The sequence below is a fragment of the Flavivirga aquimarina genome (assembly GCF_030540835.1).
Classification (GTDB): Bacteria; Bacteroidota; Bacteroidia; order Flavobacteriales; family Flavobacteriaceae; genus Flavivirga; species Flavivirga aquimarina.
In genome coordinates, this window is record NZ_JAUOEK010000178.1 from 1 (window position 1) to 85,840 (window position 85,840).

Genomic DNA, 85,840 nt, shown 5'->3' on the forward strand with positions numbered 1-85,840 from the left:
AATGCTATTGCTGGTTTTATTGGAGACCCCATTCCAGTCATTTCGATAACCATTGGCTTCATACACTGGTTCTCCCCATTGGTTGAATACCTGAACGGTATTGCTTGGATAATCCGCTATGTTTTCTACCACCCAAGTATCCCCGATGCCATCTCCGTTAGGGGAGAAACCACCTGGTGCTACAACCTCGGTACCTCTAGCTGTTATCGTAACTATAGCTGTTCCTGTTGCTGGGTCCCCTGCAGTATTGATTACCGTAAGTATTACGGCAACATTGCCCAGTTCTGAGAAGGTCATAATATCCAAGAACATGCTGTCAATACCGTCACAAGCATCAAAAGAGCCATTGTCTATCTCTTGAGCAGAAATGGTCGCTTGCCCATTGGCATCTAATGCTACGGTAATATCTTGAGTTACCACCGTTGGCCCTACAACATCTTCTACGGTTACCTGGGCTGTTGCCGTATCTGAGTTATTATTTTCGTCTGTAACAGTAAGCGTAATGGTTACAGGCGTGCCCACATCGGCACAACTAAAATATGACCTGTCCAAGCTTAAAGTAACAGGACTGTTGCTATTAGTCGCACCTCTTGAGCCATTGTCCACATCCTGTGGGGCAATGGTGGCCTCTCCATTCGCATCCAACTTCACGGTAATATCTTGGGCAAGTGCCACAAGGCCGTCCTCATTGGTACCGCTTACCACTGTTACCAGAGCAGTTGCTATGGCAGAAATATTAGTATTTGGGTCTGTTACGGTTAACGTTACGGTTACAGGAGTGCCTATATCATCAATACCGAAAATTGTTCTATTTAAACTTAAAACAACAGGAATGTTGTTATTACAGCCTCCTCCTCCTGAACCATCGTCGATATCATCAGGGGTAATGAAAGCAAGTCCATTGACATCCAATTCTACAGTGATGTCTTTGGTTAGTGCTACAAGTTTGCTTTCCTCCACGGTTACTATGGCCTCTGCACTACTCGTAACATTATTTTCGTCAGTAGCAATCAATGTTACCGTATTATCGCCTATATCATCACAAGTAAAGATGATTTCACTCTGTAAACCCTCAAAACTTAAAGTCACATTGTCTGCTGCATCACATGCAATTCCTGAACCATTATCAATCTCACTAGGTACAAGGGTATACTGCCCATTAGCATCTAACGTTACATTAATATCACGAACTATCGCCGTTGGACCCGCACTTCCTGCGGATACGGCTACAGTAGTAGTTTCTTCATAAGTTTCATCACCATAGGTAACAATAAGGTCGACATCCACAAATGTTCCTGCATCTGCACAGGTAAATTCTGTTTGGCTATCCGAACTAAAACTTAAGCCCACATTTGAACAGTCATTTTCCGACGAATTATACACATCTTCAGGCATAAGGGTGTACTGCCCATTGACCAACACTGCGGTATAGTTTGTGGTAAAATCCTTTAAATCAACAAACCTGTAACTATTATTTAATGATGGGGACCAATTAGTATCACTATAAGCTATATCGTCTACCAGTATACAACTTGCTTCATTAGCATCGTTGATTATTAATTTGAGGTTGTCGCCGATGCCGAGTTCGGGGTCATCGTAATCTTCATCACTATGTGTGCGAATAAGATTTTCATCATAATTGCCATAGGCCCCTATAGATGCAAAGTCAGAATCATCTGCTCGACTAAAATATAGACTGGTCAATTCTTCGTTTTCGCCATTGGCTATGTTCAAAAGTTCTAATTGGTTACTATACAGACTTAATTCTGTAAGCTTTGTATTGTTGGACACATCCAAACTGGTCAAAAAATTAAGCTCAGCGCGCAACACTTCAAGCTCTGGTTGATTGCTCAGGTCTATGCTTGCCATATAATTTCTTGAAAGATCCAAATTTCTAAGCAGCCCATTGTTGGTCAGATCTAATGCTGTTATATCATTTAAGGAAAGATCTAAATGCTCAAGCATCATATTATCTGAAACTATTAATTCTCTTAACCGATTATTGGAAACATTTAATTCTATAAGATTTGGGTTATTGGAAAGATCCAACGTTTGAAGATCATTCACTGAAAGATATAATCTCTCCAGAGCCGTATTTTGAGACAGATCCAATGTTGTAATTTCATGAGCCAGTCCACTACGATCTATTCTTCCAAAATTACATTGTGCAAGATCCAGTTCTACAAGCTTCGTCAGGGGTCTCAGATTTAAACTCTCTTCTTCTATCTCAAAATTACTGCCCATATCCAATTCCGTGATATTAACAAAGGTTTCAAGACCACTATCATCTGAGTCTCCATTAAAATCATATATTTCTCTATGGCCAGCGCCATTCTGGATTATTAACTCACTATCGAGCCATAATTTACCTGTAAAAGCCGCTGCTTCATAATAACTTATTGCATCAGAAGGATCGAGTCGAAGAAAAAAACCATCGGCCTCGCGAATCACAGAGTTGTCATAATTCTCCAAATCGTAAGTAAGAAGGTGAATATTTATTTCCTCGGCAATTCCTGCTCCATCACCTCCATTTCCACCTTCAACATAATCTGGGGAATCCAAATCACCATTAATATGATGGTTTAGTAAACGTCTGTGAAGATTTTCATCTATAACCTTCATAAGATCTTTAACATCCTGACTGTAATCATTATTAGCAATAGGAAAGCGCAGGTCCGAATCTACCATTAAGTAATTTTTACTATATACCACGTAGGGGTCAACTTGGGTTCTCCATGTTTCTTCACTATAAACGGGGTCGTCTACAAATACATAAGATAAATTGGGGTTGCCAGTTTCCGAAAAACCGGAGCTAGGTGTAGCGTTAGGCATATTTACATTATTGCCATTGGCCACGTTCAGGGCTATCAATGTTGCATTCCCATCTTCATCGCTTTGACTTGAAGCGTTAAAAGTTCTAAGATTTACATTCTTGGACATATCTATGGCCGTTAATGCATTACCCCAAACACGTAATCCTGTAAGATTTACAAAAAACTCAATACCGGCAAGGCTCTCTATCCTCGGTCTTAAATTTCCGAGCTCCAATGTTCCTGTAAAACTTACTGCCTCACCACGGTCTATTTCACCATCGTTATTGGTATCTAAACCCAACCCCATAACGGCATTATCACCATTATCTTTTACTCCTAGCACGTTTTCAGTTGTAGGTGTTATCAGCATTGCCTTAAAAGTTGGATCAAGGCCATCAATTATACAAGGGCCGTTAGAAAAAATTGTCCTCCCTCTATACGTTAATCGTAAGGAAGTCGAAGAAGAAGGCCAGGCGAATCCTTGTAAGTCCCTTAAGTCCTCATCAAACTGTATACACATCAAGTCACGGTTATGGGGATCATACGCAATATTAAAACCACCATTACTAGAAGTAGTAACTTGTAAGAATTTAATAAAATTTGGACCAGGGTCACCATTAGCATCAGCATTAAGGCCATTGGCCAAATTCAATGTTACTAACTCGTTAAACTTAAGGTCTAGCTCTTGTATCCCTGTAGGACCTCCATTTCCATCATCACCGCCCTGATTCAACGTGGACGCGTCAAAGCTTGTTAATTTATTGTTCCCAGCTCGTACCTGCGTGAGCTTTGTGTTATGGGACACATCTAAGCTGGTCAGCGCATTTTGGCCAACACTCAAAAACTCAAGATCCACAAGTTTATCCAAGCCAATTATCTCTGTTAGACCGGCTCTAAGTAAATTTGCTGGATTTTCTCGTAAACCAGGACCACCACTATCATCCTCTTTTTGATTTGCAACACCTAAGTAAGTAAGTTTCGTATTATTGGTCACATCTAGGCTTGATAATTCATTAGTAGGAGCATCTAAAAAGGTCAACTCCGTAAGATTGGTCAGATCCAATTCTGTTATCCCAGTATTGCCAAGATAAAAGCCCCAAAGATTAGGAAAAGTGCCACCAGTCACCTTCTCCACTTCTTCATTCCCTAAACCCGGGTTATTGGCAATCTGTATCTCAGTAACTTTTACAAAAGCTTCAATACCTGTAAGCTCAGTGAGTCCTGCTTTTTGATGCAAGTCTATCTTACCTTCATATTCTTCGGCTTCTTCAACACTAATCTCACCGTCATCAGTGGTATTTATGCTTGTATTATTCAACAGGATATTTTTAAAAACCTGGTCGGGTATGTTCACATTTTGCGCATAGGAATGGGCAAAGCACAATACCAGCATTAAAAAGAACAGAAGGACATTTTTGTTGCTTTTTTTAGCGTTTGATCTACATTTTTTTTTTTTAAATAATAATTTTTTTTCATTGTATATGATTTTCTGTTATAATGAATTTTTTACATAGCGTTATAGGGAATTAATTAATAATAACCACCTATACTCCATAAAGCTATTTAGATCTAAATTGTAATTCTGTTTTGTTTTGTTTTCTTTTTTTATCTTTTGTATATTATAATACAAGAATAATACGTGTCTTAAATCTGTCATAAAAAAAGTGCTGAAGTCATTTAGATTAGGGACGAGTTAATAGTTTTTAGGTATTTCATTAAAAATTACAGCGCAGATTCTCTACCTAATAGGGTAATTGTTTAGGTTTGGGTTTCTGTTTACTAATAGGTAGTTCTCTTTGGCTCATTTGGGCTAAGCCCAGTGACCACATGAGAATGGCATACAAAAGGATTTTTTCTTAATGATTTTTTTCACTTTTATACAATTGTAACCATATCGAAAACAAAATACATTATCTTTTAGGCGTATGTTGCTATGCATACAGTCTAAAGATTTTTTAATGTCCTTTTAAACTTTTCGAGAGCCCCTTCCGTAATCTCCAACCTCAAACGGTTCTTTCCAAAACCACTTTTTACAACCTTAAATATTATCCAGTATATAACCAATAGCCTTTTTAGCTCATCCATTTCTATTAGAAAAAGTTCATGACCATAGCCAAAATTTTGGAACCACTTCACTAAATGCAGTTATTTGATACTTATATCGTTTTAAGTGCAATTATTTAACATTTAAATATCCAAAGATCTTTTTAGGTGCATTTATTTGTACGAACAACTTATTAAATGCAATTATTTATCAATTATTTAAATTTAAGTGCAATTATTTTACTATTTTTACAATTAATTACATTTTAAGAGCAGAAATTTATCATGAAACTAGATTTGCCCGAAATAATATATAGTTCATCCAACTCCCAAGAGTCTAGAAAAATAGGTCAACTATTAAAAGATGGGAAAATCAAAAAATTACTTCCAAAGGCTTATACATCGAATTTAACAGACGACGACGAAGTAATCATTAAGAGACATTTATTTCAATTAATATCCAAACATTACCCTGGTGCGTTGCTAAGCCACCGCACAGCATTGGAATATCAAGTATCTCCCAAAGGAAATGTATATTTAACATCATCGCAAAATCGTGTTGTAAGATGGCCAGGGGTAATCTTAAAATTCACAAAGGGATCCGAACCGTTACCAAATGATAATCCACTATATAACGATTTATATGTTTCATCCCAAGAAAGGGCATTTCTAGAAAATTTAAGTTCAAGTAGAATAACGGGTGGCGAATATAAAACAGTTCCCGAAGATGTTATAGAAGAAAAGCTATTATTGTTCTTGAATACAGCAGGAGAAAAAAAGCTAAACGAACTTCGTGATAAATCAAGGGAAATTTCTGAAAAACTGGGGTTAGTGAAAGAGTTTGCTCTTTTGAACAAAAAAATTGGAGCAATATTATCTACAAAGCCAAGCAAAATACTTAAATCGCCAGTAGCAATGGCACAGTCATTTGGCGAACCCTACGACCCAAACCGACTAAAACTCTTTGAGAAGTTAGTCGGTGCTTTAAAAACTACACCACTTAAAACATATGATGATAATGCAACGAATGAAGAGGAATTTCGAACCTTTGCCTTTTTTGAAAGTTATTTTTCAAATTATATAGAAGGCACAAGATTTGAAATTGATGAGGCGGTCGATATTATCTATAAAAATCAGATTATTGTCAATAGATCGGGAGATACCCATGATATTAGAGGAACTTTTGAAATTTGCTCAAACAAGTTTGAAATGAGTAAAACTCCCTCAACTCCTGAAGAGTTTATTGACATATTGAGAAGAAGGCATGAAACCATATTAGGAGGCAGACCCGATAAAAAACCAGGAATATTTAAAGAGCTAGCAAATAGAGCAGGTAACACGCACTTTGTTATACCTAAAATGGTTTCTGGAACTTTAAAAACAGGTTTTGAGCTCATGGGTTCAATTCCTTCTGCAATTGGTAAAGCGATTTACATGATGTTTCTTGTTAGTGAAGTACACCCCTTTAAAGATGGTAATGGAAGGATTGCTAGGATAATGATGAATGCTGAACTGGTTAAAAATTCTGAACAGCGGATAATAATTCCTAACGTTTATAGAGATGACTATTTAGGAGCTTTGCGTAAAATTACAAGAGAACATAATCCCGATTTATATATAAAAACGATGCTCAGAGCTCAAGAATATAGCTTGTGGCTTAGTCCTGCCAGTTTTGATACTATGCTAAAGCAACTTGAAAATTCCAGTGCTTTCGAAGAACCTAATGAAGGAGTACTAAAATGGAGATAAGAAAACTATATTTCATTACATGCACATTAATGATATACTTACTTTAATTTAATGCAACCCTCTTCGAAATTTCACAAGTTCGTCTTCGTTTAGTTCTAGCCTCAAATATTTTTTCCCAAAACCACTTTTTACAACCTTTACCTTATCCAGTATATAGCTAAAATCCTTTTTTAGCTCATCCATTTTATACTTTAATTTCAGATGGAGAATTTTAGGAACTATGATTTCCTTAAGACTTTCTTCCCCTAATTTTCCACTTTTTGCTGCAAATAATTGCCTGTTTACTGGGGGTTTGAGCGTTTTTGCTGTAAATCATTAGATTTCGAATTTTTGACCAATTCTCGAAAACGCCTACAAACAAAGGCTTTACGGAGTATATGAAAAACGCTGTATTCAGCTCTATAAATGTAGCCTTTTAATTATTGAAATGGAAACGGTATTTGTTCTCAAATGGTCTGTTTTAATACTAAAAAAAATGATTCTGGAATAATGGTAAATTCAAAGTGTTAGTCTTTGAGGTCTAACTAAAGAAAATCACATTTAATGCTTTTTCGTCCCTATCCTAAGCAGTTTCGTCCCTTTTTATTGGATAACTCTTGTAAAGAATACATTTTTAAAGTTATGTGAAACAAATTATTCTTAGCACTATAGAGGCTCATCATTTTAGACATAACACTAAATGTCTTGATATGATCAAAACCATGAATTATAAAAAATGAAAATACTACTATTGATCAGTTTTTTTCTTGGCACTTTTTGGTCTTCAGGTCAGGAAAGTGATAAAAAAAATACCTACAAAAATGAGATAGCCATAAGTTCCAGCTATCTAATGGGAGATCAGTCCATTTATTTAATCTATGAAAATGCTTTTTCAAAGAATTTTTCTGCCGGTCTAGGTTTGTGGTACGGGAGATATGGATTCAATAGCAAAGATTTTGGTGAAGGTTATGGCGACCATACCAGGGATTATGAAATATCTCCCTATGGGCGATGGTATGTAAAGGATAATCAGCAAAATAGTTTCTTTTTGCAGGCTTTTACAAGCATTTACGGAGGAAGGTCGAAAGAGGTAAATCGAAAAACCACCGATGAAGGCTATGGAGTATACCGCAGAGAGATCGAAAATTATACCAACCTAGCATTGGGCATCGGATTAGGTAAAAAGTATTTATTGTTTAAAAAACGTATTTCCCTAGAACTGATGTTGGGGTTGGGAGGTGATGTAGTAGCTGAAGAATACTCTAGTGTTTATGGCGTTTCAGCTGCGCAGTCTGGTATTAATTTAGGATTTAGATTTTAGCATATGAAAAAGTTGTTTGTACTGATTATAAGTTTAATTGGTTTGTTTATGATAGGGTGTTTTTCAGGTGATGACGATTATGGTTATTCTCCCAGTGTAGCCATTTCTGATGCCTTTTCATTTGAAAATGAAGAAAACTATCAAGTAGGAGATACCTTATTTTTTAATTTAAATTTTAGTAGATATCTTGATGAAGATGGTTACGATAATGAACTTGATATATACGAAACTTCAAACTCTGAAGAGTTTTTTTATAATCCCGATTTTCGAAAATTTTCATCTTTTTCCGATTTGTACGAAAGTGTTTCCATAAGACAAGAACTTTTCTACTCACCAAATGAAACCACTAATGTGGCAAAGCTAAATACGGGCACTAACACCTATGAATCTCAAATGGGGATTATTCTAGCTGAAGCTGGTGAATATTCCATAAGTTTTAATTCTGTCCATATTAGCTCCGGTATACCTTATTATTCAGAAAATGTAGACGTCAATATCACTAATTTTTCCAAAAACACCCCAGAGACTTATTATTTTACTGTTGAGGAATAAAAAACATTATTAACAATGCAATACTAAATCTCTAAATTATTAATTGAACATATTCTATAAACAAAACCATCTAAATAGTTAGACACTATGGTGCAAACGAATGATTTATTACTATTTTAAGCTTCAATTTAAAATTCTTCGAAGGAAATTAATAGATTTTGGTCTTCCTTTTTTACCAACCTCTATAGTGTTGCCTATAATCTTCAGCTATATTTCTAACAACTTTCTTGACAATGCCAAATATGATTATGCTCCACATATCTATGGGGTTATTGCTCTAACCATAGTTTCTAAATTAAGCAAACCAGAACGAAATGGTTTTTTAAAATCAGTATTCAGCAAAACTGATTATTTAATAATAAGGGTTTTGGAGAACATAGTTTCTAGTTTACCATTTGTTGTTTTTCTACTATATAAAGGTTTATATATATATGCGTTTTCAACTTACATTTTGTCTTCTTTATTGGTTTTTCTTAGTTTTAAAACTAATTTTAATCTAACCTTACCAACCCCATTTGGTAAAACCCCATTTGAATTTACAATAGGTTTTCGGAATACTTTTCTAATTTTTCCTATAGCTTATTTTTTGACATACATTTCTATTTCCGTTAATAATTTTAATCTTGGGATTTTTTCTATGTTGTTAACCGGTGCCATATGCATGTCATACTTTTCGAAAACCGAAAACAGATACCATGTATGGAATTTCAATTTATCCCCAGAGCAATTCTTAAGGTACAAAACCAGAACGTGTTTTATTAATTTTTCAATTTTAACATTACCCATTGTTATTACCTTGTCTATTTTCTTCATCAATGAGATACATATTATTATGATTTTTCTTGTTCTGTGTTATGCATACCTCACCTTAATGATATATGCTAAATACTCAGATTTCCCTAATCATATCAGCCTTCCACAAGGCCTCCTAATTGGAATAAGTTTAGTGCTTCCCCCGTTATTGCTTGTTTTGATTCCATATTTTAAATCTAAGTCAATCAAAAAACTAAAAAACATATTAGAATGATAAAAGTCGAAAAACTATCCAAGTCTTACGGAAGAAAAAAAATCCTCTCCAATATTAGTTTTGAACTTGAAGAAGGAAAAATTTATGGTCTTGTCGGTGAAAATGGAGCAGGAAAGACAACATTGTTCAAATGCTTGACCGGAATTGAAAAATATCAGGGCGATGTAAAATCGAACTTAGAAAAACTAAAGAATTCTTCTGGTTTCTTGCCTTCAGAACCTTACTTTTTTAAAAAAACTACTGGAAGAGAATATATTCAATTGCTCACGAATGCGCGGAAAATTGTAATTGATAATATTGAGGACAAAAACATATTCAATTTGCCATTGGACCAATACGCCTCAACCTATTCTACAGGAATGAAAAAAAAACTGGCGTTAATGGCCATTCTTTTCCAAAAGAATGATTTTTTTATTCTAGATGAGCCATTTAATGGTGTGGATATAGAAGGCAACATTCTCATAGAGAAAATCTTGCAAAAACTCAAAGAATTGAACAAAACAGTCATAATTTCCTCCCATATTTTCACTACATTAAAAACTGTTTGTGATGAAATAATCATATTGGAAAAAGGCAACTTAACCAAACATATTAAACGAACAGATTATAGCAAACTAGAACATAAAATGAAGAATTTCAATATGGGTAATCAATTAGAAAAACTTGGATTAACCTAAGAACAAAAACCATTGCCAATTTTTAGTTAACTTATGAATTCGACTAATACAACTTGCCTGATGAACTTATTAAAATTATTTCAAAGGATTTTTATAGCAAGTATTACCTTACTATCATTTCAAATCTGCTTATCCCAAACGATAAAAGTTCAAGGAAAGGTAGTTGATAAAAACGATACCCCATTACCTATAGTCCATTTACGTTTTGAGGGTACTTATATTGGAACCGTTTCCAATGAAAATGGGGAGTTTGAAATAGCATGCGATTTAGAAACCTCCAAAAAACGGCTCGTAATTTCCCTTATTGGCTATGAGACAAAAAAAATAGTTTTATCCAAAGGATTCAATAAAATCATATTGGCTGAAAATATAACGCAATTGAATGCTGTTACACTTTTTTCACGCGATTATGCAAGAGAACTTATTGAAAAAGCCATTAATGCTATTCCCCGAAATTACCCAAAGATAGAAGAGCGCCATAAAGGTTTTTTTAGAGAGATTATCCATAGGGAACAAGGGGAAAAACCAGTTTATATTATAGAAACTACCTTAGAATCCATCAAAAAACCTTATAAAATTAGACGTCGATCTGGCGATGTAAAACTCATTGAGTTCAGGAAGTATGAAAGCCAACAGTTGGACTCCTTACATAGAAGAATTTATGCCGGTGCCCATCACATCCATAGATTCGACATTGTATCTAGAAGAGAGGCTTTTTTAAGTAACCTCAGTGGTTTCAAATATAAGATAAAAGATACTTTACGACAGCAGGGCAATGATGTATACAAGATTTACTTTCAAAATAAAAATAAGCTATCTGGTCACGTATATGTTATGGATTCATCCTATGCCATTATAAAAGCTGAATTAAACAATTATTCTTACTCCAAATCATCATTAAAGGGTCGGCAATATTTAAATTATACTGTTACATATGAACAAGATGAGAATCAGGTCTGGAGATTTAAGCGTTCCAATTATGAGACCGCCTTTAAACAAAGAGGGAAATTGTTTAAGCTATCAAGTGATTATGTAACTACAGAAGTTGAGCCCAACAAAATTGGGATAACTTATTCAGATAGATTACAATTTGGTGATATCTTGTTGTACGAACCAAAAAAGTATGAACCTAACTTTTGGGATAGTTACAATATAATTTTACCAGATGAAAAATCGGAAAATCTGTTTAGATCAATTGATTATTCAAAAACAAACAATGCCAAAAAAACGTTAAATAAATTTCTAAGAATCCTTCTTAGATTCAGACAAGAAGCATGGTTTACATGGACATCAATAGATGTCGCATCCAATATGGTCGTATTTGAAAACCCAGCTTTGGAAATTCAACAAGGCTTATCAACTACTGAAGAAAATGTGTATGGTCTGACCTATTCGCTTTTATACGAATTCAAACCTAATTTTTTTCTAGGCTATTCAAATAAAAGTAGTATATCAAAAAGCGGAATTGTTTCACATGATTTGTCTATCTCAAGGAGCATAAACCTTAACCCCAACGGACGACCTATTTTTGTTGTGCCTAGAATGAATTTTGGTTATCAAGAACTAAAATACTCTATTGGCAACTTCTATACCACGGGGGATTTTAAAATTAACGGAAAATCTTTTAAGAATGGAGAAACAGATGTTTTTCTTTCGCAAAGGAACTTCCGACTTCAACCCAATCTTGTTTTTGATATAGAGAAAAGCAATCGATTAAGTTTCATGGTTTCTTTTGGATATAACTTCCCATTGAAAGAAAGAATAGGTCTGTTGTTTCATGAAAAGGAGGGCTTTTTTCTTTTCAGAAAAAAAACATTTATTAAAAATGGAGATGAAAGCCTCTCGATAGAACGAAGTAATGGTTCATTGAAAAACAATATCAGCATAAGTGCTGGAATCGCTATTCATATTTAACTTTTCCAATTGATTGACCTTCTTCATAGCTATTTGAAGTACAAAAACTATTTAAAATAATCATGATGATGAAATGCTTGTTGAACTAGAAACAACTCGACCTTGGGAAGAGTTTTTCTATTTCAACAATGCCACATCTCACTTCTCAACAATTACCTATAACTTTACTTCTCTTTTCCTCGAACCGTTCCAATAAATTATTTATATCCTCGCTTATCTTACTCTCTACCACTCTAGCGTATATTTGTGTTGTAGATAGCTTGGTATGCCCCAAGAGTTTTGAGACCGTTTCAATGGTAACTTCGTTGGACAGCATGACCGTAGTGGCAAACGTATGTCTAGCGACATGAAACGAAATATTCTTGTGGATACCACAGGAATTCATTATTTCTTTTAAATAGGTATTTACTTTTTGGTTGGAGCTTAGGGGCAACAGCCTGTTTTTGATACTCATTTCTTGGGGTGCCCTATATTTTTCAATAATTGACCAAGCTTTGGGCAATAGGGGCACTTTTACCGATTCATCCGTCTTTTCTCTTTTGGTATATATCCAGTAATGGTTATCTATACCTTTAACGATGTTCATTTCAGTTAGTTCCTTGACATCTATATAGGATAGTCCTGTATAGCAGGAAAAAACAAAACAGTCCTTTACACGCTGTAAGCGTTCACTCCTAAAGTCAGTGTCCTCTAATAATTTTAGCTCTCTTTCATTTAAATACACCCTATCGTATTTCTTGAATTTTAGCTGGAATTGGTTAAATGGGTTTTTGTTAATCCATTCCAGTTTAACAGCTAGGTTTGCCATTTTCTTTAAACGTTCCAGATGCTTCATCACTCCGTTATTACCAAGAACAAGCTCTTTTTGAGAGTTTTTATAGTTTCTTAAATAATGTTCAAAATCTGTGATAAATCTAAAGTTCAATTGTTTCAGGTAAATATCGTTTACCTTTCGTTTTTTCAGTAAAAACCGTTCCAGATACCTTTCTGTGGTGTAATAGTTTTTCATGGTTCCCGCTTTAAGGACATGAATCATATTATTGTTATGATAGGTTATTAAATCCTTTAGTGTTTTACTGTTCTCATCTTCTCCCAAGTATCGGGACTTAATGGCATCCGAGGTTATTATTTTATCCTCTTCTAATAACTGTTTATGGCATTGAAGTAGTTTGCCATACACTTGGCCTAAATAGGCGTTTAGGGCTCGGATTTTTTCGGTATTTCCCTTGCCTCTATTCCTTGCGGAGTCCCATTGTTCGGAATTTGCACACCGTTTTAGGCTAATTTCTGCTCTTTTTCCATTGGCATTTATACGTGTATAGATGGAAAGTCTGTTGGGGTTACTTCTAGATTTTCTTGTAAAGAAAGTAATTGAAAATGTACTTAACGTCTTCATTTTACGTGATTTGTATTAAACAATGATTTGCAAAGACAAAAGTCAAATCACGCTTCAAAGCTCCATAAAGTTAGTGCATTTTTGGTAAACAATTGCACACCTAATTACACACCTTTTTATTAGTTTTATATGGTATTATTTGGCATCAAATGACAAATAGCATAAATTCTTAATAAAGTTCTGCAGAGGGGAAGCCTAACCAATATTTTACAAAAATTCATTTTTTCACTTTTTCCCAAGTTTTTTTAACCGTGTTTGATATGTCTGTAAATAATTGCCTTTGGATCTTTCACTTAAATAAGATGAATCGATAAATTCTATGACCTTTTTAGATTTTGTCAATAGTTTATCAAAAACTCCATCGCATTGGACCTTACTAAGCCCTGCCTGCTCTGCAAGAATGAGAAATTGCTGCATGACCTTTCCATTGGCCAAATTCCTAGGTAACAACCCATCGTCTAATGCAAAGTCTGAGTCTTCAATGTGTATTCTGGTATTGAGCAAATCATAGGCCGGACTTAATCGAAAATCCCCAAGAGGTGTTTCCAGCAACGAGAAATTTTTGAAATGCGCATCACCATTTGAGAACAAATAGTTGAAAACAAGCAATTGAAAGAGCTTTGGTGCCTCTATGCGATATGCAGGTAGATATTTTTTCATGAGTTCAAACAACTCCAAATAATTTCCCAAATATTTATAGTGTTCACCATGTGTCTGGGGAGTCCTTCCCCCCAACGAAGCAAAATCTTCTTTGGCAAGCTTTTCGCCCCTCTCCGTTACATCAAATCTTTTGGTAATATAGGCGGGTGTCCCATCCTTAAAAAAAATGATTGCATTTTCTGCAGTCTCTATACCAAAAACCTGTCTGGCAATTTGCATCGTTAGATGCTCATTGGCCGGCATCTGGTCTGGATTTTTACCAGCACCAGGTATTGGCTTTAGAATGTAAGTTCCCTGCTCCCCTTCATCAATGAGGCGAAGTTTGTTCTTTTCCAATAAAACAGAGAATTTTTCTTGTACTCCAGAAATGGAAATCCGTTTTCGGTTCTCAAGAAACAGTTCATCTGCGTCCTCATTGCTTGCTGGAGAATCATACAGTAGAAGATGGTGCACCTTTTTCCCATTGAACATTCGCCTTAAGCATGTTCTGCTATAGGTATCGTGTCCGTACTTCAAAGTACCTGGGCAATTTTTTATTTCTGACATGCTCATATATCCATTTTCTTTACGGTAACCGCACCAATGGTATCATATTGGGCCGTGGTAAGTAATAAACCAAAGTAATCGTTTTCATCAATACGCATGTGCATACACACTATCTTCTTATTGGTCCCTTCTGGGAGCATATTATAAAAAAAAGGGAAAAGATGGTCCGAGCTATATTCTTGTCTCTCCTTTGGCAAGGTCAAACTAATAGAAGGTTTACTATTATCTACCATCCATTGGTCATCGTACCGGAATATAAAACTGCCATCGTCCAGTTGGGTGAGTAAACCTGCTGCTGCTTTTTTAAAATATACCTTAGCCTGTCTCATGAATTAGTTCCTGGAAGTTTTTGTATCCTCAAGCACACCTCCATCCCAAGGACATCAGCAATTTTATCCAATGTATCCAAAGTGGGGTTGCCCTGTCCTCGTTCAATTTGATAGAGTGTGGTTACACTCACCCCGGCTAGCTCTGCCAATTGTGGTTGGGTGACCTTTAGTGCTTTTCTCCGTGCTTTTATACTATTTCCTATCATTTTAACAGTATGCTGTTATTTTAATGTAAAAATATGAATAAAAAATAGATAATACAAACCAAATATCAATAAACTGATATTTTTAAGTGAAATGTATAGCTCAAAAGAATAATTACTATAAATATCACAGTACACTGTGATATTTGATTAAGGAGAACTTCAGAAATAGAATAGGCAATAATAGTAAATAGTCTTAATCCTCAATAACAGTTTATTTCCGACGATAATTCTTTTCTATACATAAGAAGAATTATGGTACAAAGCATAGCATTTTCACCAAATCAGGGAATATACGTTTGTAAGCTATAATTAGCCGTTATGTAAAATAGCCGCTACCAAGCGCTCTATTGTTTTATAAAATCAAATTGCTCTAGCAATTTATTTTACACACAATTATCCAACACTTGCCAACGCCAAAATAAAAGCTAACCTTTTTGCTATTATTAAAAATCGCGTATTCGATAAAATGTACGTCATAAAAATTTTACGCGATTCTCGTAAGCTTCCACAAGAGCATAAGTTTTAAGAAAAATAAAATTCTATGCACTTGTTATATTTAGAACTTCAATTAAAATATGGACGCTCATTTCTCCTATTGTTTTGACAAAAATTTTATGAGGCCAAGTTTAAAATTAAGAATTCTAGGAAAATTACGTTTTAATAAACAGTTTAATACAGTGCTTTTTTTTTATAAATTTGTAAAAGTTTTTTCTAAACTTCGATTTATTAAATATTATAATATTCTTTCTTGGCACTTCTTTCAAATACTTTTCCAATATCTTCTCATAACTTGGATATTCCAGTATGAACAAAATTTCATTCATTGATTTTAGTCTCATAGTTTCTTCTAGCTCCCAAAGCATACTATGTGTGGGAGTTTCACTCCAATAAAAAACAATTAACCCTGAATACCCTATCATATTTTTTACTTCATCTTTCCAATCAGTTTTATTTAAGATATCAAATTCCTTTTCGTTTGACAATATTTTACCATAGAAAGAATCAACTGGATTACCTTCTGATTTATTTAAATTTTCATCAAATACAGAAAAAATCTCACCATATGAGCCCAAAGTTGGTAGTAAGGTCGATCTAAGGTTTTGTGAAGCTTTAAATCTTCTAAAAAAAAGTATTGAATAAAAATTATTAATGAATAATTTTAAAATTTTCAATAATTTATTTACTACAAAAAACCTTGAAATGATTGGAATCGATAAAGTGATACATATCGTTTTAATATAATATAGGCTATCGCCTTCATTGACAAATTGTGAAAATTTAGGTGCTAATAAAGAAATAAATATAATATCAAGGGCAAATACAAAAAAATGAGAATAAGAGAGTAAAAAGGAAAAATACGGACTCTTTGGTTTGATGGAAGGTTGATGACTTCTCATAAAAAACAAGAAAAAAAATGCTATTGGCAATAAAAACAGAACCCATATAACAATTATAAGCCACAATAAATTATTTGATATAATCAGATTCCAAAATCGATAAGAAAAAAAGAATATAAAGAAAAGCTCTAGTTTATTTAAAGGCCCTTTATATTCCATTGTATATTTCATTGTATGAAACTCTAAATGTTTCTAGGTTCTATTCCTTTTATATGTTTAACCCAGCTTATAACTAATTGTTGCAACTCAGGAGATAAAACTTCCTGTAGTTTTCTTAATTCAAATTCAAAAACAAAGGAATCACTTATCTGAGGATCTAGTATTCCTTCGCCATAGACTTTATTCTCTTTCAATATTAATATTGGCAAACCTGCCTGATACGCCATTCCAGCCTCTATTTGAATCCAAGGAGAAGAGCTATATTTATGAATCAACTCTTTTGAGTTTTCAGAATACTCCTTTTCATAGCCTATATAACTATGATGCCTTTCTAGTCCAATTACTATAGCAGCGGCACAGGTATCCATTATCTCCTTAATAGGTTTAAGTGGGCTTCTAAAGCTCCAATTATTCTTTCCTAAATTAGTTGGATTAAGTTTATGCTTTTTTAGTTCAAGTTCAATCAAAAAGAGAAAGTTTGCCTGTTCTTTGTTATATGGAGTTGGATGTGAAATAAAAACGTTGGTCATATTTGTCATTCTGTTCTAAACTATTAAACCATTAACTTCAAAAGAAGATATTTGCTCGGAAGAATTATCTTCAAAATGTCTTATTTGGACCGGTTCCAACTTTAATGGTGTCGGCTCTATGTTTGCATGACGATCAATTGCAATATTAAATTTTAGTTTTGTGAGTTCTTCGATTAATGAAATTGGGACTTGATAATTTTCATCTTCTTTAAATTCAAGAAATGGTTTAAGCGAAGATATTTTAACGACTTCTCCAAACTCTCTTAAACCAACTTCATTGATTAGTTCATCTTTTCTTAAAGGATTAATTTGCCCCATTAAAAACCCAGCGTAATACATTTTACCATCTTCTTTTAAATAATAAATGACTTTCCAAAATAGAATAGGAATCATAAAATTGGAGTTATCATGTAATTTCATTTTGAAAACAGGATCATTGTCATCCAATACAGGACCAGTAAAGACTGATACTTTGGCTGGTTTCGGAACTCTACCTTTTATAATAATAGAGTTTTCTAAATATTTCCAAGGTCCATTGTTTAATGAGTCATGTTGAGGTGCTGCATTAGGATAATAGAATGTACTTTTAGCTGCTTCTTGTGCATCATTTTCATTCCCATTTATATCCCATTGGACATCTTCTCTTTTAGTCATATGACCTTTCTCAATGGTCGCTGCTTTAATTTTATTAAATTGTTTATAATCATTTGTGGTCAGTTGCTCGTCTTTATTAATCCGCCTATCTCCTTTAAAATTGCCTGTTCTGGCAACTCTTTCAAATTTCACCCTATAAATGTTACTCGCACTAATAATAGGTACTCTTCTACTCTTACTTTGAATAACACTATAATAGATATAGTCTAATAAACTTTCATTAGTTTTTTTATTCAAGGCAACATCATTAATATACTCTTTATAGTCTGGCATATTAACTATGGCATTATCCCCAAGAAAATGAGTGTTGTATCCCTTCATGTTATATATCTATATTCTTCCATCTCGAACCAGTCGCCAATAATGATGGCCTAAAGCGGTAAGTTTACATGTTTTTGATTTCATAGCTGCAAAATACATATGCTCTTCATCAACAGGAATTACTAAACCTACACCTTCCAATTTTTGAAGATCCTTAAAAGCTGAAACATTTTCTTCTTTTGCTAAGGGTTCTATTACATCATGTGGCACCTCTTTTGAATTGGTCTCTTCATATGAAGGGTCTAATTGAAAATTATCCGATGGTTCTCTAAAATATTCAGTAAGTTTTCGTAAAGTACTGAACGAAACTTGGGGAACAATACTTCTCAATTCGACAAATTCAGTAACATTTGTTTTAAAAACTGGCCTTTGTTCATGTGCTCCTAAACCCTGATCGATATAGGCATATAATCCTCCTGGGGAAATATGACCTCTTATGTCAGCTGCACCTCCTTTTAATCCTTCGATTAATAAATTTGTAAAAACTCCATGGCCATTGATTTCCTTCGAAGGCTCATCCTCTCTGGAAGATGTAAGAATCGAAATGCCTGTACTAATGGATGTAACTGTAGCATTTTGTGCTGGTACAGCAAAACTTCCTGATTTGCAACAATCAAGGATAATAACTTTGTTTCTTATTTGTGAATTATTGGCTAAGTTCAAAATATTATCCATCGCAACCCCTTCATCATAACGACTATGGTCTGGCGTTACTATGAAACCTCCCAATTCGTTAACATAACCGTGACCAGCAAAATATAAGACTCCCATATCAGCATTTAGATTAAAAAAATCGGCAATTTCAGTCATTAATTCCGTCTTGGTTTGAACATCGCAAATAGTCCTTACTTCAAAATTAGTAGAATCGTTTCCATTAACTTTTAAGAGTTTTGATATACTCTGGGCATCATTAACTGCTCCTTTTAATGGATGTGTTGGATATTGATCAATCCCTATTACTAATGCTTTTTTCATGCTAAAGAATACTTAAAGGCTATCAATAAAATTACTAATGTTAATATCTGACCATACTTTTGTATTTACGCCTACAATATTGGTCCGATCATCAGAATACGCCCAAATACCTAAAACTTTCTTTCCTTCATCTTTTGCGCATTGTATTTCCCATTTTTGCCCACTTGATGAACTAGAATTTTTACTTACAAGAACAATTACTCCATCAGAACGTCTAATTCTCGTTTTAACTCTAGTCTTCCAATCCTTATCGTACGCATGCTTCACGGACATATCTATGAATTCATAAGGTGATCTAGGGCTAAGAGATTGTCCTTTTAGAAAATCCCTTTGTCTTTCGTCTTCAATTGCAAATGCTATGAATACAACTTTTTTGCTTGCCATATTATTTAGTATTTATTGTTATTTGCTTTTTTTTAATTTAATTAATAATATATGAGTTGTCAGTTAGTATTATAAATACTAGCAACTTCTTTAAACTACGGAAAATCGTAAATTATTAATTATAGGGAGAGTTTAAATATAGTAAATTTTGTAGGAATTATTTTGAAGGAAAACCGTAATATTCGAAAATCAGTTAATTTAAATCCATAGTATAAGAAATTTTTAGAATAAATTTTTTCAAGAGACTATAGTAAAAACTTTTCGCTTTTAACCAAGCTCAAGTTACATAACGAAAGTACATTATAGTACATTTTGTATTTTAGGTTTATCCTGTGGATGAACATAAAATCAAGAAAGTTGGCGAGCTGGCAGAATTCCACTAAAGTTTTATATAAGTAGCTATAATTCTATTATGTAAAATATCTCTCAACATTTCGTCATTTAAGCGAATTATCAACAGGGTCATGAAACTTCTTCTAGCGGTCGACTACGCCACATCTTTGCATTTACTCACGTCAATTTTATTTTACGGGTATTCGTGAATGCTTCGCATTTGTATCTATAATTTGTCGCTATGTAAAATTGCCGCGCCCATCATAAAACAAAACATTATGGGGCAATCGATTTTGGGCTCTTCACAAAATCTGCTTTTTTTGAATATAAAAGTATCCCGTAAAATGTCAATTGATATACCAGAAAAAGGCTATGCTAATTTGAACTTTTTGATTTTACCTCAAAATCCAATTCGGTATTCTACCCAACTATCTTATTCTTCCTGTTCAAATTTGGTTATCAATTTTTGCATGTCCTCTACCACCTTCCTTTCAATGACCTAGGCATAGATTTGGGTAGTTTTCAGCCTGGTGTGCCCCAAGAGTTTTGATACAGTTTCAATAGGAACTCCATTGGAGAGTGTGACAGTGGTGGCAAAGGTGTGCCTGGCAACATGAAAAGTCACCCTCTTTTTGACACCACATGCTTTACTCATGATTTTTAAATTGATATTTATCTTTTGGTTACTTTCTACCGGTAGCAATTCCCGTCCAATTCCCAAGCCTATGCCGCTCTTATATTTATTGATGATTTCTTTCGCTTTTGGCAGCAATGGAATTCTAAGGTTTTCTGACGTCTTGGTCCTATCCAGACATAACCAATCATTTCCATCGACTCCTTTGACCATATTATCAACTTTCAGGGCTTTGACATCAATGTATGATAGTCCCGTATAGCAAGCAAACAGAAATACGTCCCGACTTTTTTCTACACCTTCTTTCCCAAAATAGGTTTTGCTTATCAGCTTCAATTCTTCATGGGACAGGTATTCGGTTTTAACCTTCTCAAATCTTAGTTTGTAATTTTCGAAGGGTCCTTTGTCACCCATCCCAACCTAACGGCCAACCGGGACATTTTCTTCAGCCGTTCCATGTGCTTCATGACACCATTATTGTTACATGCCCGTCTGGTCGATATCCTATAACTTCTTAGGTATTGCTCAAAATCCATGATAAAACTGTAATCCAGTTTCTTTAGCTGGATATCCTCTACTTTGTATTTTTCCTTTAGAAACTGGTCGATGCAACGTTCGGTGGAAAAATAGTTCTTTCGTGTACCGGCCTTGATGGAGGTGTACATTGTTGCATTGTGATAGTCTATGAATTCTTTTAAGGTCTTGCTTTTCTCGTCCACCCCAAAATACCTCGACTTGACCTTCAAAGGTGTGATGACCTTACCTTCCAACATCAGTTCCCTATAGGTTTCAAAGAGGCCTCTATATGTCTGGTCAAGATAGCTGTTCAATGAAGTAATGTAAGGAGAACGTCCTTTGCCCCTTTTGCGATAATCATCCCATAAACGGGCTTCCAACTTTCTCTGCAGGCTAAACTCTGTGCGTTCCCCATCGACCGTGATACGGCAATAAATCGTGAACTTATCAAGTGTGTTCTTTCGGCCTCAGGGAAAGAAATTGATGGTCAGTCTGGTTTTTTTGTGCATAATATATCCTTTTGTGACTGAAAATAAAAGCTGAGGAAATAGGGAAAGATACCTCATGAACAACTTACAATATACAAAAAAACACTCCCGATTGATTCCCGAATAGGGTACAATTTGGTGTTATTTAGCTCGATTTGGTGTCATTTTTCGGTATAAAACAAAAAAATAATCCTTGACAATCATCTGATTATCAAGCCTTTATATAAAAAGTCGGGATGACAGGATTTGAACCTGCGACCACACGACCCCCAGCCGTGTACGCTAACCGGACTGCGCCACATCCCGAATTATTTTAATAATTTTCAAAGAAAACTATATTTTAATAAATCACAAAAATTTAAATAAAAAAAGACTGCATTTTATGCAGTCTTAAATTTTATTTATTATTATTTCTATCCTTCTTTTGCTGCTAAATAACGTTCGGCATCAAGAGCTGCCATACAACCTGTTCCTGCAGCTGTAACTGCTTGTCTGTAAACATGATCTGCTGCATCTCCAGAAACAAAAACACCTTCTATATTTGTTTTAGATGTTCCAGGTACATTAATAATATAACCTGTTTCATCTAAGTCTAAGAAGTCTTTAAAAATATCTGTATTGGGTTTGTGCCCAATGGCAACGAAAAATCCTGTAGCAGGAATATCATGCTTTTCATTCGTTTTATTATTAAAAACTCTAACGCCAGTAACTACTTGTCCATCTCCTAAAACCTCATCAGTTTCTGTATTAAATAGTATTTCAATATTTTCAGTGTCTTTAACTCTTTTAGCCATGATCTTAGATGCTCTAAATTCATCTCTACGTACCAGCATTGTTACTTTTGAACATAGTTTCGATAAATAATGAGCTTCTTCACAGGCAGAATCTCCAGCGCCAACAATTACAACTTCTTGATTTCTATAAAAGAATCCGTCACATACTGCACAAGCGGATACACCACCGCCTAGTTTCAAATATTTTTGTTCTGAATCTAATCCTAAATATTTTGCCGATGCTCCTGTCGATATTATAACTGTTTCACAATGAATTTCTTTGGTATCGTTAACCCATACTTTATGAATGTCTCCAGAGAAATCAACTTTTGTAACCCAACCATCACGTACATCAGTATCAAAACGTTCTGCTTGTTTTTGTAATTCAATCATCATTTCTGGTCCTGTTACTCCTTCAGGGTAACCCGGAAAATTTTCAACTTCGTTAGTTGTTGTTAATTGACCTCCTGGTTGGGTACCTTGATATAACACAGGCGACATATTAGCTCTTGCTGCATAAATAGCTGCCGTATAACCAGCTGGTCCGGAACCTATAATTAAGCACTTAATTTTTTCTATTGTATCCGACATAATATTTATAAAATTTAATCAAAGCAAAAGTAGAATTTTTGATTAAATCCTTACACATAAATTATCAATAGTTTTTATAAAAAGATAAAGTTTAATTATTTTTATTCTAAATGCTGAACTCGTTTAAACTTTTTGGATTTAAGCGAAAATTAGAAGTTTTTAGTTCTGTTGAAGGCTTTTTTGAGTTGCATAGCAGAGCTACGGAAGGAAAAAAGACAAAAACAGAGTTGAAAACAGCAATTTTTTAGCAAATTGAAAAAGTTTAAACGAGTTCACTATTAAAACATGACTCAATTGTAATACCTAGCCTTATTATTTAGTACTTAAACTATGCTTGGCGTAATTTAAGCCCAATGCATCATACCGTTCTGCTAAATGTTTCAAACGCTTGTGAAAATCGTTCCAATTTCTAGAATTTTTTGAAGACCAAACAACCTCAGACAAAGCTGTTAATCTAGGCAAAATCATATACTCTACATGCTCTGTTGTTTTCATATATTCTGTCCAAACATTACCTTGTGCTCCTAAAATATATTTTTGTTCATCCTCGGTAAGCTCTTTTGGCGTTGGTTCGTACCCATATACGTCTTGAACGGTTGTTTTACCACCTATAGAGAGCGGTTCATTTTCTTTAACCTCTGTTTGATAAAAGTCAAAATAACAAGAATGTGTGGGAGTCATAACTACATTGTGTTGATGTTTCGCAGCCTCAATACCTCCTTTTTCACCACGCCACGACATGACGGTAGCGTTTGGTGCTAATCCGCCTTCTAAAATTTCATCCCATCCAATAATATTTTTTCCTTTTGAGTTTAAGAATTTTTCAATTCTTTTAATGAAATAGCTCTGTAATTCATGTTCATCTTTTAACCCCTCTCTTTTTATAACATCTTGAGCTAATTTACTTTGTTCCCATTGTAACTTAGGAGCCTCGTCACCACCAATATGAATTAACCCACTTGGAAATAAGTCTACGACTTCTGTTAATACATCTTCTAAAAATTGAAAGGTTTCTTCGCTAGGAGCATAAATTTCCGGGAATACCCCCCATCTTGTACCTACTTCATACTGTTCTCCTGTATTTCCTAATTCTGGATAAGCCGCAATAGCAGCTAAAGAATGCCCCGGCAATTCAATTTCTGGAATTACGGTTACATGCCTTTTAGAGGCATAAGCAACAATATCTTTTATCTCTTCTTGAGTATAAAAACCGCCATAGCGAACACCGTCATACTTTACATCGTCATTTTTCCATGTATTGCCATGTCCTACAATCGTTTCTTTTCTAAAAGCCCCTACTTCGGTTAGCTTTGGATATTTTTTAATTTCTATGCGCCAACCTTGGTCTTCTGTTAAATGCCAATGAAATGTATTCATTTTATGCATCGCAATGATATCTATATACTTTTTAATAAAGTCAACAGGAAAAAAATGACGTGCCACATCTAAATGCATACCTCGGTACACATATCTTGGACTATCTTTAATTTGTGTTGCTGGAATGGTTAATTCAGTCTCTTTATCACTAGATTCAATAGATGAAGGCATTAACTGACGTAAGGTTTGTATACCATAAAACACCCCTTTATTCGTTTTTCCTGAAATAGTTATTTGATCGTAAGTAACTGATAAGGTGTAGCCTTCATCATGAACTATATTTTCATCTAATTGTAAAACAATATTACCTTTAAGGTTTTTAGCATCCTTAAAAGAAATTTCTGTGCCTACTGCATTACTTAACATACCGGAAAGGTAATTACCTTCATTCTCTAAATCTGATGTACCAATAATTTTTGTATTAGAATCTATCAAAAACCTTCCTTTTAGAATTTCTAATGATGTTGGTTTTGGTATGATTTGATAATCATCTTCTGAGTTTACAATATTTTGGTACTGGTTAGCGTATGAAAAAACAGTTGTAAAAGATAGTATTAATAAGAGTATCTGTTTCATATCTATATTTATTTAAAAATTTTAGTTAATAAATTACAACCTCATCTACCAAAATTCTTGAAGCATTTCCTGCTTGATGATGTCCTTCTGGTATAGGGTTTACACTTTTTGCTTTTATTTTTATCGATTTTACTAAGATTTTATCAAAACTTATTTCGCTCTTTACTTTATTTCTTCCTTGTGTATGACTCGCTTTGGTTTGATTAATTTTTCCTAATTTGGTATATGTTTTCCCATCTTGTGAACCAAAAACCTCTATATGTTCTGGTAGATAAACGCTACCAATAGTGAATCGTAAACTAGTCATCATTAATTTTTCAATTTCTGTGGGTTGAGGAAAGATGATGTCTACTTCTAAATCCCCTTTTATAGTTTGCCAATTAGAATCCCATCGATGAAGTTTTCCATAATTTAAATCAACTAGCTTATCTATTTCATCTGTTCCTTTAGGGTTAGCGGCATCTGAATGATAAATAACTTTAGCTCCAAAAGCTTTGTGTATAGGGAAATGTTTTTTCGATATGTTTCCAACTTGTTTTCCATTTAAAAAACTAGTGGTCTTTAATGTCGTTGTTGCATCAATAGAAAACGCCTCTTCATATTTATTTGAACTTAAGGAAGGTTCACTACCGTCCAAAGTGTAATATATATCTAAACCTTCAGCTTCAGACTGTAAAGAAATATCAATAGCACCTTCTTCATTTCCGCTATGGTTTATTTTTACATTAAAAGCACTCGTTGCATAACGCACACCTTGCGCATCAAATCGTTTAAATTGGTTAAGCAGTCGTGTCGTAAAACTTTCCCAATTCTTAGATTTTTCTTGTGTCCAACCATTTTCTGCAATGGCATATAATCTTGGAAAAGTCATATAGGTTAACTTTCCCCAATCACTAATAGATTCTGTCCATAAATTACCCTGAATCCCCAAAACGTGTTTTCCTTGGGCTTGTGTTAAACTATCTGATATTATTTTATAGGTATAAGTATCTTTTAAAAAACTGTAACTATACCCTAAGTTAGGTTCTAAATCGTCATCGCCTTGTTTTAAATCTAAATAACAATATTTAGAAGGCGTCATAATGACATCGTGTCCTTCTCTTGCAGCTGCTATTCCTCCTTTTTCACCTCGCCATGACATGACTGTAGCGTTTGGCGCTAAACCGCCTTCTAAAATTTCATCCCAACCAATCATTTTTTTACCACGTGCATTAATCATTTTCTCTACACGCTTAACAAAATAACTTTGAAGTTCTTTCTCATCAGCTAAGTTTTCATCTTTTATGCGTTGTTGACAATCGGGGTCTATTTTCCAAGACTCTTTATTGCATTCATCACCTCCAATATGTACATATTCAAAAGGAAACAAATCCGTGACTTCTTCTAAAACATGTTCTACAAACTCAAAAGTCACCTCTTTACCCGGGCAAAGTGTATTGTTCTTCATAACTCCACCAGTGGCAACATAAAATGGGCCACCTGTACACGAAATTTCTGGATAGGACGCTATGGTAGCAAGCGAATGTCCAGGCATATCTAATTCTGGTATTATTTCTACAAAACGTTCTTTGGCATATGCTACAATCTCTTTAATATCCTCTTGGGTATAAAATCCACCGTAAGTGGCTTTTTCTCCTTCTTTTTGTACAGGTCTGCCCCACCAATTCGAAATGCTCTCATCTGTAATGTTATAGTCAACGCGCCATGCGCCTACTTCTGTTAATTTAGGATATTTTTTAATCTCTAAACGCCATCCTTGATCGTCTGATAAATGCCAATGAAAACGGTTTAGTTTAATTTCAGACATATAATCAATGACATCTTTAATCTGTTCTTTACTAAAAAAGTGACGAGACACATCTAGCATATGTCCTCTCCATTTAAAAGCAGGTTTATCTTTAATCGTAACAACAGGAACACCCCAAACTACATTGTTTTGCTCCTTTTGTGAATAAAATGATGCTGGTAATAACTGTTTTAAACTTTGTAAAGCATAGAAAAAACCAACGCCTGATGCTGCTTTTATCTGGATGTCTGTTTTATTGATATAGAGTTGATATGCTTCTTCTTCTATAGAACTATCGGTACTAAATACAATATCTCCTTCTCCTTCTCCTAACTTAACTTCTGGTATCCATCCCGACACGTTTTTAAATTGATTAAAAAAAGTAGAAGCAATTTCCAATTGCTCCTTATTTTCTACCAGAATGATTGTATTTTCATTAATTTCAAAATGCCCTTCACCAGCTATTAATTCTGCTGGTAATGGTGTAATAGCTATTTCACCTAATTGTAATTGTTTCTTATTAGTGCATGAAATAATAATTAAAGCACCTATGAAACCTAATATTAATTTCTTTTTCATAATTTTATTTTTTTATCAGCTCTTTATTTGGTTTGCTTCCCAATATATAATGAAGTTTTCCTCCTTGCATAATTTGCTTATGGTTTAAAGTCAACTTATCATAAGGTTTTCCGTTTAATGTTATGGATTGTATATAAAAATTTGCTTCTGTTTGGTTTTCTGCAGTAATAATGAATTGTTTTCCGTTTTCCAGTTTAATTATGGCTTCTTCATAAAGCGGTGATGTTAAACTATAAATGCCATTTGCCGGGTTGATTGGATACATACCCATTGCTGAAAAAACCAACCATGCAGACATTTGCCCACAATCTTCATTACCACAATAACCGTTTGGTTTTGTACTGTATTGAGTTTCTATAATTTTACGAACCATTTGCTGCGTTTTCCAATGTTTTCCAATGTTATTATATAAATAGGAAACATGGTGACTGGGTTCATTTCCGTGGGCGTATTGACCAATCATTCCTGTACTAAAAATAGGTAATTTGTCTTCTGCTGTTGGATAATACGTGAACATAGAATCTAATTTAACGGCAAACTTCTCCTTACCTAATGTGTTTATTAACCCATCTATATCGTGTGGCACAAACCAGAAATATTGCCATGCATTGCTTTCGCAAAACTCTCTGGTATATTCTTTTGCCGAAAATGGTGAACCAAAATTTCCTTGTGCATCTTTAGGTCTAAAAAATGTTGAGGAATCGTCATAAAGGTTTTTCCAGTTGTTTGCTCTTTTTGAAAACGTTTTTTCTATGTCATTTTCCCCTAGTGCCTTAGCTAGTTGTGCGATACACCAATCATTATAAGCATATTCCAATGTTTTAGACACCGACCAGTTTTCGTGATTTTCTCCTGTTGGAACATAGCCTAATTCCATATAGGTATCTATTTGTCTGCCTTTTTCGGTAGCTGATGCGACACAAGCTTCTAAGGCTTTTTTTGCATCTATAGGAATGTTTTTAAAATAGGCATCTACTATAACAGGAACGGCATGATACCCTATCATCATATTGGTTTCATTCCCTGCCAAAGACCACACTGGAAGTAACCCTGTTTCGTCATAATGCGATAAAAAGGATTTAACCATATCTTCCGTTTCTTCTGTGTTTAAAATGGTATATAGCGGATGTGTGGCCCTAAAAGTATCCCAAAGTGAAAATGTATCGTATTTGTTATAGCCATTAGCTGTATGAACCTTCCCATCGGCTCCTTTGTACGCACCATCTACATCACTATGCAATGATGGTGTTAAAAAACAATGGTATAGATTTGTATAAAACAATTCTTTTTGAGACTCTGTTCCTTTTATTGTTATTTTAGATAAATACTGTTCCCATTTTGTTTCTGCTGCCGTTACTGTTTGCTCAAAATTCCAATCTGGTAATTCTGCTTCTAAGTTTTTTCGAGCTCCGTCTATACTTGCTGAGGACAAAGCTACTTTTACCAATATTTTTTCATCGGTATCCGTCTTATAGTTAGCCACTATTCGGGTAAACTTTCCATTAACACTACTTGAGTCTTTTTCTTTTGAATTTTCAAACAATTGTATGCTATCAATAGGTTTTGAAAATTTCATTACAAAATACACGCGTTGGTCTCTTGCCCATCCTTTCGACTTTCTATATCCTGTAATGGTTTGTTTATCTTCAATAGTAATTTTTGTATCTACTGGGGCATCCCAGTTTAAACTGTAACCCAAATCGAGTATGATTTGGCTTTTTTCATCCTTAGGAAATGTATATTGATGAAAGCCTACGCGGGCTGTTGTTGTTAGTTCTACTTTAATTCCTGAGCTTAATAAATCTACCGTATAATATCCCGGACTCGCTTTTTCTTGATTGTGTGAAAACTTTGAATAAGGTCTGTACCTTCCTTCGGGAGTCAAACTTTCGGTAAACCTGCTATTTAAAGGCATTAATAACAAATCATACATATCGCCTGCTCCGGTTCCAGAAAGATGTGTGTGGCTAAACCCTGCTATAGTTGAATCTGGCCAAAAATAGCCTGCAATTCTATCCCACCCCGGGAGTCCGTTATCTGGACTTAATTGTACCATTCCAAAGGGTAAAACAGCGCCCGGATAGGTGTTTCCTGGACCATCTGTTCCTGTAAAGGTATTTACATAACTCGTTAACCCCTTTATTTTTTTAGTTTCGGGTTTCTTTTCTGTTTTACATGAAAAAAAACCTAAACATAATGTTAGTAATAATAGATAATTGTAACCCTTCATTTTTATTTTATTTTCAGCTTTAACACACTGGCATTTACAGTGAACTCATCTATCCTTTAATTACTTCTTAATTTATTTACTTTAAGGTGTGCATTATTTGCAATATGTCTCTTATATTCTTGTGTATAAAGTGTTGCTATTGAACTATATTTTTTTGCAAGCTTATTGTAATCTTTCCATGCCTTATCATACGCTTTAATCCATTTTTGAACTTCTTTGGTATCTTCTTTAGCTTCTGCATGTTTCATATAGATAAGCGTTCTATATATTTTATACAACTTTAATCCATATTCTGCAGATCCTACGGCATGATTTTTAGCGTCTTCATTTTGCCAATCAATTGATTTAGCCAACTTAACTATTTCTTTCCATTTTGCTATCGATTCATCTTTTTGAACCAAATTTCTTTCTTGTTCCAAGTCACCTTTTACTACCATTGGCCATGCAATACCTTGGTCTCTAGTCCACCATGGATTCATGTCCCTATAAGTACTATTTCTTCCTCTAACTACTGCTTCTGCAGAAAGTAAACATAGCTTTCTAAACTTAGCAATATCATCACCTTTTAAGTTTAAACGTTCTGTTGCATATCTGTTAAAAATAAATTCTTCGCTTTTATCGGTGTTTTGCCCCCATTGTGCCATAACCCAAGAGTTTAAATCGCACCACAATTCGTCTTTTATATAAGGACCATCCCATCCTCCTCCACGAGACCATGTCCAAATACCAGCATATAATTCAGGTTTTGTTTCTACAAACTCTCTAATACTATTTATTCGCTCTTCTGGCATTCTAGCATGTTCTTCGAAACCTTCAATAACACCATTTGCAATATAATTAGGATAAGCGCCTTTTCCTTCATATTCGCGAGCAGATTGAACCTCAATAATTTGACGATGGCGTCCTTGGCCTATGACTTTACTAAATGCGTTAGATCTATGAAAATCCCCTTCACAATGTTTGATACTAATAATTAAATTTTCATGTGGTTCTATAGCATTACTTACTTTCATGTAAGTTTTTAGATTCCTGTCGAATGCTCCCCAGGTTCTGAAAATAAGTTGTTTATCTCTTTTTTCGCAAATCTCTTCTTTTAAGATCTTAATTAAAGGAATAATGGTTTTTTCTGCATTCATTTTCTCATCAATTGCTCCAAGATGATATGGTGCATCGTGTAAATAAGTTTCTCCTATACGAACAACTAGTCCATCTAGATCTGGAAACTGATCGAACATTTCATTAATTTGAGCTCTGATCAGTTTTTCGGTCAATGTATCGTTAGGGTTTCCAAATGTTTCTTTAATATTATATTTTTCAATCAATCTTTTTGGAAACAAAACAAGATCAGACATAGCATAAATGGCCATATCTTGTTCTTTACATGCTGCATGCATTTGTTTTATTTGTTTGGCTTTTTCATCTACCCATTTACGATCATCAGATCCTTTAGGTAAAATATCTGCATCTACAGACTCCCAATTAATAGCTAATGCTGGAGATTCAAAAAGAAAATAAACCTTACCATTATACCCCATTTCTTTTATAATAGCTGGGTTATTGTACTTAGATTCATATGGAGCCTCTCCAGGGTTATGGTGAACCATATCTAAAATTAAAGGGGCTGACGTGTTTTTCTTATTTTGACCAATCACTTTTGTCCCCAATGCACTAAAGACTATTATAAAAAACAGGACTCTTTTAACTAAATTTAATTCTTTTATATTCATTCTTATAAAGGTTATTTTTATCGGTTAAAAACCTGTAACCGAACTATTAATTGATTGTAAATTTTCTCCTTGTAGTGCATACCATACATTAATCATTCTCGGATTACTGCTAGGTTTATAACGTATTGAAATAGGATGCCAACCTTTTTTAAGTGCTACTTTTCCATAACGTTTTCTCGGCCCATGATATCCCCCATTATTCACAATTTGTTCTCCGCCTATATAAAGAAGGCTTCCGCCATCCGATTTTGTTTCAAATTCATATATAGCATCTTTTTCGGCTTTAAAATAGCCCTCATATATCATGGAAAATCTTGTCTGTTCTTTAAATGTTCCTAAAGCTATGGAATCTACTTTAATCCAGTCTTTGGAAACCGGCGATTTAATATCTTCTACTTTTTTATATTTCCCCTTGGTTATCCACCTTTTTAATCCGTTGTTTTCTGGAACTATATCTAAGGCTACTTTATATATTTTCCGTTCTACCTTATTCGTTTTAAGATCATTAAACATATCTCCTCTATAGGCACGTGCTTTTATTGTTCCTGTATCTTTTACCAAAAATGGTTTGTTATATTTTAATGAATTTTTAGTAGGTATATTTCCATCAAATGTATAATAAATTTCAACGCCATCTAGTGGATATTTTAAATTCAAATTAACAAGCGTGCTATCTACTAAGGCTATTTTTTTCTCTAAGCCTTCTACTGCTGGGATGTAATAATAAACACCTAATACATCTAAACGATCATATTGTTTTTCTACTCTTTTATTAAAAGCCTCGAAGCTTTTGTTTTCCTTTTCTGCCCATCCATTCTCTGATACTGCTAACATTCTTGGAAATGCTTGATATTGCAATCGTTTAAAACTAGGAATCCATTCCGACCATAGATTTGCTTGTAAGCCTAATACTTGCTTGGTTTCTTTTGGGGTAAAACTTTTTGGAACGGGTTCGTAATTATATATTTTCTCTAACGAGTTACCTTCGTTTAAATAGTCAAAATAATAAGCATCGGTAGTCGTAACAACAATATTATTTCCATTTTCGGCTGCAATCTTAGGTGCTTTTGGCCTCCAACCTCGCCACCACATTATAGTCGCATCTTTTGTTAAGCCTCCTGTAACAATCTCGTCCCAACCCATTAATTGTTTTCCTTTGGATTGTAAAAATTGCTCTATATCTCTATTAAAATGCGACTGCAATTCATGTTCATCTTTTAGTCCATGCTTTTTTATTTCTTTTTGACAATGTGAACATTCTTTCCATGAGGCAATATTAACTTCATCGCCTCCTATATGAATATATTTTGAAGGGAAAAGTGCTACAACCTCATCTAAAATATTTTTCATAAACTCATAAGTAGTTTCTTTTCCGAGGCAAGATGGGTAGGTAAAAACGGTATCCCAACCAGATTCTTCATTACAGGATAAAAACGGATAGTTATCTATGGCCGATTTAAAATGTCCGGGCATATCAATTTCTGGAATCACTGTTATGTTTCTTTCTTCTGCATAAGCTATAATCTCTTTTATTTGATCTTGAGTAAAGAAACCTCCATACTTTCGTTCTCCATCAATATTCTTAAAATTGGATTCATCAATAGTATAGAGCTTATTTTCTTCTGCTCTATTCATACAAATCGTATCTTGATTGTTAGGAATTCGCCATGCGCCTTTTTCTGTTAACAGCGGATATTTTTTTATTTCTATACGCCACCCTTGGTCGTCTGTTAAATGCATGTGGTAGGTATTCAATTTGTACAGCGCCATATAGTCTAGAAAATCTTTTACCTCATCTATATTAAAAAAATGACGACTAAAATCCATATGCATACCTCTCCAACTAAAACGGGGTTCATCTTCAATTAAAACACATGGTACAAACCATTTTGTACTTGTTATTTCTTTGCTTTCTATTTCTGGTGGTAATAGCTGACGTATGGTTTGTACTGCATTAAAGAAGCCACTTTCGCCAGATGCTTTGATTTGAACTTGTTTTGGGGTAATTTCTAATTGATATGCTTCTGATTTTAATCCTTCTATAGTTTCAAAAACAACCCCTTCGTCTGTTTTTATATTTGAAATTTCTAGTTTATACCCTGCAGATTTTTCAAATAAGCCTATAAGATAATTTGCTGCTTTTTCCTGACTTTTGTCTTGAACTACAATATTTGTTGCCGATTTAAATTGATAGGAGCTTTCTTTTAATTCCAAAGTCGCTGGTTTTGGAATAATGGCAATGTCTTCTTGTTTAAATGTGGGGTTTGGATTTGAGCAGGAAACCAAAAACACTGTAATTAGTAATAAGGTAATATATTTTTTCATATTTATTTTTATTTTTTCAATATGCTTATTTTTTAAAATTATGGCTGTTATCCCCTTTTCTGCAAACTATTAGTTTTCATATTTTCTTCAACGATTTTATCAAAGTCTTTTACAATTGATTGGGGTAATTTTGATTTTTCAATCCATTCTGCATCTCCATAAACTCCTGCTTTTGAATAGTCGAAAGGAATGAATTTTATTTTTTCAGAGTTTTTCTTTTTCTTAAATCTAAAGTCAAAATTAGAGGCATCCATAAAATATGGGTCTGCTATTATACTGTGTTTGTCATGACCTAATTGTTGCCATTCATCAAAGGTATTTCCATTAAAATCATAGGCATCTTTATTAGTATTCCAATACATATTTTTACTTATATGTATATTAATTTTATTCCATGCCCCTTTCATTACCATCCCTTCATTAAATACAATTATATTATTTACAAAATTAAATGACCGGTGTTTTTCTGCTCTTCCACATTGCAATTGATATGATTTGGCATAGGCAAAAATATTATTCCTTACTATATTGTTTTTACCATAATGCTGTTGAAACCCTCCTGTTTTCGTACTATAAACTAAATTATTTTCTAATATAATATCTGATGATCCTTCGTCGGTATATAAGCCCCACCCCCCATAGGAGTATGCATGTATATGGTTAACAAGGTTATTACTTATTACGGTGCCTTCTGATTTGCCTAAAGTATAAATCGCTGCCATATCGCTTAACAGCGCCCACCCTATATGATGTATATGATTGTAAGCTATTTTATTTCTTTTGGCTAAACTTGGTTTATATCCCCAAACCCATCCTACTGATATTCCTGTGTAATAGAAATTACCAATATCGTTATGAGTAATTATATTATCGGAACTGTGTCCTACCCAAATCCCTACTGAAGCGGGAAATTCTTGACCGCCTGTTTGTATTATATTGTTATTAATTTTTATGTTTTGTGTATGTTCTACGCCTTCTAGGGCATTAAAATCTCCCAAGTATATACCGCCTCCTCCAAGGTTATGAAAGTAGCATTGTTCTACTACCGAATTACGACACCCCTTTCCAAACCACAAAGCATGTTGTCCTATTTGCGAAATTTCACAGTTAGAAAAAGTGATATCTCTTGACCCTTCAAGCATTATAGCTGATGAATTAAGCTTAACTGCTGCCTGATTGGGTTCGAAACCTTTTATTGGGATACTATAATGACATTGCTTAAAACTAATGCCTTCAAAACGGATGTGCGCTACGAATAGATTATTAGTGGCATCTCCTTTTAGGGTCACTAAGTTTTCTAAAACGGGTGCTATTACTTCTGTATTTTGCGGTGTTTCTCCCTTGAGAGGCTTATAATATAAGGTCCCTTTATCATTAAGAAACCATTCGCCAACGGTATCTAAAGCTGCCGCATAGTTTTCAAATACAATACGTCCTCCTTTTTTTATAGGGTTCCAAGGTTTCATGCCTTTACCGGAAGTCACTATGGATAAACTATCTTTATCTATTTTATCAATTGGGCGAAGTGTAAAATCCCATTTATGAAAAGCCCGAAATCTCACATGCTTTATGTCGTCCTCATCAATACCCTGTAAAGGTTTAAAATTTGTTTTATCGAAGCTGAGTTTTTGCTGTGCTTTTTCTGGTATGGACTTTACCCCTTTTTCCCAAATATATTGTTGGACATTATTAACTTTTAAAAACCCTGTATTGGGCGTGCGTGCCAGTATCGCTCTTTTATTATTTACATACAACTGATCGAATCGCCATTTGTAATACGTGCTTTCTGGTATCTTTGCCTCCCAAACACCATTTTCATTTACTGAAAATCCGGTTATCTTTTTCCCTCCGCTAAAAACCGGTTTCGCTCCTTTTGCTGCTTTATATATTATTGGAAAACCGGGAGATCCACTATCCTCTGGTGTTAACTCCAAAGGTTCTTTCATGGTATAAGTGCCTTCTGCAATTATAACTGTAAACGATTGTTTCGTTGTCTGATCCTTTTTTTTATTGCGTATGGCATTACGCGCACCTGTTAATGATGCCAAAGGTTGCTCTGCTGTTCCTAAATTTAAATCGTTTCCCGTAGGAGAAACGTATAGTTCTGTTTGAGCATTTAAAGAGGTATTACAAAAAAGTAATACGGTTAGTATATAAATGATTTTTATCATTACTTTTCTTGTATAGGAATCTTTATTAAGAGAAAAAATTAGTTTAAATCTTATAAAAGCTACGATTATTAGTTTTTCCATTCTATATCACCATTTTCAATACTCCAATCAGTTCCAAAATAACCTGCTACATTCACATTTTCTACACCCGATTTGTATATGGAAGATGTAAAAATCATCACATCTGGCACACCTGCACCCGATGAAAAATATCTATTAGGTGTTGTCGCATTAAAGCCAACCATTCCAGAACCTGTTATGGCACCTACTGATGCTATTTGGCTATCTTTTCTTGGGTAAATAAAATATGCGCCATATGTATCTCCTGTTAATTTCTTTTCACCAACTCTTATTTCATTACGCTTAACTTGTATTGGACTATCTGAAAGCAATAATTTCCACACAGCATTGGTTGATGCGTTACCGTAAATAATAACGGATCTATCTTTGAACTTCTTAAGCGAAAAGTCTTTATCTGAAATAACATCTATTGATCCATTCCCTTTATAATAAAAGGTTTCGGCATCAAATCGTGCTTTGTTGAAAGACCATTTATTTTCTTCTTTTGTTCCTTTGGTTCCATACACAAAAACCATATTGTTTTTGAAAGCATCTTTAAAAGTACCATATCGCAACGGATTTTTTTCAAAGGTATTTGATGGCTTTTTTGATAATATCCACGAATCGTTTTCTTTTTCAAACCAAACATCTTTTCCTTTGTATGATGATACATCATCGAACGAATCATCATCAATTTTAACTTGAATGGTCTCTGAAGCCATGCAATGTTTTAAATTGATTTTAAACTTCTTTAAATTTTCTGTTTCTATGGTAATACTTCGTTTTTTTAAAGCTTCATTGTTTTTCTTTTGCTTTTCTGTACGTACATTTTGTTTCACTTTTACACCACAAAATTCAAATGATTTTTCTTGTTGGTAAAGGGTTACAAATCGACTCTCGTTAGAAACTCCCGGGCTTGCTGTTCTAAATTCAAAAGTCTTCACATCACCATTATCTGGAATAGTATGCCACTTAAAATAATCGAATATGGTATTAAAATCTATTCCGAACCAATGCTTTTTGTCTTCATATTCAAGATATGCAAAATCGGGATGAAACTCGCTTAAATGTTTTTTCATAAACCTAGCTTGGTCTACCGATACTACATCATCTGCGTCTCCATGCTGAATATAAACTCCATGGTGTAGATAGTTTCTAGACAATTCTAGAGTATAACTCTGGTGGCTTGCTCTAGCAAACATATTCTCTAAAGGCTCTGGGTTTTCTTTTTTTTCTTTGTTAGCATAAGAGAAAAGCGAATACCAACCTGCTATTGGCGAAATGGCTGCCCATTTGTTTGGGTATGTAACGCCTACGTGCCATGTACCATGTCCTCCCATAGAATGTCCTTTTAGATAAGTTCTGCTAGGGTCTGTTCCATACATTTTTTCGGCAATGCCTTGTACTTCCATGGCATCCCATCTTCCCCAGTCTTCCCAATTAAAACCAAACGGTCTTCTATTGGTTGGTGCAATAACGTGTCCCCAATCTTTAGATTTATATTCTGCTGCTTGTCTTCTTGCTTCTACACTTGCTCCATGCAACGAAAGAAACATGGCTGGTTTTTTATCTGTTTTAATAGCGCCTTCTTTAACTGCAAAATACTGTACGCTACCATCTATTTTAGATGTAAACGTTCTTGAATACCATTGTTCTGGTGTTTTAACACGATATAAAACAGAGGCTTCATCTAGCAATTTAGACCCTGCATATAGTTTCACGTTAACTCTAACGGTATCTTTTTTAGTGTAAGCGTCTCGAACCTTATAAGGCACTTTTCGCATCGTTAATGGAATAATAGACGATACATTTGTTTCTGTTTTTACGCCGTTAGATTCGGAAACCAGTTTGAGGTTTTTTAATGTTTTTGGTGTTGCATTTAATATTCGGATCGATCCTGTTTTTACATCATCTTCAGTAGTAAGAAAATCAGGAATAGTCATATCCCTTTTCATTAAAGCAACTGGTTTTTTCACAGGTAATAACTGCATATTAACTTGTCCTCTACCTCCTTTTATTAAAAAAATATTTCTCCCTTTTTTCAAATTTACAGGATGAAAGGTTAAATGTTTATTATACACATCACCACTACGAGGAGTACCATTAACGAATACTTCGGAATGTCCGGATATTTCTAAAATTTTAATACCCGATTCTGGGGCATCATATGTAAGGTATAAATAACCTCTTCTTAACTTTCGGCTTTTAAAAACACCTTTATCATCAGCTTCTAATGGCTCCCATTTCTCAACATCTCCTCGCCCGTTAATACCAACGGTATCATTTATAACTGGGGTTTTAAACGTTTTTGTAATAAGTTTATAATAAATAGAATCTGTAAAAATAATAGACCGATTCCCTTGATGTGTAGATCCAACTACAAGCCCTTTTTTAAAAGTAATGGTCTCTTGAGCATTAAGGTGTATACTCAAAAAAGAGATAGCTAAAAAAATTCCTAAACTATATTTTTTCATAAGAGACTAAAAACTATTTAATTTTGAGTTTGATTATATCATCTGCTGAATCTTCTAAATTCTTTTTAGTGTAAAGAAAAGTACCTTCTTTTAACTGCTTGAACTTAATTTTTGTTTTACCATCAAAAGAAGTCGCTGTACTAATCTTTTCTTTTAATTCCGGAATAAAAATATAGGGTTCAGAGGATGGGTTTAATATATGCACATATAAAGTCTTACCCTTTTTAGTAATGGTTCCCCAATCTTGGGTTTTAATAACATTACCTCTTGTTCCATATATACTTTCTCCATATTTATCTGTCCATTCTCCAACTTCTTTTAAAGTTTGCACAAATTCTGGTTGTATTTCACCATTTGGCATGGGGCCTACATTTAATAATAAGTTACCGTTTTTACCGGCTGCTTTTACCAAGAAATGGATAAGTTGTTTTGTCGATTTATATTTTTTATCATTCAAGCTAAAACCCCAAGCCTTAGCCATAGTTGCACAAGACTCTAATGGTAATTGACTTACTTGAACTCCTGCACTATAACCGCCTTTATTTTCTCCGGGTAAATCACGTTCGAAAGTCTGAACATCTTCTCCTGGGATTGGTTGGATATGATGATTATTTGCTATTAGTGTATTTGGGCTTAACTTATGAATTAATGAATAAATTTCATCATAATGCCAATTAGCTTGTTTTCTATCCCAGTGGCCATCGAACCATATACAACCTATTTCTCCATAATTTGTAAGAAGTTCGGTAAGTTGGGCTTTCATAAATTCTATATAGTCATTCCAAGCAGCCTCATCTCCTTTTTTACCATTTTTATAATCGTCACGTGCCCAATCTAAAAGCGAATAATAGAAATTTAATTTAATCCCTTCTTTTTTACATGCTTCTGCTAATTCTTTTAATGGATCTCTATCAAATCTTGTGGCATCTATAATATCATAATCTGTGGCTTTGGTATCGAACATACTAAAGCTATCATGATGACGAGATGTTATTGTGATGTATTTCATACCAGCAGATTTTGCAATTTGTACCCACTCCTCGGCATCAAAATCTTCTGGATTAAAAAACTTAGTCAACTTTTTATAAGTGTCTAATTTAATTTTTTGTTGATACATAACCCATTCACCATCTCCTAATACACTGTAAACACCCCAATGAATAAACATCCCGAATTTCATATCTTGAAATGCTTTACGCGCTTCTAAATTTCCTTCTGTAGGTGTATATTCCGGCATGGGGTAATCATAAATCTTTTGTGCATTAGCTATACATACTATTAAACTGAATATGCCAATAATAACTGTCTTTCTCATCACTTTTTAATTATAATTTATTATTCTTTTGATTCATTTATTTTTGGTTCTGGGCCCATTTCCATTTCTAAAACACCGCCTTTGGTTATTTCTTCATGGGTAATAAAAAATCTATGTAATGGCTTTCCATTTAACTGCATAGATTGTATATAAATATTTTCTTTGGAATTATTATTTGCTATAATTTTAAATGTTTTACCCGAATAATAATTTGAATCTAGATTGATTTCAACACTATTAAAAACCGGACTTGTAATTTCGTACTTATTATCACCGGGACAAATTGGATGAATACCCATAGCTGCTAAAACGTACCATGCAGACATTTGCCCTACATCTTCATTTCCACACAATCCATAAGGGTCTGTTCCGTAAGCATCAGCACATATTTTACGTGTCCATTTTTGGGTTAAATGCGGTACTCCTGCTTTATTTAACATAAAAGGGACATGGTGTACGGGTTCGTTAGGATGGTTGTAGTAATTATTCCAAAGGAAATCTTCTGGCGTGTTTTCAAAAAATGAAATCAACTCTTTTTTAAAAGCTTCTTCGCCGCCCATTAAAGCTTTTAAACCTTCTATATCGTGTGGTACAAACCAGCCTTGTTGATAGGGGTTACTTTCAATACAACCTTGTCCGTGTACAGTTTTCCCTTTCCATTCTAACCAATTGCCTGTACTATCTTTTGCTCTAAACCAATTGACTTCTTCGTTCCAAATATTCGCATAGTTTTTACTTTTCTTAAAGTATTCTTCAGCAGTGTTATGTTTATTTAAAGAAGTTGCTAATGTTGCTAAAGCCCAATCGGAATAGGCATATTCTAATGTTTTAGAAATATGTTTATGAGAATAACCTAAGGTTCCATTTCCTGTATTATCTACCGTATTTTTAGAATAGATGAATGCTTTTTCAATATCGTAATTACGAATGCCTTTTTGATACGCATCTGTTATTACTGAAACTGCCGGATTTCCTAACATACAACCCGAATACGAATTCAACATTTCCCAACGCGGTAAATAGTTGTTACCGCTATAGTCTGCCATTTGTATTAACGAATTAATTTCATCGTTAACCAAATCTGGGTTTATAATAGTTTGTAACGGAAATTGCGAACGAAATACATCCCAACCACTAAATATAGATCTATAAGTAAATCCTTTTGTTTGATGTACTTTTTTGTCTGCGCCTATATAATTACCATTAACATCTGAAAAGGCACGTGGGTCTATTAAAGTGTGATATAATGCTGTGTAAAAAATGATTTTTTCCTCTTCGGTTCCTCCTGAAACAATCACATCTTTTACGGCTTCATTCCATAGGTTACGAGCTTCGTCTCTGGTTTTGTTAAAATCCCAATGGTTAATATCGTGCTCTAAGTTTGCCTTGGCACCTTCTATGCTTACAAAAGAAATACCGCTTTTTACTAAAACCTCCTCGTTAGCTTTGGTGCTAAAATTGGTATAAAATCCTAAATGCTTTCCTTGGAGTTCATTTTTACCTTCGTGAATTTTGGCATTTTTAACGGCATCTTGATAATTATCTCTCCTTATAAAACGCATTTTTCTAGGCACATCAGGAATTTCGGCACTCCAAATACCATAGTCTTTTAAAGGTTTACTAAACTGACAATAAAAATAAACCATATAATCTGCTTTTCCTGCGCCTGCTCCCCAGCCTCCACCTTCGGGCGGACATTTCATCCAACCAGAAATGGTATTTTCATTCACAACTTTTATGTATTGTTCTGTTGAAGTGCCTCCAACTCTACGCGATAAATCTATTTGAACTCTAGAACTATCTTGTTCTGGAAATGTAAAACGGATAATTCCTGCTCTTGGTGCCGCAGTTAGCTCTGCCTTTACTTTATAATCGTCTAAAGTAACGGCATAATACCCAGCTTTGGTTGTCTCTGTATCGTGGGTGAAACGTGAACGATAACCGCTTTCTGGTTCTTTAGGCACACCTCTGTTGGTTTGTAATTTTCCTGTAGTTGGTGTTACTAAAAAGTTTCCTAAATCGCCAAACCAACCTACCCCACTCATGTGCGTAAAACTAAACCCTTCAAGTGTTGGATGTTCGTATGAATACCCAGAGCCATTATCGCCTCCAGTAAATGTATCTGGACTTAATTGCACCAAACCAAAGGGTGTTGCTGCTCCGGGAAATGTTTTCCCAAAACCATGGGCGTCTTTAGATTTTTTACCGTAAGTAATGGCGCCAATAATAGGATCTATATAATCTACAGGCTCTTTTCCTGATAACGTTGCCTTAGATTTTACATTTGATGAACAAGAAATGAGTACTAAAACACTTAGTGCAAAACAAAATTTATAAATTATTTTTTTGTCAACTTTCATACAGTGTTATATTGTATTGTTTTAGTCCTCTAGATTAATGTTCTTGAAGTTTTTGAGCTCCATTGGTTTTATAAATATCTACAGATACATCATTCTCTTGAGATGCACCACAGGTAGTTCTACCGTTTTCTACAATTTCTTTCAGTTCTTTTGTCAACTTTTTAACCACCTTAGGGTATTTGTCATAAACATTGGTAGTTTCTTCTTTATCCGCTATCATGTTGTATAGCTGAATGTCTGGTAGACCTTCCTTTTTAGCAGCATTGTCTTTTGGTGAAGTCCATCCACCCGAACCCGGAGTTAGTTCCAACTTCCATTTTTTGTTTCTGATAGAAAACTTACCATTTATAGAGTGATGTACTACTAACTTGTAATCTGTTTTTGCTTTTTTATTTTTTAACATGGGTAAAATACTATAAGAATCTACCCCTGCTTTTTCATTCAAATCTAAACCTGCAATTTCTGCGCAAGTGGCCATTAAATTGGTTTGGCATATTAGCTTGTCATTTTTAGAGTCTGCTTCAATAATTCCGGGCCATCTTGCAATAAAAGGAATTCTGTGACCACCTTCCCAAATATCGGATTTGTATCCACGGAAATCTGCACTAGGATAATGCCCGTAGTCTTTTTCTAATTTCCCTGCTTTAGATACGGGTGCAGAACATCCATTATCGCTCGTAAAAAACACCAATGTATTATCAGCAATACCACTCTTTTCCAAGGCTTTTAACACGCGGCCAACTACATCATCTGTTTCCATTACAAAATCTGCATAAGCTCCCATTCCACTCTTACCTTGCCACTCTTTTGATGGCACTACTGGACTATGAGGAGAATTTAACGCCAAATACATAAAAAAAGGCGCTTCTTTATTAACTGCTTTAGAGATGTAATCTTCGGCTTGATCTCCTAAAAACTGTAACATTTGTATTGGAGGCATTTTATCTATAACCTTATCATTTTTAATTACAGTTTGCATATCTCTGGAATGGTGAAAGCCAATATAACTATCGAAACCACGTGTTATTGGTCCGTTAGGAACAGTTGCTCCAATAGGAGCTCCAATCATCTTTTTTCCTTCATATAATTTATAGGGTTTACCATTATCATCTACATAATCAAACCCTAAGTGCCATTTACCAATGGCTGCTGTATGGTAACCAGCTCCTTTTAACATTTTTGGTACGGTTAAAAGATCTGCAGCAATTAAAGGGGTTACTTCTTCTCCGCCCGCTAAAACACCTTTTTGTAATCTAGAGCGCCACGAATAGCGGCCTGTTAATAAACTATAACGAGATGGCGTACATACTGCCGATGCGGAATGTGCATCTGTAAATGTCATTCCCTGAGTTGCCAATTTATCTATTTGGGGTGTAAGTATCTTACCCTTTTCCGGATTTAAAAACTGAACATCGCCATACCCTAGATCATCACAAATAATGTAAACAATATTTGGTCGTTCTTGTGCTGATATATGACTTGCTACCAGTATAAAAAAGAGTGTTACTTTAAATATCTTCATTTTATTTATCTTAGTCTCAATTTAAACTAACCGTTAATGTGTTGAACGATTTTGCATCCAATACTGCTTTAATATTTTGTTGATTAACTGTTACGTTCAACGCTTGCTTTTCATCTTTATCATTGTATGTAAGCATGATAATTTCGTTACTGTTTTTATTTAAAAATGCTATGGTGTTATCTGCATCTCCATTGGCTACTAATTTAACTGACCCCGGAGCGACATAAGCACTTAAATGTTTCATTAAATAAAACTCGGGGTTGTATACTATTTTTTTGGTGTTGCTGTCAATTGAAATCATTGAGTTTTGCTTCCAACCCCATTGGCTTTTTCCTGTTTCGTCTAAAACCATATTCCAATACATGTATGAGTTTGCCCCGTTTTCAAAATAATGTTTCATTAAATTAAACGTGTGTTCTGCAGCTTTCCAATCGTTGGAACCATCGCCACATTCTGTTTCGGTTTGCATCAATTGCATGTCTGGATATTCTCTATGAACTGCTTCTATAGCTCCTTTTCCTGCCCATTGAAAACCTACTCCTTCTACATAATCTTTGGTATTTTTATATTCTAATACATCTTTTACACGTTCTATTTGCGGACGTTCAACAGTACCTAACCAAATAGGTGTCTCTAAATTATCGGCTTTAAATTGTGGGCCTAAATAATCTGCAATAAATATGCCTAAATCTTGTGGTTTCCATACACATGACGGAAAGTTTTGCGCCGAATTAGGTTCATTCTGTACATGAACTGCACTAATATCAATCCCTTCTTTTTCGTAAGCTTTTACAAATTTTGAAAAGTATAAGGCATATGCCTTAAGGTAATCAGGCTCCATAATAAAGCGCGATACCAACTCTTCTGTTGAGCTCCATTCTATGGGTAAATCGTTAAATTTCGGATTCGATTTACATGCATAGTGTTTACTATGTTTCATCCATGACGGCGGACACCAAGGCGATGCCCAAACCTCAATGTTAGGGTTGATCTTATGTGCTTCTTTTATGTATGGTATTAACCGTTTTTTGTCTCTGTTAATCGAGAAATTTTCCATAGCAAAATCGTCGGCAGTTTCGTTATGACTATACCAATCTACCGCATAATCGTTTGCTCCTATAGGCATTCTGCATATATTGAATTTACACCCCGAAATAGAGTCGAATAAATCGTTTAAAATTTGTTGTTTTTCTTCTGGGGTTACCATACCTAGTGCTTCCCAACCTAATTCATTAAAACAACCTCCAAAACCTGTAATGGTTTGTTGTTTCTTGGTAATATCTAGCGTAATATTTATATCTGGTAACGTTTCGTTGGTTGTAGCTTTATATACTTTTGTTTCCCATAGTTTATCGTTTGTTGAGCTTACCCAATCTACTTCCGCTTTGGGTTTTTGTTTACACGAAAAGCATACTATGACTCCTATAATTGCTATTAATTTCAATACTTTCATTTATTTAATATTTTATAATTTTTTGAAAATGAACAATCTATAAACTTATACACGTCCAGTAATTCACATAAATTATTATTTTACGTTTAATATCCCTCTTAGGCGAATGTCTTTTGATGATGCGCCAATCATAATTCTAAAATCCCCAGATTCTACTATTCGGTTTAAATCTTTGTCTAGCATAGACAAATCGTTTGGATTTAAAACAAAAATTACTTGCTTCTCTTCTCCTGCTTTTAAAGCGATACGCTCAAACCCTTTTAATTCTTTTATGGGGCGTGATACTGATGCTAATTCATCACGTATATAAAGTTGAACAACCTCATCCCCATCTACTTTTCCAGTATTTTTTACGGTACACGAAATTTGAACTGTTTCGTTATTTGCGATATTATTTTTACTGAATTCTAAATTGGAATATTCGAAAGTGGTATAGCTTAACCCAAAACCAAACGGATATAAAGGTTGTCCTGTTAGGTTATGGTAATTATCGCCTCGACCTGTTGGCTTGTTATTATAATATAACGGGCATTGTGCTGCATCAACTGGAAATGTAATGGGCAAACGTCCTGCGGGGTTTTCATCTCCAAACAGAATATCTGCTAAACCGTTTCCGCCATTTTCACCAGAATACCAAGACATTACTATACCATCTACATCGGGCTTCCAATTTGCCATGGTTATAGCACTACCTCCAACTAATACGACAACTGTTGGTTTGCCTGTTTTAGCAACTGCTTTAATTAACGCTTCTTGATGCCCTGGGAGGTTTAATAATGCTCTGTCTTGAAATTCGCCTTCATGTATTCCTGCTACCACTACGGCAACATCACTTTGTTTAGCGATTGCAACTGCGTTGCCAATTTGTTTGTCTACGTTATCTTCAACACCATAATCCCAAATCATTTTGAATTTTGCATTTCCTGCCGATTCAAAATATTCTAGTTTGATGTCATACGTTTGTCCTGTTTTAAAAGTAAATGGTTTTACTATAGTGTTGTATGATTGTTTCTGCCAATTGTCAATAATCAACTCGCCATCTAAATACAATCGGTAACCATCATTGCCTTCTATACCAATATTAAAAACTCCAGATTTTGGGGCTTTTAATTTCCCTGTCCATCGTGCTGAAAACCAATCATACGGCAAATCTTTATGTGGAGAAAAGAGGGTCCAACCAAATTGAATTTTTTTATCGATGCGTTCTACTTTTGGTGTTCCGCTTAGTTTAATGTTATCAAAATACGTCGCTTTTAAACCTTTAGTTTCTTTTCCTTCTTTTACTGTTGACAAATATTCTGAAGCAACAACTTTATAAGTCTGTTCTTTAAATGGTACGCCTTCTGTATAGGATACATTTGCTTCTCCAATCTTATTGATTATACCATCGTACATGGACACTTTATCATTTCCAGGTCCGCTATAACCTCCTAAACGTGCTGCTTTGGCATCATAACCTATAAGCGCCACTTTAGCTGCTTTTTTTAATGGTAATACCTCATTTTCGTTCTTCAATAAAACCATCGCTTTTGCTGCTGCTGTTCTTGCCAATTCTCGGTGGTCTTTATGTCCGTTCCAAGTTGCAGCTTCTTTCACATCTACATAGGGGTTTTCAAATAGTCCTAATTCAAATTTTGCTTTTAAGATGCGTCTAACGGCTTCATCAATCGCTTTTTCATCAACCATCCCTTTTTCGTAAGCTTCCCAAAACAATGGTTTATGATTGTAATTGGTTTGAAACATAACATCTAATCCTGCTTCTACAGCATCTTCGGTGGCTTCGGCATAATCTTTTGCTGTAAAATGTAATACATTCGCACCTCCTGTAGCTCCTGCATCTGAAATAACAAAACCATCAAATCCCCATTCTTCTTTCAGTTTTTTACGTAGTAACCATTCGTTTGATGTACATGGTGTGCCATCTACAGAGTTATACGACGTCATAACCGACCTTGCTCCTGTTTTTTGAAATACCGTTTTAAACGCTGGAAAATATATTTCTTCTAACAATCGTTCGTTAAAACTAATCGGGTAACTATCGCGCCCTCCTGCACCTACATTGGCGACAAAGTGTTTGGGTGTGGTTATTACGCCTTCTCTTTCGAAAGCACCTATAAATGCTGATGCCATTTGCGTCGTTAAATACGGGTCTTCTCCATAGGTCTCTTCGGTACGTCCCCAACGTACATCACGTGCAATGTTTAATACTGGTGATAGAATTTGACGTATCCCTCTGGTTTTTGTTTCTTTAGTAATTGCCTTTGCGACATTAGCAACTAAAGTAGTATCCCATGTTGCTGCTAATGCTATGGCTTGTGGATATGCGGTTGCGCCATCTCGTGCTAAACCGTGTAAGGCTTCATTAAATGGAATTATGGGTATCCCTAAACGAGATTCTTCTAAAAAATAACGTTGAATGTCGTTTATCTCTTCTGCCATTTGTTTGGCACTACCTGTTGACCCGTAGTCCATGATTTGCTCTGCGGCATTATCATTCTTTCCTTTTGAAGAAATTTGAAATCCGAAAATACCATGCGTAAGCTTATCTTTTCCAATACTTAAATCTCCGGGAATCATGAACATTTGCCAGAACTTTTCTTCTAAAGTCATTCGGCTCATTAAATCATTTACGCGTTCTTCAACAGAAAGTTTTGGATTCTTGTATGCTGGATTTTCATCATTTGATTTTTTAGAACATGACCATATACATATTCCAAATACTGCTATTAATATTATTCTTTTTGAGTACTTCAACCGTCTTATTAATTAAAATTGATGTTTATTTTGCTTTAAATCTTTATCAAAAGCGTTTATTTTCTTTCGTAACTTCTTTACTATTTTCGGATTGTTTTCTGCTACATTATTTTTTTCTGAAATATCGTTAGCAAGATTGTAAAGTTCTACTTTATCTTCTACTATACGTAGCTTCCAATCGCCATACCTTACTGCTTCTAAAGTTGATTCTTTATAATAATAAAAACCTTCTTTTTTATGTGGTGATTTCGATTTCTTACCTGATAATAACTTCCAGATATTTTTGCCGTCTATTGGTTTATTGGACATTTCACTATCTGTTACATGTGCAATGGTTGGTAGAAAATCTATGGTTGATGCTATTTCTTTACACACACTACCTGCTTCTATTTCTCCTTTCCATTGGGCTATCATAGGGACACGCATCCCGCCTTCGTAAGTTTGAAATTTAAACCCTCGCAGTGGCAAAGCACTTCCTCCGTTTCCATCTTTTAAATTCCATGGGCCATTATCAGATGTATAAATAACCAGCGTATTATCATCGATACCTAAGGTTTCTAAAGTCTTTAAAATTTTACCAACGCTCCAATCTATTTCTTCAATAACATCACCATATAAACCTCGCTTACTTTTTCCTTTAAAACCTTCTGAAGTATAAAGCGGAATGTGAGGCATGGTGTGTGCCAAGTATAAAAAGAAGGGGGTATCTTTGTTTTCTGTAATAAAATTAACGGCTTCTGAAGTATATCGTTGTGTTAATGTTGTTTGATCCACAGGATATTCTATAACCTCATCTTGTTTCATTAAAGGGACTTTTCGTCCTCGCCATTTTTCTTGACGTAGACTATCTATAGTCATGCCTTCTCTAAAAATAATATCTTCTGAAACTTTAGACTTTGGATTAACCGACATATCGTTACTAAAAGGGATGCCGTAATAGTAATCGAACCCCTGTGTTGTTGGTAAATATTGAGGCTGATCTCCAAGATGCCATTTTCCTACGCAAGCTGTTGCATAGTTTTTAGTTTTTAACATGTCTGCAATTGTCAATTCTTGATTTGACAAACCTCCTTCTAAATTTGGCCATAACACCTTAGGCACACCTACTCTTGGTGGATATGATCCTGTTAATAAAGATGCTCTTGATGGTGAACATACGGATGATGCTGAATAGAAATCTGTAAAGCGTATTCCGTTTGCTGCCATGTTATCTAGATTAGGCGTGCTTATTAATGGCGAACCATATACTCCCACATCTTGATACCCTTGATCGTCTGTAAAAACAATAATGATATTAGGTTTAGAGGTTTTGCTTTGTGCTTTAACTGAAGCATTCCAATTAAAAAAAACAAGTATTATTATTACTAATAATTTATTCATACTGCTTTATTCTTTTGCCTTTAACTCACTATTAAATTGATATGTTTCTCCTTTTGCTGTGTCAAATTCAACACGTTTATCTTTATAAACTAATGTACATTTACCTCCACTTTTTGATAAAACTTTAACGCCTGTTAACGCTGCGTTTTCCCAAGTGAAACTAAGTTCAAAACCGCCTCTTGCACATACTCCTGAAATGTTTCCTTTTGGAAGTGCGCCAGGTAATGCTGGTAATAGCTCTATTTTATCTAAATGACTTTGAATAAGCATTTCTACCATACCTGCTGCTCCGCCAAAATTTCCATCTATTTGAAACGGCGGGTGTGCATCAAATAAATTTGGATATGAGCCTCCTCTAATCTTACGTTCTGGTATTTCTGCTGGACTCAATAACATATGTACTAATTTATAAGCTCTATCTCCATCTCTAAATCGAGACCAAAAGTTTATTTTCCAGGCTAGGCTCCAACCGGTACCTTTATCGCCTCTAAACTCTAAAGATTGTTTAGCAGCTTTCATTAAGTCTGGCGTATCTTCATAATTAATTTCGTTCCAGGGATGAACAGCCCACAAATGTGATACATGCCTATGTTTAACTTCTGGGTTGTCTTTATCTTCTAACCATTCTTGTAATTGTCCATGCTGCCCAATTTGGTTTGGAGCTATTTGTGGCACCATGATTTTTAACTTTTCTGCAAATTCCGCATCTTCGCCTAAAACCTCAGACGCTTCTATTGTAATATTGAATAATGCTCTTATAATTTGGTGATCCATCGTTGGTCCTGCAACCAAACCTCCTATTTCGGGTGAATTTGATGGCGTACTTATTAAGTAACCTGTATTAGGGTCTTTGTATAAAAATTGAGAATAAAACAATGCTGCATCTCTAAGTAACGGGTATTTTTCTTTTAAAAATGCTTTGTCTTGTGTAAAGAGGTAATGTTCCCAAATATGCGTACACAACCATCCGCCACCGCCTAGCCAAATACCATGGTTTGATGCATTTACCGGGGCTGCGCCTCGCCAGATATCAACATTATGGTGCATGATCCATCCGTCTGCATTATAATGCTCTTTTGCTACTATTTTTCCTGTTTTTGAAACGTCTTCAATAAAATCGAATAATGGTTCATGACATTCGCTTAAATTGGTCATTTCTACCGCCCAATAATTCATTTCTAAATTGATATTGGTGGTATAACTACTAAACCATGGTGGTTTTATTTTATGGTTCCAAATACCTTGAAGGGTTGGGGGGTTGGTTCCCGGACGACTTGAAGCTATTGTTAAATAACGTGCGTATTGTATGTATAATGCCAATAATTGCGGGTCGTCCGGGTTTTTCCAGAAATCATAAATTCTTTGGTTAGTTACTAATTCTGATTTTCCGTTATCTCCAAAATCTATGCTAAAACGATTATATAGAGATTGATAATCTTTAATATGGGTTTCTTTTACCTTATCATAACCTTTATTTTCTATATTTTTTAGTGTTTTAGCAACTATGACATTTGGTTCTCCTGATACGTCTTTGAAATTTTTATAGTTTGTTGCTGCCGATAAATAAAGGGTCGCTTTTGATGCTTCTGTTATTTGTAATTGCCCGTTTGAAGTGACTACTTTTCCATCTGTTTCTATTTTTATGGTGGCTACTCCCCATAATACGCCGTCTTTTACTTTTACTACGATGGTTTGTGAATCGTTATCGGTTTTAAGGGTTTTATCTTCATGTAGAGCATCTAAAAACAAATTAAAATTCAACGCTTTTGATTGGCTTGCTGATAGATTTACAACGATAACTTTATCTGGATGGCTCGAAAATACCTGGCGGTTATAGGTTACATTGCCTACTTTGTATGAGACTTTGCTAATGGCTTTATCTAAATTAAGGCTTCTAGAATAATTTGTAAAGTTTTCATGTTCGGGGAAATCAATGTAGATATCTGCAAATGGTTGATAGTGTATTTGTTTTAAAGGGTTGCTCATAAATTCTTTTGTCGCCAAATTTTGAGCTTCTCTTTGTTTTCCTTCTGTAAGCAGTGTTCTTATTTCTGATAAATATTTGCCAGCACCTTTATTTGAATAATCGTGTGGTTGCCCTCTCCAAAGCGTTTCTTCATTAAACTGAATGTGTTCTTGTTGTACACCACCAAAAATCATGGCTCCCAAGTTGCCATTACCAATAGGTAAGGCTTCTGTCCATTTTTCGGCTGGTTCATTGTAAAATAACCTAAAATCATCTTGGGCTTGTGTACAACTTAGTGAAAGGAAAAGCAGTGTATAACCTAAAAATAGTTTTAGACCTCTCTGCTCATTAATCATTCCCATGTTCTGTATTAATTTTATGAATTTGCTCATTATCGGTATCAATTAATTTTAATAATTCCCTTAGTTATGATCTGTTATTTGCTTAATAATGATAACCTAAAATCTTCTTGAGCATCTATATGCTGATTGGTTAGAGAAATCTGCATAAGATTAACTCAAGAATAATTTTAAGTTCTTCTGGATTGCTATTAATCAGTTCCAGTATTCTTTTATTATAATTATTAATTTTCTCTTTGGTTCACTTAAAATAATGATAACTTAAAATTACCTTGAACTTATATAATACTGCTTAGTGAAAGATCACAATATATATAGTTCAAGAATAACTTTAAGTTGGTTTGCTATCAATCAATCTAATACTTTTTATATTATTAATTTTCTCATTATCAACATCTATTTCTTCTAAAACCTTTTTGGTTTTTAATCTCTTTTTTGTTCGCTTTGCTAATAATAACCTAAAATTATCTTGAGTTTGGGTTGATACTACTTAGTGAGAGTTTACAGTATAATTAGCTCAAGATTAATTTTAGGTTGGTGCGCTATCAATCATTTTCATGTTCTTTTATTAATATTATGAACTTCTTCATCTTATCCCTCAGCACCAATTTCACTTGATAGCCTTTTTTATTCATTAATCTTTTATTTTCTTAAAATGCAATAGTCTAAATTCATAGTTAAATGTTTTTAAAACATTTTATTTTTTAACTTTCCCAATAGTCAGCAATAATTTGCAGTACTTCTTCATTATCCTGATCTGTATCACCAAGCATATCACGTTGCGCTAAAATTTCTGCTTTCATTTGCTTTATAATGTCTTGATATTCTGCGTCGTTATATGCATTGTGTGTTTCGCTAGGGTCTTTCTCTAAATCGAAGAAATCCCAAAACTTCTTTGGCTGGTTTTCTTTTGTATAACCGTTTACTTTAAGTGCATTTCCGTAATAAAAAGCTAGTTTGTAGCGTTCTCCTCTAATTCCAAAATGTCCCGGGCGGTCACTTGAGTGATCCCAATATCTGTAATAACCATACTTACGCCAATCGCTAGGTGTGTTTCCTTTTAAATTCTCACGGAAACTATGTCCTTGCATGGTTTCTGGATATTCTAAGCCTGCATAATCTGCAAATAATGCTGAGAAATCTGCATTTTCAATAAGATCTGAATTTCTTTTTCCTGCTGGTATTTCTTTCGGGTAACGAATTACAAATGGCATGTGGATAGATTCTTCGTAAATTAAGCGTTTATCGAACCATCCGTGCTCTCCTAAAAAGTAACCTTGGTCTGCTGTATAAATTACAATCGTATTTTCTGCTAATCCTGATTTGTCAAGATATTCCAATAATTTACCAATATTATCATCTATAGCAGCTCCACAACGCATAAAATCTTTTACATATTTCTGATATGTTTTATAACGTGCTTGCATTTTATCTAATCCATCTACGGTTAAGGGTAACTCTGGATACTTCATATAACCAGGAACATTCTCTGGATCTTTTGAAGCTCTTAAATACCTAGCTTTTAAACTATCTATAGACTGACCTCTAAAAGATCTTCCTGTTGTTTCTGGTCCTTCATCATAAAATGTAGCTGGAATAGGTATATCGCCATCTCTGTATAAGTGCTTAAATCTTTCGGGATAATCAAACGGTTCATGTGTTGCTTTAAAATGACACATCGCCATGAATGGTTTAGATTTATCTCTGTTTTCAATCCAATCTATAGTCTTATCTGCAATAACATCGGTACTAAATCCTTTATAAGGTTTACCTCCTTCTGTATAATCTTGCCAATTTTCCTTGGTTTTCATAACAGGATCCCAGTATCTTCCTTGTCCAGGTAAAACACAATAATAATCGAAATCGGGAGTAGGTTCTTGTTTTAAGTGCCACTTTCCAATAACGGATGTTTGATAACCACCTCGTTGCAATACGCCTGCAATGGTTGGGTGTTCTGGCGATAATCCAGCTCCTAAGGTTATTACGCCATTTTTATGACTATACTGTCCTGTAAGCACAGTTGCTCTACTGGGTGTACAAATAGAATTGGACACCAAACAGTTATCTAATACTGTGCCTTCTGATGCTAGACGTTGGATGTTTGGTGTATGTACATAATCTTTTAGTATACCGCCATATATCCCCCATGCTTGTGATGTATGATCATCGGACATAATATAAAGGATATTGGGTCGTTTGGGTTCACTCTCTTCTGTTTTTTCTTCTGTTTTATTTTTACAACTTGTTGCGATAAAAGAAATAAAAACAGATAAAGCGCATAATCGAAATAATCTCTTCATTTTAAAGTTAATTTTAGTTTAGTTTATTATTTGTAATTCGATTGTTTCGTAATTATTCGATGCTGGGCCAATACCAATCTCAAAAGCTCCTGGCTCAACTATTTTTTTATGCTTTTCAATATCAAAATAGGATAAGTCCTCGGGAGTTATATCAAAATGTACAACACGCGATTCTTTAGGTTTTAAAAAAATTCTCTTTATTCCTCTTAGACTTTTTAGAGGTCTAACTACCGAACTTTCTAAATCCTTCACATACAATTGCACCACTTCGTCTCCTGCATAATCACCAGTATTAGTCACTACAGCAGATATTTTACACGTCTCTGTTGCGGTCATTTTTAGCTTAGATAATTTTAAATTTTCATAACTAAACTTTGTATAGCTTAAACCAAATCCAAAAGGGTAAAGTGCTTCGCCTTCAAAATATCTATACGTTCGCCCTTTCATACTATAATTAACAAACGGCGATAATTCTTTTGTTGATTTATAAAAAGTAACCGGCAGTCTTCCTGAAGGGTTATAATCGCCAAAAAGTACATCGGCAATAGCAGTACCTCCCAGTTCTCCAGGATACCATGCCTCAATAATTGAAGACAAGTTTTCATTTTCCCAATTAACAGCTAAGGCACTACCATTAAGTAAAATCAAAACTACTGGTTTTCCTGTAGCGTGTAAGGCTTTAATAAGTTCTTTTTGAACTTTTGGAAGCTCTATATTTGTTTTATCTCCACCATCGAAACCTGTGGAATTAACCGGCATTTGTTCTCCTTCTACTTTTGGTGAGATTCCGCCAACAAAAATGACAACTTCAGATTTTTCTGCAAGATCAATTGCTTTTTCAAATGAAGTCTTGTCTGGTGATGACCATAAAAATTCTAATTTTGCCGGGTATCCTTTATGAAAATGTTCTATTGAAATTTCATATGCTTTTCCTTTTTCCAGATATATTTTTTCTTTTAAAAGTCTTCTCTTTGGTTTTTCCCAATTATCAATAATTACTTTTTTATCAACAGTCAATTTATAGCCATTATTACTATGTAACCCTAAAGTATATTCCCCTGAAACTTCTACTTTTATCTTTCCTGTGTATTGTACTGAAAAGTTAGCTTCATTTAAGCTTTTAACCGGGTTTGAATTCCAATTAGAATTAATTCCCTGCTCTAATCGTTTGGTGATTGGTTTTCCCGATAGGTCTGTATTATTATAATATGTAGCTTGTAGTCCTGTTTTGTTTTTAAAGCTTAAAACGTCTGCCGGAATTAAAGACATGGCAGATTCTTCGGCTATTAAGTTACATCCGGACTCGTAATACAATTCGGTACCTTTAGGAATCTTGTTTTTTATACCTTCTAAAGGTGTAAAATACTGCGAAGGAAATCCATTGTAATTCCCTAGCAAAACATCTAAATTATTAGCGTTTGGGCCAATAACTGCTATCGATTTTATATCTTTTTTAAGCGGTAAGGTATTATCCGTGTTTTTTAATAACACAATCGATTTCTTAGCTGTTTCCAGTGCTAATTCTCTATGCTTTTTCGAACTTACGACACTTGTTGGGATACTGGCATAGGGTACAACCTCTGGGGGATCGAACATACCTAATTTAAAACGGGCTACAAATAATCTTTTTAAGGAGACATCTATTTCATCTTCTGTAATATCTCCTTCTGCAACAGCATTTATCAAATATTCATAGCGCGATCCACAGTTTAAATCGCAACCTGCTTTAACTGCAACAGCTGCCGCTTCTTCTTTAGAATCTACATAATTATGATAATCGTGAATATCGCGTATGGCATTACAATCTGAAACTACATAGCCATCGAAACCCCAATCTTTTCGTAAAATATCTTCTAATAGTTGATGGCTTGCACAACAAGGTTTACCCATATACCTATTGTAAGCTGCCATTATAGAATAGGCTTTTCCTTCTACTACACAGGCTTCAAAAGCTGGTAAATAGGTATCATATAAGTCTCGTTTTGTCGTTGTGGCATCAAAAAAATGTCTTTCGGGTTCGGGACCACTATGCACAGCATAATGTTTAGGTGTAGCTACTAGTTTTAAATACTTAGAATCGTCACCTTGCATACCTTTTACAAAATTAACTCCCATGCGTGCTGTTAAATATGGGTCTTCTCCGTAGGTTTCTTGACCTCTTCCCCAGCGTGGGTCTCTAAATATATTAATATTAGGCGTCCAATAGGTTAATCCTTTATATCTACCATAATCCTCATTTCTTAATGCTTCATGGTGTTTGGCTCTTGCTTCATCTGAAATTACAACTGCCGATTTATATATCAAATTAGTATCCCATGTAGCCGCTAACCCAATTGCCTGTGGAAAAACAGTTGCTTTCCCTGCTCTTGCTACGCCATGTAAACATTCATTCCACCATTCATATTCTGGAATATTAAGCCTTTTAATTTCAGGGGATTTGTTCATCATCTGAGAAACTTTTTCTTCTAAAGTCATCCTTGAAACCAGATCATTTACGCGTTCTTCTATAGAAAGCTTATAATTTTCAAATGGAAATTGATAATCCTGTGCATAGCCTGTGCTTATTATTAAAAACACACAGACTAAGAATAACCTGTTTGAGTTCATTATTCTTTTACCTGCTTTTAACATTTCTTCTTTCTTTATTTTTTTAAAAATATGCTTTCAATACTATAGGGTAACTTCTACCATTAATATCTGAAACTGTTATAGTTGTACTTTCTTTGGTTTGCACAAATTTTATTTTGTCATTATTGTCCAATCTTACCAGTTTTTTAAATTTCCCTGGACTCATTTTATTATTTAAACCAAATGTCGGAATTTTAACATCACCCTTTTTAGGATTCATAACCATTATATATAAATTATTACCCTTTTTGGTGAATCTAACCTCATCATTCGCAAATGGAGATGTAGCTGTTGTACGCTGGTTATAATGTTCTCCTTTTTTTGTTTTTTCAGCAATATCATCTCCTGCATTTCTTATTTCTCCATTACTAGTTATTTCACTATCTCCACGTATACTTTTACCATCTCCATAAACTTTCCATGGTCGTGTTCCGTATATGGCTTCGCCATTTATTTTTAACCAATCGCCTACAATGTTTATTATCACTTCTTGTTCTTTAGGAATAGTACCATCTGGATGTAGTTCTATATTAAGCAATAAGTTTCCATTTTTACTAACTGCTTCTATAAGCATTTCTATAATGGTCCGTGCATTATGGGTTAAGTGTCTATCTTTTTTATAGAACCAATCTGTAAACGTAATTTCTGATTGCCATGGATATTCTCGTAACGTATTACTTCCTCCTGATTCTACTTCGTTAACCGTTCCTTTTTCTTTCCTTTTTAATAGCATTACTGCATTAACAAAACCATTTTCATTATAGCTGTTGTTGTACAATTTACGAGCAACCTCTTGTCCGTATTTACCATAGGAAAAGTTAAAACCATCATTGTACAACAAATCTGGCTTGTATTTATTTACCAATTCAATATGACGTTTTTGCCAGTTCTTTTTAATTGCCTCAATAACTTCTGGGGTACGGTCTTCTGGAGCAGGACCGTATAAATCTTTAGGATCTAAACCTTCCCACCATTTTCCTTTTCCATCTTCTTTGGTTAAGCGTCCATCGTAAGGAACTCCTTTATAAATGCCTTCTTTATCAGCCCCAAATGCAGGTTTCCACCAGTTTAAAAAACGATCGTCATGACTGGTAACTCCAAATTTTAAATTCTCATTTCTAGTGGCTTTGGCAAATTCGCCTATAATATCTCTTTTCGGACCAACATTTACCGAATTCCATGGGTGGTGTGAGGAGTCGAACAAATCAAAATGATCATGATGATTTGCTAAGGCTACTATATATTTTGCTCCATTTCTTTTTGAAAAACGAACTAACGCTTCTGCATCAAACTTTTCTGCTTTCCATGAATTAATAACGTCTTTAAAACCAAATTCTGAAGGGTGTCCATACGTTTGCAAGTGATATGGATTAGCCATTTTTCCAAATTTTTGGCGCCCTACATCTTTCATATACATATGTCTTGCATACCAACCGCCACCTTGTTCTGGTACACTTTGCGGCCCCCAGTGAAACCAAATACCAAACTTGGCATCTCTAAACCATTCTGGACATTCGTATTCGTTTGCTAATGCTTCCCATGATAATTCCTTTTCTTGGGCCATAGCACCGTTAGTACTTAAAAGGAATAAAATGCCAACAAAAAACAAATTGACAACATTCTTTTTTTTAAGACTAACTTTTAAAATTTTCTTACTTGAAAAAACAAAAATCATTGTATATTATTTTTTAAAATTAAAAGCTTCAAGATTATCAAAAAGCCCAAACTCCTTTTTATCTAATTGTGCTGGATCTCCAACTTCTTTAATAAGTTTTTGCAGCTCATTTAGCAGATCTTTCTTAACATCTTTAAAAGCTTCATCATCTACCAAATTATTAAGTTCCCAAGGGTCTTTTTCTACGTTAAATAATTGATAGGTAAACGCATCGTGTTTAGCGCTAACAATAAGTTTAAAATCTCCTTTACGTACAGCTCTATGACCTCCTCCTGGATTATGTTTTTGGTTCTTATTTAATAAATCTCCAGGCCAAGAATTGTAGGCATAGAACATACTAGATCTTACGTCTTGTTTTTCTCCTTTTAAAACTGGTGTTAAATCTTTGGTTTCTATAGATTTTGGAATTTCTAATCCTGTTAAACCACATAATGTTGGAAATACATCATGCAAATATGCTAAGGCATCGTTATTTACATTTTTAGGAATATTTGGTCCACAAAAAACTAATGGTACGTTTACACTATGTTCGTATACATTTTGTTTTCCTAATAACCCATGCTGTCCTAATGCTAACCCATTATCGCCTGCAAAAACTATTATTGTGTTTTCTGCTTGACCAGAGGCTTCTAAGGCTTTTAAAATACGTCCTATCTGTGCATCGGTTGCCGTAATCATGGCATAGTAATCGGAGATTTCTTTTTTTACTATAGCTTCTGTTCTTGGGAACGGTGCTAATACTTCATCTCTAATTTTATCGTCTGCGATTTCAAAAGGATGTTCTGGCATGAAATTATCTGGCAATACGATATTTTCATGTGGGTACATATCATGAAATTCTTGTGGTGCTGTACGTGGATCATGTGGTGCAGTAAAAGCGACATACATTAAAAATGGCTCTTCTTTTTTATAAGTATCTAAAAAGTTAACTGCAGCATCTGCGAATACTTCGCTACTAAATTTTTCTTTATTTTGATAGGCTTTCGACCAACCTGTTTCTGGTGTATAATCTTTTACTTTGGTTCCAAAATGAGTAGTCATTCCTCCTAAAAAGACCGACTTAATTTGTTTAAAACCTCTTTCCAACCAGATGTTACCATTATGTTGTTTTCCTGTCGCAAAAGTCTCATAACCATTTGCTTTAAAATATTCTGGAAACGTTAATAAATCGCTTTTTCCTTTTTCTTCTTTTGGAAATGCAAATTGCGCATATACATTAGGTTCTATATTAAAATAGTGACGTCCCGTCATTAACATAGCTCTACTTGGTGAACAAACCGCCGCTGTTGTGGCTCCTAAAATATAGGAGTTTGTAAATGATGTGCCGTTTTGAACCAACTTGTCCATATTTGGCGTTTTTACATTATTTTTATGCATAACTCCAATAGTCCCCCCTCTTTGGTCGTCTGTAAAAAGGAAAAGTATGTTTGGCTTTTTTGTTTCCTTTTTAGGTGCGGTTTTACAACCAATTAACAGAATAATACTTAATAAGGATAAGATTTTAACTGTGTTTTGCATTTTTATATTTTTTTTAATTTCAGTTTTAATTTTTGAGTTTTATTTATCCCCATTAATTATGGGAAGCGGTGGCTCATCAACGACTGTTCCAAAAGGAATAGGTTCTTTATATGGTATACCTCCAAATTTTTGTCGAAGTACTTTAACGCCATTTACTGGGCCATTCCACAAGCTTAATAAATTACCAACACACCCTCTATCTGGATTTATTTGTGCATACAAATGAGTATATTGCTCAAAAAGTGCTAACATTTCGTTGCATATTCCAACATACTTTATTCTATTTTCTTCAGTAAGTGTGTTATTAGTATCAAATTGTTTTAGTTCACGCCCCTTTTCAAAGGCTTTAATGTAGATGATTGTTGTTCGAATACGATTATCCAATAAAGCTAATATGGAACGACCATTTTTATTTTTTGTTTCTTGAGTACACGATTTAAGTTGTAATAAAACATCTTCGTATGCATGTCTAACTTTTTGCGATTTTTCGATTGGATATGCGCTTAACGGTCCTCCTCTTTTCCAACGTCCTTTCCAACAAAAAGCAAAACTACTTACGTTTTTTATTGATATTGAATCTGCTTCACTTAATTTTTTCATGGCTATTGCAAAGTCTGTTTCGCTAACTATCCCATTTGTTTTTGCATAATCCTTATAAAAAACTTCTGGGTCTACAGCCCCATATAAACTTGAAATAGCCGAATATCGTGCGGAGATTTTATTCTCCGCAGTTCTCCAGTGATTGAACAAAATAGCATTCCCACGATAATCGGTTGAGTTTTTTACAGCTTGATCTACTATGCCTCTAATCCCTGAAATTGCGTTTTGTTGAATAAACATCATACCGTCTAACTCAATCCAAGAATACACCATTGATTTATCCCAATCATTCGTGTTTTTAATAATATTGGGGATATTATTTTGTACATTTAAACTATGATGTTCCGACAGAATCGCTACTTCAGTTTCAGGAGCAAATTTTCGAGCCAAATAATAAGCGGGAGTTGCATATTCTGAGATTACAACATAAATGCCTAATTTTAAAGGAAAATCCTTCGGTACTACTTTATTTTCTTTTAAATAATTTATTACTTTAATAGAGTGACCGACCTGTCCGTAAATGTATGCAAGATCCGATTGATTATCTACTACAGGTTTCATCACGATGCTATCATTCAAGGATGCCTCTCCAAAATGTTCAGCAATCGTTTTTTTAGTTTGTTCCTTAGTTGTGCGTGGCCCCCAGCCTCCAGATTCCTCTGTGATCAATTCTAAGGCATCAATCATTGGGTAGTCTTTTAAGATGGCTTTGGTTGTTTCTACGGTTTTAGAAACACTAGGACTAGTATCTCTTGGTTCAAAAGAAAATTGAACGAACATTCCTGTTTTTTTTGCTTCCAAAATAACTTTTTGAAGCCATTCAATGGACTTCTTACTTTTTACCGCTTTGTCTTCATAAAAAGGTTCTATTTCGGGAATGCAAAAGTATTTCTTATTGCCTACAATAGCTTTTATATCTTTTTGATCAGGAATAGCATATTCGTCACCATAAAAATAATGCCCTGCATACTCTGTTGTGTCTTTTCTAACCACTTCATACCACTGGCCAGGATAACTATGAAAAGTTATAGCATTAAATCGCATCCTAGCAAGGTTTTGGATGTATTCTTTTGCAGTTTCTAAAGGCCATGCAGAAATGTCCATCGGAAAGTTAATGTGCTGTCTTATCCCTCTTTTTTTAATAGCTGGAATAATTTTATCCTTATAATTCTTTAGCGGTTCCCAATTAAATTGCTTAGGTAAAACTGGACCAGTGATGTCAAAAAGATACCCGCCTTTTTCAAGAAGTGTATAAGCCGCATAAAGTACATCTGACGGAGTTTTTCCAGACAATTCTACATTTAAAACACCTTTACTTAATTTTGAATCAATACTAAAAGTCGCTTCTTCAAAATTCGGTTTCAATCTAAATTTAAATGCAATATGATTGATTTTGCTATTGCTAGCGTTGCTCAAAACTGTATCGTTTAGAAAAAAAGTCAATTCAGACTTAACATATTCATACTGAATTTGATCTTTGGTGTTTTCAAATGATATCTTTACCTTCTCTTGTAAAGATGTCAATACAAATAGAATAAAAAACACGGATAATATTAAGACTATTTTTTTCATTTTTATTTTATAAAATAGGGCGATTTCAATTAGTTCTTTCTATCATTTTTCAACATTTCACCTACTTCCTTTAAAATTTTTGCAGATTCTTTTGGAATTTTGCCATCGCCATCTGGACCAACATTTAGTAAAAAATTACCGCCCTTCCCATGAATGTCTTTTAGTTTTTCATAAACCTCTTCGGCACGTTTCCAATCTTTATCTTTTATTTTAAAACCCCAAGAATCGTTCATGGTATAACAGGCTTCCCAATAATGTTTTAATGTAGAATCTGGATGAAATTGTTCGGGTGTCCCAAAATCTTTTTTGAATATTTTACGCTTTGAAACTCTATTATTGATAATAATTTCAGGTTTAAGTTCCCTTATGTATTGATACAAATCATTACCATCTTCAAGTGTCCACCAGTCTGTCCAATCGCCATCAAACCACAATATTTCAGTATCATAGTTTTCTATTAATTCCTTAATTTGATTCTTCATATATTGAACATACTCTTGTTTTTTACCTTCCTTCATTTTTGGTTGTCCCCAATTCCTTTTAGAGGTTTCAGTATCAATAGTTACATGTTGAGATGGGTGATGCCAATCTATAATGCTATAATAAGTACCAAAGTGAATCCCTTCTTTTTTACAGGCATCAGCTAATTCTTTTATAAAATCGCGCCCTTTCATAGGCGTTTTTGCAATATCAAAATCTGTATATTCTGAATTCCATAAGCAAAAACCTTCATGGTGTTTTGTGGTAACCACCAAATACTTCATACCAGCTTTTTTTGCTAATTTCACAATCTTATTAGCATCAAAATTTTTAGGATTCCAAGTATCCATTAATTTAGCGTATTCTTCTGTTGGTATATCTTGGTTTCCTTGAATCCATTCTGCATATCTACCTTCATCATTCCCTTTGTATATACCACCCAATTGACTATATAAACCAAAATGGATAAACATGCCATATTTTGCATCATTAAACCATGCCATTCTTTGGCTAAAATCGGCCTCAGATTCTTCCAGATAATTAATTTTTACCTGGGCATACCCAGATATTATAACTAATAGCAGCATAAAAAACGTTACATATAGCTTCTTCATTTTGTTATATTTTAATTGGTCTTTAGTTTTTTTTCTTTGCTTTTGCTTTCAAATATTGTTCTAAATGATATGCATTAAGTTCATCATTATCGCCATATTTAGTTCTCATGGCTTCCAAATGCTTATGCATATCTTCCTTAACTTTTGCATAAGATGGATCATTATAAACGTTTGTCATTTCGGAAGGATCTTTTTCTAAATCGTATAATTCCCATAAATCAATATCATAATAAAAATGAATTAATTTATAACGATCTGTTCTAACTCCATAGTGACGTTTTACATGATGTTCTCCTGGAAATTCGTAATAGGTATAGTAAATAGCATCCCGCCACTCACTAGCTTCTCCATTTACTAGTTTTCTAAAAGATTCTCCTTGAATACTCTCATCAATATCTACTCCGGCATAATCTAAAAATGTGGGTGCAAAATCTAAATTTTGTACCAAATCATCAATTACTGTACCAGCTTTAATTTCTTTAGGATATTTAATTAATAAAGGGGTTCTAAACGATTCTTCGTACATAAATCGCTTATCAAACCAACCATGTTCTCCTAAATAAAATCCTTGATCTGAGGTATATACAACTATCGTGTTTTCTTCAAGTCCATTTTCTTTTAAATAATCTAAAACTTCACCAACACCATCATCAACCGACTGAATGGTTCTTAAGTAGTCTTTCATGTATCTGTTATACTTCCACAGAGCCAAGTCTTTTCCTTCTAATTTTTTAGATTTGAAATCTTCAATAATAGGATCGTAATGTGCATCCCAAGCTGCTTTTTGCTTCTCATCCATTCTATTATACTGTCCTTGAAAAGCATTTCTATATTTTGTTTTTATATCTCCTTCTTTATCTAACATCTTCAAATCGTACACTAAATCCATGTCTTTGTAAATACCCATTTCATGTTTAGCTGCAGCTGGTCTCCCTTCATAGGTATCAAAAAAATTCGCTGGTGGGTCAAATGTTTTATTTGCGAACGAGTCTAAATATTTTTCTTCTGGCATCCAAGTCCTGTGTGGTGCTTTTTGGTGGTATAACAATAGGAAAGGCTTCTCTTTATCTCTTTTATTATTTAACCAATCTAAGGCAATATCTGTAGTTACTTGTGTTACGTATCCTGGGTATTTCTTTTTTACACCATTCTCAATAAAGTCTGGCGCATAATATTGTCCTTGCCCTGGAAGTACATTGGAATAATTAAACCCTTGTGGTAAACCTTTTAAATGAATTTTTCCAACTAGCGCTGTTTGGTAACCTGATTTTTGTAGGGCTTTTGCAAAGTTATCTTGATCCCAATTAAAAGGGTCTATATTATCTACCTTTCCATTTATATGGCTATGTTTACCTGTAAGCATAACGGCTCTACTAGGTGCGCAGATAGAATTTGTTACAAAGCCTCTATTAAAAATAGCACCTTCGTTTGCTATTCTATCAATATTGGGTGTGTTATTTAATTTATGCCCATAAGCACTGATGGCTTGATACGCATGATCATCACTCATGATGAAAACGATGTTTGGTCGCTTTGGCTTTTCTTCTTTTGTTTCTTTTGCTTTTTTGCAACTTACCATTGCAAGAACTAAACACAATAAAAAACTAATTTGCTTTAATTTTATTTTCATCTGTTTATTTTATTTTTTAGGATTAGGCCCCATTTCTAACTCTAAAACGCCTCCATTTACAATCTCTTCGTGGGTGATCCAGTAACGTTTTAATGAATGCCCGTTAAGTTTAATGGATTGTATATAGATGTTTTCTTTAGAGTTATTTTTAGTCATTACTGTAAATGTTTTTCCTGGATAGTATTTAGAGTCTAAACTGACTTCTATTTTATCATATACTGGGCTGGTAATTTGGTATTTGTTATCTCCTAGTGATGCGGGATAAATACCCATCATAGAATATACTAACCATGCCGACATAGTTCCTGTATCATCATTTCCAGGTAATCCTTTGGGTTTATTTTTAAAATATTGATTGGCCAGATGTCTTACTGTTTTTTGGCTTCTCCATGCTTCACCTTTTACATAGTTAAACCAAAATGGGTAAGCAATATCTGGTTCGTTCGCCATATCAAATTGATTGTCATCAAACACTTTCTGTAATTGGTTGACGAAATTTTCATCTCCTCCCATTAATTTCTTAAGTCCTTTTATATCGTGAGGTATCATAAATGCATATTGCCAGGCATTACCTTCTATATATCCTACACTTTTAGTGAAATTTGCTCCTGCTAAAGGGTTAAAAGGTTCGTAAAAAGTACCATCTGGATTTCTAGGCCTTAGTAGATTATAATTCTTATCGAATAGTTTTTTATATGAAAGTGACCGCTTTTTAAATGTTTTATAATCTTCGGTTTTCCCCAATGCTTTTGCTAACATGGCAATGGAATAATCTGCAGCATTATATTCTTGAGTTGTAGAAACTGATCCTACTGAGCTTGTAGTTAAATAACCTTTTTCTATATAATCTTTTAGCCCCGGTCGCAATGGGTTGTTTTCTATTTGATTGGCGCTTTTCAGCATCGCCCCATAGGCCTTTTCAACATCAAAATCTTGAATACCTTTTAAATAGGTATCTGTAATAACTATACTTGCCGGATCTCCAACCATGGTAAACGTCTCGGTTGAATTTAATTCCCATTTGGGCAACCAACCATTTTCATCATACATAGCCAACATGCTTTTTATCATGTTTGACTGTTGTTGTGGGTATACCAAAGACATTAATTGATGTAAATTTCTATAGGTGTCCCATAATGAAAAAACGGTGTATCGTGTGCCTGTCGTGTTGCTTATTTTACCTGTTTTAATTTCTGGATATTCACCATTAAAATCATTTAAAGTATTTGGATGAATTAATGTGTGGTATAGCGCTGTATAAAAGTTAATTTTATCTTCTTCTGATCCGCCTTCTACTTTTATTTTTGAAAGTAATTGATTCCATTCGTTAAATGTTTCTTTATAAATGGTTTCAAATGACTTATCGGACGTTTCTTCTTCTAAATTTTCTCTCGCATTTTCAATGCTAACATAGGAGACTCCTATTTTCACCTCAACGGTTTCTTGTTTTGAGAAATTATAGGTAAAATAAGTGCCTATACTATCGCCTACAACCATTTTGGTGGCGTTATCCATGATACGGGTTTTTCCATTATAGGTCATCCATTCAGCTTCTGCACCTTCATACAAACGCGGTTTTTTCCAAACACCAAACTTGTCTGCTGGTTTTGAAAATTTAGCTACAAAGTAAACTGGATATGCCGATTCTGGATTGTTATAACAGAATGACCCAACGCTACGCATACCTTCAATTTCTGTAGAAGATATTATTTTAACCATAGCACCTTCTTCATTGGTAAGCCCTAAACCTAAGTTTAATAGTATATTGGATTGTCCTTCTGGAAATGTGAACTTACTAACTCCAACTCGTTTTGATGTTGTAAATTCGGTTTTGATATTGTACTTGTCTAATGTATTGCTGTAATAGCCTGCTTTAGCTACTTCATCGGAATATGTTGATCCGTATTTTAAATGGTTCGTTTCTACTTTACCTGTAGTCGGCATAACTAAAATAACACCTAAATCTGGGCAGCCCACTCCACTGAGGTTTACTTGACTAAAACCTGTTAAAAATGTGTTTTCATGCACGTACGGATTAGAAAGCCACATACTATCTTTTTCCATTATGTTTTGCTTGCCTGCTACATTAAAGGGTGCTATACTTGCCATTCCTCTGGGCGCTACAGGTCCTGGATATGTTGCTCCAAAATTTGAAGTTCCTATAAAAGGGTTTACATAATTAGCTACATCTTGCGATGCTACACCTGTAACATTGCAAAAAACAAAAAGTAACAAAAGGACTACTTTATACATTCGATTTTTTATTTTTATTATTATTCTTTCACCATTTTAGATGCTGCAGATTCCATTCTGTTCCCTTCTATAGTATCATATACAGCATAATTAAATCCGGGTCTTATGCTATAGCCTGCATGTTCGCCTTGCTTATTAATAGCTATAAATCCAACTTGTAGGTATTCCATATCTTTATGGTTTTTATGCTTGTTATAAATGCGTTCCACGATCTCCTTACAGGCTTCAAAGGGTGTTTTTCCTTGACGCATTAATTCGACAACCATAGCGCTTCCCGATGTTCTTATAACTGCTTCTCCTAAACCTGTAGCGGCGGCAGCTCCTACATCATTATCTAAAAACAGACCGGCACCAATAATAGGCGAATCTCCTACTCTACCATGCATTTTCCATGCTGCTCCACTTGTTGTACAGCCACCGGATAAATTACCTGCTTCATCAAGGGCCAACATACTAATTGTATCGTGGTTCTCTATATTTATTACTGGTTTATATTTCGAATTTTCCAGCCATTTTTTCCATCTTTCTTTTGACTTTTCCGTGAGCAAATTCTCTTCTTTAAAACCTTCTGATAACGCAAATTGTAATGCGCCTTTACCAGATAGCATTACATGGGGCGTATTTTCCAATACTTTTTTTGCTACTGCTATGGGATGTTTTATGCCTTGTAAAAAGGATACTGAACCACAGTCACTGTTATGATCCATAATACAGGCATCTAGGGTTACTTTTCCCTCTCTATCGGGCAGTCCGCCATAGCCTACACTTTGTACGTTGGGATCTGCTTCCGAAATTCCTACACCAGATACAATGGCATCTAATGCTGGTTTTTTACTTTTTAGTTGTTTCCATGCTTCTTCATTAGCTGCTAGACCGTGTCTCCAAGTAGAAATTATTATAGGCTTTTTTTGTGTTTTCACACTTGCCACGCCACTATGTTTTTCTTCAGCTGATTTACCGCAATTTAAAACGGTACTTATACCGATAGTTCCTATAGTAGCTTTTTTTATAAAATCTCTTCTACTTGACATGTATTTTTACTCTTTTGAATTTTTTATAATTTCAAACTGCTTATCAGTAAGCGTATAATCATCAAAAAACGCTACTCCGGAAGCGCCATTATCTTTTGCTAATTGTATGGCCGATTTTAAACCTATTGGGGTTAACTTAGGTGTATACAAACCGGTGTGCAGTTCTACTTGCTTGCCTTCTAAATCTTTTACACCTTGTTGTGTTGCGTACCCGATCCAATCCAATTCTTCATTATAAAAATTATAATAAATCATAGGTAATACCATATCTATACTCCATTTATCCCAACGTTGACGTACCATATGGTCTGCCATTTCTGGATATGGAAAAACAGCTGCACTTAATTTCTTATTATGTTTATGAACTATAGTATATGCCTCGTCTACCAAAGATTTTATTTCGTTTAAACGAAAATTTTTCCATTCTATATCTATAGCTGGGTTTTTCATTTCTCTAGGGTCTTTATGGTGTAGCTTTATAAACTTTTCTACACTGGCATCAGAATAATCGAAATCAAAATCTGGTAATTCTTCTTCTTGTTTTAAATCATATTTAGGAAGTAATCCTATAGGTAAATACACATCTGGGTAGCGGATGTAATCTAAATGTACACTACTAACTCCTTCTACTTTAGCTAAACCTTCAACTAGACTTAAAATATGTTTTCTAGCATCTGGATGGCTTGGGGATAACCACTGATAATAATTCACATAAGGGCGCTCATCAAAACACGACTTTCCACTTCTGCTCACCATATACCAATCTGGATGTTGTAGGGCTATGGAGTCTCCTGGTCTGTTAGTGGTAAACATCCATGCATGTACTTCTAACCCTGCCGCTTTAGCTAATGGTGTTAATCGGTTTAACAGTTTAGGGTCTGCTCCTGTATTCATTAAAACGGCATCTATGCCGTTACTTTTTAATTTATTGAAATGTACCGTATAAGCAGAATCAGATTTTTTGTTCCCAACAGTCATCCAGTTCCAATATTTGAATTTTGACTCTTGCTCTGTTGTTTCTTTAGTTTCGGTTATTTCTTCTTTAACTTTTTCTTTGGTATTGCATGATACCATACTAAGTAAAATGCAAAAAAATGTTATTCTTAGTACGTTCATATTTAATTTATTTTGATATAAATTTTCCATTTTCTTTAACAATCAATAATTTATTTGTGTAAGGACTTCTAACTGATAAATTCCATCCTGTACTATGGTTTTCAAGTATTGGTTTTAGCTCTTTTCCATGAACTTTAATAGGTGTGTTTGTTAAACTATCTATCGAGGTAAAATAACTGCCATGTTTTTTATAATGTGCATTTTGAACTCGGTACATCTTATACAATTCCCACTTTATTTTTTCGTCTTTGGGAATGGCAAAACTATCTAATTCTCCAACTTGTGTTGAGGAAAAGTAAACATATCCCCATTTTTCTGGTTCATGCATATTAATAACTCCTAATGGAGACCACACCCAATTATACTCATGCAAAAGTTTACCTTTTTCGTCTCTCTTTCTTTCGTACGTTCCATCTGTAACTTGAAAATCCCAATTCACTCTGGAAAAATTAACTCTCCAAAATTTATCTGTTGGCACATTTTTCTGAAAATATCCGGTTTTATAAGCTGCCCATGGTATGGCCATTTCTAGAACCCATCCTGCATCTATATCGTTTGGGTTATTAAGTGTTCCGTTTACTTTTACTGCCGACTTTAAGCCTGTTATATTCCAATCATTTAAAACCGCATTCTCATTTCTGTATGGTTTTGTTATAAACAAATCCCAGGCGGTGTTTAAAGCATTTATTTCCAATTCGTAATAATTATGGGTATCTCCATCTGGATCTATAAAAACCTCAAAATCATTATTATAAAAAATAATGGTATCTCTTTTCTTTAAACTCGCCCACACATGGGGTTCTTCCATTTTCGCCAATATATAGAAATAGGTGTCGTCCCATAACATTTTTACCTGTGTTTTATATTTAGGCTGTTTTTCTCCTTCTATATCGATAAAAGAATCTGACCAATCTGCTTTACGCCATGCATCATCTATATCATCACCATCAATTTTAATTTTTTCAGATGTTTTGTATGCTATATAGTTTTTTGGTATTATTTCTTTACTCGATTGCGCACAATTGGTTAAGGAAATACTCCCAAATAATAAGGCTAAGAATTTAACTTTTAAATGCATACATCTATATTATAAACTATTGTCTTTAGTAAATTTAATGATTTCACTAATTCTTCCAAATGCCAGAGCGACAACTGTATCTGCAGCACCATAATAGACTGCTAATTTATCTTGTTCTATATCGTGTAAAGCTGCACATGGAAACACTACATTGGGTACGTCTCCAACTTGCTCATATATTTCGGCAGGTCCTAACAAATAAGGTTGTGTTCTATATTTAACTTTATCGGGTTCATTTTCATCTAAAATAGCCGCACCCATAGTATATCGAAACCCATTGCACGTGTTTATTACACCATGATATATCATAAGCCATCCTTCTTTAGTAAGTATAGGAATTGGTCCTGCACCAACTTTTGTACATTGCCAAGCACTATCTTCAAATTTGGTTGCTTTCATAACACATCGATGTTCTCCCCAATACTTCATATCTGGGCTATAGCTTATGTATATATCACCAAATGCGGTATGCCCATTATCACTTGGCCTGCTTAACATAGCGTATTTACCGTTTATTTTTTGAGGAAATAATACACCGTTTCTATTAAAAGGCAAAAATGCATTTTCGCATTGAAAAAACTCTTTAAAATCAAAGGTGTACCCAATACCTATTGTTGGTCCATGATATCCATTACACCAGGTAATCCAGTACCTATCTTCTATAAAAACAACACGTGGGTCGTATTTATAATCGGAATCGATCATTTGGGTGTTTCCAGCTTTCATTTTTATTGGGTCGTGATTTATATCCCAATGGATGCCATCTTTGCTAAAGCCAGCAAAAATATTCATTTGTACTGCTTTATTATCGCATCTAAAAACACCTGCAAAACCATCTTTATAGGGAACGACTGCACTATTAAAAACACTATTGGATGACGGTATGGCATATCTATCTATTATGGGGTTAGCATGGTAACGCCACATAACGTCTTTACAATTTTCCGGCTTATCTTGCCATGGAATTGAATTCATATTCTGTATTAATTTTATATATATTTTGTTTTATCTAACCAGGTATATTTTAAAATGATTGATGTTATAATAAATACACTTAGTGCCATTAGAGCTTTATAAAAATCTTTCATCATAAAAAATATTGGTAATAAAATCATGCTTGATTGCCAAATAATACCAAGCATACAGTTCAACCTATTTTGCTTTGTAATTGAATTCATAATCAGTATTAATTTTTATATTTTCTAACTTTATCTAACCAGGTGTACTTTAAAACGATTGAGGTTATAACAAATACACTTAATGTCATTAAAGTTTTAGGGTAATCTCTTATCATAAAAAATATTGGCAATAAAATCATACTTGATTGCCAAATAATTCCAATGATACAATTTAACATATCACTTATAAAGTCTTTATTTTTAGTAAAGTCTTTATCTTCTTTTTTTAATGCTTTATAAACAGGATGCCACCAACCCCAAGGTCTCACATTAGTATAAAACTTTTTTAAAGTATTCATATCTGTTGCTGGGGTAAGTAATGTACCTAAAAATGAGCCTAAAAGAGATACTATAAAAATAACAGGAAAAATGTAAATAGCAGGTATTTGTGCTAAATAAAACAAATTAGAATCTATATCAAAATTTGCTTTATTCTGATCGAGTAAAAATTGTAATGTCGCAATAATTAACCCTGAAGTCATACCCCAGAAATACCCCCAACCGTTAAAACGCCACCATATCCATTTTAAAAAGTTAGCAGCTACGTACCCGCCGTAAAGCGCACTTGTAATCCAAAGTGTTAATGAATTAATAGACTCTGCAAAGAATCCCATAGTAACCCCTAAAACAACTATTAAAAAAGACGCTATATGGCTTATTTTTATATAATGTTTTTCTAAAGCTTTTGGCTTATAATATTTTTTATAAATATCATTTACTATATATGCAGGGGCCGAATTTACAAAGGCTGAAAACGTAGACATAAATGCCGCCAAAAGCCCTGCAAGCAATAAGCCTTTTATTCCTACTGGCACATGAAAATTAATAATTTTAGGTAAAATAATTTCTAAATCTCCTAAACTTAATTGATTAGACGCTGCCATTTGTGGTGCTAAAAGTACCAATCCAAGAACCACAATGCCTCCAATAAGCAAATATCTTGGAATGAATAAAATCAAGTTTGTAAATCCACTCATATAGGCCGCTTCTTTTACCGTTCTGGTAGATAGAATACGTTGCATATCAAAGCCAGGTGTCGGACCTGCAATACTTGCAAAAAATCCTTTAAAAAGAGACATTCCTATAAGTGCTCCAAACATTTTATAACCCTGAGTATCTATTAGATTATTAAATGCTTCGTACTTTCCCGTCCATGAACCTTTGAGTTCGTTACTAAAGAAAATATTAGTCCATTCTGCAGAAATAACATTATTTATTTCAACATCTGTTACCGCAACAAACGCATAAATTGCAATTAAAACTCCTGCAATCACCATAATACCATATTGTAATACTTCTGTAGCTACTACCGAAAACATACCTCCCTTAATGGTATAAATAGTTGTTACTAAAATTATTAGCAAAGCATAACTTTGATCGGATGTTAGCAGTATACTGTTATTAAGAACAAGTGACAAATCCCATGGAAGGATTACGGTCATAAACTTTCCAACACCTTCAAAAAAGTAAGCAATCCAGCCTATAGCTGCTACTACAGCAAAAATAGCGACTATAAGATGTGAGGCTCTACCGGCTTTATCATCTCCAAAACGTGTTAAAATCCATTCGGAACCAGTCATAATGTTTGAACGCCTAATCCAAGCCGCTAAAAAGATCATGATGAAAATCTGATTCCAAACAGGCCAGAGCCACATAAACATAAAGCTTTTAGCTCCATACAAAAATAATATCCCAACCATCCACGCTGTTCCAGAAACATCGAACATTCCAGACCCATTACTTAATCCTAGATAGTACCATTTAATTGTTTTTCCTCCAAGGAAATAAGAATTTAACCCTTTAGAAGCTCTTTTAGACACCCAGACACCAACGCCAAGTGTCAAAACGATGTACAATATTATTATTAAAGCATCAATAATATCCATTTAATTTTGAGTGTTTTTTGTGATTCCCCAATTTTTATTTGGTGTAGTTCCCATTACAAATTCTAAAGTTCCACCTTCCAATAACTGTTTATGAGTGATTACGGTTTTATTAAATGGTTTTCCATTTAATTTAGCGGATTGAATATAGATATGGTCTTCTGAAACGTTTTCAGCCTTTATTACAAAAGATTTGTTTTCTGACACATTGATTGTGGTTTTTTTAAATAAAGGACTTCCTATTTGATAATTTCCTGAAGCTGGGCTAAAAGGATATAAACCTATAGAACTAAATACATACCACGCAGACATTTGCCCACAATCTTCATTCCCACTTAATCCTTCTGGAGTGGCATCGTATTGCGTTTTTAATATTTCATGAACCCAATATTGTGTTTTCCAAGGTTTATTTGCAAAATTGAACATATAAGCAATATGGTGGCTTGGTTCGTTTCCATGCGCATATTGCCCCACTAAACCAGATATATCTGCCGAAACATTTTCTCCTGTAATTTCAGAAGATTCTGTAAATAATTGCTCTAGCTTACTGGTAAATGCTTCTTCGCCGCCGTGCATTTCAATTAAGTTTTTGGTGTCGTGTAATACAAACCAACTATGTTGCCACGCATTGCCTTCTGTATATTCGGCATGAACTCTATGTGCTGAATATTTAGGATCAAAAGGTGTTTTCCAGGCATTTCCTGCTTTATTTTTCCCTCTCATAAATCCTGTTTCTGGATCAAATAAATGTTTATACGCTTCAGACCTCTTTATAAAATAATTGTAATCGGCATCTTTCCCAAGAGCTTTAGCCATCATAGCTACACACCAATCGTTATAAGCATATTCTAAAGTTATAGTAACCGATTCATCTAACAAATCATGTGGCACATAACCATATTTTTTGTAATGATTTAATCCGCGTTCGTCTTGCATCATGGTAGTCTTCATGGCTTCATATGCTTTTTCGGCATCAAAACCTTTAATACCTTTTTTAAATGCTTCTGCTATAACTGGAATAGAATGATATCCTGTCATGGTATTCGTTTCATTACCATACAAAGTCCATACAGGTAATATATTTTTAACTTCAAAATAAGCTAACATGGAGTTTATGATATCTGCTACTTTATCTTGTGAAGTAATTGTTAACAAAGGATGTTCTGCTCTAAACGTATCCCATAGTGATAATGTTGAATATGCCGTATAATTTGAAGCTTTTTCAATACTATCATTTTCTTTTCTGAATTCACCATTGACATCACTAAAAGTAACTGGCGCTATTTGTGTATGATATAAAGCAGTGTAGAATATGGTTTTTAAATTGTCATTATCTGTTTCAACTGTGATTTTTGATAAATTCTCTTCCCAAACAGCGTTGGCTTCACTTTTAATATTTTCAAAATCAATCTCTTTATCTGATAAATTCAAAAGCGCATTTTCTTCACTTACAGAAGACACCGCTACTTTAACTAATAATTCTTCTTTAGCTTCTGAATTAAAAAATAATTGCGCGTATGTTTTTTCACCAATAACATTATTTATCTCAGTTATGTAATTTTCATCTTGAACCAGTTCATAGTTGTTTATAGGTTTAGAAAATTTCGCCACAAAAAATACTTTTTGATTTTTCGCCCAACCTGTACTGTGTCTATAACCAGAAATAGTATAGTTATCTATAATAGAAATTTTAGTATCTGTAGGCTTATCCCAATTGATTTTAAATCCTAAATCGATAACGACCGATTGTTCATCGCCTTTAGCATAGGTATATTTATGATAGGCTGTTCGTAAGCTAGAAGTTAATTCAGCTTTTATATTATGGTCTTTTAAAAACACACTATAGTAACCCGCACTTGCTGTTTCATTAGCATGAGAATAAGACGATTTGTAAGGAACATCGTCGCGAGAGTTTATAGGAATTGATAAATCTATTTTTTTATTTATAGGCATCAATCGAATATCTGCTAAATCGCCAATACCTGTACCACTTAAATGTAAATGACTAAAACCAATGGTGATGGAATCTGAGTAGTGGTATCCCGAACACCAATCCCAATCTGAAATGCCATTATCGGGGCTCACCTGTAACATTCCAAAGGGCACTGTTGCACCAGGATAGGTATGCCCATGACCACCCGTTCCTATAAATGGATTGACATAGTAAACAAAAGGGGGTGTTTTGATTGGAATATCGCTTTTTTCTTTTTTACAAGAATGAAATGACATTAATAATATTAGTGCAAATAATACATGTACGCTCTTCACAGATAAAATATTTATAGTTAGTTATTACTGATAAATTATAAAAATCTATTACAACATAAATATTTGTAATTTTTAATTTTTAAAAAATTATATTAGACGGATAACACGGCAAGTCAGCTAAACACCAAAAAAAATGCATATATTAAAAAAATGTTGGTACAAATAATATATGTGAAATCACTTGGGAACATCACCTCTTTTTCTGGGTTATTTATTTCTTGGTAAATACGCTTAAATGGGAAGCTACTACTGGGGTTTATTTGTATTCCTTCAAAACCAATTTATTTGGCTTTACTATTCATATAACATTATGCTATTTGAATATTTACTTTATCATGCCCAAGTTGCTGTTTTAAGAAAAAAAAAGCTATTGTTTAATATCATTTTAATTTTAGCTTTAGTTTTATCATGGTAATTAGTCTCGAAAATCTGAATCGGTTGTTTATTTGTGGATTCTTTTTTTTGAATGCTAAAATTTATTTTGATTACCAAAATACTTCTTATACAATTGTAAATGAACTCATCTTGACTTTTTCGCTCTCTATTTCAAGCTTATTTTAACCCAAAATTCAGCCTTACAATTGAAAATAATATAACAAATATTAACTTAAAATTAATACAACTTTAACTATTAGATGGGAATTACTTGTTTATAGTTTTTGTCGACGCGTAGAAGTTATTGGTCGAAATTTTAGTTTCCAAGAAAAAGAAAATCCTAACCTTTATTAGCACAATATTTAATATTACACCTTATTAAGCACTTATAATATAACCTTTTATAAATCACTCTTTTTTATTAATCACTAACTAAAACAAAACAATATGATATAAAACCACAGTATAAAATATTTAACAGATTCGATTAAAAAAAAACATAAAAAAGATCTAACCTCTTTTTTATTTACACTAATAATTAAACTCGCATTTTATGAAAATCAAATTAAACAATAGCTTTTTATTCTTAAAAAGAAGGCTATCCATTCTCATTATGAGAATCTTTATTTTTTTGGGCTTTACTACAGCTTTTGGTTTTTCGCCAAATAACGTAATAGCATCAGAAAATATTAATAATAATTTACAACAACAAATTAGTGGTACTGTTACAGATACCAACGGCCAACCAATTCCAGGTGTTAATGTTCTAGAAAAAGGCACTAATAATGGTGTTTATACAGATTTTGACGGTACATTCTCAATAACTTTACAAAATCAAAATTCTACATTAGTATTATCTTATATTGGATTTATAACTAAAGAAGTTGCTGCTAACCAAAATAGCATAGCCATAACTTTAGAGGAAGATATATCTGTCCTTGAAGAAGTGGTTGTAGTAGGTTATGGTACACGAAAAAAAGCAACTGTAACGTCTGCAGTTGCACAAATAGACTCTGAAACTTTTGAAAACAGAGCTATTGCAAGTGTATCTAATGGCTTACAAGGAGCTGTTTCAGGACTTCAAATTACAAACTCTGCTAATGGTGGTGAGCCAGGAGCTACACAAAATATCAACATTAGAGGATTAATGACTGGTACTCTCAATAATGATGGAACTACAGGTATAGGAAATGCTGGGCCTTTGGTACTTATAGATGGTGCGGTGATGGATATAAACGACATTAACCCAGAAGACATTGAAACTGTTACGGTACTAAAAGATGCCGCTTCTGCATCTATTTATGGTTCTAGAGCTGCTGCTGGTGCTATTCTAATAACCACTAAAAGTGGTAAAGATATGAAAGGCGGTATGAAAGTTAACTACTCTAACAACTTCTCCTTTTCTACCTATACGCAGTGGCCCGATCAAACTGACGCATTGATTTATACGACTGTAATGAATGAAGCAGGCTTTAATAACACGGGTCGTAACAATGTTTTTTTTAGTGAAGACGCTATTGATAGGATAGAACAAAATATAGCTGTGCCTGGTAGCGCACCAACATTGATTACTAAAAATAATGATCTAGACTGGGATGTAAGTAGTGGCGGCCTTTATGCTAGTGGAAATACCGATTGGAAAAAATTTCTTTTTAATGATTTTGCAGTAAAATCTATACACAACCTAAGTTTTAGAGGTGGTGATGAAAAATTAAATTATTACATATCGGCAGGGGCTTACTCAGAAGACGGTTTATTTAAAGTCGCAGAAAACACTTTTGACAGATATAATTTAGATGCAAAAATAGCTGCAAAACCTTCGGAATGGTTAGCATTCGAACTTTTAACTAAACTACAAAGAAGTGATGCCGTGTTCCCTTGGGATCCCAATTATGGTAGAGGTAGAGTATTTGATCAATTATCAAAACTAAAACCTACCATGCCTACTGTAGACCCTATTTATGGAGAACCGCTTCCTAATGCGTATTATCCTGCTTGGCAGCACTCCAGTGAAGTCAACACAAAAAACCAATTAGTTTTACTGCCTAGAATTGTTATAGAGCCTTTTAAAGATTGGCTTATTAACTTAGAATACAACTATAGAACAAATAACAATAAAACGGTTTATTCTACTTCACAATACGAATCACTACGTCCAAATGGTGATACCAAAATCGAAATTTCAAGAGATCAAACTCGTGTTACTCCTACATTAGCTACCAATGATTATTGGTCTCCAAATTTATATACCAGTTACAGTAAATCAATAAAAGGACATAATTTTGACGTAACCGCTGGGTATCAAAGTGAACGATATAATGTATACAACTTAAATGCAAATGCATATGGTTTATTATCGGATAATGTTACAGCGATATCTGCTGCCGTAGGTGAACAAACAGTTTCTGATGATATTTCTCATTGGTCAACAGAGAGTGTATTTGGTAGGTTTGGTTATAATTATGAAGGAAAATATATAGCAAGGGTAACTTACCGTAGAGATGGTTCCTCAAAGTTTGAATCTGGTAACAGGTGGGCTGGTTTTCCTTCTTTTGAGTTAGGCTATAACGTAGCAAAAGAAAACTTCTGGCCAATTGAAGATATTAGTATGTTTAAGCTACGCGCAACTAAAGGTTCTCTTGGAAATCTAAATGTTGCTAACTATTTATATGTACCTAGAATCCCAGTTGCTAATGGTTTTTATCTATTTAATGGAGAAAGAGAATATACTGCTAACGTGCCAGACCTAACAAGTATAAACCTTACATGGGAAACCGTTAAAACTACCGACATTGGTATCGATATTTTAGCATTAAATAACAAATTAGGCTTTTCTTTTGATTGGTACCGTTCAGATATTGAAGACATGGCTACTACAGGCGTATCTTTACCTGCTACACTTGGAACAGAATCTCCTTTTATAAACGGCGGTATTACACGAACTCAAGGATGGGAAATCGAAGCAAATTGGCAACAAACATTAGGTAATTTTAAGTATAGCATTAGAGCTACACTCTCAGATTATAAACAAACCATAGTAGATTTTCCTAATGAAACAAAATTACTAACGGACTTTTACACAGGGAGAGATCTTGGAGATGTATGGGGATTAACTTGGGAAGGTTGGTTTACAAGTGACCAAGAAGCCTTGGATAGAGAGTCTATTGTAAATCAAAGATGGGTGCATAACAGTCAATTTGGTGAAGGAGATACTAAATACGTCGATATAAACGGTGATGGTGTTATTAACAATGGTTCGGGAACAGTAGATGATCATGGTGATTATACTGTAATAGGAAATACCACTCCTAGATACCAATATGGAATTACGCTTGGTGCTAGTTGGAAAGGTCTTGACTTTAGCATGTTTGTACAAGGTGTAGGAAAAAGAGATATAGCACCACTAACCAATGCTTATAAAAAACAATTTTTAGGGCCGGCTCAGGGGCCATTCCACTCTAATGTATATGCTGAACATTTAGACTATTATAGACCTGAAGATACCTCAAGTCCTTTAGGATCAAATACAGATGCTTATTTTGCCAGACCTTATGCTGTGAATAATGGTAAAAATAACAGAAATTACTCAAGACAAGTAGATCGTTATATACAAAATGGTGCATATGCTAGATTAAAAACAATACAACTTGGATATACAATTTCTAAAAAAATAACTGATAAGTATAATATTGATAGATTTAGAATATTTGTTACAGGAGAAAATGTTTTAACAGTATCTGATCTTTTGTTTTATGATCCAGAATCAGTTGCAGGTGAGTTTAGTGGTGGTTCATCTTACCCCTTGTCAAAAGTTTTTTCAACAGGAATTAATATTTCATTTTAAAATTTAATTTATAATATGATTATGAAAAAAATATTTTATTTTCTAACAATATGCTCGGTACTTTCATTAGTGTCGTGTGACGATGATTTATTAGAGAGAACACCTCTAGACGAAATATCTGAGCCAGAATTCTGGAAAACAACAAGTGATTTAGAGTTATATGCAAACTCCTTTTATAATAAATTACCAGGATGGTCTGGTGTAGGTTTTGGTAGTGCTCAAATGCCAGATGTTGGTACAGATTTAGGAATGGGAACGGGGATATCATCTAGATTACATGGAACTCAAGGCATCCCTACCAGCAATACTAATTCTCTTTGGAGTTGGGATGAAGTAAGACAAGTTAATTACTTCGTATCAAATGTATCTAAAGCTGAAGGTTTAGAGGCTGATATTAATCAATTTACAGGCGAAGGTTATTTCTTTAGAGCCTATTTTTATTATGATTTATTAAAAAAATATGGTGACTTACCTATTTATGAAGAGTATTTTGATAATTTAAATACAGACGCGTTATATAGAGCTAGATCGCCACGTAATGAAGTAGCTGATTTTATGCTTGCAGATCTAGATAAGGCAATTTCATTACTTAAACCCAAAAGTGAGCTTGTAGCTCCTCGTGTAAATAAAGAAGCTGCTCAATTGTTAAAAGCAACGATTGCACTTTATGAAGGCACCTGGGAAAAATACCATAATGGGACCGCTTTTGGCGTAGCAGGCTCAACGGGCACTACTTATTTAGAACAAGCTGCCGATGCTGCTAAAGATCTTATAGATGGAGGGACAAGAACTCTAAATCCAAGCTATGGCGATTTATTCAACCAAACAAACCTAAGTACTAATAGCGAAATTATTCTTTGGAAAGAATATGATTTTGTTGGTTTAGGAAATTCTTTTGGTAATGATGCACAACTTAGTTGGCCAAATAATTTTTCTTATTCATTAGATGCCATACGCAGTTACTTATGTATAGATGGTTTACCTACATCTGAAAGTGCTCTACCCACAGATGATACTATGCTAGCGAACATTGAAACAAATAGAGATCCAAGGCTTGCAGAAACACTTATGGTTCCTGGAGATGTAACTGTTGTTAATATTGATGGCTCAATGACATATTGGACAGAGCCAACAGTAGGTGAAAGTGTGGGAGCGTATGAGTCTCAAAAATATAGAATTACGACATTAGATGCTTCTACTAATGATTATAGCAGAAATACTGCAAAAATTATTATGAGATATGGAGAAGCATTACTTATCTATGCTGAAGCTAAAGCTGAATTAGGGACTATAACACAAGGTGATTTAGACATTTCTATCAACAAATTACGTGATAGAGCAGGTATGCCTGATCTAACCTTAAATCCTATTACAGACCCTAATTGGCCAGATTATGGTCACACTTTAACACCTATTATTCAAGAAATAAGAAGAGAAAGAGTGGTCGAGTTAATGAATGAAGGCTTTAGATTAGACGACTTAATGCGTTGGAGAGCACATAACCTTTTTGTAGGCAAAAGACCAAAAGGAGCTTATTATGAGACTTTAATATATAATGTAGCACAAAACCTAGCAGTTGATGCAAATGATTACTTAGATCCATATTCTGTAGATCTTGCAAGTGGTTATGGTTTTGATCCAGATCGAGATTATTTACTTGCAATACCTTCGGAAGAATTGGTACTTAACCCTAACTTAGAACCTCAAAATCCAGGATGGTAAAAATATATAGAATTAATAGCAAAAAAATAAAGTTTAAGTTTTGAGTTAGTTTATTTTAGTTTTTAAGGGTTGTTCGAAAATTTTGAACAGCCCTTTTTTTATGTCTTATTATTTCTCTTAAGGATATGAGAATTTAATCTTTTAGAAACTCTTTTGGAAACCCAAATACCAACATCAGGTATTATTACACTAATAAATTAAGCATCTTTATAATGCATTTATTGGTTTCCGTTTTTAATAATCCCCCAATTTTTATTAGGTGTATCTCCCATAATAAAATGAAGTGTCCCTCCATTTAATAGTGTTGCATTAGAAATTATAGTTTGATTGAACAATCTACCATTGAGTGTTGCTGATTGTATATAAATATTTTTATCTGAAACATTTTCAGCTTCAATGACGAAGGTTTTTCCATCTGAAACGTTAATGATTGTTTTTTCATAAAGAGGGCTTCCAATTTCATATTCGGTTGACGCTGGGTTCATAGGATATAGCCCCATAGAGCTTAATACATACCATGCACTCATTTGTCCGCAGTCTTCATTTCCACTTAAACCATTTGGTGTTGTGTTGTATTGCGTATCTAAAATATACCGCGACCAATACTGCGTACGCCATGGTTTATTGGCATGGTTAAATAAGTACGCTATATGGTGGCTTGGTTCGTTACCATGCGCATATTGTCCAATTAAACCGGAAATATCTGCTGAAACATTTTTCCCGGTAATTTCAGAACTTTCGGTAAACAACTGTTCTAAACGGTTAGTAAACGTTTCATTACTTCCATGAAGGGAAATAAAACCTTTAACATCGTGCGGTACAAACCAACTGTGTTGCCACGCATTCCCTTCGGTATAATCGGTATGTTCTCTATGATTGGAATATTTAGCATCAAAAGGTTCGTTCCACGATGTGCCATCTTCGGACTTTCCTCTCATAAAACCGGTTTCGACATCGAATAAATGCTGATATGCTTTAGAGCGGTTTAAAAAGAATTTATAATCGGCTTCCTTCCCTAAAACTTTAGCCATTTGTGCCACACACCAATCATCATAAGCATATTCTAATGTAATAGTAACCGATTCGTCTAACAGATTATAAGGAATATACCCATGTTTTTTATAATGGCCTAAACCACGTTCGTCCTGCATCATGGTGATTTTCATAGCTTGATAGGCTTTTTCGGCATTAAAGCCTTTAATTCCTTTTAGGTATGCTTCAACAATCACAGGAATAGAATGATAGCCTGTCATGGTATTTGTTTCATTCGCATAAAGTGTCCAAACCGGAAGTATTTTTTTTGTTTCGTAATAAGAAAGCATCGTGTTTATTATATCGGCAACTTTATCTGGAGCTATTAACGTTAATAATGGATGTTCTGCTCTAAAAGTATCCCAAAGTGATAAGGTTGAATATGCAGTATAATTGTTAGCTGTAACGATACTATCATTCTCTTTTCTATACTGTCCGTTTTTATCACTATAGGTTACAGGTGCCAATTGTGCATGATACATGGCTGTGTAAAAAATGGTTTTTAGTGAGTCTACAGAAGTTTCAATCTTAATTTTAGACAAAGCATCATTCCAAGTATTTTCTGCTTGTTCTTTTACTGTGTTAAAATTAAAAACTCCACTATCTAAATTATCTTTTGCATTATCTATACTTACTGAGGATAATGCTACTTTTGTAAGTAATTCATTACCTGCATTGGCATTAAAAAACAATTGTGCAGCAGCTTTTACACCTTGACCCTTATTTTCTTTAATCGCTTTTTTATCTGTAACTATATTATATTTAATTATTGGTTTAGAAAACTTTGCAACAAAAAACACCTTTTGGTTTTTTGCCCATCCTTTACTAAAACGATAACCACTTATTGTATAATCATCTTCTATTTTTAAAGCTGTATTTGTCGCTTTATCCCAATTAATAGCAAAACCTAAATCTATAACGACAGATTGTGTATCGTTTTCTGCATAGGTATATTTATGAAACGCCGTGCGCAATGTTGTTGTTAGCTCTACATTTACTTCATGATCTTCAAGAAATACTTGATAATATCCTGGACTTGCTTTTTCATTAGTATGGCTATAGGATGATTTATAAGGAAGTGAATCGCGGGAGGTAGGCATCTCAGATAAGTCTAGGTCTTTATTTACTGGCATAAATAACACATCGGCTAAGTCGCCAATACCGGTTCCACTCAAGCTTAAATGGCTAAACCCTACTGCTATAGAATCGGAATAATGATACCCAGAACACCAATCCCAACTGCTAATACCATTTACAGGGCTAACCTGGACCATTCCAAAAGGAACTGTTGCCCCTGGATACGTATGACCGTGACCACCAGTACCAATAAATGGATTTACATGTTTTATTAATCGTTCTTCACTTTGGTGCTTTTTCTCGATATTTTTTTTGCAACTAGTCGTTGAAATTATTATTAGAAAAAATAGAGTAATATTTCTCATAAAATGATTATACTGTTTAATATATAATATATAAAAATTCATAAATTTAACCAGTATTAAAAGTAATAAAGTAATTTAGACGGGCAACATAATATAAGCTAAACATCAAAAAATACACACTACAAATCATTCTTAAAAAATGAATTTTAACTCCAGACAACTCTATAAAGTATCACTTATTCATCATATCATTTTTTGGTCTGTATATTTTCTTTTTAATTTTTTTAGATGGGGAAGCTATTTTAGCGAGGTTAAAGAACTACCTTACTTATACTCTTTAAGAACTAATTTATTAGGGTTTCCAATACATATGATTTTATGTTATTTAAACATCTATGTTTTAATGCCAAAATTAGCTTTTAAGAAAAAGTACATATCGTATATATTTTTAATATTATCTGCCATATTTTTGATGGTTCTTGTTAAATTTAATTTGACCTACTATCTAGTTAGTACCGATGTCTGGCCTGAAGGTCCAAAACCTATCAGTAATATAACTCTTAACTATGCGATTGAAATGATGATTGGTGAGCTTTATGTTATTACGTTTGCTACCGCTATTAAAATAACTTTAGATTTTTTAAAAGAGCATAAAAGAGTAGCCGATTTAGAAAAAGTACAACTAGAAACTGAGCTCTTGTTTTTAAAAACCCAAATTTCACCTCATTTCTTTTTTAACACGCTTAATAATATTTATTCTTTAGCGGTAGAAAAATCTAAAAAGACACCCAAAATAATTCTAATGCTATCAGAATTAATGCGCTATCTACTTTATGAAACAAAGAACAAACAACAGTCTTTAGAGAATGAAATACTTTGTATTCAAAATTATTTGGATTTAGAACGTATTCGACATAACGAGAATTTAGAGGTAAACATGTACATATCTGGGGATATACAGGATAAACATATAGCCCCTATTTTATTATTATCGTTTGTAGAAAATGCTTTTAAGCATGGCGCTTATAAAAATATAGGGGAAGTAAAAATTAATATTAATTTAATAATTAAAAAAGATTTTCTTTATTTTACAATCTCTAATCCTATGCCCAAGTTAACAGAACATAAAGAATCTTTTAACCATTCAAGTGGTATTGGCCTTGAAAATGTAAAGAAACGACTAGCTTTAGGATATAAAGAAAATGACTATAAACTAACTATTGGAAACAAAAATAATTTATTTGTGGTGAAACTTAAAATTAAAGTATCATGACATAATCCATAAAAGCCCTAACTACCAATTAAGATATTTGATAACAAATTACATCTGACCAATGTAAATAATAAATTTAATACAGATGAAAGTAAAGTGCCTTATTATTGATGATGAGCCTTTAGCAATTAATGTTATTAAAAACTACTTGCTACAGATAGATGATTTCGAAATTTCCGAAACATTTAATAATGCTATTGATGCTTTAAATTTTTTAAAAAGCAATACTGTAAATGTTATATTTTTAGATATTAACATGCCCGTGCTTGACGGTATAAATTTTATAAAAAGCTTAGAAGATCCTCCTTTGTTAATTATTACTAGTGCTTATGATGAATTTGCTTTAGAAACTTATGAGTTAGATGTCTTAGATTACTTAATTAAACCTATAGAGTTCCCAAGGTTTATGAAAGCTTTAAATAAGATAAACAGAAGGTTGGAAAACAATAAAGTTGTTAGTGATACGACTAAAGATCGTCCTTATCTTTTTATTAAAATTGATAAAAAGAAAATGAAAAAGATTTTTTTAGATGAGATATTAACGGTAGAATCGTTAAAGGATTACCTAAAAATTAACACAACTACTGGTAAATATATTATACACAGTACCCTGTCTGATTTCACAAATTTATTGCCTAGTAAAGATTTTATAAGAATACACAGGTCTTATACCATTGCTATAGACAAAATAGATGCTGTTGAAGGTAATAGTGTAGAAATTGAAGGTCTTAGATATGTTATTGGCAGATCGTATATTGAAGAAGTAAAACAAAAAATCTTAAATTCTTCTATATAAGACCTTAAATCACCTTATTAATAATCTTAATTAACGTGAATCTTCTTTTAAGAGTTCAATATGTTACTTCGAGACCCGTGTTAAAATTTAACTAGCGTAAGCAATGACGTAGTCGAAATGATAGTTCCATTGTCCTCCTGAGCGCAGTCGAAGGACTTGTTAGTTATTACCTTTAAAGCGTTTCGACTGCGCTCAACGTGACATATTAGAT

At 34.0% G+C, this 85,840-nt stretch carries 52 protein-coding genes and 1 tRNA gene; 9 read left to right on the forward strand and 44 right to left on the reverse strand.

Annotated features, from left to right (window positions below; genetic code table 11):
- The coding region (locus tag Q4Q35_RS19015; RefSeq protein WP_303279613.1) for a T9SS type B sorting domain-containing protein at positions 1–3,618 on the reverse strand (3,618 nt) is incomplete at its 3' end.
- A gap of 1,523 nt (positions 3,619–5,141) precedes the next feature.
- On the opposite strand from Q4Q35_RS19015, the gene Q4Q35_RS19020 reads away from it, so the two are divergent.
- The 5 genes from Q4Q35_RS19020 to Q4Q35_RS19040 all read left to right on the forward strand — a co-directional run bounded on the left by Q4Q35_RS19020 (position 5,142) and on the right by Q4Q35_RS19040 (position 12,075).
- Positions 5,142–6,605 carry a Fic family protein gene (locus tag Q4Q35_RS19020; RefSeq protein ID WP_303279614.1) on the forward strand — a complete coding sequence of 488 codons (1,464 nt, stop codon included), beginning with the start codon at positions 5,142–5,144 and terminating at the stop codon, positions 6,603–6,605.
- Between the two features lie 715 nt (positions 6,606–7,320).
- Positions 7,321–7,905 (forward strand): hypothetical protein, encoded by a 585-nt coding sequence (locus Q4Q35_RS19025; protein ID WP_303279615.1) that lies wholly within the window; start codon positions 7,321–7,323, stop codon positions 7,903–7,905.
- 3 nt (positions 7,906–7,908) lie between these two features.
- Positions 7,909–8,457, forward strand: coding sequence for a hypothetical protein (locus tag Q4Q35_RS19030; protein WP_303279616.1), 549 nt, complete (start codon positions 7,909–7,911; stop codon positions 8,455–8,457).
- Between the two features lie 1,023 nt (positions 8,458–9,480).
- Entirely contained in the window at positions 9,481–10,161 is a 681-nt protein-coding gene (locus Q4Q35_RS19035; RefSeq protein ID WP_303279617.1) for an ABC transporter ATP-binding protein, read from the forward strand.
- A gap of 60 nt (positions 10,162–10,221) precedes the next feature.
- Complete coding sequence (locus tag Q4Q35_RS19040) at positions 10,222–12,075, forward strand: carboxypeptidase-like regulatory domain-containing protein (RefSeq protein ID WP_303279618.1); 1,854 nt, start codon at positions 10,222–10,224, stop codon at positions 12,073–12,075.
- Between the two features lie 145 nt (positions 12,076–12,220).
- On the opposite strand, the gene Q4Q35_RS19045 is transcribed toward Q4Q35_RS19040, so the two are convergent.
- From Q4Q35_RS19045 to Q4Q35_RS19250, 42 genes are all read right to left on the reverse strand, one after another.
- Complete coding sequence (locus Q4Q35_RS19045; RefSeq protein WP_303279619.1) at positions 12,221–13,471, reverse strand: site-specific integrase; 1,251 nt, start codon at positions 13,469–13,471, stop codon at positions 12,221–12,223.
- Positions 13,472–13,696: 225 nt separating this feature from the next.
- Complete coding sequence (locus Q4Q35_RS19050; protein ID WP_367892759.1) at positions 13,697–14,677, reverse strand: type II toxin-antitoxin system HipA family toxin; 981 nt, start codon at positions 14,675–14,677, stop codon at positions 13,697–13,699.
- Positions 14,678–14,679: 2 nt separating this feature from the next.
- On the reverse strand, positions 14,680–15,006 hold the full coding sequence (locus tag Q4Q35_RS19055) for a HipA N-terminal domain-containing protein (protein WP_303279621.1): 327 nt from the start codon (positions 15,004–15,006) through the stop codon (positions 14,680–14,682).
- Complete coding sequence (locus Q4Q35_RS19060; protein ID WP_303279622.1) at positions 15,003–15,212, reverse strand: helix-turn-helix domain-containing protein; 210 nt, start codon at positions 15,210–15,212, stop codon at positions 15,003–15,005. The genes Q4Q35_RS19055 and Q4Q35_RS19060 overlap by 4 nt, the downstream gene beginning before the upstream one ends.
- Before the next feature lie 650 nt (positions 15,213–15,862).
- Positions 15,863–16,780 carry a hypothetical protein gene (locus Q4Q35_RS19065; RefSeq protein WP_303279623.1) on the reverse strand — a complete coding sequence of 306 codons (918 nt, stop codon included), beginning with the start codon at positions 16,778–16,780 and terminating at the stop codon, positions 15,863–15,865.
- Positions 16,781–16,791: 11 nt separating this feature from the next.
- Positions 16,792–17,298 (reverse strand): hypothetical protein, encoded by a 507-nt coding sequence (locus Q4Q35_RS19070; RefSeq protein WP_303279624.1) that lies wholly within the window; start codon positions 17,296–17,298, stop codon positions 16,792–16,794.
- Positions 17,299–17,313: 15 nt separating this feature from the next.
- Entirely contained in the window at positions 17,314–18,273 is a 960-nt protein-coding gene (locus Q4Q35_RS19075) for a DNA/RNA non-specific endonuclease (protein ID WP_303279625.1), read from the reverse strand.
- A gap of 9 nt (positions 18,274–18,282) precedes the next feature.
- Positions 18,283–19,248, reverse strand: a complete 966-nt coding sequence (locus tag Q4Q35_RS19080) for a caspase family protein (protein WP_303279626.1) — start codon at positions 19,246–19,248, stop codon at positions 18,283–18,285.
- A 12-nt stretch (positions 19,249–19,260) separates the two neighbouring features.
- Positions 19,261–19,632, reverse strand: coding sequence for a TIR domain-containing protein (locus tag Q4Q35_RS19085; RefSeq protein ID WP_303279627.1), 372 nt, complete (start codon positions 19,630–19,632; stop codon positions 19,261–19,263).
- Between the two features lie 832 nt (positions 19,633–20,464).
- Positions 20,465–21,013 (reverse strand): site-specific integrase, encoded by a 549-nt coding sequence (locus tag Q4Q35_RS19090; RefSeq protein WP_303279628.1) that lies wholly within the window; start codon positions 21,011–21,013, stop codon positions 20,465–20,467.
- Entirely contained in the window at positions 20,977–21,552 is a 576-nt protein-coding gene (locus tag Q4Q35_RS19095; protein ID WP_367892760.1) for a phage integrase SAM-like domain and Arm DNA-binding domain-containing protein, read from the reverse strand. Before Q4Q35_RS19095 ends, Q4Q35_RS19090 begins: the two co-directional genes overlap by 37 nt.
- Positions 21,553–21,834: 282 nt before the next feature.
- Positions 21,835–21,909 (reverse strand) — tRNA-Pro (locus Q4Q35_RS19100).
- 107 nt (positions 21,910–22,016) lie between these two features.
- Positions 22,017–22,967 (reverse strand): thioredoxin-disulfide reductase, encoded by a 951-nt coding sequence (gene trxB / locus Q4Q35_RS19105; RefSeq protein WP_303279629.1) that lies wholly within the window; start codon positions 22,965–22,967, stop codon positions 22,017–22,019.
- 312 nt (positions 22,968–23,279) lie between these two features.
- On the reverse strand, positions 23,280–24,920 hold the full coding sequence (locus Q4Q35_RS19110) for a beta-N-acetylhexosaminidase (protein ID WP_303279630.1): 1,641 nt from the start codon (positions 24,918–24,920) through the stop codon (positions 23,280–23,282).
- A gap of 25 nt (positions 24,921–24,945) precedes the next feature.
- Positions 24,946–27,285 carry a beta-N-acetylhexosaminidase gene (locus Q4Q35_RS19115; protein WP_303279631.1) on the reverse strand — a complete coding sequence of 780 codons (2,340 nt, stop codon included), beginning with the start codon at positions 27,283–27,285 and terminating at the stop codon, positions 24,946–24,948.
- A gap of 4 nt (positions 27,286–27,289) precedes the next feature.
- Positions 27,290–29,515 carry a GH92 family glycosyl hydrolase gene (locus Q4Q35_RS19120; protein ID WP_303279632.1) on the reverse strand — a complete coding sequence of 742 codons (2,226 nt, stop codon included), beginning with the start codon at positions 29,513–29,515 and terminating at the stop codon, positions 27,290–27,292.
- Between the two features lie 56 nt (positions 29,516–29,571).
- On the reverse strand, positions 29,572–31,242 hold the full coding sequence (locus tag Q4Q35_RS19125; RefSeq protein ID WP_303279633.1) for a hypothetical protein: 1,671 nt from the start codon (positions 31,240–31,242) through the stop codon (positions 29,572–29,574).
- 24 nt (positions 31,243–31,266) lie between these two features.
- Complete coding sequence (locus Q4Q35_RS19130) at positions 31,267–33,567, reverse strand: family 20 glycosylhydrolase (protein ID WP_303279634.1); 2,301 nt, start codon at positions 33,565–33,567, stop codon at positions 31,267–31,269.
- Positions 33,568–33,614: 47 nt separating this feature from the next.
- Entirely contained in the window at positions 33,615–35,819 is a 2,205-nt protein-coding gene (locus tag Q4Q35_RS19135) for a right-handed parallel beta-helix repeat-containing protein (RefSeq protein WP_303279635.1), read from the reverse strand.
- A complete protein-coding gene (locus tag Q4Q35_RS19140) occupies positions 35,807–38,272 on the reverse strand; it encodes a prolyl oligopeptidase family serine peptidase (RefSeq protein WP_303279636.1) in 2,466 nt (821 codons plus the stop codon). Before Q4Q35_RS19140 ends, Q4Q35_RS19135 begins: the two co-directional genes overlap by 13 nt.
- Positions 38,273–38,285: 13 nt before the next feature.
- Positions 38,286–39,587 carry an alpha-L-fucosidase gene (locus tag Q4Q35_RS19145; protein WP_303279637.1) on the reverse strand — a complete coding sequence of 434 codons (1,302 nt, stop codon included), beginning with the start codon at positions 39,585–39,587 and terminating at the stop codon, positions 38,286–38,288.
- A 20-nt stretch (positions 39,588–39,607) separates the two neighbouring features.
- The gene (locus tag Q4Q35_RS19150; protein ID WP_303279638.1) at positions 39,608–41,947 is read right to left on the reverse strand and encodes a GH92 family glycosyl hydrolase; all 2,340 of its coding nucleotides are present in this window, start codon (positions 41,945–41,947) and stop codon (positions 39,608–39,610) included.
- 34 nt (positions 41,948–41,981) lie between these two features.
- Positions 41,982–43,469 (reverse strand): sulfatase family protein, encoded by a 1,488-nt coding sequence (locus Q4Q35_RS19155; RefSeq protein WP_303279639.1) that lies wholly within the window; start codon positions 43,467–43,469, stop codon positions 41,982–41,984.
- 16 nt (positions 43,470–43,485) lie between these two features.
- Entirely contained in the window at positions 43,486–44,922 is a 1,437-nt protein-coding gene (locus Q4Q35_RS19160; protein ID WP_303279640.1) for a glycoside hydrolase family 30 protein, read from the reverse strand.
- Between the two features lie 75 nt (positions 44,923–44,997).
- A complete protein-coding gene (locus tag Q4Q35_RS19165) occupies positions 44,998–47,676 on the reverse strand; it encodes a glycoside hydrolase family 3 protein (protein WP_303279641.1) in 2,679 nt (892 codons plus the stop codon).
- A 12-nt stretch (positions 47,677–47,688) separates the two neighbouring features.
- Positions 47,689–49,056 (reverse strand): sulfatase family protein, encoded by a 1,368-nt coding sequence (locus tag Q4Q35_RS19170; RefSeq protein WP_303279642.1) that lies wholly within the window; start codon positions 49,054–49,056, stop codon positions 47,689–47,691.
- 6 nt (positions 49,057–49,062) lie between these two features.
- Entirely contained in the window at positions 49,063–51,414 is a 2,352-nt protein-coding gene (locus Q4Q35_RS19175) for a glycoside hydrolase family 95 protein (protein ID WP_303279643.1), read from the reverse strand.
- Positions 51,415–52,085: 671 nt separating this feature from the next.
- Positions 52,086–53,681: a sulfatase family protein gene (locus Q4Q35_RS19180; RefSeq protein WP_303279644.1), complete on the reverse strand. Its 1,596-nt coding sequence runs from the start codon at positions 53,679–53,681 to the stop codon at positions 52,086–52,088.
- A gap of 18 nt (positions 53,682–53,699) precedes the next feature.
- On the reverse strand, positions 53,700–56,312 hold the full coding sequence (locus tag Q4Q35_RS19185; protein WP_303279645.1) for a glycoside hydrolase family 3 protein: 2,613 nt from the start codon (positions 56,310–56,312) through the stop codon (positions 53,700–53,702).
- Between the two features lie 19 nt (positions 56,313–56,331).
- Positions 56,332–57,984 (reverse strand): alpha-L-fucosidase, encoded by a 1,653-nt coding sequence (locus tag Q4Q35_RS19190; protein ID WP_303279646.1) that lies wholly within the window; start codon positions 57,982–57,984, stop codon positions 56,332–56,334.
- 6 nt (positions 57,985–57,990) lie between these two features.
- Entirely contained in the window at positions 57,991–59,502 is a 1,512-nt protein-coding gene (locus Q4Q35_RS19195) for a sulfatase family protein (RefSeq protein WP_303279647.1), read from the reverse strand.
- Positions 59,503–59,541: 39 nt separating this feature from the next.
- Positions 59,542–61,674 (reverse strand): hypothetical protein, encoded by a 2,133-nt coding sequence (locus Q4Q35_RS19200; RefSeq protein ID WP_303279648.1) that lies wholly within the window; start codon positions 61,672–61,674, stop codon positions 59,542–59,544.
- Between the two features lie 29 nt (positions 61,675–61,703).
- Entirely contained in the window at positions 61,704–62,768 is a 1,065-nt protein-coding gene (locus tag Q4Q35_RS19205; protein ID WP_303279649.1) for an alpha-L-fucosidase, read from the reverse strand.
- 22 nt (positions 62,769–62,790) lie between these two features.
- Positions 62,791–64,398: a sulfatase family protein gene (locus Q4Q35_RS19210; RefSeq protein WP_303279650.1), complete on the reverse strand. Its 1,608-nt coding sequence runs from the start codon at positions 64,396–64,398 to the stop codon at positions 62,791–62,793.
- Between the two features lie 9 nt (positions 64,399–64,407).
- A complete protein-coding gene (locus tag Q4Q35_RS19215) occupies positions 64,408–66,651 on the reverse strand; it encodes a GH92 family glycosyl hydrolase (protein WP_303279651.1) in 2,244 nt (747 codons plus the stop codon).
- Positions 66,652–66,671: 20 nt separating this feature from the next.
- Positions 66,672–67,682, reverse strand: coding sequence for an isoaspartyl peptidase/L-asparaginase family protein (locus Q4Q35_RS19220; protein WP_303279652.1), 1,011 nt, complete (start codon positions 67,680–67,682; stop codon positions 66,672–66,674).
- Positions 67,683–67,688: 6 nt separating this feature from the next.
- The gene (locus tag Q4Q35_RS19225; RefSeq protein WP_303279653.1) at positions 67,689–68,798 is read right to left on the reverse strand and encodes a family 10 glycosylhydrolase; all 1,110 of its coding nucleotides are present in this window, start codon (positions 68,796–68,798) and stop codon (positions 67,689–67,691) included.
- Between the two features lie 7 nt (positions 68,799–68,805).
- Complete coding sequence (locus Q4Q35_RS19230; RefSeq protein WP_303279654.1) at positions 68,806–69,876, reverse strand: carbohydrate-binding family 9-like protein; 1,071 nt, start codon at positions 69,874–69,876, stop codon at positions 68,806–68,808.
- A 9-nt stretch (positions 69,877–69,885) separates the two neighbouring features.
- Complete coding sequence (locus tag Q4Q35_RS19235) at positions 69,886–70,851, reverse strand: glycoside hydrolase family 130 protein (RefSeq protein WP_303279655.1); 966 nt, start codon at positions 70,849–70,851, stop codon at positions 69,886–69,888.
- 14 nt (positions 70,852–70,865) lie between these two features.
- Positions 70,866–71,054 (reverse strand): hypothetical protein, encoded by a 189-nt coding sequence (locus Q4Q35_RS19240; RefSeq protein ID WP_303279656.1) that lies wholly within the window; start codon positions 71,052–71,054, stop codon positions 70,866–70,868.
- 8 nt (positions 71,055–71,062) lie between these two features.
- On the reverse strand, positions 71,063–72,940 hold the full coding sequence (locus Q4Q35_RS19245) for a sodium:solute symporter family protein (RefSeq protein WP_303279657.1): 1,878 nt from the start codon (positions 72,938–72,940) through the stop codon (positions 71,063–71,065).
- Entirely contained in the window at positions 72,941–75,205 is a 2,265-nt protein-coding gene (locus tag Q4Q35_RS19250; RefSeq protein WP_303279658.1) for a GH92 family glycosyl hydrolase, read from the reverse strand.
- A 928-nt stretch (positions 75,206–76,133) separates the two neighbouring features.
- Here Q4Q35_RS19250 and Q4Q35_RS19255 point away from each other — a divergent pair.
- Complete coding sequence (locus tag Q4Q35_RS19255; protein ID WP_303279659.1) at positions 76,134–79,424, forward strand: SusC/RagA family TonB-linked outer membrane protein; 3,291 nt, start codon at positions 76,134–76,136, stop codon at positions 79,422–79,424.
- 21 nt (positions 79,425–79,445) lie between these two features.
- Entirely contained in the window at positions 79,446–81,146 is a 1,701-nt protein-coding gene (locus Q4Q35_RS19260; RefSeq protein ID WP_303279660.1) for a RagB/SusD family nutrient uptake outer membrane protein, read from the forward strand.
- A 218-nt stretch (positions 81,147–81,364) separates the two neighbouring features.
- On the opposite strand, the gene Q4Q35_RS19265 is transcribed toward Q4Q35_RS19260, so the two are convergent.
- Entirely contained in the window at positions 81,365–83,620 is a 2,256-nt protein-coding gene (locus Q4Q35_RS19265; protein ID WP_303279661.1) for a GH92 family glycosyl hydrolase, read from the reverse strand.
- Between the two features lie 139 nt (positions 83,621–83,759).
- On the opposite strand from Q4Q35_RS19265, the gene Q4Q35_RS19270 reads away from it, so the two are divergent.
- Positions 83,760–84,833, forward strand: a complete 1,074-nt coding sequence (locus tag Q4Q35_RS19270) for a sensor histidine kinase (RefSeq protein ID WP_303279662.1) — start codon at positions 83,760–83,762, stop codon at positions 84,831–84,833.
- Between the two features lie 85 nt (positions 84,834–84,918).
- Positions 84,919–85,629: a LytR/AlgR family response regulator transcription factor gene (locus Q4Q35_RS19275; RefSeq protein ID WP_303279663.1), complete on the forward strand. Its 711-nt coding sequence runs from the start codon at positions 84,919–84,921 to the stop codon at positions 85,627–85,629.
- Positions 85,630–85,840: the final 211 nt, after the last annotated feature.

Bases quoted from the DNA above. Each gene is read 5' to 3' on its own strand.
- Q4Q35_RS19070 (WP_303279624.1), bottom strand. From the start codon at position 17,298: ATGACCAACGTTTTTATTTCACATCCAACTCCATATAACAAAGAACAG.
- Q4Q35_RS19270 (WP_303279662.1), top strand. From the start codon at position 83,760: ATGAATTTTAACTCCAGACAACTCTATAAAGTATCACTTATTCATCAT.
- Q4Q35_RS19135 (WP_303279635.1), bottom strand. From the start codon at position 35,819: ATGGAAAAACTAATAATCGTAGCTTTTATAAGATTTAAACTAATTTTT.
- Q4Q35_RS19075 (WP_303279625.1), bottom strand. From the start codon at position 18,273: ATGAAGGGATACAACACTCATTTTCTTGGGGATAATGCCATAGTTAAT.
- Q4Q35_RS19180 (WP_303279644.1), bottom strand. From the start codon at position 53,681: ATGAAGAGATTATTTCGATTATGCGCTTTATCTGTTTTTATTTCTTTT.
- Q4Q35_RS19065 (WP_303279623.1), bottom strand. From the start codon at position 16,780: ATGAAATATACAATGGAATATAAAGGGCCTTTAAATAAACTAGAGCTT.
- Q4Q35_RS19240 (WP_303279656.1), bottom strand. From the start codon at position 71,054: ATGAATTCAATTACAAAGCAAAATAGGTTGAACTGTATGCTTGGTATT.
- Q4Q35_RS19040 (WP_303279618.1), top strand. From the start codon at position 10,222: ATGAACTTATTAAAATTATTTCAAAGGATTTTTATAGCAAGTATTACC.
- Q4Q35_RS19020 (WP_303279614.1), top strand. From the start codon at position 5,142: ATGAAACTAGATTTGCCCGAAATAATATATAGTTCATCCAACTCCCAA.
- Q4Q35_RS19175 (WP_303279643.1), bottom strand. From the start codon at position 51,414: ATGAGCAAATTCATAAAATTAATACAGAACATGGGAATGATTAATGAG.
- Q4Q35_RS19050 (WP_367892759.1), bottom strand. From the start codon at position 14,677: ATGTCAGAAATAAAAAATTGCCCAGGTACTTTGAAGTACGGACACGAT.
- Q4Q35_RS19045 (WP_303279619.1), bottom strand. From the start codon at position 13,471: ATGAAGACGTTAAGTACATTTTCAATTACTTTCTTTACAAGAAAATCT.
- Q4Q35_RS19055 (WP_303279621.1), bottom strand. From the start codon at position 15,006: ATGAGACAGGCTAAGGTATATTTTAAAAAAGCAGCAGCAGGTTTACTC.
- Q4Q35_RS19160 (WP_303279640.1), bottom strand. From the start codon at position 44,922: ATGAAAGTATTGAAATTAATAGCAATTATAGGAGTCATAGTATGCTTT.
- Q4Q35_RS19120 (WP_303279632.1), bottom strand. From the start codon at position 29,515: ATGAAGGGTTACAATTATCTATTATTACTAACATTATGTTTAGGTTTT.
- Q4Q35_RS19115 (WP_303279631.1), bottom strand. From the start codon at position 27,285: ATGAAAAAGAAATTAATATTAGGTTTCATAGGTGCTTTAATTATTATT.
- Q4Q35_RS19140 (WP_303279636.1), bottom strand. From the start codon at position 38,272: ATGAAAAAATATAGTTTAGGAATTTTTTTAGCTATCTCTTTTTTGAGT.
- Q4Q35_RS19130 (WP_303279634.1), bottom strand. From the start codon at position 33,567: ATGAAAAAATATATTACCTTATTACTAATTACAGTGTTTTTGGTTTCC.
- Q4Q35_RS19035 (WP_303279617.1), top strand. From the start codon at position 9,481: ATGATAAAAGTCGAAAAACTATCCAAGTCTTACGGAAGAAAAAAAATC.
- Q4Q35_RS19245 (WP_303279657.1), bottom strand. From the start codon at position 72,940: ATGGATATTATTGATGCTTTAATAATAATATTGTACATCGTTTTGACA.
- trxB (WP_303279629.1), bottom strand. From the start codon at position 22,967: ATGTCGGATACAATAGAAAAAATTAAGTGCTTAATTATAGGTTCCGGA.
- Q4Q35_RS19025 (WP_303279615.1), top strand. From the start codon at position 7,321: ATGAAAATACTACTATTGATCAGTTTTTTTCTTGGCACTTTTTGGTCT.
- Q4Q35_RS19215 (WP_303279651.1), bottom strand. From the start codon at position 66,651: ATGTATAAAGTAGTCCTTTTGTTACTTTTTGTTTTTTGCAATGTTACA.
- Q4Q35_RS19265 (WP_303279661.1), bottom strand. From the start codon at position 83,620: ATGAGAAATATTACTCTATTTTTTCTAATAATAATTTCAACGACTAGT.
- Q4Q35_RS19155 (WP_303279639.1), bottom strand. From the start codon at position 43,469: ATGAAGATATTTAAAGTAACACTCTTTTTTATACTGGTAGCAAGTCAT.
- Q4Q35_RS19255 (WP_303279659.1), top strand. From the start codon at position 76,134: ATGAAAATCAAATTAAACAATAGCTTTTTATTCTTAAAAAGAAGGCTA.
- Q4Q35_RS19190 (WP_303279646.1), bottom strand. From the start codon at position 57,984: ATGATTTTTGTTTTTTCAAGTAAGAAAATTTTAAAAGTTAGTCTTAAA.
- Q4Q35_RS19085 (WP_303279627.1), bottom strand. From the start codon at position 19,632: ATGGCAAGCAAAAAAGTTGTATTCATAGCATTTGCAATTGAAGACGAA.
- Q4Q35_RS19260 (WP_303279660.1), top strand. From the start codon at position 79,446: ATGAAAAAAATATTTTATTTTCTAACAATATGCTCGGTACTTTCATTA.
- Q4Q35_RS19275 (WP_303279663.1), top strand. From the start codon at position 84,919: ATGAAAGTAAAGTGCCTTATTATTGATGATGAGCCTTTAGCAATTAAT.
- Q4Q35_RS19110 (WP_303279630.1), bottom strand. From the start codon at position 24,920: ATGAAACAGATACTCTTATTAATACTATCTTTTACAACTGTTTTTTCA.
- Q4Q35_RS19030 (WP_303279616.1), top strand. From the start codon at position 7,909: ATGAAAAAGTTGTTTGTACTGATTATAAGTTTAATTGGTTTGTTTATG.
- Q4Q35_RS19170 (WP_303279642.1), bottom strand. From the start codon at position 49,056: ATGAATAAATTATTAGTAATAATAATACTTGTTTTTTTTAATTGGAAT.
- Q4Q35_RS19150 (WP_303279638.1), bottom strand. From the start codon at position 41,947: ATGAAAGTTGACAAAAAAATAATTTATAAATTTTGTTTTGCACTAAGT.
- Q4Q35_RS19080 (WP_303279626.1), bottom strand. From the start codon at position 19,248: ATGAAAAAAGCATTAGTAATAGGGATTGATCAATATCCAACACATCCA.
- Q4Q35_RS19195 (WP_303279647.1), bottom strand. From the start codon at position 59,502: ATGCAAAACACAGTTAAAATCTTATCCTTATTAAGTATTATTCTGTTA.
- Q4Q35_RS19230 (WP_303279654.1), bottom strand. From the start codon at position 69,876: ATGCATTTAAAAGTTAAATTCTTAGCCTTATTATTTGGGAGTATTTCC.
- Q4Q35_RS19225 (WP_303279653.1), bottom strand. From the start codon at position 68,798: ATGAACGTACTAAGAATAACATTTTTTTGCATTTTACTTAGTATGGTA.
- Q4Q35_RS19185 (WP_303279645.1), bottom strand. From the start codon at position 56,312: ATGTTAAAAGCAGGTAAAAGAATAATGAACTCAAACAGGTTATTCTTA.
- Q4Q35_RS19200 (WP_303279648.1), bottom strand. From the start codon at position 61,674: ATGAAAAAAATAGTCTTAATATTATCCGTGTTTTTTATTCTATTTGTA.
- Q4Q35_RS19125 (WP_303279633.1), bottom strand. From the start codon at position 31,242: ATGAATATAAAAGAATTAAATTTAGTTAAAAGAGTCCTGTTTTTTATA.
- Q4Q35_RS19060 (WP_303279622.1), bottom strand. From the start codon at position 15,212: ATGATAGGAAATAGTATAAAAGCACGGAGAAAAGCACTAAAGGTCACC.
- Q4Q35_RS19220 (WP_303279652.1), bottom strand. From the start codon at position 67,682: ATGTCAAGTAGAAGAGATTTTATAAAAAAAGCTACTATAGGAACTATC.
- Q4Q35_RS19090 (WP_303279628.1), bottom strand. From the start codon at position 21,013: ATGGGTGACAAAGGACCCTTCGAAAATTACAAACTAAGATTTGAGAAG.
- Q4Q35_RS19235 (WP_303279655.1), bottom strand. From the start codon at position 70,851: ATGAATTCAATTCCATGGCAAGATAAGCCGGAAAATTGTAAAGACGTT.
- Q4Q35_RS19145 (WP_303279637.1), bottom strand. From the start codon at position 39,587: ATGAGAAAGACAGTTATTATTGGCATATTCAGTTTAATAGTATGTATA.
- Q4Q35_RS19205 (WP_303279649.1), bottom strand. From the start codon at position 62,768: ATGAAGAAGCTATATGTAACGTTTTTTATGCTGCTATTAGTTATAATA.
- Q4Q35_RS19210 (WP_303279650.1), bottom strand. From the start codon at position 64,398: ATGAAAATAAAATTAAAGCAAATTAGTTTTTTATTGTGTTTAGTTCTT.